General features: G+C 58.2%; 80 protein-coding genes and 1 tRNA gene (2 of these 81 running past the window's edge). 57 read left to right on the top strand and 24 right to left on the bottom strand.

Going from position 1 to position 115,343, the window contains the following annotated elements:
- Positions 1-1,733 carry the 5' portion of a TonB-dependent siderophore receptor gene (locus AU182_RS14805; protein WP_066966879.1) on the bottom strand. It extends 1,048 nt beyond the left edge of the window, so the window shows 1,733 of its 2,781 coding nt (coding positions 1-1,733); it begins with the start codon at positions 1,731-1,733; its stop codon lies off the left edge, out of view.
- A 131-nt stretch (positions 1,734-1,864) separates the two neighbouring features.
- On the opposite strand from AU182_RS14805, the gene AU182_RS14800 reads away from it, so the two are divergent.
- Entirely contained in the window at positions 1,865-2,149 is a 285-nt protein-coding gene (locus AU182_RS14800; RefSeq protein ID WP_066966876.1) for a hypothetical protein, read from the top strand.
- On the opposite strand, the gene AU182_RS14795 is transcribed toward AU182_RS14800, so the two are convergent.
- The 3 genes from AU182_RS14795 to AU182_RS14785 form a co-directional block, all read right to left on the bottom strand.
- Positions 2,139-5,030, bottom strand: coding sequence for a TonB-dependent receptor (locus AU182_RS14795; RefSeq protein ID WP_227718286.1), 2,892 nt, complete (start codon positions 5,028-5,030; stop codon positions 2,139-2,141). The genes AU182_RS14800 and AU182_RS14795 overlap by 11 nt on opposite strands.
- A 137-nt stretch (positions 5,031-5,167) precedes the next feature.
- Positions 5,168-6,241, bottom strand: a complete 1,074-nt coding sequence (locus AU182_RS14790; RefSeq protein ID WP_066966873.1) for a FecR family protein — start codon at positions 6,239-6,241, stop codon at positions 5,168-5,170.
- Between the two features lie 426 nt (positions 6,242-6,667).
- Positions 6,668-7,195 carry an RNA polymerase sigma factor gene (locus tag AU182_RS14785; RefSeq protein WP_066966871.1) on the bottom strand — a complete coding sequence of 176 codons (528 nt, stop codon included), beginning with the start codon at positions 7,193-7,195 and terminating at the stop codon, positions 6,668-6,670.
- 301 nt (positions 7,196-7,496) lie between these two features.
- Between AU182_RS14785 and dnaX the strand changes: the two genes are divergently transcribed.
- From dnaX to AU182_RS14735, 10 genes are all read left to right on the top strand, one after another.
- Positions 7,497-9,665, top strand: coding sequence for a DNA polymerase III subunit gamma/tau (dnaX, locus tag AU182_RS14780; RefSeq protein WP_066966868.1), 2,169 nt, complete (start codon positions 7,497-7,499; stop codon positions 9,663-9,665).
- A 93-nt stretch (positions 9,666-9,758) separates the two neighbouring features.
- Entirely contained in the window at positions 9,759-10,106 is a 348-nt protein-coding gene (locus AU182_RS14775) for a YbaB/EbfC family nucleoid-associated protein (RefSeq protein WP_066966865.1), read from the top strand.
- A 113-nt stretch (positions 10,107-10,219) separates the two neighbouring features.
- Positions 10,220-10,822: a recombination mediator RecR gene (recR, locus tag AU182_RS14770; protein WP_066966862.1), complete on the top strand. Its 603-nt coding sequence runs from the start codon at positions 10,220-10,222 to the stop codon at positions 10,820-10,822.
- Positions 10,822-11,979: a ribonuclease D gene (gene rnd / locus AU182_RS14765; protein WP_066966859.1), complete on the top strand. Its 1,158-nt coding sequence runs from the start codon at positions 10,822-10,824 to the stop codon at positions 11,977-11,979. Before recR ends, rnd begins: the two co-directional genes overlap by 1 nt.
- A gap of 45 nt (positions 11,980-12,024) precedes the next feature.
- The gene (locus AU182_RS14760; protein WP_066966856.1) at positions 12,025-12,315 is read left to right on the top strand and encodes a YcgL domain-containing protein; all 291 of its coding nucleotides are present in this window, start codon (positions 12,025-12,027) and stop codon (positions 12,313-12,315) included.
- Between the two features lie 10 nt (positions 12,316-12,325).
- A complete protein-coding gene (locus AU182_RS14755) occupies positions 12,326-12,778 on the top strand; it encodes a YcgN family cysteine cluster protein (RefSeq protein WP_066966854.1) in 453 nt (150 codons plus the stop codon).
- Between the two features lie 61 nt (positions 12,779-12,839).
- Positions 12,840-13,202 (top strand): hypothetical protein, encoded by a 363-nt coding sequence (locus AU182_RS14750; protein ID WP_066966850.1) that lies wholly within the window; start codon positions 12,840-12,842, stop codon positions 13,200-13,202.
- 279 nt (positions 13,203-13,481) lie between these two features.
- Entirely contained in the window at positions 13,482-14,162 is a 681-nt protein-coding gene (locus AU182_RS14745) for a YEATS-associated helix-containing protein (protein WP_066968220.1), read from the top strand.
- A gap of 183 nt (positions 14,163-14,345) precedes the next feature.
- Positions 14,346-15,191, top strand: a complete 846-nt coding sequence (locus AU182_RS14740) for a MoxR family ATPase (RefSeq protein WP_066966847.1) — start codon at positions 14,346-14,348, stop codon at positions 15,189-15,191.
- Positions 15,192-15,373: 182 nt separating this feature from the next.
- On the top strand, positions 15,374-16,555 hold the full coding sequence (locus AU182_RS14735) for a VWA domain-containing protein (RefSeq protein WP_066968217.1): 1,182 nt from the start codon (positions 15,374-15,376) through the stop codon (positions 16,553-16,555).
- A gap of 378 nt (positions 16,556-16,933) precedes the next feature.
- Here the strand turns inward: AU182_RS14735 and AU182_RS14730 are convergent, their stop codons facing one another.
- Positions 16,934-18,415: a peptide MFS transporter gene (locus tag AU182_RS14730; protein ID WP_066966844.1), complete on the bottom strand. Its 1,482-nt coding sequence runs from the start codon at positions 18,413-18,415 to the stop codon at positions 16,934-16,936.
- A 245-nt stretch (positions 18,416-18,660) separates the two neighbouring features.
- Here AU182_RS14730 and hrpA point away from each other — a divergent pair, with 245 nt between their 5' ends.
- From hrpA to AU182_RS14695, 7 genes are all read left to right on the top strand, one after another.
- Positions 18,661-22,560 carry an ATP-dependent RNA helicase HrpA gene (gene hrpA / locus AU182_RS14725; RefSeq protein WP_066966841.1) on the top strand — a complete coding sequence of 1,300 codons (3,900 nt, stop codon included), beginning with the start codon at positions 18,661-18,663 and terminating at the stop codon, positions 22,558-22,560.
- A 337-nt stretch (positions 22,561-22,897) separates the two neighbouring features.
- Entirely contained in the window at positions 22,898-23,221 is a 324-nt protein-coding gene (locus AU182_RS14720) for a hypothetical protein (RefSeq protein ID WP_066966838.1), read from the top strand.
- Positions 23,222-23,401: 180 nt separating this feature from the next.
- Positions 23,402-24,274 carry a DUF692 domain-containing protein gene (locus tag AU182_RS14715; RefSeq protein ID WP_066968214.1) on the top strand — a complete coding sequence of 291 codons (873 nt, stop codon included), beginning with the start codon at positions 23,402-23,404 and terminating at the stop codon, positions 24,272-24,274.
- A complete protein-coding gene (locus tag AU182_RS14710) occupies positions 24,264-25,094 on the top strand; it encodes a DUF2063 domain-containing protein (protein WP_066966835.1) in 831 nt (276 codons plus the stop codon). Before AU182_RS14715 ends, AU182_RS14710 begins: the two co-directional genes overlap by 11 nt.
- Positions 25,095-25,222: 128 nt before the next feature.
- Positions 25,223-26,176 carry a VacJ family lipoprotein gene (locus tag AU182_RS14705; protein ID WP_153039242.1) on the top strand — a complete coding sequence of 318 codons (954 nt, stop codon included), beginning with the start codon at positions 25,223-25,225 and terminating at the stop codon, positions 26,174-26,176.
- Between the two features lie 66 nt (positions 26,177-26,242).
- Complete coding sequence (locus AU182_RS14700) at positions 26,243-27,469, top strand: PP2C family protein-serine/threonine phosphatase (protein WP_066966832.1); 1,227 nt, start codon at positions 26,243-26,245, stop codon at positions 27,467-27,469.
- Positions 27,470-27,804: 335 nt separating this feature from the next.
- The gene (locus AU182_RS14695; RefSeq protein ID WP_227718285.1) at positions 27,805-28,428 is read left to right on the top strand and encodes an STAS domain-containing protein; all 624 of its coding nucleotides are present in this window, start codon (positions 27,805-27,807) and stop codon (positions 28,426-28,428) included.
- Between the two features lie 36 nt (positions 28,429-28,464).
- On the opposite strand, the gene AU182_RS14690 is transcribed toward AU182_RS14695, so the two are convergent.
- The 5 genes from AU182_RS14690 to AU182_RS14670 all read right to left on the bottom strand — a co-directional run bounded on the left by AU182_RS14690 (position 28,465) and on the right by AU182_RS14670 (position 32,985).
- Positions 28,465-28,926 (bottom strand): TerB family tellurite resistance protein, encoded by a 462-nt coding sequence (locus AU182_RS14690; protein WP_066966826.1) that lies wholly within the window; start codon positions 28,924-28,926, stop codon positions 28,465-28,467.
- 23 nt (positions 28,927-28,949) lie between these two features.
- The gene (gene tal / locus AU182_RS14685) at positions 28,950-29,894 is read right to left on the bottom strand and encodes a transaldolase (protein WP_066966823.1); all 945 of its coding nucleotides are present in this window, start codon (positions 29,892-29,894) and stop codon (positions 28,950-28,952) included.
- 57 nt (positions 29,895-29,951) lie between these two features.
- Positions 29,952-30,980, bottom strand: a complete 1,029-nt coding sequence (gene dusA, locus AU182_RS14680) for a tRNA dihydrouridine(20/20a) synthase DusA (protein WP_082859461.1) — start codon at positions 30,978-30,980, stop codon at positions 29,952-29,954.
- A gap of 120 nt (positions 30,981-31,100) precedes the next feature.
- Entirely contained in the window at positions 31,101-32,309 is a 1,209-nt protein-coding gene (locus AU182_RS14675; RefSeq protein WP_066966817.1) for a glycerol-3-phosphate dehydrogenase/oxidase, read from the bottom strand.
- Entirely contained in the window at positions 32,293-32,985 is a 693-nt protein-coding gene (locus AU182_RS14670) for a glycerophosphodiester phosphodiesterase family protein (RefSeq protein WP_066966814.1), read from the bottom strand. Before AU182_RS14670 ends, AU182_RS14675 begins: the two co-directional genes overlap by 17 nt.
- A gap of 224 nt (positions 32,986-33,209) precedes the next feature.
- Here AU182_RS14670 and AU182_RS14665 point away from each other — a divergent pair, with 224 nt between their 5' ends.
- Together AU182_RS14665 and AU182_RS14660 are read left to right on the top strand one after the other, a co-directional pair.
- Positions 33,210-33,659 carry a hypothetical protein gene (locus AU182_RS14665; RefSeq protein ID WP_066966811.1) on the top strand — a complete coding sequence of 150 codons (450 nt, stop codon included), beginning with the start codon at positions 33,210-33,212 and terminating at the stop codon, positions 33,657-33,659.
- Positions 33,660-33,756: 97 nt separating this feature from the next.
- On the top strand, positions 33,757-34,437 hold the full coding sequence (locus AU182_RS14660) for a molecular chaperone (protein ID WP_066966806.1): 681 nt from the start codon (positions 33,757-33,759) through the stop codon (positions 34,435-34,437).
- 19 nt (positions 34,438-34,456) lie between these two features.
- On the opposite strand, the gene AU182_RS14655 is transcribed toward AU182_RS14660, so the two are convergent.
- From AU182_RS14655 to AU182_RS14645, 3 genes are read right to left on the bottom strand one after another with little or no spacing between them, the layout of a single operon-like run.
- A complete protein-coding gene (locus tag AU182_RS14655) occupies positions 34,457-35,446 on the bottom strand; it encodes a hypothetical protein (RefSeq protein ID WP_153039241.1) in 990 nt (329 codons plus the stop codon).
- Positions 35,433-37,964, bottom strand: coding sequence for a TcfC E-set like domain-containing protein (locus AU182_RS14650; protein WP_082859460.1), 2,532 nt, complete (start codon positions 37,962-37,964; stop codon positions 35,433-35,435). Before AU182_RS14650 ends, AU182_RS14655 begins: the two co-directional genes overlap by 14 nt.
- Positions 37,965-38,022: 58 nt before the next feature.
- Complete coding sequence (locus tag AU182_RS14645; RefSeq protein ID WP_066966801.1) at positions 38,023-38,559, bottom strand: hypothetical protein; 537 nt, start codon at positions 38,557-38,559, stop codon at positions 38,023-38,025.
- Positions 38,560-38,877: 318 nt separating this feature from the next.
- Between AU182_RS14645 and gltX the strand changes: the two genes are divergently transcribed.
- The 23 genes from gltX to AU182_RS14530 all read left to right on the top strand — a co-directional run bounded on the left by gltX (position 38,878) and on the right by AU182_RS14530 (position 72,513).
- Entirely contained in the window at positions 38,878-40,353 is a 1,476-nt protein-coding gene (gene gltX / locus AU182_RS14640) for a glutamate--tRNA ligase (RefSeq protein ID WP_066966799.1), read from the top strand.
- 243 nt (positions 40,354-40,596) lie between these two features.
- Positions 40,597-41,508, top strand: a complete 912-nt coding sequence (gene galU / locus AU182_RS14635) for a UTP--glucose-1-phosphate uridylyltransferase GalU (protein ID WP_066966796.1) — start codon at positions 40,597-40,599, stop codon at positions 41,506-41,508.
- A gap of 184 nt (positions 41,509-41,692) precedes the next feature.
- Positions 41,693-41,768, top strand: a tRNA-Ala gene (locus AU182_RS14630).
- A gap of 496 nt (positions 41,769-42,264) precedes the next feature.
- The gene (locus AU182_RS14625) at positions 42,265-43,056 is read left to right on the top strand and encodes an ABC transporter permease (RefSeq protein WP_066966792.1); all 792 of its coding nucleotides are present in this window, start codon (positions 42,265-42,267) and stop codon (positions 43,054-43,056) included.
- Positions 43,053-43,742 carry an ABC transporter ATP-binding protein gene (locus AU182_RS14620; protein WP_066966789.1) on the top strand — a complete coding sequence of 230 codons (690 nt, stop codon included), beginning with the start codon at positions 43,053-43,055 and terminating at the stop codon, positions 43,740-43,742. The genes AU182_RS14625 and AU182_RS14620 overlap by 4 nt, the downstream gene beginning before the upstream one ends.
- A 12-nt stretch (positions 43,743-43,754) precedes the next feature.
- On the top strand, positions 43,755-44,957 hold the full coding sequence (locus AU182_RS14615; protein ID WP_066966786.1) for a hypothetical protein: 1,203 nt from the start codon (positions 43,755-43,757) through the stop codon (positions 44,955-44,957).
- 39 nt (positions 44,958-44,996) lie between these two features.
- The gene (locus tag AU182_RS14610; protein ID WP_193754356.1) at positions 44,997-46,628 is read left to right on the top strand and encodes an SLBB domain-containing protein; all 1,632 of its coding nucleotides are present in this window, start codon (positions 44,997-44,999) and stop codon (positions 46,626-46,628) included.
- Positions 46,629-46,779: 151 nt separating this feature from the next.
- Positions 46,780-47,694, top strand: coding sequence for a glucose-1-phosphate thymidylyltransferase RfbA (gene rfbA, locus AU182_RS14605; protein WP_066966781.1), 915 nt, complete (start codon positions 46,780-46,782; stop codon positions 47,692-47,694).
- Positions 47,695-47,741: 47 nt separating this feature from the next.
- Positions 47,742-48,290 carry a dTDP-4-dehydrorhamnose 3,5-epimerase gene (gene rfbC / locus AU182_RS14600; RefSeq protein ID WP_066966778.1) on the top strand — a complete coding sequence of 183 codons (549 nt, stop codon included), beginning with the start codon at positions 47,742-47,744 and terminating at the stop codon, positions 48,288-48,290.
- Between the two features lie 90 nt (positions 48,291-48,380).
- Complete coding sequence (gene rfbD, locus AU182_RS14595) at positions 48,381-49,250, top strand: dTDP-4-dehydrorhamnose reductase (RefSeq protein ID WP_066966776.1); 870 nt, start codon at positions 48,381-48,383, stop codon at positions 49,248-49,250.
- Between the two features lie 107 nt (positions 49,251-49,357).
- Entirely contained in the window at positions 49,358-50,437 is a 1,080-nt protein-coding gene (gene rfbB, locus AU182_RS14590; RefSeq protein ID WP_066966773.1) for a dTDP-glucose 4,6-dehydratase, read from the top strand.
- A 53-nt stretch (positions 50,438-50,490) separates the two neighbouring features.
- Positions 50,491-54,240 carry a glycoside hydrolase family 99-like domain-containing protein gene (locus tag AU182_RS14585; RefSeq protein WP_193754355.1) on the top strand — a complete coding sequence of 1,250 codons (3,750 nt, stop codon included), beginning with the start codon at positions 50,491-50,493 and terminating at the stop codon, positions 54,238-54,240.
- 16 nt (positions 54,241-54,256) lie between these two features.
- Positions 54,257-55,450: a hypothetical protein gene (locus tag AU182_RS14580; protein WP_066966767.1), complete on the top strand. Its 1,194-nt coding sequence runs from the start codon at positions 54,257-54,259 to the stop codon at positions 55,448-55,450.
- Positions 55,447-56,604, top strand: coding sequence for a glycosyltransferase family 2 protein (locus AU182_RS14575; protein ID WP_066966765.1), 1,158 nt, complete (start codon positions 55,447-55,449; stop codon positions 56,602-56,604). Before AU182_RS14580 ends, AU182_RS14575 begins: the two co-directional genes overlap by 4 nt.
- 96 nt (positions 56,605-56,700) lie before the next feature.
- Positions 56,701-57,885 carry a nucleotide sugar dehydrogenase gene (locus AU182_RS14570; RefSeq protein WP_227718321.1) on the top strand — a complete coding sequence of 395 codons (1,185 nt, stop codon included), beginning with the start codon at positions 56,701-56,703 and terminating at the stop codon, positions 57,883-57,885.
- 98 nt (positions 57,886-57,983) lie between these two features.
- Positions 57,984-58,937, top strand: coding sequence for a sulfotransferase family 2 domain-containing protein (locus AU182_RS14565; protein WP_193754354.1), 954 nt, complete (start codon positions 57,984-57,986; stop codon positions 58,935-58,937).
- A 36-nt stretch (positions 58,938-58,973) separates the two neighbouring features.
- Positions 58,974-61,235 carry a glycosyltransferase family 2 protein gene (locus AU182_RS14560; protein WP_227718284.1) on the top strand — a complete coding sequence of 754 codons (2,262 nt, stop codon included), beginning with the start codon at positions 58,974-58,976 and terminating at the stop codon, positions 61,233-61,235.
- A gap of 63 nt (positions 61,236-61,298) precedes the next feature.
- Entirely contained in the window at positions 61,299-63,026 is a 1,728-nt protein-coding gene (locus tag AU182_RS14555) for an SLC13 family permease (RefSeq protein WP_066966752.1), read from the top strand.
- Positions 63,027-63,062: 36 nt separating this feature from the next.
- Entirely contained in the window at positions 63,063-64,025 is a 963-nt protein-coding gene (locus AU182_RS14550; RefSeq protein WP_227718283.1) for a glycosyltransferase family 1 protein, read from the top strand.
- The gene (locus tag AU182_RS14545; protein WP_227718282.1) at positions 64,016-66,082 is read left to right on the top strand and encodes a capsular polysaccharide biosynthesis protein; all 2,067 of its coding nucleotides are present in this window, start codon (positions 64,016-64,018) and stop codon (positions 66,080-66,082) included. Before AU182_RS14550 ends, AU182_RS14545 begins: the two co-directional genes overlap by 10 nt.
- A 424-nt stretch (positions 66,083-66,506) precedes the next feature.
- Positions 66,507-67,757: a capsule biosynthesis protein gene (locus AU182_RS14540; RefSeq protein WP_082859458.1), complete on the top strand. Its 1,251-nt coding sequence runs from the start codon at positions 66,507-66,509 to the stop codon at positions 67,755-67,757.
- 340 nt (positions 67,758-68,097) lie between these two features.
- Positions 68,098-69,891 (top strand): DEAD/DEAH box helicase, encoded by a 1,794-nt coding sequence (locus AU182_RS14535; RefSeq protein WP_066966744.1) that lies wholly within the window; start codon positions 68,098-68,100, stop codon positions 69,889-69,891.
- 294 nt (positions 69,892-70,185) lie between these two features.
- A complete protein-coding gene (locus tag AU182_RS14530) occupies positions 70,186-72,513 on the top strand; it encodes a hypothetical protein (RefSeq protein ID WP_066966742.1) in 2,328 nt (775 codons plus the stop codon).
- Positions 72,514-72,622: 109 nt separating this feature from the next.
- Here the strand turns inward: AU182_RS14530 and AU182_RS14525 are convergent, their stop codons facing one another.
- Together AU182_RS14525 and AU182_RS14520 are read right to left on the bottom strand one after the other, a co-directional pair.
- Positions 72,623-73,171 (bottom strand): cytochrome b, encoded by a 549-nt coding sequence (locus AU182_RS14525; protein WP_066966739.1) that lies wholly within the window; start codon positions 73,169-73,171, stop codon positions 72,623-72,625.
- Between the two features lie 35 nt (positions 73,172-73,206).
- Positions 73,207-74,139 (bottom strand): LysR family transcriptional regulator, encoded by a 933-nt coding sequence (locus AU182_RS14520; RefSeq protein ID WP_066966736.1) that lies wholly within the window; start codon positions 74,137-74,139, stop codon positions 73,207-73,209.
- A 132-nt stretch (positions 74,140-74,271) separates the two neighbouring features.
- Between AU182_RS14520 and metE the strand changes: the two genes are divergently transcribed.
- Positions 74,272-76,521 (top strand): 5-methyltetrahydropteroyltriglutamate--homocysteine S-methyltransferase, encoded by a 2,250-nt coding sequence (gene metE, locus AU182_RS14515; protein ID WP_066966733.1) that lies wholly within the window; start codon positions 74,272-74,274, stop codon positions 76,519-76,521.
- Positions 76,522-76,587: 66 nt separating this feature from the next.
- Here metE and nagA read toward each other — a convergent pair whose 3' ends face one another.
- The 5 genes from nagA to agaR form a co-directional block, all read right to left on the bottom strand.
- The gene (gene nagA / locus AU182_RS14510; RefSeq protein ID WP_227718281.1) at positions 76,588-77,811 is read right to left on the bottom strand and encodes an N-acetylglucosamine-6-phosphate deacetylase; all 1,224 of its coding nucleotides are present in this window, start codon (positions 77,809-77,811) and stop codon (positions 76,588-76,590) included.
- Between the two features lie 29 nt (positions 77,812-77,840).
- Positions 77,841-78,758, bottom strand: a complete 918-nt coding sequence (locus AU182_RS14505; protein ID WP_066966730.1) for an ROK family protein — start codon at positions 78,756-78,758, stop codon at positions 77,841-77,843.
- Positions 78,759-78,763: 5 nt separating this feature from the next.
- Positions 78,764-79,894: an SIS domain-containing protein gene (locus AU182_RS14500; protein WP_066966727.1), complete on the bottom strand. Its 1,131-nt coding sequence runs from the start codon at positions 79,892-79,894 to the stop codon at positions 78,764-78,766.
- A 16-nt stretch (positions 79,895-79,910) separates the two neighbouring features.
- Complete coding sequence (locus AU182_RS14495) at positions 79,911-81,185, bottom strand: D-tagatose-bisphosphate aldolase, class II, non-catalytic subunit (RefSeq protein ID WP_066966722.1); 1,275 nt, start codon at positions 81,183-81,185, stop codon at positions 79,911-79,913.
- 62 nt (positions 81,186-81,247) lie between these two features.
- A complete protein-coding gene (gene agaR, locus AU182_RS14490; protein ID WP_066966720.1) occupies positions 81,248-82,018 on the bottom strand; it encodes a transcriptional repressor AgaR in 771 nt (256 codons plus the stop codon).
- A 261-nt stretch (positions 82,019-82,279) separates the two neighbouring features.
- Between agaR and AU182_RS14485 the strand changes: the two genes are divergently transcribed.
- The 3 genes from AU182_RS14485 to AU182_RS14475 all read left to right on the top strand — a co-directional run bounded on the left by AU182_RS14485 (position 82,280) and on the right by AU182_RS14475 (position 88,045).
- Positions 82,280-83,653: a Gfo/Idh/MocA family protein gene (locus AU182_RS14485; RefSeq protein ID WP_066966717.1), complete on the top strand. Its 1,374-nt coding sequence runs from the start codon at positions 82,280-82,282 to the stop codon at positions 83,651-83,653.
- 174 nt (positions 83,654-83,827) lie between these two features.
- The gene (locus AU182_RS14480; RefSeq protein WP_066966714.1) at positions 83,828-86,659 is read left to right on the top strand and encodes a TonB-dependent receptor; all 2,832 of its coding nucleotides are present in this window, start codon (positions 83,828-83,830) and stop codon (positions 86,657-86,659) included.
- 123 nt (positions 86,660-86,782) lie between these two features.
- Entirely contained in the window at positions 86,783-88,045 is a 1,263-nt protein-coding gene (locus AU182_RS14475) for a sugar MFS transporter (RefSeq protein ID WP_066968203.1), read from the top strand.
- A 136-nt stretch (positions 88,046-88,181) separates the two neighbouring features.
- Here the strand turns inward: AU182_RS14475 and pepQ are convergent, their stop codons facing one another.
- Positions 88,182-89,495 carry a Xaa-Pro dipeptidase gene (gene pepQ / locus AU182_RS14470; RefSeq protein ID WP_066966711.1) on the bottom strand — a complete coding sequence of 438 codons (1,314 nt, stop codon included), beginning with the start codon at positions 89,493-89,495 and terminating at the stop codon, positions 88,182-88,184.
- Between the two features lie 101 nt (positions 89,496-89,596).
- Between pepQ and purU the strand changes: the two genes are divergently transcribed.
- Together purU and AU182_RS14460 are read left to right on the top strand one after the other, a co-directional pair.
- On the top strand, positions 89,597-90,433 hold the full coding sequence (purU, locus tag AU182_RS14465) for a formyltetrahydrofolate deformylase (protein ID WP_066966708.1): 837 nt from the start codon (positions 89,597-89,599) through the stop codon (positions 90,431-90,433).
- A gap of 20 nt (positions 90,434-90,453) precedes the next feature.
- A complete protein-coding gene (locus AU182_RS14460) occupies positions 90,454-90,858 on the top strand; it encodes a hypothetical protein (protein ID WP_066966705.1) in 405 nt (134 codons plus the stop codon).
- A gap of 122 nt (positions 90,859-90,980) precedes the next feature.
- On the opposite strand, the gene AU182_RS14455 is transcribed toward AU182_RS14460, so the two are convergent.
- The gene (locus tag AU182_RS14455) at positions 90,981-93,407 is read right to left on the bottom strand and encodes a serine/threonine-protein kinase (RefSeq protein ID WP_066966702.1); all 2,427 of its coding nucleotides are present in this window, start codon (positions 93,405-93,407) and stop codon (positions 90,981-90,983) included.
- Positions 93,408-93,530: 123 nt separating this feature from the next.
- On the opposite strand from AU182_RS14455, the gene AU182_RS14450 reads away from it, so the two are divergent.
- Positions 93,531-94,091, top strand: a complete 561-nt coding sequence (locus AU182_RS14450; RefSeq protein WP_066966699.1) for an ECF-type sigma factor — start codon at positions 93,531-93,533, stop codon at positions 94,089-94,091.
- A 229-nt stretch (positions 94,092-94,320) separates the two neighbouring features.
- On the top strand, positions 94,321-100,050 hold the full coding sequence (locus AU182_RS14445; RefSeq protein ID WP_153039238.1) for an Ig-like domain-containing protein: 5,730 nt from the start codon (positions 94,321-94,323) through the stop codon (positions 100,048-100,050).
- 93 nt (positions 100,051-100,143) lie between these two features.
- Here AU182_RS14445 and gcvP read toward each other — a convergent pair whose 3' ends face one another.
- On the bottom strand, positions 100,144-103,035 hold the full coding sequence (gene gcvP, locus AU182_RS14440; protein ID WP_066966693.1) for an aminomethyl-transferring glycine dehydrogenase: 2,892 nt from the start codon (positions 103,033-103,035) through the stop codon (positions 100,144-100,146).
- 461 nt (positions 103,036-103,496) lie between these two features.
- Here gcvP and AU182_RS14435 point away from each other — a divergent pair, with 461 nt between their 5' ends.
- The 3 genes from AU182_RS14435 (at position 103,497) to AU182_RS16330 (ending at position 110,134) form a co-directional block, all read left to right on the top strand.
- A complete protein-coding gene (locus AU182_RS14435; protein WP_066966691.1) occupies positions 103,497-105,296 on the top strand; it encodes a diguanylate cyclase domain-containing protein in 1,800 nt (599 codons plus the stop codon).
- Positions 105,297-105,535: 239 nt separating this feature from the next.
- A complete protein-coding gene (locus AU182_RS14430) occupies positions 105,536-105,754 on the top strand; it encodes a putative signal transducing protein (protein WP_066966688.1) in 219 nt (72 codons plus the stop codon).
- A 294-nt stretch (positions 105,755-106,048) separates the two neighbouring features.
- Positions 106,049-110,134 carry a cadherin-like domain-containing protein gene (locus AU182_RS16330; RefSeq protein WP_082859457.1) on the top strand — a complete coding sequence of 1,362 codons (4,086 nt, stop codon included), beginning with the start codon at positions 106,049-106,051 and terminating at the stop codon, positions 110,132-110,134.
- A 16-nt stretch (positions 110,135-110,150) separates the two neighbouring features.
- Here AU182_RS16330 and argS read toward each other — a convergent pair whose 3' ends face one another.
- On the bottom strand, positions 110,151-111,887 hold the full coding sequence (gene argS / locus AU182_RS14420; protein WP_066966686.1) for an arginine--tRNA ligase: 1,737 nt from the start codon (positions 111,885-111,887) through the stop codon (positions 110,151-110,153).
- Positions 111,888-112,054: 167 nt separating this feature from the next.
- Here argS and sbcB point away from each other — a divergent pair, with 167 nt between their 5' ends.
- The 3 genes from sbcB to AU182_RS14405 form a co-directional block, all read left to right on the top strand.
- Complete coding sequence (sbcB, locus tag AU182_RS14415) at positions 112,055-113,494, top strand: exodeoxyribonuclease I (protein WP_066966683.1); 1,440 nt, start codon at positions 112,055-112,057, stop codon at positions 113,492-113,494.
- A 221-nt stretch (positions 113,495-113,715) separates the two neighbouring features.
- Positions 113,716-114,732 (top strand): aspartate carbamoyltransferase, encoded by a 1,017-nt coding sequence (locus AU182_RS14410; RefSeq protein ID WP_066966679.1) that lies wholly within the window; start codon positions 113,716-113,718, stop codon positions 114,730-114,732.
- Positions 114,733-114,847: 115 nt separating this feature from the next.
- Positions 114,848-115,343, top strand: partial view of a marine proteobacterial sortase target protein gene (locus tag AU182_RS14405; protein ID WP_082859456.1) — the start only. The gene runs 1,880 nt beyond the window's last position; the window shows 496 of its 2,376 coding nt (coding positions 1-496); the start codon lies at positions 114,848-114,850; its stop codon lies beyond the right edge, outside the window.

Raw genomic sequence — 115,343 nt, 5'->3', positions numbered from 1 at the left:
AGCACCACCCCGAAAGTAGTGTCGTCACCGATGGTGCTGTAGTCCGAATAGCGGAAGGAGGCTTCGAAGGCGAGTACTTCTGCCCATGGGCGTCCATCCAGAATGGGAATGCGGACCTCGCCGTAGAATTCGTCAACGCTGTAGTTGCCGCCCCAGGCATCGCCGCTGACGAAGTAGATTTGCCCAATTTGCGCGGCTCCGTCCGGGACAATTTCTGCGCGCTCCGATCTGTGTTCGTAGCCAACCGCCCAGGCGGGCGCCTCGCTTGCCAGGCTCCAGTCGCCGAAATCACCCACCAGGTTGGCTTGTACGCTGCGCAGGCTGGAGCGCTCTACCGGGGAGTTGGTCACCAGTGCATAGTTTTGCATGGCGGGGGTCAGCGACCCTTCCACGAAGGGGTTCCATGCGGGGACGTTACCGGAATCGGCAAGCGCTGCCGCACATTCCGGGTCTGCCGCACAGGCCGCGGGGTCGAGCAGATTCTGGAAGCGCACGGTATTGCCGCGGCCGCGGTCGATCTGAGAGTCGACCCAGCGCGCGTAGTTGTACGAGAGGTCCCAGGTCCACTCGTTACAGAATTCGCCCTCGAGGCCGATCACACCGCGCCAGGTGTTCAGGTCCTGGGAGAACGCGCGGCCACCGGTTTCTTCCAGGCGACGGCCAATGTTGACGGGTTCGCCAATGGGGTTGTAGGGGTTAGTAACGGGAACCTCGGGGCCCCAGAATGTGCCCTCGGCGGCGAGCAGCTGGTCCGAGCGACGGTTGACGAATGACAGTTCGCTGAATGCGTTGATGGTGGTTACGTCTTTCCAGTCGTACAGCTCGTAGGTACCGTAGCCGTACATCGAAGCGACTTCTTGCGGTGTAATCAGGTAGCTGACTGCGGCGAAGTTGTAGGCGTCGGTGGCCGCATTGAAGTCGCGCACGACTCCCGTTACCGGATCAACAATAAGCTGGTCGGAGTTTGCGGTCGGGGAGAAGCGGGCCGGAGTTGTGGTGGCGCTGCCGCCACAGACGACGTTGCCGCCAATCTCACGCAGGGGGCACTCGGAGAACCGGCGATCGGACTGGAAGATATCCTCCCGCTTGGTGTACTGCGCGTTGATCATCACGTGGCCGCGATCATTGGACGCGCCCAGAGTCATGGCAGCCAGATACTCATCACCGTCACCGTGGGTGGAAGCCCCGTAATCGAAGGTCAGCTCAGCGCCTTCGAATCCTTTTTTGGTGATGATGTTAATGACCCCGGCGATGGCGTCGGAGCCGTAAATGGTCGAGGCGCCGTCGCGCAGGATTTCTACCCGCTCAATGATGGAGGTGGGGATGGTGTTCAAGTCGACCACCCCGGTGGCACCAGCTGAAGAGCTAAGGCGACGGCCATTCATCAAGATCAGTGTGCGGGAGGAGCCCAGGCCGCGAAGCGATACGGTTGAGAGACCGGCACTGCCGTTGTTCACCGATGAGCCGAGCTGGCCGCCGGTCATTGATGGAATGTTTTGCAGGAAGTCTTCCAGCGTTGTCTGGCCCGATTGCTCCAGTGCTGCAGCATCGAACACGCTAATTGGGGTGGCGCTATTCGCATCGGTCGCACGTTGAATGCGAGAACCGGTTACAACAATTTCCTCAACCTGCGCCTGTGCATCCTGAGCAATAGAAACGGTAGAAAAGCTGGATGTTACGGCGGCAGCTGCGATCGCGCCCTTGATTGCCCGAGAAAGACGGGTTTTGTCCATGGTATACCTCTCCTGATACCGGTGATGTTCGCCGAATATGGCCGTGCCCTCCCTGACAACTACGCACTTCTATCAACAGAGGCTTGCTATCAACCCTAGAACAATTTTTCTTTCTTCAAGGTTATTCGTGAATGAAATTGCGCCTTTGGTTCGTTTTCGCCAATTGTGGCGTCAAAAAAAGAAAAAATGACGAACCGGATGTGCAGTGGTTTTACGGCCGCGCGCAGTTAGTGGCTGCGCGGGTTTTGACGAAATTGCAGGATTCTTTGCGAAAAAAAGAAATTCGCGAAGCTGTGCAAACACACGGTTGTCCGCAGGCCAGCCGATGGCTGCCCGCGAACCGTGCGATTCACAATCAGAATAGAGGGGAAATCACCAATGGTGGTATCGGTGGCAGCGGCTGCTTCACATTGTGAAGCTGAAGGTGGCGTACCAGTAGCGCCCGGTCAGGTCGTAGGTGCGCGCATCAAAGTTGTCGTTGAACGCAGAGGCGGCAAACGGTGGTGCTTCGTCCAGTAGGTTGTCGATACCTACCGCAAAGCGGTAGCCGCTGGGCATGCCGTAGGCTACCTGCAAGTCGTGCGTCGACCAGCTGCCGATTTGACGGGTCACATACTGGTCGTTGACGGTGAAGCTTTCCTTCAGGCCGCTGACATAATGCACGGTATACCCGGCCTCCCAGCGCCCCCGCTGCCAGTAAACCCCGGTGTTGGCTTTCCATTCCGGCAGTGAGCCGGCCCCGCCGCTGGCAGAGTCGGCAAAGGTGCCGGAGAGATCTTCCGTGGGGCTGCCGGGTGCCAGCTGGTTGAGGTAGCTGGCCATGTGGCTGCCATTCATGGACCAGCGGAGAAGACCCAGTTCGCGGGACTGGTGTTGGTAACGCAGGCTGGCGTCAATGCCGCGTACTTCCCGGGCGCCAATATTGAGGCGAGTGGCAACGATCCGCGTGATATCGCCGCGGGCATCCCGTATTACCCGGTCCCCGAACAATCCATTGGTTGCATTTTCGTTGATCAGGTACTGCGGGCTGGTATCGATGACGTCGTTCTGGCGTATCTCGAACAGGTCCAGGCTGGCATGAAAGCCGGTGTAGTCGCCCGGTGTCCACACGATGCCAAGGGATCGGTTGTCCGAAGTTTCGGGCTGCAGGTCGGGGTTGCCGCCAAATTCGGTGAGGTACTGAATGCGCGCCTGGTCCGCACGGCCACTGCAGCCCGGCAGCGAAGAGGCATTGCTGTTGGTGCACGGATCGAAAAGGAATTCCTGACTCTGGTATCCCGTCTGGTTCATGTCCACCAGCGTAGGCGCCTTGAAGCCGGTGGCGTAACTGGCACGCACGAGCAGGGAGGGGGTGGGGCGCCAGCGCAGCGCCACCTTCGGATTGGCGGTATTGCCGAAGTCACTGTAATCGGAATAGCGAATGGCACCATCCAGCCACAGGGCGTTCGCCTTAAGAGGTAGGGAAATTTCGCCGAATGCCTCGCCGATCAGGCGCATGCCCTGGGCAGAGCCGGAGGCAATACCGCCAATCAGTGACAGTCCGTTGATGTCGGTCGAGGTGAAGTCGATGGCTTCCCGGCGGACTTCCACGCCCGCGGCGGCCAGTATATCGCCGGCTTGGTTCCGCCCGAGCGGGCCGTCGGCAATATAGGTCAGGGACGCCATGCGGCTGGCGCCGTTCACCCGGTTTTCCCCACGTATGAAGTCCAGCTGTTCGCCATCAATACTGCCCGGGGTGCCGAGCAGATTGATCGGAACACAGCTGGATTCCGCGTTGCAGGTGTCGCTGCCTTTCAATCCTGCGGACAGGCGGATCGGGTCAATGAGGTTGGTCAGGCGCTCCCTGGCCTCGGTGTAGTGGGCGGCTGCGGTGAGCTCCCACTGCCAGTCGCCGGCATCGCCCTTCAGGCCGCTATTGAGTCGCCAGGTGTCGGTGCTGTTGTGCTGAACCCGTGGGCCCAGTTCCAGCACGCGTTTGCGCACGTCGGTGATTTCTTCGCCAAATGGGTTGTACACCTGGTCAGCGGCAATGCTCAGGTCGCCGTTGTCAAAGCGGGTAAATACCGGCGTGGCCGCCATGGTGGATTCGGCGCGGGTGCGCACGGCCATAAGCTCCGCATAGGTCGCCACCGTGTCGCTGAGCCTTTGGCTGCCGGCAACATATAGGGACTGCTTTTCCGAGGGCACCAGTGCGGAGGTCTGCTCGCGGAAGTTGTACAGGTCCTCCGGGGTCCACGGGGTGTAACCGTCGCCGCGGTTGCTGACAACGCCATCAGACAGGGCGATAAACCCCTGGGGGGAGGCGGAGGAGCGAAGATCGGTGCCGCCGCGGGAGCGGTTGTCGGCGGAGGCGGAGAGATCGCGGTCGCGGCTGAAAATTTCCCCCTGCCGGTAGTGGGCCAGGCTAAACATCAGGTGGCGTTCTTCGTCACCGGCACCCCAGGTCACGCTGTACGACTGGGTTTGCTGGTCGCCGCGCTCTGCCTGGCCGTAGTAGCTGTTCAGCGAGAGGCCATCGAACTCGCGGCGCAGGATGATATTCACCACGCCGGCAATCGCGTCTGAGCCGTACACCGCAGAGGCGCCATCTTTCAGTACTTCGATTCGGTCAACGGCAGACAGCGGGATGGTATTCAGGTCGGCGGCTTCGCCACCGAAGCCATTGTTGACGATGCGGCGGCCGTTGATCAGCACCAGAGTGTTACTTGCCGGCAGCCCGCGCAAGGTCACGGTGGCGGTGCCGTTGCCACCGTTGGTGACCGAGGTGCTGGTGGAGTTGCCAGACACTGCTGGCAAAAATTTCAGTAGCTCGGCGACCGTCTGGGCGCCGGTGATCTCCAGCTCTGGTTGGGCGAGTACGTCAATCGGGGCGTAACTGTCCAGCTTCAGGTGGCGGAGGTGACTACCGGTAAGGTTGCGCCCGGTGACCGTGATCTCTTCCGCCGGAAGGAGCCTTGATTTGTCGCTCTCTTCCGTCTCCTCGCTCCGGGCGATTACGGCGATGGCATTGGTGCCCGTGTGGGTGAACGTGAGGGAGGTTTTTTTCAGCAGTTGGTGAAGCGCGGGGGCAATGCTGCCATCCGGCGTGTCTAGCTGCTGCTGAGGGATATAAATAGAAGAAGCACGGCGATCCTGGACAACGAGAGAGACCCGACACTGGCGCCCAAGGGTGATCAGCGCCCGGGAAAGAGGGCCCGAGGCAAGCTTTACCCCGGTTTTGGGGCAGGACGCAACGGCACTTTCAGAGAGTGCCAGTAGGCCCGTCAGTGACAGTACAGCCCAGTGCCTGAAGTTCAACTCTGCTCATCCCACCTGCAAAACCGACGCGATCGGCGATCGGGCACTGCAGCTTATTGCTGTTTAGTAGTGTGGTTGGGGTGACCGATGCGCTTTTGGCTAAAAAAAGAACGGTCACCCGAGGCAGGTTTTATATCTCAGTTAGGCTTGGCTGACAAGAGAGTCAGGTTGGGATTGCTCTGGTCCTGCTCGAGACCCAGTGCTGCGGCGATCGCAGCCAGGGTGCTTTCCGGGTCGGTCAGCTCGAAGGTGCCGGACAGCGTCTGGTCGCTCACCGCAGGGGAAGCGGCGGCAGGAACCTTGAGATAGCGGTTGAGTTCTTCCAGGGCTTCGCCGAGCGGTGTCTCATCAAAGACCAGTTGTCCGAGCGTCCAGTCCAGCGCCTCTTCCGGCGAAGTGCGGCCGACGTCAGACAGGCCGCTTTTGGACACGCTCACCTTCTGGTTGCGGGTCAGCTTGACCGACTCTGGCTGCAGGCCGCTGGCGGTGCGGGCCTCGCTGACGGCTACGGTGCCGCCAGTTACCGAGATGCGGGTATTTTGCGGATTGCGTTCTACATTGAACTGGGTGCCAAGAACGCGGATGTTGGCGCTGCCGGCTTCCACAGTGAATGGGCGCGAGGTCTGGCGAGCCACGTCAAAGAAGGCTTCACCACGCAGCAACTGTGTGCGGCGGGATTCCCGGCTAAAGCTGACAACCAGCTCAGAGTTGGTGTTGAGCTTCACTTCGGAGCCGTCGGGCAGGGCAATGGTGCGGGTCTCGCCAACGGCGGTGGTATACATCTGCTGCGGTGCAGGGGCCTGCTGAAGCCACTGGTTGCCGATCCACAGGGCAATGCCGAGGCAGGCAGCCACGGCACTTCCGCCCATCAGCCACTGGGGCAAGTTCCAGCCGCTAACTTCAGTGGTACTGGAGTGGGTGGCGGGGCGGGCTTTGGGGGTTGCAGAAGTGCGGCTGGCCCGATAGTCCGGGCTCGGAACGCTCTCCGGGTAGAGCTCATCCAGGGGCATGTGCGAAAGTGCGCCCAGGTCACCCCAGAGTTCGGCCATCTCGTCAAACGCCTGGCGGTTAGCAGCGGACTGAGCCATCCATTCGGCAAAAGCGCGGCGGTCAGCTGGGCTGATCGCGTCGGATCGCAGGCGAGCAACCCAGGCGCATGCCTGGTCCAGCCTGTCTTCCGTTGGTACGTCTTGTACTTCCTGAGGGTTCACCGCACTAATACCTTGTTTTCCGATAACCTGTTTAACTGCCTGTCAGAGATGACTATGAAGTATTAGCGCTTTGCGGCACCATCAATATGGCACCTATTGCTACCCCATTGCACCAATATGGTGCTTAGGCTCGCTACTAATATCAACAGCTCTGTCTTCCGTGTGCAATCTTTGCGACAAATCAACGCAAAATTTAGCACATATTTACTGCAGGGTCCGCATTTTGTTGCAAGGATGCCGCTGCTCATAGATAAGACGAACGATGGTCCGGGCCCCTCAAACAATTTTAAAAATTTTTGCTGCAAGGCAGTGCGCCAGACATTTTTAATGCGCCAATCTTGTTCAGGCTTAGAGGGTAATGATCCCAATCAGCGCTCGTCTACCGAAATGAGACGAGGTGGCTCAGTGTTGAGATGCGGGGAAGGGCTATAAGTTTCCGACTTTCTTGCGGCACATTTTCAGCGCCTGCAGGATGTACTTCTCCACGCTGCTCACGGAGATGTTCATTTCCTGGGCAATTTCGGCATAGGAGAGACCGCGGCTGCGGTGCAGCAGGAAGGCTTGGCGGCATTTCAGGGGGAGGCTGTCCATGGCATCGTGAATCGCCTGCAGCTGCTGCCGGGCGGCCAGAACCCGCTCCGGTGACTGGTGGAACGCATGGTCGTCGTCGGTGGCAGTGGCGCCTTCTGCGGGAAGCTGCTGGCTGACGTACTCCAGGTGCAGCTTGCCCCGGCGCAGTTGGTCTACCGCCAGATTGTTGGCGATCTGGAACAGGTAGGCACGCGGGTTTTCGAGGTCTTTCTCGTCGCTGAGTTTCTGCAGGCGCAGATAAGCGTGCTGGGCAATGTCTTCAGCATCTTCGGTGCTGCGCACGATACGGGTAATGAACCGCACCAGTGCCTGGCCGTGGTCGGCAAACAGCTTCTCCAGAAGTGTCTTCCGGGCTCTATTCATCAGTTGGCGAAATCCCCGTACAGCGCTCGTATTGCTTGTTGTTGTGAGTGCCTTGCCGTCGTTGGCTTTACCGGCATTGGTCTCGAGCACGGGCAAGTTATAACACAGGCGCACAGCAATCGACGAGTGGTCGTTTTGGCACGATGAGTTGATCAGGCAGGTGTGGAGGGGCCTTTGGCTGCGCCCGGTGCTGGCGGGTCTCTATTCCTGCGCGGGGATGCCGGTATAATGGCCGGCTTCTCGCGGTGTCGGCCGCGACACACATCGATCCAACCACAGCACCTGTAGGTGCGGAGAGCGAATGAGTTATCAAGTACTGGCGCGCAAATGGCGGCCGCGACTGTTCCGGGAGATGGTGGGGCAGGAGCACGTGCTACAGGCCCTGATCAACGCCCTGGATAACAATCGCCTGCATCATGCCTACCTGTTCGCCGGTACCCGGGGGGTGGGCAAGACCACCATTGCACGGATTCTGGCCAAGTGCCTGAATTGTGAAACCGGCGTCAGCTCCGAGCCCTGTGGTCAGTGCTCCGTTTGTACCGAAATTGCCGACGGCCGGTTCGTTGACCTGATTGAAGTGGACGCGGCATCCCGCACCAAGGTCGAGGATACCCGGGAACTACTGGAAAATGTCCAGTACGCACCGACGCGCGGGCGCTACAAGGTGTACCTGATCGATGAGGTGCACATGCTCTCCAACAGTTCGTTCAATGCGCTGTTGAAGACGCTGGAAGAACCGCCACCCCACGTGAAGTTCCTGCTCGCCACCACGGATCCGCAAAAATTGCCGGTGACGGTGTTGTCCCGGTGCCTGCAGTTCAACCTCAAGAATATGAGCCCGGAGCGCGTGGTGGCGCATCTGCGCTTCGTGCTGGAAAAAGAGCTGGTGCCCTTTGAAGAGGCTGCGCTCTGGCATTTGGGCCGCGCTGCCGACGGCAGTATGCGGGATGCCATGAGCCTGACCGACCAGGCCATTGCCTTCGGTGGCGGCAAGATTAGCGAGGGCGAAGTGCGTGCCATGCTCGGCACGCTGGACAGCACCCTGGTGTGGAAACTGGTGCAGGCGCTGGCGGAAGAAAATCCCTCCGCCCTGTTCGCCGCCGTCGATGAGCTGTCCCAGCAGGCGCCGGACTACAGCGCGGCACTGGCAGAGCTGGCGGCCATTCTGCACCGCATCGCCATCGCTCAGGTGCTGCCGGAAGCCATCGACAATGCGCTCGGGGATGCTGAACTGTTGCAGCATCACGCCGCTTCCATGGCCGCGGAAAATGTTCAGCTGTTCTACCAGATGGCCTTGCTCGCGCGCCGCGACCTGCCGCTGGCACCGGATCCCCGCGGCGGCTTCGAAATGGCCTTACTGCGGATGCTCGCCTTTAAACCCCAGGGAGTTGCCAATATCCCCACGGCGAGCCTGTCCGGGGCAAACCCGTCTGCCGCGGCACCCGCGCCGGCGGCACTCGCGCAGAATACACCAGTGCAGGAGCCCGCATCTGCGCAAGGCTCTGCCAGCGAGGCGCCGGGCTCGACGGTATCCGCTCCCGAGGTGCCGCCAGCGCGCGTGCCCTCAGAAAACGCGGCAGTGTCGTCACCGCAACCGCAACCGCAACCGCCTGCGGCGATGGCATCGGAGGTGCCTCCAGTGGCCCCCGAGCCCGGCCCTGAATCGGCGGCCCCTGAACGCGCTGCTGGCCAAGCTCATGGCCAAGCCCCTGCGCCGGTCGATGACGCGCCGCCCTGGTCTGAAGATCCCACGCCGCCGACTTCGGTTGCGCAACGCCCGCCCGAAGATCCGGAACAGGCGCTACCGGCAAAAAAGCCCGTCGCTGAGCCGGTGCCGCCGCAGGCTGTGGTGGAGGCGCCGGCACCTGCGGTTGCGCCCCAAGTGCCGGCGTCGCCCCCTGCTCAGCCAAAAGATGAGCGCGCAGCCCTGCGCGAGCAGTTGCGTCAGCAGGTGGCGGCAGTGGAATCGACGCCGGGCCAGGCGCTGGTGGATCAGGCTCTGGCCCAGCCGCAAGCCCCAGAGGCAGGCAGCCTGCAGCCCGCGCAGGAGGTGCAGCAGCCAGTGCCCAGCGCACGCCTGGATGCCCTGTCGCCCGGGAGCTGGCCAGCCATGTATCCCCAGATTGGGGTGACCGGTATCCTCCACTCCATTGCGTCGCACCTGGAGTTACTGGGGCGGCAGGACAATATACTTTCTTTTACCCTGGATCAGTCGTTCAGCAGCCTGTACGACGAGGGCCACCAGCGCCGGCTGGCGGACGTGCTTGGCGACTTCTTCGGTCAGCCGGTCACGGTGCAGATCCAGGTGGGCGAGGTGCATGGCGGCACGCCGGCGCGCTTGATTGCCGCCACCAAAGAAGCACAGCTGCTCTCCGCCCGGGATGCGCTGAATAAGGACCCCGTGGTGCAGGATTTGCAGTCTGAACTTGGTGCCCAGCTGGTGCCGGAATCGGTCGAGTATCTCGGGTAACTTTGTCTGTTTTATCGTGGGTGTGACGCCGAAAAATGTTCGGCGCACACGCCCACAAGTTATGTATGAATTGATTAGGTGGTGGAAGCCATGATGAAAGGTTTTGGCGATTTGATGCAGCAGGCCCAGAAAATGCAGGCCGACATGCAAGAGCGCATGGAAAAAATGCAGAAAGAGCTAACGGATCTGCGCGTCACCGGCGAGTCCGGTGCGGGCATGATCAAGGTGACCATGAATGGTCGTCACGATGTGGTGGATGTGAATATCGACCAGAGCCTGCTCGGCGAAGACAAGGAAATGCTGGAAGATTTGCTGGCCGCCGCGGTTAACGACACCGTGCGACGCGTGGAAGAAGTCAGCCAGAAACTGCAGAAAGAACAGATGGGCGGTCTCGCCGCCGGCATGAACCTGCCGGAAGGGTTCAAGTTTCCCTTTGGTTGATGCCCGGAAGTGTCGATTGCTGCTGGCGCAGTGTATCGACACTGGCCCACCCAAGTGATTTTCGGGTCCGGTAAGGACCCTTTTTCTTTTTTTGAAATGGTCGAACGCACACTATGTTCAGCCCCCTGATTGAAGACCTGATTCGCGCCCTGCGCTGCCTTCCCGGCGTTGGCCCCAAATCCGCCCAGCGGATGGCCATGTATCTGCTGGAAAAAGACCGGGAGGCCGCCGGCCTGCTCGCCAGCTCATTGCAGCAGGCGGTGGAAAAAGTCGGCCGCTGTAGCCGGTGCCGCACACTGACCGAACAGGACGTCTGCTCCCTGTGCAACAACACTCGCCGGGATCACGCGCTGCTGTGTGTGGTGGAAACGCCGGCGGATGTGCTGGCCATCGAGCAGGCGGGCAACTACCACGGGCTGTATTTTGTGCTGCACGGCCATTTGTCGCCGATCGATGGCGTCGGCCCTGCCGATATCGGCCTGGATCTGCTCGGCGAGCGTCTGGGTGAAAAAGTCGGCGGCGGTATTGGCGAGCTGATTATCGCCACCAACCCCACCGTGGAGGGCGAGGCAACCGCGCAGTTCATTGCGGAACGCGCGCGCGCCAAAGGCGTTTCTGTCAGTCGTATCGCACACGGGGTACCCATCGGGGGAGAGCTTGAATACATCGATGGCGGAACCCTGGCCCACGCTTTCAACAGTCGCACGGTGTTGTAATGACGGACCCGAAGACCAGTACCTCCATCGCCGAGAAAAAACTGGTGGATACCACACCAGTGTGGATCGACAGCAGTGAACAGCTACGGGCGCTGTGCGAGCGCTTGCGCACACAGGCGGCCGTAGCACTGGACACAGAGTTCATGCGCAGCCGCACGTTTTACCCGCTCCCCGCGCTGGTGCAGCTGGGCGATGGCAAGCGCTGCTATCTGGTGGACAACCTGGCGATTGAAGACCTGGAGCCGCTGCGGGCATTGCTGCTGGATACCCGCGTGACAAAAATCATGCACAGCTGCAGCGAAGATCTGGAAACACTGGATCGCTTGCTGGGGGTGGTGCCGGAGCCGATCTTCGACACCCAGATTGGTGCCGCCATCACCGGTATGGGCGCAGGGCTTGGCTATGCCGCTACGGTGAATCAACTGTTGCAGATCGACCTGCCCAAAAGCGAAACCCGGTCCGACTGGCTGCAGCGCCCGTTGAGTGAATCTCAGAAGAATTACGCTGCGCTCGATGTCGCCTGGTTGCCGCTGGTGTACGCCATGCTACTGAAAACCCTGCGGGAGCAGGAGCGTCTGGCATGGTTGCAGGAGGACTGCTCCGCGGTTATCGACGCGGCAAAAACACCGGAGCCCCCGGAGCTCTATTACCGCAAAGTGAAGGGTGCCTGGCGTCTGCAGCCGGCCCAGCTGGCCGTATTGCAAGACCTTTGCGCCTGGCGTGAGCGGGAAGCGCGCGCGCGCAATATGCCGCGCAACCATTTGCTCAAAGAAAATGTGTGCATGAGCCTCGCCCAGGCCATGCCCAAGTACCTGGCGACCCTTTCCCAGCCCGGGCTGGAGGGCAAAACCCTGCGCAAGTATGGCGACACTCTGTTGCAGATCATCGCCCAGGCCGGTGCGCGCAGTGACCTGCCCCCAAGGCTGCAGCAACCGCTCAACCGGGAGCAGGGCGAGGTGCTGAAACTGCTGCGCAAAAAGGTGGTCGCACTTGCAGAGGCGGCGGGGCTGCCGCCGGAGATTCTGGTGCGTAAAAAAGAACTCGAGCAGCTGGTACAGGCGGATACTCCGGTACTCGAAGGGCGGCTGACAGGCTGGCGTCGCGCCGTGGTTGGTGAGCCGCTGCTGGAAGAATTAAAGGCCCTGAAGTGTGGTTGAGTCCACCAACTGCACCGTTGAAACATTGAATCGAGAACGTAATTGATGAAGGTCGTGTGTGATATTTACCGCAGCCCGCGGGAACAAGAAATGTACCTGTATGTTGAAAAACAGCAGGGGCTTGGTGGCGTGCCGGAAAAACTGCAAGAACTGTTCGGCAAGCCCGTGCACGTGAGCACCCTGTTGCTGACCGCGGAGCGCAAGCTCGCACGCGCGGATGTGGAAAAGGTCATGCACGCCGTCAAGGATCAGGGCTACTATCTGCAGATGCCGCCGGTAGTGGATGATGAGATGCGGGCGATTGCCGCCCAGAACAGTAAGCTCCCGCGGGGCTGAGCGGGTCACTGTGGTAAGCCAACGCCCCTTCTGGCAGCGCAAAAAACTTGCGGAAATGACGCCGGCCGAGTGGGAGTCGCTGTGTGATGGATGCGGACGTTGTTGCCTGCATCGCCTGGAGGAGGAAGAATCCGGTGAGGTCTTTACCACCTGCGTTGCGTGCAAATTGCTGGATACTCACAGCTGCCGCTGTAGCGACTACCCAAACCGCAAACAGCGGGTACCGGATTGCATTCAGCTGACACCGGACGATGCCGCCAGCTTTACCTGGTTACCCGCCACTTGCGCTTACCGTATTCTTGCGCAGGTCGGATCGCTGCCGGCATGGCATCCGCTGGTGTCCGGCGATCCGGAGAGTGTGCACCGGGCGGGTATTTCCGTACAGGATAAAGTGGTCAGCGAAACCGAAGTGCCTGCGGAAGACTACGAAGAGTACATCGTCACCTGGGTGGGGGACGATTAAGCGGTGCGGCATCGCCGCCAAATCATCAACAGATAACAGCAAACGAAAAGCGAATTAAAAGATGGCGGAAGAATTCAAATTTGCCTGGTCGATTTATGCCGGTGGCACGGTCATTCTGCTGGCCGCAGGCTGGTGGTTTATGCGCAACTGGAGCTGGTCCTGGGTGCGCAACCTGATTTTGCTGGAAGCGGCTACGGTATTGCTGGTGCCCGCGCGGGGCGCTGCCGATGGCCCGCTGATGCCGGTGCTGCCCCTGTTTGTATACCAGACCGTGTTTGAGGAAGAGGGCGCCGCACCGGAAGTGGCTGCCAGCCTGGTATTTGCCGCCGCTGGTGCGCTGGCGGTAATGCTGATTGTGGGCATTGTGACCCTGATACTGCGCCGCCGAAAGGACCGGCCGATGACCGAGAGTGACCAGTACTAATCATCCATTTCTTCGAATCAGCGCCAGTGACCGACGCGCGCGGTAACTGGCGCCATTTCATTTCCCCTGCCGCGCTCCGCGGCTCCCGATCACCCGGCTAACTGCTATATCTATTAAGGCCCGCCGCAATCTCCGCCGCGATGCTCCGCAGGCAGAGCGTTCAACCGGTGAGAAATCGTATGGCGCTTGCGCCAGGGTGCACCCGACAACGGCCAGGACGCCGAAGAAAAACGCACAAAATTCAGCAGTGCCTGCAGTGCATGGAATAAAGGGACAGGGATGCTTGATCACCTGCTAATACTGACCGCGGTCATGCTGGTCTCCGGTATCCTCGGTGGCCTGGTGAACTACTACCAGATGCTGTTTACCGAGGAAGACCCCGCGGGCCTGGCCCGTTGCCTCATCATGGGCCTGTGCGGTGCCTTGATGGTGCCCATTTTCCTCAAGTTCACCCAAAGTGACCTGCTCATTGAGATACAGGGTGATCCCTCCCGCCTGCTGATCTTTACCGGTTATTGCCTGCTCGCGGCAATTGCCTCGCGCATGTTCGTCTTCAATGCCGCCCGGCGCCAACTGCGTGATGCGAGCATCGCCCGCGCTCGGGTAGAGAACCTGGAGCAGGAAATCCGCGCGATGCAGCTGGAGATGATGCCGCTGCTGGAGCACGAGATCGAGGGGGACCCGGATCAGGGCCCCACACTGGACTTCAATCAGATTCGCAAGCTCGACGACAACGCCCTGCATGTACTCAGCCTGCTCAATAATGGCGACTGCGTATTCCGTTCCCTGGCCGGCATGGTGCAGGAGGGTAATATGGAAACCAACTCGGTGGCGCGCGCCCTTAACAGTTTGCTGGTGCTGGAAATGGTCGGCAAAATTCACAGTCACCTGGGCATCCGCTGGTACATCACCGACAAGGGCCGCCAGGTGGTGCGCCGCCGTCGCGCAGAAATGGCCTGATTACCCGGTACCCTCTGGTATTCGAGCTGGTATCCGCACCTTTCTGACTGACTCATCAAGTCTGGTCGCGCTCTCCTCGGGGGCGGCCGCTGCCGTCATTTAATCTGGCCGATTCCGCCTTGGGCACCTTCCCGTACATCCTTTACCATGGTCACTTTACGTGTATAGCAATTCGGAGCGGCCATGAAATTCACCGGAACCGACAGTTACGTCGCCACGGACGATCTGCAAATGGCGGTGGACGCGGCAGTGACCTTGCAGCGCCCGCTGTTGATCAAGGGGGAGCCGGGTACCGGCAAGACCCTGCTGGCAGAAGAAGTGGCCAGCAGCCTCGGCCTGAAACTGATCCAGTGGCATATCAAATCCACCACCAAGGCCCAACAAGGCTTGTATGAGTACGATGCCGTTTCGCGTCTGCGGGATTCCCAGCTGGGGGTGGACCGGGTGCACGACATCGGCAACTACATCAAAAAGGGCAAGCTGTGGGAGGCCTTTGAGGCCGACGAGCGGGTGGTGCTGCTGATTGACGAGATCGACAAGGCCGACATCGAATTCCCCAACGATCTGCTGGTGGAAATCGACCGTATGCAGTTTTATGTATACGAAACCGGCGAGACCATCACCGCCAAGCAGCGCCCGATTGTGATCATCACCTCTAACAATGAGAAGGAGCTGCCGGATGCGTTCTTGCGCCGCTGTTTCTTCCATTACATCAGCTTCCCCGACCGTGCGACCATGCAGAAGATCGTGGATGTGCATTACCCGGCCATCAAGCAGCAACTGGTGTCGGAGGCAATGGATATTTTCTTCCAGATCCGCGAGGTGCCGGGGTTGAAGAAAAAGCCTTCCACGTCCGAGCTGATCGACTGGCTGAAGCTGTTGATGGCCGATGATATTTCCGAGGACGTTCTGAAAAATCGCGATGCCACGTCTGCGATTCCTCCGCTGTATGGCGCGCTGCTGAAGAACGAGCAGGACGTGCATATGCTGGAGCGTCTCGCTTTCATGGCGCGTCGTGAAGGGCGCTAAAGTTACAATTTCGTGGCGGTGATGCTGGCGGGTGGAGGTTTGCGAAACACGGGCTAGGCGCCCCCCCCCCTCAACCCATCCCTGGGGGCTCTGCACCGCCATCTATGGCGGTGAAGGTTTCGCAAACCTCCCCCCGCCAGCACCACCTTCGCCCGAACTCCTTACTTCGTCGTGCGTTTACTATGCTCATTGGATTTTTCCTGAACCTCCGCCGCCACCAGCTTCCGGTATCTATTACCGAGCTGCTATCGTTGCTGGAAGCGCTGCAGCAGCGGCTGGTCTACGCCAACCTGGACGACTTCTATTTCCTCGCCCGCACCTGCCTGGTGAAGGACGAAAAGCACTTCGACAAGTTCGACCGCGCCTTCGCCGCCTACTTCAAAGAGCTGGAAACCCTCGACGATATTCTTGAGCAGATGATTCCTGAGGATTGGCTGCGCGCGGAATTCATGAAGCAGCTGAGCGACGAAGAAAAGGCCAAAATAGAGTCCATGGGTGGGCTGGAAAAAATGCTCGAGGAGTTCAAAAAACGCCTCGAAGAACAGAAGAAAAAGCACAGCGGTGGCAACAAATGGATCGGCACCGGCGGCACCAGCCCGTTCGGCAACAGTGGCTATCATCCCGGCGGTATCCGTGTTGGCGGCCAGAGCCGCAACAAGTCAGCCTCCAAGGTGTGGGAGAAGCGCCAGTACCGCAATCTGGATGACAGCATCAGCCTCGGCACCCGCAATATTCAGGTGGCCCTGCGCAAACTGCGCAAGTTCGCGCGCACCGGTGCGGCGGAAGAGCTGGACCTGAACGACACCATCCGCTCCACCGCCCGCAATGCCGGCTTACTGGATATCAAAATGGTGCCGGAGCGACACAACGCGGTGAAGGTACTGATCTTCTTCGACGTCGGTGGCTCCATGGACCCGTACGTGCAACAGTGCGAAGAACTGTTCTCCGCGTGCCGCAGCGAATTCAAGCACCTGGAGTATTTCTACTTCCACAACTTCATTTACGAGCATGTGTGGAAAGACAACCACCGCCGCTACTCCGAGGCCACCCCACTGGTCGAAGTGCTGCGCACCTACGGCAAGGATTACAAGGTGATTTTCGTCGGCGACGCGTCCATGGCACCCTATGAAATTACCAGCCGCTTTGGCAGCGTGGAGCACATGAACGAAGAGCCCGGCGCGGCCTGGATGCAGCGGGTGACCAACACCTACGAAAAGCTCGTCTGGCTCAACCCCGCCTCAGAGGAGTACTGGCAGTACACCGCCAGTATCAGCATGACTCAGCGTCTGGTGGGCGGACATATGTACCCGATGACCATCGAGGGGTTGGATAGGGCGATTGCCTATCTGGTGAAGGGGCGATGAGGCTTCTTTCCGACTCTGTAGGCCGCTAATTCTTACGGTGGCGGCGAAGTGCCAGGTGCGGGCTTTCAGGACCACTGTAAACCCATCCCTGGGCGTTGCGGCGCAAACATCCTGTTTGCGACGCTCCTGAAAACCCGCACCTGGCACTTCTCCTTCGCATATAGGGTAACACTACGAATTTCTAATTTGAGGAACTCTATTCTAGGCATTTCTGGTTAGGGATAAGGTCAGGCACCGGGTGGAGGTTTTCAGGAGCGTCGGCGACAGGGACGTCGCCGACGCAGCGTACAGGGATGTATTCACAGCGGTCCTGAAAACCTCCACCCGGTGCCTGACCGCCACGGATATTGTTTTTTGCTGGTGAGCGGAGGCTGGTGGCTACTCCCCAAACTTCCGCTTGGGCGCCACATCGTGGTCGGCGGTGATGCCGATTTCTTCTTGGGTGGTGTCTTTCACCACGGTGTGTTCCTCTTCCGCGCCGTGCATCCAGTCCACCAGCTTCTCGCGGATAAAGAACAGGATAACCCCGGCAGTAATCGCCGCAATCGCCACACCGCCAAAGGTCGCGATCGGGCCGGATTCACCCACAAGCTTACCGATCTCCGCCGCGCCCTTATTGGCAATGCCGATAAACGCAAACCACAGCCCCATCATCAGCGACAGATAGCGTAGCGGAGCCAGCTTCGTCACCATCGACAGCCCGATCGGCGACAGGCACAGCTCACCAATGGTGTGGAAAATATACGCCACCACCAGCCACCACGGGCTCGCTTTAGCGGTCTCCGAATCCCCGATCTGCATCGCCGCACCCACCATGGATACGAAACCGAGACCGAGGAAAATCAAGCCCATGCTGAATTTCCCCGGCGAGGTCGGCTCCCGCGAACCCAGGCCCACCCAGATACTCGCCATCACCGGCGCCAGAATGATGATGAACAGCGGGTTCACCATCTGCAGCCAACTGGCCGGAATCTCGAAGCCGAAAATATGCAGGTCGGTGTTGTACTTGGCGAACAGGTTCATCGAGCCCGCCGCCTGTTCAAAGCCCGCCCAGAAAATAACGGTGAACAGCCCCAGGATCAGGATCACCTTGACGCGATCGCGCTCTTCCAGCGTCAACGGACGCTTCTTGTCATCGCCACCCAGATTCGGCTTCAGCCCAAGTTTTGCCGAAGGCTGATTGCCGATTTCACCCAGCATCTTGTCGCCCTGGGTCATTTGCAGAATCAGCCCCAGTAGCATGCCAAGGCCGGCCACCACAAACGCCAGCTGGTAATCCACCTTCTCGCCAATCCAGCCGATCACCAGGTAGCCGAGAATCGAGCCCAGGTTGATGCCCATATAGAAAATGGTAAAGGCGGTATCCCGGCGTTTGTCGCCCTCGTCGTACAGGTCGCCCACCATGGTGGAAATGTTCGGTTTGAAAAAACCGTTGCCGATGATCATCAGCGCAAGGCCGAGCCACAGCCCGTAAATCTCGGTGCCGTCCGGCAGCCACTTGTGCGGGAAGCCCAGGGCGAACTGCCCCAGCATCATCAGCACCCCGCCAAACATAATGCAGCGCCGCTGGCCCCACTTGTTGTCGGCCATCCAGCCGCCGAGGATCGGTGTCAGGTACACCAGCATGGCGTAGGTGCCGAGGTAGCTCAGTGCCTTGGACTGCAGCTCGGTATCCGACAGCGCATCCCAGCCGAAGGCCGCCGCGGCCGCGGCGGAGGTGAGGTAAAACACGAAGATGCCGCGCATACCGTAGTAGCTGAGGCGCTCCCACATCTCGGTTCCGAACAGCAGGAACAGCCCTTTCGGGTGCCCCATCATCTCGCCGGCGCTGGCCGGGGGCTTTGGCTTGAGATCTTGCATGGGGGCTCCTGAACATGTTCGCGCAGCGGTTGCCGGCTTGCTCTGGCAAGTGCGGCTCATCCGTGGGCGATTGCTGGAAATTTGTTGCACGTGGGGCCCGCTGAAGGGGCTTAAACTGCGCCAATGACCTGAGTATAGGCAAAGCCTTCCGCGCAGAGGGACGAGCGCAAGTTTAGGCACAGACCCAGGCAGTCCCCAGCAGGTATAATCGCCGGTTTGCCGTTTTCCTCTGAATAAGCAGTCATATGAGCCGAGAGTCCAGCCAGCCGAATTTGCAGCAGTATCAGCAGCGGTTGCCCCAGTGTATGGGGCGCGACCGCTTTGAGCTGCAGCGCACCCTCAGGAATATTCAGCGGCGGCTGAAAGAGGGCAAGCCCGCGGACCGGATGCTGGCGCAGCTGGAATCCTGGGTAGCCGCATCGCTGGCGCTGGCCGAGGCGCGCCGGCAAAAGCTGCCCAGGGTGGAGTGGCCCGAAGGGCTGCCGGTAGTGACGCGGCGGGAAGAAATCGCGGAATTGATCGCCGCCAACCAGGTCGTGGTGGTGGCCGGTGAAACAGGCTCGGGCAAAACCACCCAGTTGCCCAAAATCTGCCTGGGGCTGGGCCGCGGTATTTACGGTCAGATCGGCCACACCCAGCCGCGGCGGATTGCCGCGCGCACCGTGGCCAATCGCATTGCCGAGGAGCTCGGGCAACCCCTGGGGGACTCCGTCGGTTATCAGGTGCGGTTTACCGACCAGAGTACCGAGCACACCCACATCAAATTGATGACCGACGGCATTCTGCTGGCCGAAATCCAGCGCGACCCACTGCTCAACCAGTATGACACCCTGATTATCGACGAGGCCCACGAGCGCAGCCTCAATATCGACTTCCTGCTGGGCTACCTGAAAACCCTGCTGCCGCGGCGCCCGGATCTCAAGATCATCATCACATCTGCCACCATCGACCTGGAAAAATTCTCCCGGCATTTTGACAACGCGCCGATCATCGAGGTGTCTGGGCGAACCTACCCGGTGGACATTCACTACCGCCCGCCCGCAGACAGTGATGCAGACCTGAATGAACAGATCATCGGCGCGGTGGAAGAGCTGCTGCACGAGGAAAAATCCTCGTCCCGCCGCGGCGGCGACATTCTGGTGTTCATGAGTGGTGAGCGGGAAATTCGCGAGTGTGCCAAGGCATTGCGGGACGCCCAGCTGCCGCACCTGGAAGTGCTGCCGCTGTATGCGCGTCTCAGCCTGGCCGAGCAGAGCCGGGTGTTTGCGCCGCACAAGGGACGCAGGATTGTGCTCGCCACCAACGTGGCGGAAACCTCGATTACCGTGCCCGGTATTCGCTATGTGATTGACCCCGGTACCGCACGTATCAGCCGCTACAGTTATCGCAGCAAAATCCAGCGCCTGCCAGTGGAGGCCATTTCCCAGGCCAGTGCCAACCAGCGTGCCGGCCGCTGCGGCCGCGTCAGTGCCGGCGTGTGTGTTCGCCTGTATGAAGAGAGCGACTTTATCCAGCGCCCGGAATTTACCGATGCGGAAATCCTACGGACCAATCTGGCCGCGGTGATTTTGCAGATGCTGCAGCTGCGCATTGGTGATATTCGCGAATTTCCGTTCGTCGATCCGCCCGACCAGCGCCTGATCAACGACGGCTACAACCTGCTGCAGGAATTGAAAGCGGTTGATGGCAAGGGGCATGTCACCAAACTGGGACGCGCACTGTCGCGGTTGCCACTGGATCCGCGCCTCGGTCGTATGCTGATGGAATCCGGTCCCGCAGGTAGCCTGCGGGAACTGCTGATTATTGTCAGCGCACTGGCGGTGCAGGATCCCCGCGAACGACCGGCAGAGAAGCGTCAGGCCGCGGACGAAAAGCACCGGCAGTGGCAGCACGAGCAGTCGGATTTCCTGACCCTGGTCAACCTGTGGGACGGCTATGAAGCCCAGCGACAGGAGTTGAGCCAGAACCAGCTGCGCAAGTGGTGCCAGAAAAACTTCCTGTCCTGGCTGCGACTGCGCGAGTGGCGAGACATCCACCACCAGCTGCGTCTCGCGATCCGCGACCTGGACCTGAAACTGAATAAGGAGCCGGCACCCTACGCTAGTGTGCACAAGGCGGTTCTCCCCGGGCTGCTGGACAATATCGGCGCGCGCGACGAAAACAAGGAATTCCTTGGCTGCCGCAATCGCCGGTTTCACATCTTTCCCGGTTCCGGCCAGTTCAAGAAACCGCCGCGCTGGGTGGTCGCCGCGCAACTGCTGGAAACCAGCCGCCTGTTCGCGCATACGGTGGCCAAGATCGAACCCGACTGGGTGCTGGGCTGTGCCGAGCACCTGGTCAAACGCAATTACTTCGAGCCTCACTACAACCCGCGCTCGGGTGCGGTAATGGCGTTTGAAAAGGTCACCCTGTATGGCCTGGTGCTGGTGGATAAACAGCGTATCCATTTCAGCAAGCTGGACCCGGTTGTCGCGCGCGAGGTATTTATCCGCGAGGCACTGGTTGAGCAGCGTTATCGCGGTAAAGGCAAGTTCTTCAAGCACTACAAGGCGCTGCTGGAAGAGCTGGAAGATCTGGAGGCCAAATCCCGCCGCCGCGACATCGTGGTGGACGACGAAGTGGTGTTCCGCTTTTTCGACGAGCGTATTCCTGCGGATGTGGTCAATCTGGCGGGCTTTGAAAAATGGCGCAAGCAGGCGGAACAAAAAGATCCGCAGCTGCTGTTCTTGCCCCGCGACCTGATGATGCAGCAGGATGCGGAACATGTCGGCGAGGCCCAGTTCCCCAACTCCCTGATCAGCGGTGGCATTGAATATCCTCTGAGCTACCACTTTGAGCCCGGCAGTGTTGACGACGGTGTCAGTATCCAGGTGCCGGTGGGTGCCCTGCACCAGGTGCCGGCGGCGCGGCTGCAGTGGGTGGTGCCGGGGATCCTGCGGGACAAGTGCATCGCCCTGGTGAAAAACCTGCCGAAGCACTACCGCAAGTACTTTGTGCCGGTGCCCGCGGCGGTGGACAAGGCGCTGCCGCGCATGCAGCCGGAGAATGCCCCGCTGTGGCAGGCGCTGGCCCACGAACTCAAGCGCCAGACCGCGCAGACGCTGCCGGAAGAAGCCTGGCAGCAGGCGGAGCTGGCGGTGGAGGATTTTTACCGGTTCAACATTCAGGTGCTCGACGAAAAAGGGCAGTTACTGGATCAGGGGCGCGACCTGGATGTTCTACAGGCCCGCTACCGAGACCGGGTGCAGCAGGAGCTGGCGAGCGCCGGCGATGGATTCGAGCGCGCAGGCATTATCGAGTGGGACTTCGGTGCACTGCCGGAAACGCACCAGCTCGATCAGGGCGGCCTCAAGGTGCGCGCTTACCCTGTGCTGATCGCACACAAAGACAGTGTCGACCTGAAGCTGCTGGATAACCCCGAGGAAGCGCGGCGCTTGACCCGCGCAGGTGTGTGTCGTCTGGCCATCCTGCATCTGCCCGAGCCGGTGAAGTATCTGCGCAAGGAATTGCTGAAAGGTAAAGAGCTGGGCCTGAGCGCCGCAGACCTTGGGCGCCGCGAGGAAGTGGCCGACGATATCCTGATGGCGGCGGTGCGCGAATGTTTCTGGCAAGACGAGTCCTGGCCCCGCAGCCAGGAAGACTTTATGACGTCGCTGGCGCAGCGGGAAAAGCTGGTTGCGGTTGCGCAGGAAATAGCCAGTTTGCTGGTGAAGACCCTGTCGCAGCTGGTGCCTCTGCGCAAACAGATCAAACAGCAGAAGAATCTCGCCGTGGCCATGGCCGTAGGCGACATCAACCGTCAGCTGGGGGGGCTTTTCTACCGCGGGGTGCTGTTTCACACGCCTCTTGAGATGCTGCGGCAGTACGGTCGTTTTCTCAAAGGCATTGAATTGCGTCTGGAAAAAGCGGCCCTGGACCCCAACCGGGATCGCCGTCTGACGGCAGAGTTCCAGCAGGCCGAAGAACCCTATCTGGCGCTGGCGAGCAAGCAGGATCCGCAGTGGATGGCGGGGGATCCCCGCCTGGTGGAATACCGCTGGATGCTGGAAGAGTTCCGGATTTCTCTATTCGCGCAGACCTTGAAAACCCAGATACCGGTGTCGATCAAACGGCTGCGCAAGTTCTGGAGCGAGCTGGATTATTGAGGCCACCGGGCTGGCCGCTCCCTGGCCTGATGACAGCGCTGCCGTGCATCTGTTTTTATTTTCCCGGCGTATGTAAGAATGTGCCTGCGCCTACGACCAATAAACAGTCCCCATAAAGGCGCCCTTGCGGACCTGGCGCACGTTCTGTTGAAGTCGCTGAAAGTCGCTTGAACTTACGAGCTGAACCACTGGTCTGACTTTGAGGGCAATTTAGCCTCGGGGCACTATAATCCGGGAGCGGTGATTTTCACGTCCGTGGGGTACCGACACCATCGCGGCCTGAAATGAGCAGCCTCTTAGTACGCATACATTTGGAACTTCCAACAGGAGAACAATCATGAACAAGAAAAACCTGCCGATGGCGGCCGCTGTGAGTGCTGCTTTTATCGCGTCTGCAGCCATGAGCACCGCTGCCTCTGCGAATCCGTTTACTGCGACAGAACTGACGGCTGGCTATAACCTCAAAATGCTGGATGACCACAAGCAGAAAGAAGGCAAGTGTGGCGAAGGCAAGTGCGGCGAAGACAAAAAGAAAGAAGGTAAGTGCGGCGAAGGCAAGTGCGGCGAAGGTAAAAAGAAAGAAGGCAAGTGCGGCGAAGGTAAATGCGGCGAAGGTAAAAAGAAAGAAGGTAAATGTGGCGAGGGTAAGTGCGGCGGCTGATCGCAGCTTATTTCCAGGAACCTTTCTTCGGAGCGTTTCTTCGGAATCTTTCTCAAGAGCCTTCAATAGGTACCTTCAACAGCCCGGCCTAGTGCCGGGTTGTTTGTAAACGTAAAAGTGCTAATTCAAGTGCAGTGTGCCCTGAAAAAGGGCCTGCACTGCGAACGCGGGGTGTATCCAATGCGCCAATCACATCATTACCCCGTTCAGGGCGCCGGCCTCGGTCTCAGGCGTTCCATGATGGGGGAAACCGTTTCCCCGGAGCAGGTGGATTTTCTCGAAGTCGCGCCGGAAAACTGGATCGGCGTGGGCGGAAGATACGGCCGCTGGTTTCGTGAGTTTACCGAGCGTTTTCCCTTTGTCATTCACGGCCTGTCCCTGTCGATCGGTGCGCCGGACCCGCTGGATGAAGCGCTGGTGCGGGCCATCAAACAGTTCATGCGCGACCACAACATTCGTTGCTACAGCGAACACCTGAGTTACTGCTCTGAGCAGGGCCACCTGTACGACCTGTTACCCATCCCCTTTACCGAGGAAGCCGTGCACTATGTTGCCGGTCGAATTCGGCGGGTGCAGGATATCTTGGAACAGCGCATCGCCATGGAGAATGTGTCCTATTACGCGGCGCCCGGGCAGGAAATGTCGGAGCTGGAGTTTTTGAATGCGGTGCTGCAGGAGGCCGATTGTGACTTGCTGCTGGACGTGAACAACATTTATGTAAACGCCATTAATCATGCCTACGATGCAGAAGCGTTTCTCGCAGGGTTGCCCGCAGAGCGTATCCGTTATGCCCATGTTGCCGGGCATTTCGATGAGGCCGAGGATCTCAAGGTGGACACCCATGGCGCGCCGGTAATCGACCCGGTATGGCAATTGCTGCAGCGTACCTATGAAATCTACGGGCCCATCCCCACACTGCTGGAAAGGGACTTCAATATCCCCCCGTTACCGGAATTGTGTGAGGAGTTGCAGCGTATTCGCGCCTGCCAGGCGGCTGTGCGCAGCGGGCAGGATGCGTCGGCCCGGCCGGTGGAGGCTGTGTATGGCCGTTGATCAGCGCGAGAAAAAAACAGCGGGCTTCCGGAAGATTCAGGGGGACTTCGCCGCGCACTTGCGTGCACCCGATAAAGTGGAAGCGCCGGCAGGCATTGAAGACCGCCGCATGGGTATCTACCGGGATCTGATCTACAACAACATCGAGTCGTTTATCGCCGGTGGGTTTCCGGTATTGCGCAGCATTCTCGACGACGATCACTGGCATGCCATGGTGCGCGACTTCGTGCGTACACATCACGCCCACAGCCCGTACTTTTTACAGATCAGCGAAGAGTTTCTGCAGTATTTGCAGGCGGAGCGCGCAGCCAGTGAAGACAGCAGCGGGGACCCGGCTTTTCTGCGGGAGCTGGCCCATTACGAGTGGGTAGAGCTGGCGCTCGATGTGAGTGAGGGGGTATTTCCTGCGGGGCTCGAGCTTGACTACACCGACGCCCAACTGTTGGATTGGGCGCCAATCGCCTCGCCACTGGCCTGGAATCTGAGTTATGAATTCCCGGTGCATCATATAGGCCCCGCATTCCAGCCGGCCGAGCCACCGCAAACCCCTACATTTCTTGTGGTGTATCGCAATCGCGCCGATGATGTCGGCTTCCTGGAGGCCAATGCGGTGACATCACATTTGTTGTCGCTGATTCAGTCGCATAATGCCACGGGCGACGAGGCGGCAGAGCCAGAGTTGCGCACCGGCCGCGCACTGCTGGAGGCGCTCGCTGCGGATATCCAGCATCCGCAGCCGGCGCAGGTAGTGGATTTCGGCAAAGAACTCCTGCGCAAGCTCCACGCCCTGGATATTCTTGCGGGCTTCCGGCCTGTATAAAAGCTGCCAGTGAACATGGCGAAAACTGCCAGCTGCTATGCTGCCTAAGCGGCCAGTGGTAATATCGCGAAAACGGAAAAACAGATCCTGGTTTGAACAATCGAAAATATTTTGCGAGGAGCAGGGAATTGCTTGAGCGCACACCTTTAACTGCCTTGACGCTGGCCGCCTTGCTGTCAGCGCCTCTGGCAACGGCGCAGGATGCGTCAGACCCCTTTGCTGAAATTCCTGACGAAGCTCCAGCCGCCGTTCCTTCGCCACAGCCTGCTTCCGAGCCGGCCGGTGACGCTGATCCCGGCGAGGTTGATGATTTTGGCGCCGGTAGCGAGGGCGACGTCGCGACGGATGCGGATGCCGGCGGCGCGGATGACTTTGGTTCCGAGCTTGAAAGTGAATATGGCTTTGATCCGGCAGACGAATTCTCCAGTGCGGAGGAGCCGGAAGATCGCGATCCCTGGGAGGGGTTTAATCGCGCCATGTTCCGCTTCAATGACACCGCGGATCGGTGGTTCCTGAAGCCTGCCGCGGTCAGTTATCGTCAGATAACGCCGGTTTTCATGCAGACGGGCATCTCCAACTTTTTCGCCAACATGCACGAAGTCAACAATGTCCTGAACAACATCCTGCAATGGAAGTGGGGGCAGGCGAGCAATGACACCGGACGATTCCTGATAAACAGCACTGTCGGTGTTGTAGGGTTGTTTGATGTGGCCCAGCACATGGGGCTGGAGCGCAGTGATGGCGAGGACTTTGGCCAGACCCTGGCCGTTTGGGGGATGGAGTCCGGCCCTTATCTGGTGGTGCCGTTTATGGGCCCTTCCACGGTGCGTGATGCGCCCGCGATTGTGGTCGACTGGTATACCAACCCGCTGACCTATCTGGAAGACAACGCCGTCGAAAATACCCTCAAGGGCATCGATCTGATTCAACTTCGCGCGAGCCTTCTGCAAACCGAATCGCTCCTTCAGGGCGACCGTTATGTGCTAATGCGTGATGCCTATTTGCAGCGGCGCGAGTTCCTGATCAACGATGGTGAGCAGGAAGATGATTTTGGCGGCGACCTGGATGAATACGACTTCTGATACCCGTCGTGTCAGGTCGGCGCCGGTTGATACCGTGCGTCGGCCTGTAGCTATGCGCAGGGCGCCATGTTGAGCGCACCTGCGGAGTCAGCAGTCCAGGTCGGTGAGCGCGCGCGTCACGCGCTGTTGCTGATCGATTCAGATTCCCCTTCTTGTGGCCTGGTGCAGGGCGCGCTTGCGCGGCTCGGTTATCAGGTCGCCGTGCTGGACAGCGGCGTACAAGCTATCGGCCAGTTCACGCCCGACACCTATCAACTGGTGATTACCGACCTGCACCTGCCGGATATGGGCGGGCTGGAAGTGCTGCGCAAGGTAAAGCACCTGTCGCCCGATACCCCGGTGGTGGTGCTGGCATCCGACAGTGAGGTGGACGATGTGGTACAGGCACTGCGCCTGGGGGCCAGCGACTACTTGCTGAAGCCGATTGCCGATGAGAGCGTGATCGACCACGCGCTGACCCGGATTGTGGAGGCCCGGGAACTGGCCGCGCAAAACCGCCAGTACCGGGAGCAGCTGGAGTCGCGCAACCGCGAACTCAAGGAGCACATCGAGCTGCTGCAGCGGGATCACCAGGCCGGACGACAGCTCCAGCAGCACCTGCTGCCGCGTACTCCCTATGAATACCCGGCCGGAATCCAGGCCGCCTACCGCTTGCAGCCCTCCCTGTACCTGAGCGGCGATTTTATCGACTACGGACTGTTTGGTGAGCGCTTTGTGGCGTTTTACCTGGTAGACGTGTCCGGGCACGGGGTGTCTTCGGCGCTGGTGACCGCGCTCATCAAGCACAGCATCATGCACCTGTTGAGAGAGCGGCCGTTGTTCAGCCAGCTGAACACCCTCGACAGTGACCTCACCGAAATCCTGGAAATGATCAATAGCGAGCTGCTGGCCACCCGGCTCGACAAGCATGCCAGTATGTTTGTGGGCGTGGTGGATAGCCGCGCCCGGCAACTGCACTACGCGGTGGCGGGGCAGGTGCCCATGCCGGCACTGGTGACCAGTGATGGGGCTCGTTGGCTGGCTGGAAAAGGGCGCCCGCTGGGTCTGTTTGAGCACGGTGGCTGGGAAGTGCGCCATTGCAGCCTGCCCGCAAGCTGGCGCCTGGTGGCCTGCTCGGATGGGGTGCTGGAGCTGTTGACGGGCGATCTGCTGCAGAGGGAAGATGACTTGTTGCAGCTCATTGATCGCAGCCGGGGTGACCTGGACAGCCTGTGCGCGGCGCTCAAGGTGGATACCGCCGAATCTTTTCCCGACGACATTACCATCCTCACCCTGCGCCAAGACGAGCGCTAGTGGTCCATTTCTTGCTGGGTTTGTTACTACCCCCGGCCAGCGATGTTGCTCCCGATACCGAATACATGACGCTTTGCCGGCGTATGCCAGTTTTACGCTAGGCATGCACCGGACATTGGTGAGGCATTCATGAGACATTCATGAGTCATTCATAAAAAGTATCGGAAACTGGCCCCGCGAACAGGGTTTTGTGGGGCGTATGGAGAGCCCGGAAATATAAACTACCGGACTTTCTGGTCACACCTGTTAACCCGTTCACACTGGTCTTGTCAGTACCGGTGGGCAGGAGTAAGCTCCGCCCCACTTCTGGCTCTATCGTGCGAATCCTCGCAAAGGTGCAGATTGAGCTAGGCTTGCACAAGGAACTGTGCCGCGGTCACAAGCCGCAAATCATCCATCTCGCCCCTGGCTCGGGACAAGAGCAGGGAGCGCGTGAGGTTACTATGCAGTCCGGGCAGATCATGGTTGGCGACCACCAGGGCATCTACGTGGTGAAGCTGGTTGGCGATGTACGCCTCAATTTGTGTACGTCTTTCGATAGTTTTATCGACAAGATGTTTTCCCACAGCGAATTCCGCGGTGTGGTGTTTGATATGCACGAAACCCAGGGGGTCGATAGCACCACACTGGGGCTCATGGCGAAAATTGCATTCCGCAGTGCCGAGCGCAAGGGCGGCCGGCCGCTGGTGCTGTGCGAAGACCGCGGGCTACTGCACCTGCTGGACTCGATGGGATTTGACGCGCTGATGGATATCTCGTCCGATGCCGATAACGACGCCTATCAGGCGGAGCCAGCCCCCCTCAAGTGCAATACACCGGACGAGCAAAGCGCGCGGGAAATGGTGCTGGAAGCGCACCGTGTATTGATGAGCATGAACGAGCAGAACGAAGCCACGTTCCGCGACCTGGTGCATGCGCTGGAGAGTGAGCAGACCGCGAAGGCGGCCGCAAACCACTAGCCGCGCGCACTCTGTAAGCTGCGAGCAGGCGCCTGCTCAGGATTCAATATCCCGGTCGCGAGCCTCGGCGCGGGCGCGGGTAAACAGGCCATGGGGCAGGTAGATCAGCTCCGCTACACGCCGGATCAGGTGCTCCTCAAAGGCGTCTATCTCCCCATCTGCAAACGCCACTTCCCACATCTGCTTGATCAGCAAATATTTGTCCCGCTCACTGAAGTTGTCATTCACCGTCTGCGTGAACTCGTAGAGTGAGGTGGCCTCATTGCGATCTGCCAAGGCCTGTTCCACCATGCTGTGGGCGGTTTCCTCTTCGAGCTGGTAATGTTCCCGCAACAGGCGCACCAGTGCCGCGTGCTCGCGCTCATCCACCTTCTGGTCTGCGGTAGCGATTTCCGCCATCAGTGCAGCGCTGATCATGCGCACGTCTTTTTCGGTGCGCACCTCCACACTCTCTCCGCGGCCGATCTGGTCGAACAGTTTGCGAATCTGCTGCAACATGGCGTTTCCTTGTTCTGTTGGCGTTAGCGCGCGTTTTGTAACAGTTCCTCGAGCTTCAACTGATCCGCAACAAAATTGCGGATACCCTCCGCCAGCTTCTCCGTGGCCATGGCGTCCGCATTCAGCTGGTAGCGGAATTCCGCCTCCCGCATCGGGGCGGCAGGGCGCGCCTGGCTGGGGATGTCGCTATTGAGTCCATCGGCGAGGGTGCCGTTGTCATCCTGTAGCTCCTGCAGCAGTTGCGGGCTGATGGTGAGCTTGTCACAGCCTGCCAGGGCCTCGATCTCGCCGGTATTGCGGAAGCTGGCGCCCATCACGATGGTGGGGTACTCGCGGGACTTGTAGTACTCATAGATGCTGGTCACGGAGAGCACGCCGGGGTCGTCTTTCGCAGTGTAGTCATCCCGCCCGGTGCTGGCCTTGTACCAGTCGAGGATACGGCCCACAAACGGGGAGATCAGGGTGACGCCGGCTTCGGCGCAGGCCACCGCCTGGCATTGGTTGAACAGCAGGGTCAGGTTGCAGTGGATGCCCTCGCGCTCCAGCACCGAGGCCGCGCTGATGCCCTCCCAGGTCGAGGCAAGTTTGATCAGAACCCGCTCGCGATCGACACCCGCCTGCTCGTACATGGCTACCAGTTGGCGTGCGTATTCAATACTGGCGGTGGTGTCGAACGACAGGCGCGCGTCCACTTCGGTAGATACCACTCCAGGAACAATTTGCAAAATCTCATAACCGATGGCCACCGCCAGTTTCATCGCGGCGAGGGCGATCACATCGCCGCCTTTCTGTTCCGCCCAGGCGATGGAGTCCTTCAGGTGTTGCTGGTACTGGGGAAGCTGAGCGGCCTTGTACAGCAGTGATGGGTTGGTGGTGGCATCTTCCGGCTGATAGCGGCGAATGGCTTCGATGTCCCCGGTATCGGCGACCACCAGGCTGCGCTGTTTGAGTTGCTCCAGTTTGTTCATGTTCCCCACTTCCTTATTGCGAATGTTTACTTGTTTTATGTGTGCCCAGAGCGCGGGTCAGGCGGCTTGCGTGACCAGCGTCAAAGCGTGTTCCAGTACTTCCGGTCCGGCGCCCGCGGTATGTGCGTGCTCACTCAGGTGTCGGCGGAAGCGTCGTGCCCCCGGCACGCCCTGGAACAGCCCCATCATGTGTCGGGTAATATGATTCAGGCGCTGACCGCGCGACAGTTCCCGCTCGATGTACGGCAGCATGTTGCGTACCACCTCGGCGGGTGTTGGCCCGGGTTCACCGTCAAACAGTGCGGCATCCACCCCGGCGAGCAGGCCCGGCGTCTGGTACGCCGCGCGCCCGAGCATAACACCATCCAGTTGTTGCAGATGCGCGCGGCACTCATCCAGCGTGTTGATGCCGCCATTGAGGACAATTTCCAGCTCGGGGAAATCCTGCTTCAGCTGGTACACCATTTCGTATTTCAGTGGCGGCACTTCGCGGTTTTCCTTGGGGCTCAAGCCGTTCAGCCAGGCCTTGCGCGCATGCACAATAAACGTAGTGATGCCGGCCCGTGCCTGCGCTTCCACAAAGCGCGTGAGCCCCGGGTAGTCCTCCATATCGTCAATACCGATACGGTGCTTCACGGTGACGGGTATCGATACCGCACTCTGCATCGCCCCCAGGCACTCGGCCACCAGATCCGGCTCGGCCATCAGGCAGGCACCGAAGCGTCCTTTCTTCACCCGGTCACTGGGGCAGCCACAGTTCAGGTTCACTTCGCTGTAACCCCAGCGCTCGGCAATTTCCGCACAGCGCGCCAGGTCCTGTGGATCACTGCCGCCCAATTGCAGCGCCACCGGCTGCTCTTCCACATTGAAATCCAGGTGACTCTGCTGGTCGCCAAACAGGATGGCGCCGGTGGTGACCATTTCGGTGTAGAGCAGGGCGTGCTTGCTGAACTGCCGCCAGAAATAACGGCAGTGACGGTCGCTCCAGTCCATCAGTGGTGCGGTGCAGAAACGGTGTGAAACAGCCGTTGCCGTTCCCGCGGTGATGGGCGTGGGGGAAGTTGGGGATGGGGACGATTCGGACATAAACAGCGATCAGAGGATAAAACTGCGCGCAGTATAACAAGATACGGCGCGTTTCCCCGGATCGATCCTCATTGGGCGCCGGACATTACCCGACTGGTCGCGGCAGGTACGGACGGGGGATCACAGGTTGCGCTCTTTGGCGTCCTCGCGGGTACCGGTGCTGTGGGAGGCGGGTGCGGGCGCCAAGTCCTCTTTACTGGCAAGCAGCGGGCGCAGCTTCTTTACCACACTGCGCGCGGTAGCGCGGTAACTGGTGAGCTTGCCGCCGGCCACGGCGACGATCCGCGGGCACTTGGGGTTGTCGGTGCAGATCATGGTTTCGCGGCTGCGGGAGAAGGGGTTGTCGCTGGCATGCGGCAGCACCCGCAGCCCCGCCCAGCTGTCGCTCAGGTCGCTCAATTGCAGTGGCCGTGTCTCCGGGAAGTACTGCTTTAGCGTGCGCAGCAGGTAGGCTTTCTCCTCCAGCGTGGGGGCCACCTCGGCGGGATCACCGTGGTAGGGGCGCTCGGTGGTGCCAATCAGGGTTTCGCCCTGCCACGGCATCACGAACACCGCCCTGCCGTCTTCCGCTTCCACATAAAAGATTTTATTGGCGAGCTTCAATGGCACCTGAATATGTGTACCGGCAACCAGTTCCAGTGGTGGCAGTTTCGCGCTGGGCGCGCACTTGCTGTTGGTTTCCTCAATCCACGGCCCGCTGCAGTTCACCAGGGCGCGGCAGTGCAGGGTGTTGAGCTGGCCATTGTGGAAGTAATCGACCCGCACGAACTTGTCGGTCACCTCCGCTCCCACCAGGCTTGCCGGGCAGAGCAGCTCGGCGCCACCACGCACCGCGGTCTGGATGACTTCTCGCGTCAGCGCCGCATCGTCGGTTTGCGCGTCGTAGTAGCGGTATACTGCCAGCAAATCATCGCTGTTGAGCCCGCACAGCGCATCGTAATCCTGCGTGCTTATCGAGCGGAAACGGGCGTAGGAGGAAAACAGCCCGGACAGCAGGGCGTAAAAACTGAGCCCCAGGCGTATTTTCCAGCTCGGGCGACGGCTGTGCCGGTACACCGGGATCAGGAAGGGCACCATGTGTACCAGGTCCGGCTTGTTGGCCAGTAGCCAACGGCGCTCCTTCAGGCACTCGTAAACCAGCGAGAACTGCCCACTCTCCAGATAGCGCAGCCCACCGTGAATCAGCTTGGAGGAACGGGAAGAAGTGCCGTAAGCCACGGATTCCTGTTCCAGAATGGCCACCCGGTGCCCGGCAGCTGTCAGCGCTTCCGCGACACCGGCTCCCTGAATCCCGGCACCGACCACCAGCACATCATATTCCATAGACATTGCTGGCCTCCCGGGAGCGCATCAACAGCGGCAGGTTGCCCGTCAGTATGTGGTGTGCACCACGATGGTGCCAATGAACCGCCCCCTGCGCGGTATTGATCTCCTGAACCACCCACTGCCAGGGACCCGGTGGCAGTTCCTGACAATCTACCGTTGCGTGGTCGATAAACAGGAAATCTGGCGCCAGCGTAACGACATCGGCAGAAAGGCAGCGCGCGACACTCGGCACGCGCAGCGCCACCTGATAGAAACCCAGATTGCGGGCAAGCCGCAGGCTGCGCAAGTCGGACGCGAGTATCACAAACGCATCGGTACAACCCGAAATTTCATCGCGCAGTGCGCGGATCGCCGCCTCCGCGCCCATGTGCGCGAGGGTCTCCGGATTCAATTCCACAAACCACTCCAGGTGCCGGTGGCGGCCGGCCCAGTCCACCAGCTGCTGGAAGCTGCTGAGAGGCAGCGCCTTGAGGTCGCGGTCTTTCAGGCGGTGGAGCGGCGTTGAAATACCCGCCTGAACAAAGTCCATCCCCTCACCGGCACAGCACCACGCCGTGCGGTCCTTGCTGAACTGCACCTCGGTCGCAATGGCGCAGGCGCCGAGACCATGTGCGGCCTCAAAGGCGGCAAGGGTATTTTCCGGGTGGTGAATTTTGTCGCCCAAATGCGCAATCAGCATTGATGTGAGTTCCCGCCGGGTGTGGCTTTATTGTGTGAATAAAGGAGGTGGGAGATACCGCGAAATCTCTATATGAAAAATAGTTGCTGCGAGGGGGGTTGCAAGAAAGGACTGGCGCGCGCTTTGACATCAATTGTACCCCCGGAGGAATACGCCGGGGTTCGTCGCCGGGGCGGCACCTACACTGAATGTATTCGGTATTGCCGTGTTAGAGGTATTTTTAGTTGGCACAGGCTCACGATGACCCCGCTGTATTGGGTCGCGCAACCCCGGTATTCCTGGTCGGGCTGACCGCCGTACACGTGCTGGTGGCACTGGCTACAGCCGTACCTGTGCTTGCGGAAGATCGAGCCGGGGTGGGGAATACAGCCACCGGGACCCTTCAAATACGCCTGGTGCTGCCACCGCGTGTCACCGTGGAAGCCGTTGAGCCCTCCGCGATACAAACCCAAGCGGATGATCCCGCAAGTGACCAGCTCATGGTGTGCCTGCACCATTTGCCCACCGGTAGTGTCCGCGTGCTCTGGGAAGAATCCCGGCGCGAGAGTGACGCCTTTCAGGCCTCGGCCATGCAAGGTAGCCGCAAAATGTCCCGCCGCCCTGGTTGCTATTACATGCCCGACTCTTACCTTACATCCAATGAGCACCAGCGGGTGCTGATCGCTGCCGACTAGGCCGATTACTGAGCGCCACGAACACCTTGATTTAGCGGTTGTTTATCCCTTTCATCCGCTTAAAATGGCGTGAAATGACGTTATTGATGGCTGCTTCATGAAAAAAATACTGGCCGTACTATTCGCCTGCGTGATCAGCCCGGCCTGGGGCGCCATGTCACTGGATAAAATGATTGTGTACCTCAAGTCGGTGCCCAACGCGCGCGATGATATTGTCGTGCGCAATCCCGATGACGCCCCCCTGTATTTGCAGACGGAAATATTTCGCGTCGAAAATCCCGGTGCAGAAAATCAGACCCTGGTGCCGGTGACTGATCCAAAAGATTTCAAATTACTGGTGAGCCCTTCCAAGGCGGTGATTGCACCGGGCGAAGAACGGCGCTTTCGCCTGATGTCGATCGAGTCCAATGTCGATTCGGAAAAAGTGTATCGGGTGACCTTCCGGCCGGTTGTGGGGGAAATACAAACCGAGGCTACCGGGCTGAAGTTGCTGGTGGCGTTTCAGGCAGTGGTATTTGTGCAGCCGGTGAACGGACAGTTCGATCTGGCATTGAGTGGTAGCGGCAGTCGCCGGCAGCTTAAAAATACCGGCAACGTCAATGTGGAAATCAGCAGTGCAGCCTATTGTTCTTCGCCCTCTCAGTGTGAAAATATCGGGCCGTTAGGGCGAGTGTACCCCGGTGGGGAAAAAACCGTGGAGCTTCCCGGGGAGCGCGGACATATCGAAGTACGCGCGTTTGATGGCAAGGAAGCCAGGCTGATCACGTTACCGCTTTGACGGCGCTATTCCGGAGGTTCTACTCGGGAACCACGGTGATACGCAGAGTATCCTGGTAGTTAGTGTCTTGGGCCGAGGTCCAGTCCGCGGCGCTCAGGGAAACCAGGATGCGCGCATTGTTATTGGTGCACTGGAGGTCGGATGTGCGGGTGAAAGCCCCTTGTACAGATCCGTCACTCGCCGCGGCGACACCGGTCGCCGAAGTCAAATCGTTACTGAAGGCTACGGAATAGGGCAATCCGTCGCCGGAAGTAGTCCCGTTCAACTGAAACGGGAATGCCCCGCTTCCGCCCGTCGAGCCATTGTCACTGGAAAAGCGCACGACAAACCGGCTGAAACCATACCCCCCGATACACAGCGGCTCTTCCTCTTCGATCGGCGCACTCCGGTCCAGCGGCGGTGTCAGTTCGATATCATCAATATTCCTCACCACAATCTGTGCCGGGATTACCACGGAGAGAGTAAAAGTGAGCCCGCTTTTGGTGTCACATCTCGAGCCGCAGGCTTTTGACTGAATTGCATCCAGGGAGAATGCGGCCGAATAGGTGCCTGCGGTCAATGGGGTACCGGAGGCAGGGGTGACCGTTACATTGAATGCGACCGGTGCCAGGTTAACGGTTCCTGTGAACACGTCGCTTGGATTGGCCGGTGTGAATGGCGCGGTTGCGTTAGTGCCGTCGGTAAAGGTCAGTGAAATCGGTAACCGAGTACCACCGGGACCGGTGAGGTAGTAGTTGGTGCCATCTTCGTCCCCGGTCAGCGTGAGTTCGTAGTCCGGCGCGTTCGACTTATGGCAGTCTTTATTACTGCCCTGTAGCTTGCAGCTTGCCAGCTCAAATCCCGCATTGAATGTCGTTTGTGTTGCAGAATACGTATGGGAGTAGGTTCTGCCATCCAGGTTACATAGACGCAGTGCGGCATCCGGGTCGCAGTAGTCCTGCGCGAAAACTGGCGAGGATGCGAGGCCCAGCAGGCAAAGCAGCAGGTACAACCATTTAATGGGATGCAAGTGCGCCACCCTCCTGTTGGTTGTCGCAAACCGCATTATCTAGATCCAGAGTGCCCAGATTGACCCAGTGCGTGTCAGACGCCAATGCATCGACCGGTACCTTACACTGATTCAGAATCACATGATCGAACGTTCTTTTTCCGGGCAGCGCGTAGTATTCGAGCTGGAACAGTCCGTTTGCGTCCGATTTTACCCGCTGATTGCCGATGCGGAAGGTGGCGCCGGCAACCGGCACGCCGCTGCGGGTGAGCTGGCCCATCACCAGTATCAGGGTTTTCATTTCGATCTGGGTGTTGACCATATTACCCGGGTAGATCGTCACCGTTTCTAATGTGTTCTGGTAATCGTAAAAACCGCTGCCTAGCGGCTTGACGTTGATCTGGTAGCTCTCAAACGCCGGCACGCTGATCAACGAGCGCTGCCCGCCTTTCGCGTAGCCGCGGCGGTTTCCATCTACCAATACCTCGAAGTCCTCGTCAGGCGCACCGACAATATCTACCAGAACCGCGCTGTCGTGACCGGTTTCGCCTCCCCAGGAAAAGTGTTCCCCATCGGTGGCCAGGGTGGTGCTGAATCCCCCGGTGTAGCTCAGGGTATCACTGTCGGCGGCGAGGTAATTGATACTGGATGTGAGATTCCCGCGATGTCCGGCAATGCGCGTCAGACTGCGGAGTGCCTGGTTACCGGCACCCGCCTCAAGATTCATACTCTGCTGCACTTCAGCGGCCCACAAGTCGCGGTCATTCCATACGCTGTTGAAACCGGCATAGTGGTTATCGCCAATTGGATCACTGGACTCGGAGCGCAGGTAACCCGCGTTCCCCCAGCGTCCGCGATTGTAGCGCAGCTGAAAATTCAGCGACCAAAGCTGCTCCTGGTCACCTTCGCTGTAGCCGAAGCGCAGGTCGCCATTCCAGAAGCGGTTTCGCAACCAGGGGTACTGAAATTCCAATGTGTGCAGGCGCGAGGTCGCGAGACTGTTACCGGGCAACTGTACCAGTGGGCTATTCAACTCCTGAACATTATCGCGCTCACTGTAGCGGGCGGTGAAGCGGCCTTTGCCCACCGGCACAAACAGGTTGGCGATGCGATAGTTATAGGCCGAAGCGAGGAAGTCGGTTTCTGAACTCGCAGGTGCTTTGTCGACTTCGGCCTGCTGAAACGTCAGCGACGCCCACTCGCTGCGAAATGAAACACCGATTCGCGAGCCGGTGCGCCCGGAATCCGTGATCACGAACTCCGGCGTTACATCCACGTAGTCGCTCAGCCAGCGCACGCCGAGTTCCAGCATCTGGGATTGCTGTCCGGCGGTAATCCCTCCGGTTAGGCCCCAGTTTTCCTGAACCCTGCGACCAGCGCCCAGCTGTATAAAATAATCCTCGCCAGGCTCGGGGATACTGCGCTCACTGGAAATGTCCACGGGTGCGCCGAGCATCAGGTTCCAGTTCCACAGGCCGATCGGGGGAAGTCGTGAGTCCTTGGTGAAATACTGCTGGAATTCCGCCAATGGCTGCCCGGATTCGGTAAAGGTTTTTACCACAACATCGTAGGCTCCCTGGGGAAAGCTGATACTGCGCACCAGCTGGTTACCCGCCTCGAGCATTTCGCTATGGATCAGGCGGCCATCGCGAAACACTTCCACGCGCCCGCGCGTGGGCATGTGAACCTCAATGGGGGTGCCTGAATTGATATGGGTATCGATACGGGTGTTATCGGATCGATAAAATTCCAGGCCGTAAATACTGCCCAGCCCGAGAAAGCGCGAGCTGTTACCACTGGGCTGGAACAGGCCCGCGGAAACCGCGCGCCCGCGAAAATCCCGGGTCCAGTACAGATCGGAAACCTCGAGCCGGGACGCGCCTTGTGGGCTGTCTGGGCTTTCACTGAAAAACAGGTTTCCGCGAACCGAGGACTCTCCGAAGCTGACGATCGACTCCGAGTTCAGCGTGTAACTCTGGTTGCTCTGTACCTGATCGTCTCCGTCACTCTGCGAGCCGGACCAGCTGCCGGAAAACTGCTGGCTTACCGCGAACCGGTTAGTGGCTGCCGGAAGGAAAGGGTCGGCAAGGATTTCACTGGTGTAAAGAAAATCCGGGCCGATAAACAGGTCGACGCGAAACTTGCTGGAATCGTAAATCACCTCCACTACCTCGGCATCGAGCACGCCACATCCAGAGCGCACGCTGTTTTTGCAGGCTCTTGCGGAGTTTGCCGGAAGTGTCTCCTGTAACCGATCAACAATACGCTCAGGCTGTTTAAGCGCGGGCAGAAACTGAAGAATTTCATCGGGTGTTTCAAACTGGAAGGTGTTTGGCGTAACCGTCGCGCGTTGGTTTGCGCTGAGAAGTCGTCCACCGTAATAGACATCCACCACCACAGTGGCTGGTTCGGTAATGTCCTCAAAGCCTGCCGGTGCCGCGGTTTCCATAGAGAATGCAGCAGCGGCCGCCGCATGCACGGAATTGCTGCCCACGATAAACAGGCTGCAGAAGAAGCTTAGGGGGAGGGCGCGCTTCATAAGAGGTGTTAAATAATGGGCCGCGCCAGATAAGCGCGGCCCGGATCGCGCGAGGCGATTACAGTGCGGTGACGGTAACCGTCAGCACGTCGGAGTAGTTGGTGGCAGTTGCAGTGTCAGGAATGTCTGCCGGATCAACCTCTACCAGGATCTGGGCGTTGTCAGTAGTGCCGCCTGTACCATCGCAACCCAGGGTGCCGAGGGTCTCACCGTTCACGTCAAAGCCGGTACTGTGCGCGGCCGTTGTGCCATCGCTGGCATCGGAGTCGTGATCGTACAGGACGCTGTAGGGAATATTGACGGAGCCGTCGGTCAGCAAGAAGCCGTTGTTGCCGCCGGTAAAGGTGATGTTGTAGTTATAGCTTGCCAGACCGCCCACGCACAGGTTGCTTACACCGGTGTACATCAGAGTGGTAGCGTTCTGAGCGAGATCGATATCATCGAGGCCGCCGATGGAGATCAGCTTGTCGATCAGCAGGTTTACGGTCAGATTACCCTCAGAGGTCACACCGTTCTCGCCGTCGGTGGCGGCAAAAGCAGAGGTTGCTGCCAGGGCTGCAGCGGCGGCCAGAGAGCGAAGCGCAAATTTTTTCATTGGTATTTCCCTAAATCCCGAAGTGTTGTCGTTATGGGGCCGTACATTTTATGTGCCAGCCCTGGCGTCGGCTACCGTGAATTGGCGGTAATTCCTCCAATTTCGTCGACATAGCAGCAATGATACCTATTATGTGACGCTAGTCACGGATTTTTATTTGCAAATCGACATGCCTGCAAAATTAAGTCTGTTTAGTCTGGTAGGACAGGTTCGGGTGGGCGCGTTTTGGTCTGTGCGGCCACTCTTGCCGGCGATATAATGCCGCGCCTTTATCGTCTATCTTCCTTTTCCAGTCACCAGTCCAACATCAGGATTCCAATGACCGTAAGAACCCGTATCGCGCCATCTCCCACCGGTGATCCCCACGTAGGTACCGCCTATATTGCCCTGTTCAACCAGTGCTTCGCCCAAGCCCAGGGCGGCCAGTTTGTACTGCGTATCGAAGATACCGACCAGGCGCGCAGCACCCCGGAATCCGAGCAGGCGATCCTCGACAGCCTGCGCTGGCTGGGGCTCGACTGGCAGGAAGGCCCGGATGTGGGCGGCCCGCACGGCCCCTACCGCCAGAGCGAGCGCGGCGACATCTACAAGCAGTACTGTGACGAGCTGGTCGCCAAAGGCCACGCCTTTCATTGCTACCGCACTGCGGAAGAATTAGATCAATTGCGCGCGCAGCTGCAGGAGTCCGGCAAGGTAACCCTCAAGCCGAGTGATCTCGCGCTGCCCGCGGAAGAAGTCGAGAAGCGCAAGGCGGCGGGTGAGCCCTACGTGGTGCGCATGAACGTGCCGGAGTCCGGCACCTGTGTGGTGGAAGACCTGCTGCGCGGCACCATCGAGATTGACTGGGCCCAGGTGGATGCGCAGGTGCTGCTCAAGTCCGACGGCATGCCCACCTATCATCTGGCCAACGTGGTGGATGACCACCTGATGGAGATCACCCACGTACTGCGCGGTGAGGAGTGGATCAACTCTGCGCCCAAGCACAAGCTGCTGTACGAATACTTCGGCTGGGAAATGCCGGTGCTCTGCCACCTGCCGCTGCTGCGCAACCCGGACAAGACCAAACTGTCCAAGCGCAAGAACCCCACCTCTATCCTTTATTACCAGCGCGCCGGCTTTATGCCGGAAGCCCTGCTGAACTACCTCGGTCGCATGGGCTGGTCCATGCCGGACGAGAGCGAGAAGTTCACCCTGGCTGAAATGCTCGCCCATTTCGACATCCAGCGGGTATCCCTCGGCGGCCCGGTATTCGATGTGGAGAAACTGAGCTGGCTGAATGGTCTGTGGATCCGCGAGCTGGAAGACGAGCAGCTGGCCGACCGTCTACAGCAGTGGCTGCTGAACCGCGAAAACCTGCTCAAAGTGCTGCCCCAGGCCAAGGGTCGCATGGAAACCTTCGGTGACTTCCTGCCGTTGGTCAGCTTCCTTGCTTCTGGCAAGCTGCCGCTCAGTGAAGAGAGCTTTGCTGGCAACAAGCTGGCGCTGGACGACCAGAAGAAGCTACTGCAATTCACCCTGTGGAGGCTGGAAGCGCTGCGCAGCTGGAGCAAAGACACCATCTTTGCCACCGTCAAAGAGCTGTCTAACCAGATGGACATCAAGCTGAAGGACTTCAATGCGCCCTTGTTTGTGGCCATCAGCGGCACCACCGCCAGCTTCTCGGTGATGGACGCCATGGAACTGCTCGGCCCCGACCTCAGCCGCGCCCGTCTGCGCCAGGCCGTCGAGGTACTGGGCGGTGCTGGCAAGAAGGTGCTGAAGCGCTGGGAAAAAGAGTTCGCGAGCCTCGGCTAAGCCGGCCTGAACAGGGGTTTGCGTGTCATCGATGCCACTCGGGTATCCGAAGTGGCATTTTTTTTGCCTGTCTAAACGTCATACTCGCCGGGTGGCAGATTGTTGAATTAAGAGACAGTTTGTATCAATCGCCACATATTATGTGACAGGTGTCACACAATGTGGGTAGAATCCGGCAAGCTTCAGGAATCGAAGGGTTAGGGAGTTAACCCGGAAGTAATTTAAAGAAAAAAGGAAAAACTTATGACCGCAGTAAAAAAAGCAGTCATCCCTGTTGCGGGTTTGGGGACCCGTATGTTGCCCGCCACCAAGGCCATCCCGAAAGAGATGCTGCCGATTGTGGACAAGCCGCTTATCCAGTACGTGGTAAATGAAGCGGTCAAAGCCGGGATCAAGGAAATTGTCCTGGTCACCCACGCCAGTAAAAACGCCATTACCAACCACTTCGATACCTCGTTTGAGCTGGAAGCCCAGCTGGAAAATCGCCTCAAGCGCCAGCTGCTGGACGAAGTGCGCGCGATCATCCCGCGTGATGTCACCGTGATTTCCGTGCGCCAGGCAGAGGCGAAAGGCCTCGGCCATGCCATTGCCTGTGCCCGCCCGGTGGTTGGCGACAACCCCTTCGCAGTGCTGTTGCCCGACGTGCTGGTGGATGAATACGCCGCCGACCTCACCAACACCAACCTCGCCGCGATGGTGCGCAACTTCGAGCAGACCGGTGCCAGCCAGATCATGGTGGAGTCCGTCGACTGGGAAGATGTGAGCAAATACGGCGTGGTGGATTGCCTGGGTGCAGATCTCAAGGTGGGTGGTGTTGCCAAGATCGACGGCATGGTAGAAAAGCCCAGCGTCGATGCCGCCCCCTCCAACATGGCCGTGGTTGGCCGCTATGTGCTGCCCGCCGAAATCTGGTCCCTGCTGGATCAAACCCAGCCCGGAGCAGGTGGTGAAATCCAGCTGACCGACGCCATTGACGAGCTGCTGAAAGTCCAGCAGGTCGATGCCTACCGCATTGTTGGCCACAGCCACGATTGCGGCAACAAGCTGGGTTACATGAAGGCCCAGTTCGAGTACGGCCTGCACCACCCGGATATTGGTGCCGGACTGCAAGAGTTCCTGACCAAACAGAAGCCACGGGTCGAAGCCGTCGCCTGAGGCCCTGCTGCTGATGAATACAGGGCCAGCGGCTGACCCTGTATTCACCAGAAACCGCGGGCGCCTATCTCCTAGCGGTTTCTAACTAATTGATTAAAAAGTCGTTTTTTCTGGTTGACACCCGAAGGGCCGCTGTTAAAATGCGCCTCGCTTTCGGGGGAAACCCAAGCAAGAAAGCAACTTTGGGGCTATAGCTCAGCTGGGAGAGCGCAACACTGGCAGTGTTGAGGTCAGCGGTTCGATCCCGCTTAGCTCCACCAAATCAAAAAAGGCCGCATCCGAAAGGATGCGGCCTTTTTTGATTTGGCAGTGCTGCCCGTGAGCGAGGCAAGGCCCCGGTTCACAAGGACCCGTAGGCGACGCAGAGCGCCGAGAGGCGACCCCGAAGGGGTGAGCAGGCAAAGCCTGCGAATCATCCCGCGCAAATGAACAAGAATTCCGCTGCGGGGGCGAATGGGGCCACTGCACGAGCATCCGATAGGATGCGGCATTTTTTAATTTGGCAGAACTGCCCGTGAGCGAGGCAAAGCCCCGGTTCACCTCATCGCTTTCGTGTAATGGTGTGTAATTAAATTACAGGTGTTTTTAGACGTCCGTTCTTGTACACTTCTGCGCCTAAAAGTTGGAACTCCGTCACACTTTTTGTGGTTGAGTAGTCGAGAAGGATCTCTTGACAGTATTTTTCCCGAACTTTCGGGGTCGCCGTGGGGACAGTTTGGCGACAAACCGGCACAAACAAGAATCCGAACGCTCAACATGCATCCAGCACACAACCGCAGCCCGTGGCAAATCCAGCGCGATGTTATTCACGCGCTGCTGATCCGCGAGATGAAGACCCGCTTTGGCAAGTGGCGTCTAGGCTATGCGTGGGTGTTGCTGGAGCCAGCCATGCACATCATGCTGCTGGCGGCCATTTTCAGTTTCATGGGACGGGAGTTCTACCCGGGCATTCCCACCATGCTATTTATGCTGGCCGGAATCGCGCCCTTTATATTCTTCAGTAATTGCTTCAGCAAGGGCGTCGCGGCTGTAGAATCCAACCGAGGCCTGTTCAATTACCGTCAGTTGCGCCCGTTTGATGCGGTACTTACGCGGGTGCTACTGGAATTCGCCATTTACCTGGTCAGCCTTTTTGCGCTGCTGGTTATTCTCGCCTGGTTCGGCGTTACCGCGCGCTTCAACGATTTCCTGCTGCTCGTTGGTATCAACCTGCTGTTTTTCTGCTTCTGCCTGGGGATCAGTCTCACTATGTGTGTGGTGGGTACAAAATTTCCCGAGGCCGCCAAGTTTGCCCCGATGATCGTGCGCCCGCTGTACTTTATCTCCGGAGTGTTTTTCTCCCTGGAGCAGGTGCCGCAGGAGTATCACGGCTACCTCTCCTGGAACCCGTTGCTGCACATGATCGAGCTGACTCGTGAAGGGCTGTTCGCCAGCTACCACGGCATGTTTGCCGATCTGCCGTACCTGGCGACCAGTTCACTGGTCATGCTCGCATTTGGTCTTCTGGTCTACCGCAGCCAGTGGCGAGACATGGTGCGCAGCCAATGATCGAGTTGCGCAATCTCACCAAGTCATTCCGCACACCGGCCGGCCGCAAGGTCTTGTTCCGCGATGTGAATGCGGTTTTTCCGGAAGGCAAGAACATCGGCATACTTGGGCGCAATGGCGCTGGCAAGTCCACGTTGCTGCGGATTATGGGCGGCATCGACTACCCGGATTCAGGGCGCGTGATTACCGACCAGCGCATTTCCTGGCCCATGGGGCTGTCTGGCGGCTTTCAGGGCAGTATGACCGGGCGCGAAAACGCGACGTTTGTCTGCGGCATTCATGGCATCTGGGGCAGTGCCAAAAGGCAAGTGCTCGAGCGGGTGCAGGAATTTGCGGAGATCGGTGACTACTTCGACGCGCCGGTAAAAAGTTATTCCTCCGGCATGCGCTCGCGGCTTGCCTTTGGCCTGAGCATTGCAGTGGATTTCGACTATTACCTGGTGGATGAGGTGATGTCGGTGGGGGATGCGCACTTCAAGCACAAGTGCGAGCAGGTTATCGCGGAAAAGCGCAAAACCGCCAACTTCATTATTGTGGCTCACAGTATGCCTATCTTGAAGAAAAACTGTGACGTGGGGATTTATCTTGGCCCTTCCGGACTGCAGATTTTCGACACCGTACAAGAGGCGATTTCCGTTTACCAACAGGGAATACCCAAGCCCGCAAACGCCGCAACGGGCGCATAAATAGAAAGAGTTATGGAAACAGCAGAAAGAACACCGGCAGTGAGTGAGCAGAAAGCTGCAGACGCAGCACGCAAAATCACCCGCAAGCTGTCCGCAGCAAGTATTGGCGCGGTGCCTGCGCGCGCAGCGCGTTGGCGCGGGCTGCTCCTGTGCGTTGTGTTACCACTGGTGCTGGTCAGCGGATACTACCTGTTCTGGGTGTCCGACCGATACGTGAGTGCCGCTCAGTTAATCGTTAAAGACAACAGCAGTGGTCAGGGTATGTCTTCCACTCTGGGCTTTCTGGTGCCGGGTATGGGGGGCGACTCTCAAGATGCCTTCCTGGTGGTGAACTACATCCAGTCCCTGGATATGGCGCAATATCTGGATCAGGAACTGGGGCTGGCTGATTACTACAAAAGCGATAGCTATGACGTATTTTCCCGTCTCGCGGTCGATGCCTCCCAGGAAGATTATCTCGAGTACTACCGCAGCCATATCGGCATCGGTCACGATGAGGCTACCGGCATCATCACTATCGAGATGCAGGCGTTCGAGCCCGCATTCGCCCAGCAGTTGGTCGAAACGGTCATTCGCAAGTCCGAAGACTTCGTGAATGCCATCAGCAACCAGCTGGCCGACAAGCAGGTGTCGTTTGTCCGCAGGGAATTGGAGCTGGCACAGGGCAAGCTGCGTACCAGCAAACAGAAAATCCTGGATTTCCAGAACAGAAACCAGGTGGTAAGCCCGGAAGAAATGACCAAGGGCATCAGTGCCATTATCCAGGGGCTGGAGGCCAAATTAGCCGAATCGCGGGCCAAACTCACTGCTGCCAAAACGTACCTGCACACCGACTCCTCCCAGGTGGTCTCCCTGCAGGCAGAAATCGACTCTCTGCAGCAGCAGATCGAGGCCGAGAAAGTGCGGTTGGTTGGCGTCTCCGATGAAAATGGGGAGCAGCGCCTCAACAGCCTGAACGCGCACTTCCAAAATCTGCAGCTGGATTTGCAGTTCGCCATGGACGCGTACCAGGCCTCGCTCACGGCGCTGGAAACCGCGCGTATGGAGGCTTCAGGCAAGCTCAAGCACTTGATGGTGATCAGTCAGCCATCGGTTGCCGAAGACGCGGAGTATCCACATAAGCTGTATAACCTGGCAAGCCTGGCGGTGATCCTGCTGCTGTTGTATGGCATTGGCAAAATGCTGGTGGCGAGTATTCGCGATCACCGCGTGTAAACGGCGAAAAATTCTTCTTTTTAATGTTCGATGAGCTTTATGACCAATAAACGGATGACAAGTTGGGTAGTCGCGGTGCTAGCCGTGGTGAGCCTGTGTGCCAATGTGTACGCACTGGATACCCAGCAACTGAATAAAAACCAGCAGCAAATTTCCGCAGGTAATCACCTGCCGGCCTTCGGCGAATCGCTGTTTAAAGGGGCGTTCAAAGATCAGCCGTTTCGTGGTTTTAATGGTGGCTACCGGGTTACCGTGGGGGACCAGATTGCCCTGCAGCTATGGGGTGCCTACAGCTTCAGTGCGGTGCTCACGGTAGATGCGCAGGGCAACATTTTTATCCCGGAAGTGGGGCCGGTACGGGTGGCTGGGGTTGCCAACGGCGAACTGAATGCGTTTGTGCTCCGGCATGTAAAGCGTGTGTTCAAGAATAACGTGCAGGCCTACGCGAACCTGGAGGCGAGCCAGCCGGTGAAGGTCTTTGTCACAGGCTTCGTGGAAAGCCCTGGCTTGTACCCCGGGTTCTCTTCCGACTCCGTACTCTACTATCTCGATAGCGCCGGTGGTATCAGCCGGCAAAGCGGTAGTTACATCGATATCAAGGTGTTGCGCCAGGGCAAGGAGCTGCAACGCATCAACCTGTATAGCTTCTTGGTTGAGGGTCAGATGCCGGCACTGCAACTGCGTAATGGAGATTCCATTGTGGTTGGCCCGCGCCAGGGGTACATCAGTATTGAGGGTGCGGTACAGGAGTCCGGTCAGATCGAATTCATCGGCCCAACCACCAGCCTCAGCGAAGTGTTAATGGTCGCCAAACCCAACCCGCAGGCCAATTTTGCGCGGGTTACCCAGGTTATCGGCAGTCAGCAGCAGGCGAGTTACCTGCCGCTGGAAGAGGCCATCAGTACCCCGTTGCACCCGGGCGCCCATGTGGAGCTGGTGAGCGATAGTGAGGTAACCAGCATTTCCGTTCGCGTTAGCGGTGAAGTGAATGGGCCGGCGGCCTATGTATTGCCTTACGGCGCAACCCTGCAGGACCTGCTCGACAAACTCCGCTACCGCGATAACGCCGATCCCTTCTCACTGCAGTTGTACCGCAAAAGCGTGGCAAAAAAGCAGAAGGTGGCCCTGGAGCGTTCACTGGATGCGCTGGAAATGGAGGCGCTCACGCGCCAGCCGACAACCACCGCAGACCAGGCATCCATTAAGGACACTGCGTCCATGATCCAGAACTTTATCGCCAAGGCGCGCAACGCCCAGCCGCGTGGCCAGGTGGTACTGGCCAACAATGCCAAGGCGGGTGAAATGTTGCTGGAAGATGGCGATTCGCTCATCGTTCCCTTGCGCGCTTCAACAGTGTCCGTTGTGGGAGAGGTAGTATTCCCCACATCGCTGGTGTTCAACGAGCGCCATACGCTGGAAGATTACATTGAGCTGGCCGGCGGATTCTCCAATAACGCCAATACCGATGAGCTGGTGGTTCTGCATATGGATGGCACCATCAGTCGTATTAAAAAGCGCAAGTTCAATAATCGCCTGAATGGAGTACTCCGCCCGGGCGATGAAATCATGATAATGCCGGAAATCCAGGCGAGTGAGCTGCAGGTTACAAAAGACGTAACGGAAATTCTGTATCGTATCGCCGTGGGCACGGCTGCAGTGCTGTCGTTCTAGCAAATCAATTTAGCCGGGGCGACTCACTATTGAGGGTCGCTTCGGTTTTGAAAAACAACCAGTTCGAAATGTGCAATCAGGGAAGGTATTTGGCCTCAAGATTGCAGTGAAATGAGCGCCAAATTTAGTTGAATTTTATCCGGGGGAAAAAATGAAAGCGGGAACTTCATCACGAAAAGGAATAATTCTGGCTGGCGGGTCAGGCACGCGGCTGTATCCGCTGACCAAAGGGGTCAGCAAGCAGCTGATGGCGGTGTACGACAAGCCGATGATCTACTACCCGCTGACCACCCTGATGATGGCGGGGATTCGGGATATCCTCATCATCACCACCCCCGAAGAACAGTGTCTGTTCCAGAAGTTGCTGGAAGATGGCAGCCAGTGGGGCATCAACATTACCTATGCGGTGCAGCCTTCTCCCGACGGCCTTGCACAGGCGTTCCTGATTGGCCGTGAACATGTTGGCAGCAACCCCAGTGCGCTGGTACTGGGCGACAACATCTATTATGCAGAGCACTTCAGTGAAGTACTGAAGAACGCAAACCAGCGCACCGAGGGCGCCACCGTATTCGGCTACCACGTTGCCGATCCCCGTGCCTACGGTGTGGCGGAGTTCGACAAATCCGGCAAGGTGATCAGTCTCGAAGAAAAGCCCGCGCAGCCGAAATCCAATTACGCAGTAACCGGCCTCTACTTTTACGACAACCAGGTCTGCGACCTTGCGCGTGAGATCAAGCCCAGCCCTCGCGGGGAGCTGGAGATCACCGACCTCAATCGCATGTACTTGGAGCAGGGCAACCTCAATGTACAGCTGATGGGCCGCGGTGCCGCATGGCTGGACACGGGCACCCACGACAACCTGCTGGAAGCTGCGCAGTTTGTGCAAACCATCGAACGCCGCCAGGGCCTTAAAATTGCCTGCCCAGAAGAAGTTGCCTTCCGCAAAGGTTTTATTGACGCAGAAACGCTGGAGAAACAGGCGCAGCCACTGATCAAGAGCGGCTACGGTGAATACCTGATACAAATCCTCGCCGAATCCAAAACCGATCACGCCTTCTCTCGCTAATCGTTAGAAAAACCCATGTAGGAGCCTGACCACAGGCGAATAGTTTTATGAAAGTAATAGAAACCAGCATCCCCGATGTAAAAATCATCGAGCCAAAAGTCTTCGGCGACGAGCGCGGCTTCTTCCTGGAAACCTTTCGCCAGGACTTCTTCAACCGCGAATGCGCCGAGCGCACCTTCGTGCAGGACAACCACAGTAAGTCCAGCCAGGGCATTCTCCGTGGCCTGCACTACCAGACCGAAAACACCCAGGGCAAGCTGGTCCGCGTGACCGCCGGTGAAGTGTTCGATGTGGCTGTAGACCTGCGCAAGAGCTCTCCTACCTTCGGTCAGTGGGTGGGCGTACTGCTGAACGAAGACAACAAGCGCCAGCTCTGGGTCCCGGAAGGTTTCGCCCACGGGTTTTACGTCACCAGCGAATCCGCCGAGTTCGTCTACAAATGCACCGACTATTACGCACCGGAGCACGAACACTCCCTGCGTTGGGACGACCCGGAAATCGGTATCGAGTGGCCCCTGGTCAACGGCGAACGGCCCAAGCTTTCTGCTAAAGACGCCGAAGGCAAACTCCTGAAAGAAGCTGTCGTTTTTAGCTAAAGCACCCGTTGCCATTTCTTATTTTGGATAGAACACAGCAGTAGGGTGGATAAGCGCAGCGCATCCACCATCATCAACAAACAGTAGAAAATGAAAATTCTAATCACCGGTAAAAATGGCCAGCTAGGCCAGCAACTCCAAAAGCAGGCGCCCGCCGGCGCAACGGTTATTGCTCACGGCCGCGACACCTTGAATATTGCCGATAAGGAGCAGGTATTTGCTGTTCTGAGCGAGGCAAGGCCGGATGTCGTCATCAACGCCGCTGCCTACACCGCCGTAGACAAAGCGCAGTCTGAAGTAGAGCAGGCCCACGCCATCAATGCTCGAGGGCCGGAAAATCTGGCGCTTGCCTGCCGCGAACTCGGCGCTCGCCTGATCCACGTCTCTACCGACTTCGTGTTTGACGGCAAGCAGTCACACCCTTACCAGCCGACCGATATCCGCAAACCCGTCAGCGTTTATGGCGAAAGCAAAGCGCGTGGTGAAGAGGCGGTTGAAGCCATTCTCCCCGAGGCGATCATCGTGCGTACCGCCTGGGTGTACGACAGCGAGGGCGGTAACTTCGCCACAACCATGTTGCGTCTGATGCGCGAGCGCGACCAGCTCGGGATCGTCGCTGACCAGATAGGTACGCCCACCTGGGCGGGAACCTTGGCCAAAGCACTGTATGCGCTGGCTAGCTCACCGGAAGCAAGTGGTATCTATCACTGCACCGATGCCGGCGCCGCCAGTTGGTACGACTTCGCGGTAGCCATTTTTGAGGAAGGCAAGGCCTCCGGCCTACTGCCAGAAGACCGCCAGGTAAAGATTGGCCCTATCGCCACCAGTGATTACCCAACCCCGGCGACACGCCCATCCTACAGCGTGCTGGACAAAACCCGCCTGACCAAAGAGGTTGGTGTGGAGCTGAGCCACTGGCGCCAGGTGCTGAGATCTGTCTTAGGTGCACACAACCTGTAGCAGCCTGTCTGCGGGAGAACCGGGGCGCACCAGTGCCCCGCGAAAAAACAAATCTAGAACTGATTATTCCGGCACACCCGGAACCAAGACCAACGGAACTGCAAAACATGAGCAACCTGCTAGTAACCGGCGGTGCCGGCTTCATCGGCGCCAACTTTGTCCACTACTGGATGAAAACCTACCCGCAAGACAAAGTAGTCGTACTGGACGCGCTCACCTACGCGGGTAACAAAGCAAACCTCGATCCAGTGGCAGAAAACCCGAATTTTGCCTTCAGCCACGGCAATATCTGCGATACCGCGCTGGTAGAGACGCTGCTCAAAGAGCACCAAATCGATACTCTGGTGCACTTCGCGGCAGAGAGCCATGTAGACCGTTCGATCACTGGCCCGGATGCCTTTATCGAAACCAATATCATCGGTACCCACAGCCTGCTCAAGGCGGCCAAGAGAGTTTGGCTGGACGAAGGACTGAACAAAGAAAATCACCGATTTCACCACGTTTCCACTGACGAGGTGTACGGCACGTTGGGACCAAACGACCCTGCCTTCAGCGAGACAACACCCTACGCGCCGAATAGCCCGTACTCTGCGAGCAAGGCCGCCTCGGATCATCTAGTGCGTGCTTACCATCACACCTATGGTTTGAAGGTTACCACCAGTAATTGCTCCAATAACTACGGGCCCTACCACTTTCCGGAGAAGCTCATTCCGCTGGTCATTACCAATATCCTGCAGGATAAGCCGCTGCCGATTTACGGCGATGGTCAGCAAATCCGGGACTGGCTGTATGTGGAGGACCATGCGCGCGGTATCGATCTAGTAATTAAGAAGGGTCGCTTGGGTGAGTGCTACAACATCGGCGGTATTAATGAGTGGGCGAACTTCGATATCGTCAAGCTGATCTGCGAACTAATGAATGCGAAATTTTCAGAAACCCCCGAGTTGGCGGAAAGCTTCCCCGATGCCCAAAAAGCCCAACAGGGAATCGCTCAGGAACTGATCACGCACGTAACTGATCGCGCCGGACATGATCGACGCTACGCGATCGATCCAGCCAAGTCTAACGACGAGCTTGGTTATGAGCCAGTCGAAAGCTTCGCATCTGGTATTCGAAAAACAGTGCAGTGGTACTTGAATAATCGCAGCTGGTGGCAATCTGTTCTTTCTGGTGATTATCAGATTTAGTTTAGTGGAACACCGTTGAACCAAATTTTTAATAGTTTTAAATGTACGAAAAAATGAAAGATTTACTAAAGCTTGGGCGTAAAAGAAAAGCTTCGTCTGACTCCGAGAATATCTGGTTAATTCACGAGTCGGGTTTATTCAACGAAGAGTGGTACAAAGAATGTAATCCGGATGTGGTAGAAAGTGGAGAAAATCCACTGATCCATTTTTACTATCACGGCTTTCGGGAGGGCCGAAACCCCTCGTACCTGTTCGATGCAAACTGGTACCTCGAAACATACCGTGATGTAAAAGATGCCGGGATACACCCGCTGGTACACTATATACAGCACGGTGAGGTGGAGGGACGCAACCCCTCACCGTGTGTGGACATCGAATATGTTCGTCGGCAGGTCAGCCAGCCAATCGATGGTCTAGTTCTTAGCTATTTTTACGCGCATGTCGCCAAAGATAAGCTCAGTCCATTGCCTGAATTCAGCATGGATTATTACCTGAGCGCGAATCCGGATATCGAAGAGTCCGGCATGGATCCGTACTTTCACTTCCTATTTCAAGGCGTCAATGAGGGACGGAACCCGTCGATACTGTTTGACCTCGCAAAGTACAAAGCAGAAAACAATCTGACGGATAATCCGTTTTGGCATTACCTGACCGTTGGCAAGGCCAGGGGTTTGCCGATTCGGCCTGTTGGTAGCGCACAACCGAGCAGTGCCAGCACTGGCGGACTTGACCTGTTGGCTGAAATAACACGCTACCGGGGGCCGGGCGAGGGCTACGAGGATTTCCAGTACAAAGGGAAATCCATGAAGGCTGCCAAAGTCAAAGCGCTGGCGTATTACTTACCCCAGTTCCACCCGTTCAAGGAGAACAGTGAGTGGTGGGGCGAGGGCTTTACCGAGTGGACCAACGTAACCCGCGGCCTGCCCCGGTTCAAAGGGCACTACCAGCCCCACTTGCCTCGCGACCTGGGTTATTACGACCTGCGCCTGAAGGACACTCTCAAGGCGCAGGCGGAAATGGCCCAGGCTGCCGGTTTGCATGGTTTCTGCTTCTACCATTACTGGTTCAACGGCAAACGCCTGATGGATAGCCCCGTCAACATGCTGATGGACAGCCCCGAAATTGAGTTGCCATTCTGTATCCTGTGGGCCAATGAAAACTGGACCAGAACCTGGGACGGGCTGGAAAACAATGTCCTGATCGCGCAGGACTACCACGATGAAGATGATATTGCGTTTATACGGGATATCGGCCGCCACTTTGCCGATCCTCGCTATATTCGCGTTGATGGTCACCCACTGTTCTTTATCTACCGCCCCGGTATCATTCCCGATGCGGTCAACAGAATCAAAAAATGGCGCAAACTGAGTGAGGAGTTGCTCGGGGAAGCGCCGCTGTTCTACATGGCCCAAGCGTTTGGCGACAACGACCCCGAAGTGTTCGGTATGGACGGTGCAGTTGAGTTCCCGCCGCATAAGCTCGCGCAGGGTCTGGACTCCAAGGCCCAGGAGCTCGGTCTTGTAGACCCCGGATTTACGGGGCACTACCCGCTATATGATGAACTGGTACAGCGCAGCCTGGAGGTCGAGAAGCCCGATTTTGACCTCATTCGTGCAGTTACTCCGAGCTGGGACAACGAAGCCAGAAAGCCCGGCCGCGGCATGGGCTTCATCGATTCTACACCCGCCAAGTACGAGCGCTGGCTGGCCAGCATGGTGAAGTATGCAGAGGCGAACCCTATTGGCGGAGATGAGTCGTTCGTTGTCATCAATGCCTGGAATGAATGGGCCGAAGGTGCACACCTGGAGCCCGATGTTTACTGGGGCAGCGCCTATCTGAATGCAACTTATAGGGCGGTACATGGCCTGACCCGCCAGGAGGGCAAAACAAAGCTCGTTCTGGTTGGGCACGATGCCTACAAACACGGTGCACAACTGCTGACGCTGAACATCTTCAAGACCCTGGTTCAGGATTTTGGCATTGATGTAGAGCTGGTTCTACTTGATGGCGGCCCCCTCGTCAAGGATTACCAGAAGATCGGCAAAACCCATGTGGCTCATGGCGATATCGCCATATTCCGGGACATCGTCAAGGAAATCACCGGCCGCAGTACCGTTGCCCATGCCATCTGTAATACTACGGTATCCGGGCAGTGTACGGAAGTTTTGGCCGATAGCGGCCTGAAAGTCATTTCCCTGGTGCATGAGTTGGAAACCCTGATCAAGGAATATGCGCTGGAAGACAGGGCCAAGGCAATTGCGGAAAATGCGGCATCCGTGGTGTTTGCATCGTCCTTCGTCAAAGACTCCTTTGAGCGGGTAGTCGGCTCAATCGGCGAGAAGGCTGTTATCAAGCCACAGGGGATCTATCAAAAGCTCGAGCCAAACAGCAACAGCCACAAATCCCTGCGCAAGAAGTTGAACCTGCCGGGTAGGGCCAAGATTGTAGTTAATGCCGGGTTTGCCGACCTGCGCAAAGGATTCGACCTGTTTGTTAGCACCGCGCGGGTTGCATTGGCAAAAAGCTCCGATTATCACTTTGTCTGGCTGGGCAATGTAGAGCCTGGCCTCAAAAACTGGATACTCCGAGATATAGCCGGTAGCGAGCTGGAATCGCACCTGCATATCGTGCCGTTCACCAGCGAGATTTCCCTGTACCTGCAGGGCGCGGATGCCTTTGCCATGACCTCGCGGGAAGACCCATTCCCATCGGTCGTGCTGGAGTCCCTGGCACTTGGCACCCCGGTAGTGGGCTTCCAGAATGGCGGCGGTTTTGCAGAACTACTGCGCAACGACTCCAATGGTGCCCTGGTGCCCATGGGTGACGTAAATGCATTGTTTGATGCGATTGACCGCGAAATTGCCAACGATAGCGAGGCACATCGAGCAGCGCGTAGTGCCTGGGCAATCGGCACCTTCGAATGGAGAGACTATGTATTCAGCCTCGTTGAGTTGCTGATGCCGGAATTGCGCCGTGTTTCTGTTGTGGTACCCAACTACAATTATGAGGATCATATCGGCCCCCGGCTGGAGACTATCTTCGCCCAGAATTATCCCGTCTACGAGGTTATCGTCCTGGACGACAAGTCCAGCGACAATAGCGTGTCGGTAATCCAGGAAACGGCAGATTTACATCAGCGGGAAATCCAGCTGATCGTCAACGAAAAAAACTCCGGCTCCGTGTTCCGCCAGTGGGACAAGGGAGCAAGGCTGGCCAAAGGGGAGCTGTTGTGGATTGCCGAGGCCGACGACCTCGCGGCTCCCGATTTCGTGAGCGAGCTGGTTTCGGACGATGCGTTTGACCTTGCTTATTGCGACTCCAGGCAGGTGGACCAGGATGGCAATCTACTGGCCGAAAGCTACAACTACTACTTCGAGGAATTTGGTGAAACGACCTTCGCCAAAAGCTTCCGCATGCCCGGTAAGGAATTTCTGGCAGAGTTCCTTGCGGTCAAGAACATCATCATGAATGTCAGTGGTGTGATCTTCCGCACATCCAGTTTGTGTGACGCTCTAGATAGAACCGGTGACCGTCTTTATGAATACTCCGTGGCGGGGGACTGGTTCCTTTACACCGATCTGCTGGCAAGTGAAAACGCTTTGATCAAATACTGTTCGAAAAGTCTGAATACCCACCGCAGGCATCAGGGCAGTGTGACCCACTCACTTAAAGCAGATAAGCATCTATCGGAAATTTCTTCGGTGCAGGGCCTTGTAAATCGAACAGTAAGTTTAACAGGCGAAAGTGTTCATTTAGCTAAACTACATTTTGATCAGGCAAAAAGGCACTTGGGTGTCGAATAAAATAATTTGAGGTTCTATGAAGCTTTACTTGCATATAGGTACAGAGAAGACTGGCACAACGTCTATTCAGGACTTTCTGGTTGCTAATGAATCAAAATTGTTTGATCTCGGATATGGCATTAGTAAGGTTTCCGGTATCGGAAACAATAGAAAGTTGGCCGCCTTTTCAATGCGAGATGAGCGCTCAGATGATTTCTTCGAGGCAAGTAACCTAACAACTGTTGATGCGCGCGTTCAGTTTAAAAAGCATTTTCGTGAAGAGTTTGAAAGCGAGCTTCAGAATTTGGCTGAAAATGTTCACTCGGTAATTATATCTAGTGAGCACTTCCATTCTCGTTGCGTGAATGAAGATGAATTGCAGAAATTAAAGGCTTTATTGGTTAAGTATTTTGATGAAATCAATGTAATTTGCTACTTCAGGCCGCAAGTGGAGCTCGCTACTTCGCTTTATTCTACAGCTTTAAGGGTTGGGTTCACGCATACCGCGGTTGAATTTATCTCGAACGAGCTTCGGTTGGATAACTACTACTATAACTATCTCGACATCTATCAGAACTGGGTCGGCGTTTTTGGTAAATCTAATATGAATGTTCGCCTCTATGGCAAGCAAAATTTCCGTGGCGGTGACTTAATGGAAGATTTCTGCTATTCCATCGGCCTAGATTACTCCACCTGTGGATTTAGTAGTGTTCCATCTTCCAATAAATCCATAAACCACATTGGTCAGCTAATGCTGCGTCGACTGAATGACTCACTTTCTAGAAATGAGTCAGCGGATAATGAAATTAGAAGGCAGTTTGTCAGCTGGTTGGAATCCAAGTATGACGGCAAAGGCTTCCGGTGCCCTTATGAAACCGAAGTTAAATTGCAGCAGAAATTTGATGAGGTGAATAGGGCAGTGCTGCATAAGGCTGGATATGGCGCATCCAAACTATTTTCTATTCAGCCCTCCCGAGGAGACTTGGACGATTCAAGTGTTGCACAGGATTTAATCGATGTGACTCTGGAGCTGTGGAAGGAAAAAAGCTGTCTGACAGATCACGAAATCAACGTGATTAGAGATTCGGCGGTAGAGCTTGAAGGTAAGAATGTAAGTGCGGCGATTGAGCTTATGAAGCTGGCGCAGAAATTTCGCCCTGAAGGGACGTACATAAAAAATAAGTTGGCGACCTATGAGGAGAAGGTAGGTCGGAGAAATCAGTGGATATGAAAATAAAAGTAATTGCGGTTGCCAGTAACGAGGCTGCCTATCTTCCTGAATGGATACATCATCATCTTTACTTTGGGTTTGATGAAATTGAAATTTATGTGAATAGGACTTCTGATAATACTGAAGCAGTATTGCAGGCTGTATCTGAACGATATCCAAATGTCAGTTTTAAGATAGTGGATTTTCTCGATCTGGCGGACGTCGAAAATATTCAGCGAGTGGCATACTCTCTGGCATTGAACTCTTTAACGGGTGAAGAAACTCATTATATATTTCTAGATATCGACGAATTCTGGGTGAGCTCCGATTTTCAGGAGTCTGTGAAGGATTTTATGAGGGGCTGCCCTGATGCCGATCTTGTTTCATTTCAGTGGGCAAACAAGATTAATGATTTTTCGGAATTTTCGCTTCCGTTCCAGGTGAGTAATGATGTTGTTGTCAGCGACCATGTTAAAACAGTGGTTAGCTCTAGCGTGCAAGTCCAGAAAGTATTTGCTCACAATGTGGCTGCTGACTCCGTTCGTAATATTCTCGCAAATGGCGAAATTTTTAATCGTTCCCCGATATATAAGGTAGGTCAGGATCAATTCAGGAGGGAGTTGAGCCGCGCCTTTATTCTTCATCGTCCATACAGAAGTGAAATAGAATACATTTCTCTACTTGGGAAGGGGCGTCCAAGGTATCCAAACAAACTTAAAGACAATCGACCTGGCTTTAATAAGTATAAAAAGGAAAATTCTTCCGTTTTTTCAGTGGATTTGTCATTGCTGGAAGAATATAGCAAAAGCTTTCAATCGTTTTTGAATGAGCTAGATCTAAATGAGGGGTTGTCGGTTTCGCGTCAGTTTGTCATTCAGCGTGCAGAAAAAGTTATGGCTCTGATTGCTGAGCAATCGCCGGATTCATATGAGGCGTTTGAGCGATGCTTTTCCGGTGTTTCTAGGCAGCCGGTGAAGAATGAGCTGAGTGTGCTAAAGGAAAAATATGTTAATTATCTTAGAGATGAGGCGCTACGAATAGAGGGGGGGAATCTTAGTTTGGCATTTGAATTGATGACTAAGGCTTGCCACTATCGTCCTGATGGCGGCTTTATTAAAGCGAAGATTAAGGAGTATGCTTCAGCGTTAGGGGTGGACACAAATTCTGTAGTATAGCTTTTTTGGGGTGCAGATTAGAATTTATCAGTGCTGTTTAGATTCTAGGTTGTTTGTAATGCTGAGTGTTAAGTTTGTGATGTAGAGATGGATGTGGTGCAAGAGAAACCTAGTTTAAAAATAGCTGTGGCTGGAACTGGTTATGTTGGTCTGTCTAATGCAGTCCTTCTGGCTCAGCATAATGAAGTGGTCGCGGTCGATATCGTAGCCAGTAAGGTGGATCTGTTGAATGACAGGATCTCACCAATTGAAGATAGCGAGATAGAGCAATTTCTGCGCGAGAAAACGCTGAACTTGCGCGCGACGCTCGACAAAGACGCCGCTTACCGCGACGCCGAATTTGTGATCATCGCCACACCTACCGACTACGATCCCCAGACCAATTATTTTAACACCGGGTCGGTGGAGTCCGTTATTCGCGATGTTATTGCAGTTAATCCCGACGCTGTGATGGTGATTAAATCGACGGTGCCGGTCGGTTTTACCCGCAGAGTGAGTGCGCAGTACGGAAGCAACAATATTCTCTTTTCCCCGGAATTTCTGCGCGAAGGCCTCGCGCTTTACGACAATCTGCATCCCTCGCGTATTGTGGTGGGCGAGCGATCTGAACGCGCAAGAAGCTTTGCCGACCTGCTTGTGCAGGGAGCGGTAAAAACGGACATCCAGGTTCTGTTTACGGATTCCACGGAAGCAGAGGCCATCAAGCTGTTTGCCAATACTTATCTGGCCATGCGGGTTGCCTACTTCAACGAGCTGGATACTTACGCGGAAACCCACGACCTCGATGCGCGCCAGATCATTGAAGGGGTAGGGTTGGATCCGCGTATTGGTATGCACTACAACAATCCTTCCTTCGGTTATGGAGGCTACTGCCTGCCGAAGGATACCAAGCAGTTGTTGGCCAATTATGAGGATGTCCCCAACAACCTGATCTCAGCCATCGTTGACGCCAATACAACGCGCAAGGATTTTGTCGCGGACTCCATTATCAAGCGTAACCCCAAAGTGGTTGGTATTTATCGCCTGATCATGAAGGCGGGCTCAGATAATTTCCGCTCGTCATCGATTCAGGGGGTAATGAAGCGGATCAAGGCCAAGGGGATAGAGGTTGTTGTTTACGAGCCGGTACTGGATGGGCAGGATTTTTTTCATTCCCGCGTGATCAAGGATTTCGAGGAATTTAAGCGTATTTCGGATGTGGTTGTAGCAAACCGCATGGTTGATGAGCTCGCCGATATTGTCGGCAAGGTATATACCAGAGACCTGTTCGGAAACGATTAATCCTGGCAGCCCGGTGTTTGGTGATGTGAAATTTTTCAGCAGATCTGCACGTGTGCTGGAAGAGATTTTTTCTGTATTTATAAGGATTGGATGTTGTTGTGAATCCTTTTGTGTTTGTTCATATTCCAAAGACTGCTGGCACCAGCTTCCGGATTGGCGCGGATGCGTATTTCGGCCGAGACTACGTTTGCCGGGACTATGGTGCAAAATCCCCGGAAACCAGCGAAATCGTCCATCGATGGGTCAATGGCGCCCAGGACAAATGGGCGTTCAAGAAGGCGTTTGACGAGCGCGGCTACCGGTTCCTAACGGGGCATTTCCATGCCGCCGCCTACGCGCCGCTTTTTGGCACCAGCTACATGATTACGTTTTTGCGGCAGCCTTTGCAACGCCTTGTGTCCGAGTATCGGCATATGGTCAGGAATTACGGATATAGCAAGTCGTTTGCAGAGTTTTACCGCACGCCGCACAACATCAATCGCCAGCAGCGCATGCTGGATCAATTGCCCTGGATGGCGCTCGGCTTTATCGGTTTGACCGAAAGGTATGACGAGTCTCTGCACCTTTTGAATCAGAAGTACAGCCTGGATATTTCAAACCTCAGGGAAAACCTGGGGCGCGCGGGCTTGGACGACCGCTACGAAATTCCCGTCGAACAGGAGCAGGAGCTGCGGCAGCTGAACGCCGGAGACCTGGCATTGTACGACGTTGTTTGCGAGCAGTTTGACTGGCGGCTCAAGCTCGCTGAACAGCAGAAGGGTTTTGTTGCGGGTACATTGATGCACACGGACAGGGGCCGCCTGTTCGGCTGGGCGCTGGCGGAAGCGAGCGATGAACCGGTAGAAATACAGGCCCGAGTCAACGGCAAAGCCCTCGGAGAGGCAGTCGCCCAGCAGGACCGCCCTTGGCTTCGGGCTATGGGCCTCGGGCGCGCTGGCTATGTAGGCTTTTCGTTAGATATTTCCAGATTGAAGGCCGGTGACAGGGTAGAGTGTGTGGTTGCTGGCACCGGCCAGCCATTGGTACAGTCGCCGTGGACCGTACGGGCGTAATCCCTCAAACAAGAATGATCATAAATGAAGGGTGTTGTGGTTAACCTTTTAAAGTCCCTGTTTCGTCAGGATCTCGTTTCTCACCTAGAGCCTGTTGCAGCGGTAGAGCCGGCTGGTAGTGAGGTTGAGGGCTGCAGCTGGCGTTCACTGGCAGACAAGCCGCTGTTTGCGGTGCGCGCGCGTGTGTTTCGGCCCGGTTGGTACATGCTGGAGCTCCAGCTGACCAGCACCATCAGTGGTGTGGATGCGGAGCTGTTGTTGGATGCTGGCAACGGTTTTGTGCATGCAGAGACAATAACCCTGCCGTTGCGCAATGGGCGCGTGGCCAAACGCATCGTATATTTTCCGGCTCGGGTGCATGCGCTCGGCCTCTCCCTGTTGGCGGTATCCGATACATTTTCTGTAGATCACTTCCGTCTGGTGCGTCTTGCACCCTGTTTTGCGCAAGACCGGCTGGCCCGGCGCCTTTCCAATATGCACCCGATGTATCGGGGGCAGAGCAAAGCGCAGGTGATTTCGCGCATCAGAGGCATGGCCGAAGAACTTGGTCAGAATTGGCGCCACATCGTATTGGAGCGCTACGCGGAGACGTTTGTCCGCCGAAAGCACGACCGTGATTATCAACGCTGGATTGATCACGTGGAGCCGGGATTGCAGTCTTCTGCCTGTGGTTCCATAGATGTTTCCGCAGATGCCGGACCTCTGATTTCCATTCTGTTGCCCACATTCAATGCAGACATTGTGCAGCTGCAGGCCTGTATCGACTCTGTCTTGAATCAGTGTTATCCGCACTGGCAGCTCTGTATCGCCGATGACGCATCAACAGATCTTGCCGTACACGATTGCCTGCTGTCTTACCAGGCTAGAGATTCGCGTATTCAGGTGACGCTGCGTGAAACGAATGGCCATATTGCCCTGGCGACCTCCAGTGCCCTGGAACTTGCTCAGGGAGATTTTGTTACTTTTCTGGATCAAGACGACACCCTGGCAACCCATGCGCTGGCCCGTGTTATCCGTGCGATTGGCGAGAATCCAGAGGCGCTACTGATTTACAGCGATGAAGACAAGATGGATGAGGATGGTCAACGCTTTGACCCCCACTTCAAGCCAGATTGGAATCCGGATCTGTTGCTCTCGCAAAATTATATTTGCCACCTTGCGGTCTATCGCGCGGAATTGATAAAGCAGGCTGGGGCCTTCAGGGCTGGCGCTGAGGGCAGTCAGGATCACGACCTGTTATTGCGTTGCTTGCCGCAATTAAATGCGCGCAATGTGGTGCATATTCCGGATATTTTGTATCACTGGCGGGCGGCGGAAGGGTCGACAGCACTGGCGGGTTCGAACAAAGCGTATGCCATTCAGTCCGGAATGCGGGCCGTTGCGGATTACCTTGAGCGTGAAGGGCTGCCGGCACAGGTAGGACCTGGTATTGCGCCTAATACCTATAAATTGCGCTGGTCGGTTCCTAAGCCCGCGCCGCTGGTTAGCCTGCTGGTCCCAACCAGAGATGGCTATGAGATTTTGAAGCCTTGTGTAGATGCCATTCTTGCGCGTACCGAGTACCCGAATTTTGAACTGCTGATTCTGGATAATGGCAGTAAGTGCCCGGCAACATTAAGTTACTTGGAAGAAGTGGGCGCTGATCCGCGGGTATCGGTGCACCGTTGGGAACACCCGTTCAATTACTCCGCCATTAATAATTTCGGTGCCGGCGAAGCCAGGGGGGAAATCCTTGGGCTGATTAACAACGACATCGAGCCGATAAACTCAGACTGGCTGTGCGAAATGGTGGGCCAGGTATGCCGTCCCGAAATTGGTTGTGTGGGTGCCAAACTCTACTACCCCAATGACACCATCCAGCACGGTGGTGTGATTCTGGGCATAGGCGGCGTGGCAGGACATGCGCATAAGTACTACCTGCGGCATGAGTACGGTTATTTTTCCCGCCTGTATCTGACACAGAACTTGTCTGCGGTCACCGGTGCCTGCCTTGTGTTACGCAAATCAGTGTTTGAACAGGTCGGCGGGCTCAACGAGGCCGATCTGGCGATTGCCTATAACGATGTGGATCTCTGTCTGAAGGTCCGGGAGGCAGGTTATCGTAACCTGTGGACGCCATATGCAGAGCTATATCATCACGAGTCGGTTTCCCGCGGTGCTGACGATACCATCGCAAAGCGCCGTCGCGCACAGCGTGAAGCCGATTACATGCGAAAACGCTGGGGCGATCAGCTGGATACAGATCCAGCGTATAATCCCAACCTTACCCTCATACACGAAGACTTTTCTTTGGCGTGATGGGAAGCGCGTGCAAAAGGAAAATTAATAGAGCAGCTAGCGCTGTATATCTGTGGCACTTATATGACACTCAGCCAGTCAGCGGTAGCTGTTATTTTTGTAGCGTTAATCGCGCTTCTTGTATTCACCCGCTTTAGACCATCTCTCGTTTTTGCCTCTGGTGCGGCTGTCTGCTTTTTGACCGGCCTGGTGCCGGCTGAAGCGGTACTACAAAAAGCGGTCAATCCCGGGCTGGTCACACTGGTTGCGCTGATCCTGGCATCGATTGGCCTGGAAAAAGCCAGCTGGCTGCGTCTGGTGTCCGACCGGCTGATCAATGGTTCTTTACCGGGTAGCTTGGTTCGTCTTACCGGCGCGACGGCGCTGAGCTCTGCTTTTCTGAACAATACGGCGGTGGTGGCCGCACTGGCGTCCAGCGTTAAAAAACAGCGCCGCTATCCGGCGGGCAAGCTGCTAATTCCGCTTTCCTACGCGGCCATTCTCGGTGGCACGCTTACTTTAATTGGTACTTCCACCAATCTGATTGTGAACAGCTTTGTACTGGACCGGGGGGAGCCGGGGCTGGATTTCTTTGTATTTTTGCCGGTCGGTCTCGCCGTATTGGGCGTTGGTTTGGTGGTGCTGATTCTGTGTAATCGCTTGTTACCGGACGGGCGCGGTGTGCAGGAGGCGGTAACAGAATACCTGTTAGAGGCGGAGGTGGAGCAGGATTCGCCCCTCGATGGTAAAACCGTCGAGCAGAACGGGTTACGGCAGCTGGAGACCCTGTATCTCGTTGAGATTATTCGAGGGAAGCGTGCCATCAGCCCGGTGGCTCCCACGGAAATTGTGAAGTCTGGCGATAAGTTGATTTTCAGTGGCGATGTGCGTGACATTGCCCGGCTGCAGGTTATACCGGGTTTGCACCAGTTTGCGTTGGAAGACGAGCGGCTGGAGCTGGATATGATCGAGGTGGTACTGGCGCCTAGCTCGAGCATCCTTGGGGAGACTCTGAAAAGCTGCCAGTTCCGCACCCGCTTTGATGCGGCCGTGGTGGCTATGCGTCGCGATGGTGACCGGCTGTCAGGCAAACTGGGGGAAAAACGGTTGCAGGCGGGAGATGCACTGTTGCTGGCAGTGGGGCCGGACTTCAAGCATCACCGCAATATCGACAAGAATTTTTATGTGGTCAGCGGCAATGCGGTGCAGCGGCAGCTCTCCCGTCGCGACAGCTGGTTGCTGGGGCTTGGGTTTATCGGCATGGTGGCTGGTGCCGCTATGGGGTATTTCTCGCTGCTGAAGGGGCTGGTGCTGTTATTGGGCGGGATGATCGCTCTGGGTATTGTCAGTACCACCGAGCTGCAGCGCCGCTTCCCGTTCCAGATCTGGCTGATTATCGCCAGCGCGCTGGTATTGGCCGAGGCCTTTTCCAGCAGCGGCCTGGCAACGGCGCTGGCGGAGGGGTTGCGCGAGCTGGTGCAAGGGGGTGGCCCTTACCTGGCACTGATCGGCGTGTTCTTTTTGACCCTGGCACTGACCGAGCTGATGACCAATAACGCCGCCGCGGCACTGGCCTTTCCCCTGGCCTGGAGCCTGGCGGAGAGCTTTGGCGTAAGCTGGATGCCGTTTGTGATGGCGGTGGCCTATGGAGCCAGTGCCAGCTTCCTGACCCCGTTTGGCTACCAGACCAACCTGATGGTGCAGAACCTGGGCGGCTACCACCTGCGGGATTTTGTGCGTGCCGGGCTTCCCCTGACCATTGCCTATTCCGCCACGGTGTTAATTATGTTGCCACTGGTGTTTCCGTTTTAAGCGGGTTTGGAGCAAAAGTATTTTGGGTATCGCCAAGTGAAGCAGCGCGAGAATATTAAACACATTGTGGTTGAAGAGGGGGCAAACCCGTCTTCGGACTACTTCGTACTTCCGTTTTTGATTGAAGCGGGTGCTGATGTTGTGCGGTTTACCTTTGCCCAATTACCATCCGCCGACCTGCTCGACGGCGCTACCGTAACATTTGTGCGTTATGTACCCCGCAATTGGCGGTTGCTGATCGAGCGGCATTGCGGCGTCATCCGGCAGCTGAATTTCTTTATGGACGACGACCTGTTCAGCTGGCCAGCCTTTGCGCGTATGCCGCTGCGCTACCAGTGGAAGTTGCTGCGCTTGAGCTGGCGGCATCGGTCCTGGTTGCGCTCTGTGGATGCGCAGCTGCTGGTGTCGACCCCATACCTGCAGGCGCGTTATGCCCAGTGGCAGCCGCAGCTTTTGGCACCGCAGGTGCCGGCGGCGCTGGTGCCCTTGCTGGAGCGCGAAGATGTGCAAAGCGCTGAGTCTGCGCCGATCACCCTGTTCTACCACGGCTCTGCCTCTCACGGCGCGGATCTGCAATGGCTGCGCCCGGTGATTGAGCGGGTGCTGGAGGCGAACGAGCGCATCGTATTCGAGGTGATCGGTGACCGCCGCGTAAACCGCCTGTTTAAAGGTTTGCCACGGGTGCATGTGCTGCACCCGATGAAGTGGGGCACGTACCAGTCGCTGCTGCAGCGCCCGGGGCGGGCGATCGGCCTGGCGCCGCTATTGGACAGTCCGTTCAACCGTGCCCGTGCCCACACCAAGTTTCTCGATGTCACCCTGGCTGGTGCGGTGGGTATTTACGCGGCGGGGCCGGTGTACGGAGCGGTTGTTCGGCACCGTGAAAACGGCTTACTTCTGCCAATGGAGCAGAGTGTGTGGGTCGAGAGTATTTTGCAGCTGGCGGCAGACGCACCCTTGCGCGCGCAGATGCTGAGCGAGGCCCGCGCGTGTCTTTGATTGGCTATTGTTCTCGCGGCCTGAAGCGGATTCCCCACCTCGATGCCTTGCTGGAAGCGCCCAGTTACTGGTTTGCGCTGCACCCAGCCCAGCGCACCACGCACATTGCCGGTTGGGGCCGCAAGCCCACCGCTGCCCGCGCGCGCAAAATCGCCGCCGAGCGTGGCTTGCCGTTCGTCAGTCTGGAAGATGGTTTCCTGCGGTCACTTGGGCTTGGGGTGCAGGGTGCCCCTTTGCACAGTCTGATCGTGGATTACACCGGGATTTACTACGATGCCAGTGCCTCGAGCGATCTCGAAAACCTGATTCGGGGCGCAGACTTTTCCGAGTCCGAGCTCGCCCGTGCCTGTGCCGGTATGGCGCTCCTGCGACAGCACCGGTTGTCGAAATACAACGCGGCGCCGGACAGGCCTGTCGTCTGGCCAGATGATCGGCCTCGGGTGCTGGTGGTCGATCAGACGTTCGGCGATGCGGCGATCACTTGCGGCGCGGCGGACGCGTCGAGCTTCACGCGCATGCTGGAAGCGGCCGTGGCCGACAATCCCGACGCGGAAGTGGTGGTGAAGGTACACCCGGACGTGATTGTCGGAAAAAAGCGCGGCTACTTGCTGGACGCGGCGCGGGCGCACAACTGTCGCCTGTGGTCGGAAGATATTGCGCCCTGGGCGCTGCTCGACGCAGTCGACAAGGTGTACGTGGTTACCAGCCAGTTTGGGTTTGATGCACTGTTGGCGGGCAAGCCGGTGCACTGTTTTGGTGTGCCGTTTTATGCCGGCTGGGGCCTGACCCAAGATGTGCAGGCGTGCGCGCGGCGCGGGCAAAACCGATCACTGGAGCAAGTGTTCGCCGCGGCGTATTTGCGCTACTGCCGCTACATCAATCCCTACACCGGTCAACGGTGTGAACTGGAAGATACTATTCGCCTGATTGCGGAGCAGAAGCAGCGCCATCAGAAGCTGGCGGGCCCCTGGCTGGGGCTGGGTTTTTCTGCCTGGAAGCGGGGGTTTGTGCCCGATTTTCTGGCGCGGCCTGCACAGATGCAGTTTGCCAGTGCGCCCGAGTCCATTGCGGGTGCAGCGAAGGGAACACAGGTGGTGGCCTGGGCCAGCAGCCTGCGGGCGCCGGTGGTATCCGCGTGTAAAAACGCGCGGTTGCCGCTGTGGCGGCTGGAAGATGGCTTCTTGCGCTCGGTGGGGTTGGGCTCGGACCTGGTGCGCCCGCTCTCGCTGGTGTTGGATAGCCAGGGCATCTATTACGATGCCTCGCGTCCGTCTGAGCTGGAATCGATTCTCAAGAATGCGGATCTGTCTCCCGCGTTGTGTGCCCGCGCGGCGGCGCTCCGCGAATTGCTGGTTGCCCGCCAGTTGAGTAAATACAACGTGGGTGAGCAGGCGCCTGCGGTGACCCTGCCCGAAGGGTGTACCACGATTCTGGTACCCGGACAGGTGGAGAGCGATGCATCCATCGCCCATGGGTCGCCCTGGCTCAAGAGTAACCGGCAGTTACTGGAACAGGTGCGCCGGGCAAATCCGGATGCGCATATCATATATAAGCCGCATCCGGATGTGCTCGCCGGTGGCCGCGTGGGGGAGTTGGCTGGCGATGCCGGTGATCTCTACGATCAGCTGGTTACCGACATTCCCATGCCGGCGTTGCTTGCACAGGTGGATGAGCTGCACACCCTGTGTTCCCTGAGCGGGTTCGAAGCACTGCTGCGTAACATCAAGGTGGTCACTTACGGCCTGCCGTTTTACGCAGGCTGGGGGCTGAGTGAAGATCGGCTGCTCAGCGGTGGCGATGAGGGTGCGCCGGAGGCTCTTGCGGAGCTGGCGACCGTGCGCCGTTGCCGACGCGCGCGCGGCCGCAAACGCAGCCTGGATGAGCTGGTGGCGGCGACGCTGATTGTGTACCCAACCTATGTGGATCCCCGCAGTGGGCAGATTGTGGATGTGGAGACTGCGGTGCAGATTCTGGCGTCGCAGCGGGAAGGGACCGCACAACCTGCCTGGCCACGAGCGCTCTACCGCATGGTGCGCAACCGGTTTTTCAAAAAATAGACATACTCACCTGTCATACTCCGCCTCTGATCTGCGCTCTCGTCGATATCCCTTTTCGATGTCTCTTTTCGATAGCCCCGCTCAACAATTTGGCGCGTGAATTGCACTGCTTTATTGCTGAGCCTTGGCGTAGCGGTGCAAGCGGGGCCGGTGTGCGGACCCGACACGCGGCAGGGAAACGATTGGCGGCAAAACCTCCCTCTAGTTCCTTGGTATGGTCTCCAGAACGAGACATACGTCAAATAAACGGGTATAGTTTTGCGCCAAGAGTGCGTCGTTTTGGAATTTTCTGACGTGTTTTGCTTGGTTTTTGGCCGAATTTGGCCGGATGGTTGTGCTATTTGTGCGGGGGTTGCCCGCACCTGTGTCGTTTTTAGTGCCCCGGGGGGCGGCGATATTTCGCCGTGGGGCTAAGTGGGGATGAGTGTCAGGGGTTGTATTCTTGCAGGGGCCGCATGGTCCTTTCTTTGCGCGTTGCGCCCGGTATTTTTCCGCGCAAGGTCTCGCAACACATAAAATCAATTTCAACGGTGGCGACCGCCTGTTTGGCTGGGCCGATCACCAGGTGGACTATTGCGGAGGCCAGGCGGCCTGGCCGGAGTATTTTGCCGGCTATGTGCGCCAGCACGATATCCGCGCCGTGGTTGTCTATGGTGACTGCCGTTACTACCACCGCCAGGCCCGCACCATTTGCGATGAGCTGGGCGTTTCCTTCTGGGCCTTTGAAGAAGGCTATTTAAGGCCGGATTTCGTTACCCTGGAGCAGGGGGGCGTGAACGGCTTTTCTGAAATCGACTGGCGCCCCACGGCGGTGGAAAGCTACCGCCCGCACAACCGCAGCAACACGGTGCATATCGGCCAGACCTTCTGGCAACGGGCCTGGTTTGCCATCGCTTACTACATTACCTCCAGAATCTTTCGCCAGCAGTTCTGCGGGTACCGCCATCACCGGTCGCGTAACTGGGTGCAGGAGGGTGCCTGCTGGTTAACAAGCTTCTACCGCAAGGGCCTGTATAAGCTCACTCAGCGCCGATACCTGAGTGCACTGGTCAAGCGCCACAGCAGGGAGTTCTACCTGTATGCGCTGCAGACCCAGGACGATTTCCAGATCCGCGAGCACTCCGATTACGACAGCATCGAAGACTCCATTACCGAAGTCATTCGCTCGTTCGCACAGGGTGCGGCGGAGCACGAATTGCTGGTCATCAAGCATCACCCCATGGACCGCGGTTTCTGTCATTACGGCAAGTGGATCAACCGGCTTGCGCGGCAGCACGGGGTGAGTGGCAGAGTGGTGTATTGCCACGATCTGCACCTGCCGACCCTGCTCAAGCACGCGAAGGGGCTGATCACCATCAACAGCACCGTGGGAATTTCCGCGCTGCTGCACAAGGTGCCAACCATCACCCTCGGCCGGGCGCTCTACGATCAGCCGGGGCTCACCCACCAGGGCACGCTCAGCGAGTTCTGGCAGGCGACGCAGCCGGTGGATGTGGAATTTTTCCGCCAGTTCCGCACCTATCTTTATGAGCGCAGCCAGCTGGATGGCAGCTTTTTCCGAAACATGGACCATGCCATCGAACAGGCATGGTTGCGTATGGCGCCTGCACTGGCATCCGGTATCGAGCGCCCGCTTACACCGGTGGCCGAAGAGGAAGAATACCTGGCCGCGTGAGCCTCGCTCCGCTCGGGGAGCCTGCTTCCAGGCTCCCCGGCAAACCTAACCGATCAAAAAATAAACTGGCAGTTCTCCGCCAAACTGGTAGACTGCGCAGCCTCTTGTCCTGGCCCGTACCTGGCGTTAAGCCCGAGTAAGGTGCCAACAGGGACAATTGTCAAAATGGGTAACAGACCTCCTCGCCACAGGCCCCTGTCTCTGAGTTGAATAAGCTTGAAATAGCCGGTGCTATTAATGGGCTTCTTCGCCTTGCCCAGCAATCCTCAGTCGTGCGCTATGGTTATCCCATTGGGATTCGCGCCGACTCGGCTCCTATGTACATTCAAGTGAACTCTATATGACCGACCATTCTGCACCTGCTGGTTTTGACCAGCTGGGCCTGCCGACACAAATTCTCGAAGCTGTTTCCAAACTGGGTTACGAAACCCCATCCCCTATTCAGGCACAGACTATTCCGTCACTGCTGCAGGGCCGCGACGTGCTGGGCCAGGCCCAGACCGGCACCGGTAAAACTGCCGCCTTTGCACTGCCGCTGCTGGCGAGCCTTGACCTGAAAAGCAAGCGCCCCCAGGCACTGGTACTGGCGCCCACCCGCGAACTTGCCATCCAGGTAGCCGAGGCGTGCCAGTCCTACGCGTCCAACCTGAAAGGTTTCCATGTTGCGCCTATTTACGGTGGCGCCGACTACCGCGGCCAGATCCAGCAACTGAAGCGCGGTGTGCAGCTGGTTGTGGGCACCCCCGGCCGCGTCATGGACCACATGCGCAAGGGCACTCTGGACCTGTCCGGCCTGAAAATGCTGGTGCTGGATGAAGCCGACGAAATGTTGCGCATGGGCTTTATCGACGACGTGAAGTGGGTGCTGGAGCAAATCCCTGATCAGCGTCAGATCGCACTGTTCTCGGCCACCATGCCCAGAGAAGTCGCGACCATTGCTCGTGAGCATCTGCGCAACCCGGTGGAAGTAAAGATCAAGGTCAAGACCGAGACCGCTGAGACCATCCGCCAGCGCTATTGGCCGGTGGGTGGCCTGCACAAGATGGATGCGCTGACCCGGATTCTCGAAGCCGAGCCGGTGGATGGCACCATCATTTTTGTGCGGACCAAGAACGCCACTGTAGAGATTGCCGACAAGCTCGCTGCGCGCGGTTTTGCCAGCTCTGCCCTGAACGGCGATATGGCGCAGAACCTGCGCGAGCAGGTGATCGACAAGCTGAAGAAAGGCAAGCTCGATATCGTGGTCGCCACCGACGTGGCAGCGCGTGGTCTGGATGTGAAGCGCATCAGCCACGTGATCAACTACGACATTCCTTACGACACCGAAGCCTATATCCACCGCATCGGCCGTACCGGCCGTGCCGGTCGCGAGGGTGATGCCATCCTGTTTGTGGCACCGCGCGAGCGCCGCATGCTGCGCGTGATCGAGAAGGCTACCAAGAAGCCCATCGAACGTCTGGAACTGCCCACCGCCAAGGCGGTAAACGCCTCGCGTATGGAAAAATTCCGCCAGCGTATTACCGATACACTGGAAGGCGGCTCGGACCTGGCACCTTTTCGTGACCTGGTGGAACAGTACCTGTCAGCAAACGACGTGGATCCGCTGAATGTGGCCGCGGCACTCGCCGCCATGTCGCAGGGCGATCAGCCGCTGTTGCTGGACGAGCGCGAGCCCAAGCAGCGCGATTTCAACGACCGCAATGAGCGCAGCGATCGCCGCGACCGTGATTTTGGAGACAGGGATGACCGCAAACGCAGCAAGCGTGAGCGCAAGCCCTTCGACAAGGAAAAGCACGTTGGTCCGCCCGATGAAGGCAAAGAGCGCTTCCGCATCGAAGTCGGCCGTGATCACGGCGTACGCCCGGGCAGTGTAGTAGGTGCTATCGCCAACGAAGTAGACCTCGACAGCAGCTACATCGGCCGCATCGAAATCTACCCGGACTACACCACCGTGGATCTGCCAGAAGGCATGCCCAAGGAAATCTTCAACCACCTGAAAAAGGTGCGCGTAAACGGCCGGCCGATGAACATCGCCAAGTTTACCGAGCAAGCGGGCAGCAGCGCGGGCGACAAGCCCCCGCTCGCGGCCAAGAAACGCAAGCCGGCCGGCAAACCGAAAAAGCCGCGGGATTGATGCGCAGTAGATTGTGAAAACAAAAAGGCACCGTCAGGTGCCTTTTTTTATGCCTGAAGACTTTTCAATCTGCAGAGTCTAGACGGCCGATCAGGCGCCGTGACAGTCGGTGATGAGGTCTGCAGAGAGTAATGCTGCGTGGTTCGCATTTTCCGCACATGGGTGGCAATCGTTATGAGGTTTTCCGGTGGCGGGACGTCTCACGGTGGCGCGTAGTTGATTTGGGGGGAACGCCAAATTGAAGCAGCCTGTTTGGCATTTGGATGCGCGCCTAACGGAAATAGGAATTTAGTGATGAATATTAAGAATAAGTGTATCGCCAGGCTGGCGATTGGTGGCCTTAGCCTGGTGCTTGCGGCCTGTGGCGGTGGCAGCAGCGGTGGCGGCGGGGGAGACGAGATCCCGGATGTGGTCAATCAGGCCCCTAGCGTTAGCCTGTCGCCCATATCGATTGAGGAAGGGGCGTCTGCAACGCTGCAAGCGTCAGCCGCGGATGCGGATGGCAGTATTGTTTCCTATCTCTGGGAACAGAAGTCTGGTGTGACACTCGAACTCTCGGGTACCGACACCGATACGGTTACGATTCAGGCGCCAGCCGTGGTCGCAGATGCGGAAGCAACTTTGGCGATAACCGTGACCGATAATGATGGTGCAACCGCGAGCGCCGAGGTAACGGTGACGGTGCGAGCACAGATGGCGAGCGTCGTCATTGAAGGGGTGGTCACCGACAATCCGGTGGCCAATGCGCAGGTAGTCATTGAGGTGGCCGGGCAATCATTTACAACGTCCGCCGATGCTAATGGCGAGTATGCGATTTCCGTTGCTGTGGACGATAGCTTCAGCAAAGAAATAGTGCGCGCTGAAGCCACCAGTCAGGACGCGAAGCTGAAGCTTGTTTCCCTGATGGGCGATGTCGATACCCTGCTCAGTGCAGCGGGTGAAGACGGGGTATTGACCCGTGACGAGCACCAGCCGGTTGTGATTTCAAACTTGACCACAGCACTGGCAGCCCAGGTCGAGCAGGGTGAGCCCGGGAGTGTAACCACACAGGAACAGCTTGTTGCGCGCACGAAAATGCTCAACGGCAGTGAGGTTTTCCAGTTGGGTGTACTGATTAAGTTGGTACTGGACTACTCCGATTCCCCCGGAGTAGAAATGCCGCAAAATATCCCGGATACCTATGCCTTGGCTGCGGATCTCGAGTCCGCCGCGAAACTGGCCGCCGACATTGAGCTGGCCAATGTCTCTGTTTACCAGGAGGCTGCAGCGGCAATTGTTGCGGACCAGAATCTGGTGGTTCCGGTCCTTGCCGATGTGTCAGCGATTCAAGACACCTTTTACTTTACCTCACCGATCTTGAATGCCATGCCTTTCGACGGGCAAGGCAGTGCCGTGATCGGTAATCGACTGAGTGTCGCATCTGGCGGCGCAGGTGAGTTGTCTAGCGGCTTTGGTGTCAGCCCGCTTACCTGGGTGGCGACTGTCCAGGGGCTTGAAATCAGCGGTGCGGAATTTGTCGCAAGAACTGACGTGGATTTCGATGCCAACCTGGGCGCCTCCGTCGAGAAACAACTGGTCGTGCAGCCAAAGCGGATCAACTGGCTTGCGACCAGCGCGGAGGTGGATTGGCTGCTGATCACGGCAGAGACATTTTCTCGCTACCCGAACGGGGAATATCCGGCGACCGCGCCCGTTAGTGTCACTGATGCATTGATTGCGGTGCGTGAAGCGGGCACTGCAGACCTGGAGCAGACCCTGCAAATGGGGGTCGCCCTGAGTATTCCGCTGCCGGCGCTGGAAGGTGAAATCACTGATCCGTCGCCGGAAAATCCGGATGGTTACCTGGATATTTCCTCAGTGCAGTTGATTTTCGCTGGCAACGTCGAAACCGGCGGTAGTGTTACCGTAACTCGGGATTCCGTCAGCGGCACCGGGGTGGCTGCGTCCACGCAAGTGAGTTCCGCCTGGACAGTAGATGCCGCTGGGCATTTGCAGATTGCCGATGTGCTAGGGCATTCGCTGGAACTGGTCTTGCTGGAGGGTGATAACCCTCAATCGCCCATGGTATTTGTGGAAGCAAATGACGGTGGTGAAAAGTCGTCTACCACCGGCGACGCCTTCCTGAAAGAAGCGCCTGCCTGGTCGGATGCCAGTGCAGTGGGTATCTACAAGTACCCACTCAATTTCTTTACGCCGTCACAGGCATTCTGGTTCGAAGTGAACGCCGACGGCACCGCGCTGACCGTATCGGTATTTGACGACAATGGGGATGGCGAGATTGCCCAGAATGAAGCGGCTCTAATGCCCGGGTTCTGGCAGATCAATGCAGCGGGTAATCTGGTTATTCGCCGTTATCGGACTTCAGATGCGGGTTATTACTGTGAAGCCGCCACCTGGGATCCGGCGCCGGGTGATGACTGTGTCCTTTACCATGAGCGTGAGTGGGTGGTGCATCAGGATGCTGAGGGTGTGGCGGTGCGGCACTACCATCGGTTTATCATGGACCCGTTCCTGAACACGTCGCAGCCAACTCCGGCGGAGCACACGTTCTTTTTCGGAACCGTGTCCAATGTGTATCTGGAGCGGGTTCAGGAGAGACCGTTCGTTATTCCTACCATGTAAGCACTGCGTTACCGGAAGCCACTGCGCGTACCGGGGCAAGCATAAAAAAACCGCGCTATTGCGCGGTTTTTTTATGGTGTCGCAGAGATGGTCCCTGCCTGCAGCCGATCTATTGGGTTTTGCCAAACGGCAGCATCTGCCGCAGTGTATTGTCTTTACTGATCAGGTGATGCCACAGGGCACCGCCGATATGCAGTACCAGCAGAATGAGCAATGCGTTCCACAAAAATTCCTTGTGGATAAATGCGATCTGTTTAGCGAGTTCGATATTCTTGCTGAAGAAGGCGGGCAGGTCGAACAGCCAGAACAGGGTGGTGTCGCGGCCGGCAAACTGGCGCATGAGCAGGCCACTGAGGGGCATGCCAATCATGATGATGTACATCAGGCTCTGAATCAGCAGGGATACGGGCTTCTGCATGCTGCTGCCGTACAGTGTCGGGCGGCCGTGGGTGGCGCGCCAGTAGAGGCGGAATAGGCCCAGGAACAGCACGGTAAAGCCCACGGAAAAGTGCCCTACCATCCACCAGCCCCGCATCGGGTCACCTCTCTCGTAGAGTTCATGCAGTTCTACGGAGGCCCAGGCAAACAGAATAAAGAATGCGATTAGCCAGTGCAGTGTCTTGAGTGCTTTGCTCCAGCTATTGGGTGTGGAGGCCATACTTATCCCCTTGTGTGATGACTGTTATATGTTATTCAGACAGTTGTTGTGGTCGCAGTGCGCACGCCATTCAAGTTGGCGAAGCAGGTGTCCCGTGCCGTGCTGAGGAAATCCTGCAAAAATGCCTGATCCCGCATCTCGTCGCGCACCGCAGCGTAGAGTGTACTCCACAGACCGGATTTTCCTAACCGCAATTGGCTGACCAGCCCCTTTTGTAAATATTCGTAAAGCGCCCAGTTGGGTAGCGCGCATACCCCGCGTCCACTGACCACCAGTTGCACCATCATCACCGTGAGCTCGGCGGTGCGCACCGATGCGGGTTCGATGCCCGCGGGGTCGAGAAAGTGCTGAAAAATATCCAGCCGCTCCCGCTCCACCGGATAGGTAATCTGCACTTCGTTTTCCAGGTCTTGCGGGGTGACCCATTTGCTCGCCGCCAGCGGATGCTTGCGACTCACCGCCAGGCACATCTCAAAGCTGAACAGGGGAGCGTAATGGATGCCCTTGAGGGACGGATCCGGGTTGCTGGTTACCACCAGGTCCAGATCGCCACGGACCAGCGCGGGCAGGGGCGCGAAATGAAAGCCGCTGGACAGGTCCAGCTCCACTTCCGGCCAGTCATCGCGGTAGGCGTCGAGGGTGGGCATTAGCCACTGATAGCAGCTGTGGCATTCGATGGCGATGTTCAGTCGTCCGGCCTGCCCGGAGGCCAGCCGTGCAAGATCCCGCTGGGCCACGGCTACTCGGGGCAGTACGTCGTCGGCCAGTTGTAGCAGCCGCAGGCCGGCGCTGGTAAAGCGCAGCGGGCGGGATTTACGGATAAACAGCGCCTGTTGGTGGCGGTCTTCCATTTCCCGGAACAGGTGGGAGAGGGCGGACTGGGTCAGGTGCAGACGCTCGGCGGCGCGCACCATGCTGCCGGTTTCCCGCAGGGTGGTCAGGGCGCGCAAGTGGCGTAGTTCAATCATCTTGAGTCAATTTCATGTTACGGGCAAAAAATATGAAATTGATTGAACATGGTGTGGCCTGCAGAATCAACCCCCTAATTTTGGTGCCCCCGGCGGTTGGCTCGGGGCGGTTTGTTATTTGGGGGAAGGGACATGGCACAGACACATATTCTTGGGTATCCGCGTATCGGCGCGCAGCGCGAACTGAAGCGGGCGCAGGAGGCCTACTGGAAGGGAGAGATCGACCAGAAGGCCCTGCGGGCAGTGGGCGCACAGGTGCGCAGCCAGAACTGGCAGGCTCAGCAGCAAGCCGGCCTCGCGTACACCACCGTCGGCGACTTTGCCTGGTACGACCAGGTGCTCAATCACTCGTTGATGTTTGGTGTGGTGCCCGAACGCTTTGCCGTCGACGCGGCGGACAACAAGCTGGATCAGTATTTTCGCCTGGCGCGCGGCCGTGCGCCCTCCGGTGCACCGGTGGCCGCCAGTGCCATGACCAAATGGTTTGATACCAACTACCACTATCTGGTGCCGGAGTTTTCTGCTGATCAGGAATTTGCCCTCGACAGCGAATGGCTGCTGGAAGAGGTGCGGGAAGCCCAGAGCCTGGGGCACAACGTCAAGCCGGTGGTGATCGGCCCGCTCACTTACCTGTGGCTGGGGCGGGGTGTGGAAAACCCGCTGGATCTGCTGCCGAAACTACTGCCGCAATATCTCGCGCTGCTGGCACAGCTGGCCGATGCGGCGGCGCAGTGGGTACAGATTGACGAGCCCATTCTGGGGCTGGACTTGCCCACCCAGTGGCGCGATGCGTTTGCACCCACCTACGCGGCACTGGCGAACGCCAGTGGCAGCAAACTGCTGCTCGCCAGTTACTTTTCTCCGTTGCGGGAAAATCTCGACCTCGCGTTTGCCCTGCCGGTAGACGGTGCGCACATCGATGTGGTGCGCGCGCCCGAAGAGCTGGCCAGTGCGGTGGGCGCCCTCGGTCGCCAGCAGGTACTTTCAGTGGGGGTGATCAACGGACGCAATGTGTGGCGGACGGATCTCGCACACTGGCAACGGGCGCTGGCGCCGCTGGCAGAGCGATTGGGAGAGCGCCTGTGGCTATCTGCCAGTTGCTCCCTGCTGCACAGCCCGGTCGACCTGGCCACGGAAACCGGCCTTGCCGAAGCCGACAAGCAGCGCTTGGCCTACGCGCGCCAGAAACTCGATGAACTGAACGCGCTGCAGCAGGCCCTGCTGCCGGGTGCGGAGCAGCTTGCGGACACCGCCAAAACCGAGAGCCGCAGTGAGGCGGAGGTGCGCGCAGAGCTCGCCAGCACCTGGCGCGCGCAGCCGTTTTCCGAGCGGGTGGGGGTGCAGCGCGCGCGCTGGAAACTGCCGCTGTTGCCCACCACCACCATTGGCTCGTTTCCGCAGACCGATGTGCTGCGCCAGGTGCGCAAGCAGTTCCGCAACGGCGAGATTTCGACACAGGATTATCACGACCACCTGCGCGCGGAAATTGCCGAGGCCATTCGCCGTCAGGAAATTCTGGGGCTCGATGTACTGGTGCACGGGGAAGCCGAGCGCAACGACATGGTGGAGTATTTTGGCGAACAGCTGGATGGGTTCATTCACACCGGCAATGGCTGGGTGCAGAGCTACGGTTCGCGCTGTGTGAAGCCACCGATTATTGCCGGGGACATTTCCCGCCCGCAGCCGATGACCGTGCAGTGGAGTGAATACGCCCAGAGCCTGAGTAAAAAGCCGGTAAAAGGCATGCTCACCGGGCCGGTCACGATTCTCAACTGGTCTTTCCCGCGCGAGGACATTCCTCGCGCCGTGAGCTGCCTGCAGATCGCCCGGGCGTTGCGCGAAGAGGTGCGCGACCTGGAGGCGGCGGGCATCGGTATTATCCAGATCGATGAGCCGGCACTGCGCGAGGGCGTACCGCTGCGGGCCTCCGGCCACGACGATTATTTTGCCTGGGCGGTGGGCTGTTTCCGCTATACCTGCAGTGAGGTGAAGGCGGAGACCCAGATCCATACCCACATGTGCTACTCCAATTTCAACAGCATCATGGATTCGATTGTGGCACTGGATGCGGATGTCATCACCATCGAATCCGCTCGTTCCGATCTGCGCCTGTTGCAGGCGTTTGCCGGTGAGCAGGGCGGCTATCCGAATGAGATCGGGCCGGGTATTTACGATATCCACTCGCCCAATGTACCGGAGCGCGCGGAGCTGGTGGCGCGCTTGCAGCAATTGCTGGAAGTGATTCCCGCGGAAAAACTGTGGGTAAACCCGGACTGTGGATTGAAAACCCGCAACTGGGCGGAGGTAGGCTCCGCGCTGCTGAATATGGTGGAGGCGACCCGGGCGGTGCGCGCCGGATTAACGCTGGCGGAGTCCGCGTGAGAGGATGAGCGCAGTTCCCTGATGGATTGGCCGGCCGCTTTGGCCGGCCTTTTTTTATTTGGCGGTTTAGAACAGCTCTGCCAGGAATGGCGCAAGCGTATCGCAACAGAATACCGGCTTGCCCGCGACAAACGTCGCTTCTACTTCACCATTGGCATTCAGCAGTGCGAGATCGGCATTCTTGCCGAGAGCGATGGAGCCGGTATGGTCGTCAATGCCGAGGAATTTTGCCGGTGAGAGGCTCGCCATATGCAGTGCCTCGCGCCATTCGATGCCTGCGAGCTTGTGCAGGTTGGCGGCGGCGCGTTCCAGTGTCAGGGTGCTGCCGGCCAGCGAGCCGCTGTCGGTGCGTGCCACGCCCGCTTCCAGATTGATGTCCATTTTGCCCAGTTGATAATGGCCGTCAGCAAGGCCGCCGGCGTTGATGCAGTCGCTGATCAGGGTGACGCGCGTCGGGTCTTTTAATTTGCAGATCATCTGCAGAATGGCCGGGTGTAGGTGTACCCCGTCGGCGATCACTTCCACGTTGGCATCGTGCACCAGCACCGCACCGGTGCAGCCGGGTTCGCGGTGGTGGATGCCGCGCATGCCGTTGAACACGTGCACGCCGCCGCAGGCACCGGCGTCCAGCGCTGCGCAGGTCTGCGCGTAGGTGGCGTTGGTGTGCCCCAGCATGACCTTGACGCCGCGCTGTTGCAGATACGGAATGATGTCCATGGCACCGTCCACTTCCGGTGCCAGCGCCACGACTTTCAGTTGTTGGTGGGAGGCCTCGAGCAGGGCATCCATGCGTTCGCGGGTGGGGGTGAGAAAGTAGTGATCGTTGTGTGCGCCCTTGTGCTCGCTGGCAAAAAACAATCCCTCACTGTAACCGCCGAGCACCTGTGCGCCCGGTTGTGGCGCCAGTGCCGCGCGCCCCAGGTTGTCCATGGCGGCGAGGGTTTCTTCCCAGCCGCTGGTGACCGTGGTGGCGAGGAAACCGGTGACACCGTGCTGTGCCAGGGAGCGCGAGATGGTTTGAATCGCCTCCGGTGTCGCGTCCATCACATCGCAGCCTTCGCGGCCGTGAATGTGCAGGTCGATCAGGCCCGGTACCAGGGTGATTTCCGGCAGTTCAATGACCGGCACACCGCTGGTGGGCGCTGCGGTAATTTCACTGATGCAGCCGCCCTCGATGCCGAGGTAGTGGCCGCTGAGCGCCGCCGTTTCGGTAAAGATGGTCTGCGGCTTTAAGTACACCGGGTGAGTGTTTTTGGCATCGTTCATGGCGTCGTTCATGGCATTGTTCATGCGAAAGGCCTTGGATGGTGTAGGGCGGGCTAGTGCGGGCTTTCCGCAAACTGCCGGGCGAGCAGTGCCGCGCCGCGGGCGCCGCTGGCATCGCCGAATGTGGGCGGCACAATGGGCGGGGCCGTGAAGCCGGCGAACAGGTGGCTTTCGATGGCCCGGGGCAAATCCCGGTACAGTTCTTCGATACGCGACAGGCCGCCGCCCAGCACAATAACGTCCGGGTCGTGGGCCATCATCAGGTTGGCAAAGGCAGCGCCGAGCAGGTCCAGGTGAATTTCCCGGGTGGCCAGCGCATGGGTATCGCCAGCGCGCCACCGTTCAACCAGCTCGGGTACCGTCACCGTTTGGCCACAGTACTGCCGGTGCAGGTTGGCGAGGCCGGGGCCGGCAATATACGGCTCCAGGCAGCCCACCAGGCCGCAGCCGCAATTGAGCAGCGGTAGCTGGTACTTCTGGCGCAGTGCGGCAGGCAGTGGGTGGTGTCCGTACTCACCGGCAATGCCCTGGCGGCTGCGGTAGAGTTCGCCGTTGATGACCAGGCCCCCGGCCGCGCCGGTGCCGAGTACGGCGCCGTACACTCTGGCGTAACCGTCGCCGGCACCACCGTGAGCTTCCGACAGGGCAAACAGTCGGCAATCGTTTGCGATGGCAATCGGCCGCTGCAGGCGCGCCTGTAAAACCTGTGCGACATTTTTTCCCGTGGCGCAGGGTACGTTGGCTGATAGCGTGCGTCCCTCGTGGTCGATCAGGCCGGGCATGCCGATGCCCACCAGCCCGCGCCCACCGTGGCGCTGATCCGCCTCTTCGATCAGCGTTACCAGTGTGTCGATAAACCCGTTGAAGTCCTCCACCGGGGTGGCGACCCGCGCGCTGTCGAGCTTGCGCAGCTGGTCATCGAAACATGTGATTTCGATTTTGGTGCCGCCAATGTCCAGTCCGTAAATCAACTGTATTACTCGCTTGCGCTGTCTGATTCCAGGGGATAAATGGTCACGCCCTGTACCACGCGATTCACTTCACCGGTGGGGCAGGGATTGTCCGGGGTAATCCCCAGCGCCAGGGATTTGTAAAACGACAGCGCCTGCGCAACCACGATGTAGTACAGCGCGAGCCAGGCTTCTGCCAGTGCGCTGGTGTCTGCGAAATCGGCGGGGCACAGGATCCACGGTGTGGTGCCATCTTTTTTGAGCTCCGCCAGCAGATCGTCGTCGTAGCGGCGGCAGTAGGCGTCGTTGCTTTGCAGCAGTACCACCAATGTCTTGTCGTCGAGCATGGACTTGGGGCCGTGACGGAAGCCCAGTGGGCTTTCCGCATGGCAGTCCACCTTGCCGGCGGTGAGTTCCAGCATTTTCAGCGCGGCCTCGGTGGCGATGCCTTTCAGTCCGCCGGCGCCGAGAAAGACCACCCGGTTGAAGTCCCGTTGGGCAATGCGCTGAATATCCGGGAGCTGGTTCTCCAGCAGGTTGCGGGTCACCGCGGCCAGCGCCGGTAGCTGGGCGGCTTGCGGCGCAAACACTTCCAGGGTGGCGAGCAGCATGGACGTAAAGCTGCTGGTCATAGCGAAACTCTGGTCCAGGGTTTCTTCCGGCATCAGCAGGGAATAGCTGTTGTCGCTACCGTTGGCGCGCTTGGCCAGCTCCCCGTCCGGGTTGCAGGTAATCACCAGGTGGTAGCACTGTTCTACACACTGGTTGGCCAGGTCATAGGCGCCGACACTCTCCGGACTGTTGCCGGAGCGGGCGTAGGAAACCAGCAGGGTGGGCACCTGCCGCAGCAGGTATTCGTGCGGGTTGCTCACCAGGTCGGTGGTGCTGATGGCTTCCACGCGGCGTTCCATGGCGCGGGTGAGATAAGGTGCGACCGTCTCGCCGGCGTAGGCGGACGTGCCCGCGCCGGTGAGGATGATGCGCAGTGTGCTTTGTTGCAGCAGTGGCTGCAGCCATGCGTGCAACTGCGTGCGCTGCGCCTCCACGAGGGCGGCGGTGCGCTGCCAGGAATCCGGCTGCTGGGCGATTTCGCGCGCAGTGTACTCGGCCTTGTTCTGGCGGAGTGTGTCGGCGTCGATATTCAGGGTGTTATACATCTTTATTGGTCCTGTACTACTGCTTCCAGCAGGCGTTGGCATAGGCGGCGGTGACCTGGCGAATACGCGCTTTGATCAGTGCGCGCGGTGCGTTTTCGAGCTGGCCCTCGCGGACCAGGTGGTATTCCTGGGGGAAAAACTGGCTCAGCAGGGGCAGCGGTATCGGTGCGCCCGAGAGGTTGTCCAGCAGGGTGTTCACCGCAGCAGTGACCGCGTCGTCCGGCCAGTAGTAGCGGATGCGGTCACTGTAACTATAGCGTCGGTAAAGCGGCTGCTGCTCTGGTGCCACCTCGTAGAAACTCTGCCAGTAACCCGGTTGCGCCTGCATGCGCGCTTCGCAGACCGCGCGCAGGTTGGACTTCTTCCCAATGCCCGGCAGCTCATCTTCGATATAGCTGAGGGCGAACAGGGCTTCGCGCAGGGCAAAGGTCAGCTGCGGGCCCACTTTCAGGATGGCGAAGTGGTCGCGCACCAGTTGCTGGTAGGCGGCGTCGGTCTGGTAATCGGTGGAATGCGCTTCAAAGGCGATCCCGCCGGTTTTTTGGGCCAGGGCTTTCAGTTCGGTGGCCTTGTGTGGCTGGTAGTCGATGATGGCGGTGTGATCGAACTCCACGCCGGGCTGCACTACCAGGCCCACAACCCGTGACCAGGCGGCATCGAGGCCGCGCTCGGCAAAGGCGCGCTGGTGCAGTTCAATGGTGTTGCGGGCGTGCTCTGGCCGGGTCACTTCCAGCTCGGTAATGGCTTCCTTGGCGCCACCGGGCGGCGGCACTTCAGTGCCAATCACGTACACCACCTGCCCGGACTTGCCGCAGCGTGCGGCGGCGTCCTCTGCGGTGCGGCACAGGTCAGCGGCACGCGCAGCAATCACCGCGTCTGCCAGCGGCAGCACATCGTCTGCACAGGGCATGCTGCAGTCCAGGTGGATCTTGCTGAAGCCGGCGGTGACGTAGGCGTCGATCAGGTCGCGCGCCTTGGTCATGGCCTCCGCGGCAGGCTCTTTCTGCCAGCACACCGGCCCCAGATGGTCTCCGCCGAGAATAATGCGGCTCGCATCCAGCCCGGTGCGCTCGGCCAGGGTTGCCACGTAGTCGAAAAAGTCTGCCGGTTGCATCCCGGTATAGCCGCCGAACTGGTTGACCTGGTTGGCGGTGGCCTCGATGAGCAGGGGCGAGTCGTCCGCCAGTGCCTGCTCCATGGCTGCCTCAAGCACCAGGCCGTGGGCGGAGCAGATGGCGTAAATCCCGCGCGCTTCCCCTCCCAGGTTGGCTCTTATCAATTCTTGCAGCATGGTAAATCCTTGTTGTCTGAGTATTTGACGCGCCCGCAGGGTGACCCCTGCCGGGCCGCGATTCAGTCGACGATCACGACCCTGACCCCGGCATCGGTCAACGCCTCATGGAATGCCTCGGGAATCCCCTGGTCGGTGATGAGAATGTCGATGTCGGAAAAGTCGCAGATCTTGTGCACCCCGGAGCGCTTGAACTTGGAGGAGTCGGTCACCGCAATCACCTGCCGGGCGACCTTGCACATCAGGCGGTTCAGGTTGGCTTCGTATTCGAAGTGGGTGGTGATGCCCCCCTGGAAGTCGATGCCGTCCACACCCAGGAATACCTTGTCGAAGTGGTAGCACTGCAGGGCGTCTTCCGCGGCGCGGCCATAAAAGGACAGCGACTTCTTGCGCAGGGAGCCACCGGTCATCAGCACTTCCACGCCCTCTGCATCCACCAGTTTCTGCGCCACGTTGAGGCCGTTGGTCATCACCACAAGGCGGCGGAAGTGTTGCAGCTCGCTGGCGATCTCCGCAGTGGTGGTGCCGGAATCCAGGATGATGGTGTCCTGCTCGCGGACTTCGCGGGCGGCGGTGGCGGCGATACGGCGCTTGATATCCAGGTGCTCCGTGACCTTTTCGCGCACGGAAAGCTCCGGGCTCACCCGGTTGCTGGCCACGGCGCCACCGCGGGTGCGCACCAGCAGCCCCTTCTGGTGCAGATAATTGAGGTCGCCGCGGATGGTTACGGTGGAAACGCCATATTTCTCGGCGAGCTCCGGCACCTGCACACGGCCGGCATCAATCGTCGCCTGGACGATGTCGTGTCTACGCTCAATGGTATTGGCTGTCATGTGACGTCCTTGATGAAATCAGATGTGCATTCTACGAAACTTTCATAAGCTTTCAAATCAAATTTATTTTTCAGGGCCTTTCGTTTCTTATTTGTGCTTATAAATCAATAATTTATTAGTTTATATCGGCGCGAATTACAGTTTTTTCGATGTGGAAACGAAAGTTTTTGAAGCGTTTTTTTGTTGATGCGTCAGTTTCGCTTGGTTATTGTCAGCCCCACACAGAGATCACCGTTTAGCAGGTTTTGAGGTACACAATAAATGAGCCAAATCGATCGTCGAAAGTTTCTGAAAGCCGGCCTGACTGCGGCCGCTGCCGCCACTGCCGCGGGCTGTGCCACCAATGCCGCCACCGGTAACAACCTGCTGGCACCCAAGGGCCAGAAGTCGGTCATGGGGCTGGTTGTACCGCCGATGGACACGGTACGCGTGGGCTTTATTGGCGTCGGTGAGCGCGGCGTGGGTGCGGTAAAGCACTTCTGCAACATCGATGGCGTCGAAATCAAGGCGATCTGTGACACCGACCCGCTGGTGCTGGAGCGCGCGGTCAACCTGGTCACCAGCAAGGGCCTGCCCAAGCCCGCCGCCTACGGCAAGAACGAGCACTCTTACCGCGACCTGCTGGACCACAACGATATCGATATCGTGATCATCTCCACCCCCTGGCGCTGGCACGCGCCCATGTCGGTGGAAACCATGCTCAGCGGCAAGCACGCCATGGTGGAAGTACCGGCGGCAGTGACCGTGGAAGAGTGCTGGCAGCTGGTCGATACCGCGGAGAAGACCCAGAAGAACTGCATGATGCTCGAGAACGTGTGCTACGGCCGCGACGAGCTGATGGCATTGAACATGGTGCGCATGGGCCTGTTTGGCGACCTGCTGCACGGCGAGGCCTCCTACATTCACGAGCTGCGCTGGCAGATGAAGGAAGTGCACCGCAAGACCGGCTCCTGGCGCACCCAGTGGCACGCCATGCGCGATGCCAACCTGTACCCCACTCACGGCCTGGGCCCGGTTGCCCAGTACATGAACATCAACCGCGGCGACCGCTTCGACTATCTCACCTCCATGAGCAGCCCGGCCCTCGGCCGCGCCGCTTACGCCGAGCGCGAGTTCCCGGCGGATCACCTGCGCAACCAGGTGGAATACATCGCCGGTGACATTAACACCAGCCTGATCAAGACCGTGAAGGGCCGCACCATCATGGTCCAGCACGACACCACGACACCGCGTCCGTACACCCGTCACAACCACATTCAGGGCACCAACGGCGTCTTCGCCGGCTTCCCCAACCGCATCGCCCTGGAGAAAGGTGGTCGCAAGAGCTACCACGAGTGGGACTACGACATGGATTACTGGTACGACAAGTACGACCACCCGCTGTGGCGCCGCATGGGCGAAGTAGCCGAGCGTAACGGCGGTCACGGCGGTATGGACTTCCTGATGTTCTGGCGCATGGTCTACTGCCTGCGCAACGGCCAGCCACTGGATCAGGACGTGTACGATGCAGCGGCCTGGTCTGCGGTCACCCCGCTGTCGGAAGCTTCGGTGAAAGACCGCGGCAACAGTAAGGACTTCCCGGACTTTACCCGCGGCGTGTGGAAAACCGCTGCACCGCTGGGCATTGTAAGTTGATGTACGGGCGGGCCTGCTGCCCGCCCTGACCATCTCGCCAGGGAAGGCTTTTTCTCTCCATTTTGAAACGATTATTTGCCTGCAATAAGGCGAAGGGGCCGCTGTACGCCTGCCGTTTGTGTGCTGTGCCCAACCTCCACCACGACTTATAAAAACGACATTGGGTAAACGATTATGCTCGACAACAAAAGAACGACGCTCAGCCTGGTAATCGGGGCACTGGTCATGGCATCTCAGGCCGTGGCGCAGGACGTGGACACTCAGGAAGCGGAAGATATTTTTGAAGGCCCGGCCACCGAAACCGTGGAAGAAGTTCAGGTAACGGGTATCCGCAGTAGTATCAAGAACTCCCTGGATATCAAGCGCGATGCCGTGAATGTTGTCGATTCCATCGTTGCGGAAGATATCGGCAAGTTCCCGGACCAGAATATTGCCGAAGCCCTGCAGCGCATGAGCGGTATCACCATCACCCGCAACGGGGGCGAGGGGCAGAAGGTGACGGTGCGCGGCCTGGGCGGCGACTACAACGTGACCACCATCAACGGTCGCCGCATGGCGTCCGAGCACAGCAGCCGCGATTTCAACTACGACCTGATTGCAGCAGAGTTGTTGAAAGGGGTGGAAGTCTACAAGTCGCCGGTGGCGGAGACCCAGGAGGGCGGCATCGGTTCGGTGATCAATATCCGCACCCGCCGTCCGATGGATTTCCCCGGCCTGGTCATGCAGGGGTCGCTCAAGGGGATTTACGAAGATCGCACCCAGGACATGAATCCGCAGGCGTCGTTCCTGGTGAGCAATACGTTTTTTGATGGCACCTTCGGTGCCCTGCTGACCGGGGTGTATTCCGAGCGCACCCTGCGCACCGATGGCTACTACGGCAGCGGCTTCTACAACGAAGGCGCCGAAGACTGGATGACCGTGCGCGAAGACGTGGACGGCGACGGGGAATTCGATCCGGAAGTCGACAACGAGTACGGCACCACGCTGCCCGGTTACGTGCAGTACCGCAACTGGCAGGATACCCGTGAGCGCACCGGTGTCAGCCTCGCGTTGCAGTGGCGTCCGCGCGACGACATCGAAGTGAACTTCGATTCTATCTACTCCGCCTACGATACCAATGGCGAGGAGTACCAGATTTCCTTCGTGACTTACGACGAGTGGTGGACACCGGGTGTGCCCAGTGTCGGCGACCTCGGCTTCGACGAAAACGGTCTGGTCAATGCGGTGACGCTGACCGATGGCGCCATGGTGGAGCTGCTGAATACCTCGGTACCGCGCAACACCGAAACCTATCAGGTGGGCACCAATGTGGCCTGGGATATTCGCGACGATTTCCGTGTATCCCTGGATGTGTCGCACTCGGAGTCGGAAATTCGCAACACCGGCGACAACCGCTATGTGGTTGCACGCGGATTTGTGGATGAGGTACGCATCGATGGCTCCGGCAACAACCTGCTGCCGGACATCACCATGGATCCCGCGCTGTCGCACACCTCCCCGTTTGGAGCGCACTACAGCTATAACTCGGGCAATACCATCAGCGATGCGGTGTCCGAGATTCGCCTGGACGCGGACTGGGCGCCCATGGGCGACCTGATCAGCTCGGTAAAATTCGGTGTGAATTACGGGGACCAGAGCAAATCCCGGCTGACCTTCGCTTCTGAAAATGCGTCCATGTTCAGTAACGGCGGCGATTATTTTGAGCACTATCCGGATTTTGATCCGGACCTGTCGACGGTAGAAATTATCAATGGCCTGAAGTTCTTCCGTTTGCCCGCCGACGTATTGCGCCAGCCGCGCTTTGACGATTTCCTCGACGGCGAGCCGGGCAAGCATCCGCTGCCGTGGGCGAGCTTCGACTACGACAAGCTGATGGCCTTCTACGAAAGCATCAGCCCGGAAGCGGCGGCCATGGTGCGCGCCACCTATCAGCCCACCCAGTCGTTTGATCTGGGGGAATCCACCCTGGCCGCGTACCTGCAGGCAGATCTGGAAACCGAAGTACTGGACCGCCCGCTCACTGCCAATTTCGGTGTGCGTGTAGTCGAAACCACCGTGAACAGTGCCGGTTACTCACTGGACCCGGATGCGGTGCGCTTCGAGCAGGATGACGATCCCGACAACGTCACCGGTATCAAGGTGGTGGGCAAAATGGCGGACTACCAGTACCGCATCGAGTACCAGGATTCTTACCTGGATGCGCTGCCCAGCATGAACCTGAAGTGGGAATTGAACGACGAGCTGGTGTATCGCCTCAGCGCCGGCCGCGTGATTACCCGCCCCAGCATCGACTCGCTGAAGGCCTACAGCTATATCGACCTGAACGAGTTTGAGCTGCACACCGCCAACCCGGGGCTGGAGCCCATGCGCGCCAACCAGCTGGATACGGCGCTGGAGTGGTACTTCTCCGATTACGGCGCGCTGACCGCCACTGTGTACTTCAAGGATATCGAGTCCTTTACCGAATACGGTCGCAACGGCGTGCGCGAAATTGACGGCTACGAGTTTGAGGTGTACAGCGCACTCAACGGTGACGAGGGCGCCATGGTGCGCGGCCTTGAGCTGACCTACCAGCAGTCCCTGAGCGATCTGCTGCCCGCCCCGTTCGATGGTCTGGGCGTGCAGATGAACTATACCTATGTGGATAGTGAGTACGACAATGCCGAGCGCCGCCAAGAAGGCCTGCCCTTTGTCGGCATGCCCAAGAACTCGTACAACGCGGTGGTGTACTACGAGCAGGATCGTGCACAGGCGCGGCTGGCGTACAACTGGCGTGGCAAGGTCCTGACCAACCCGGCCGCCTGGGGTGGCCCCAGCTGGGATGCGGAGTACGGGCAGCTGGATTTCAGCGCGGATTACGATCTGACCGACAACTTCAATCTCAGCCTGAGTGTGAACAACATTACCAACGAGCGTAACTGGGGTTATGTGATGCGCCCGGACCAGGTCAGCCACCTGACCCGCTATGGCCGCCTGTTTAACCTGGGGCTCAGCGCGAACTTTTAAACTTCCTCCTTATAACCCGGCTCCGTGCGGAGCCGGGATTTTTTTGCATTACCTGGGGGCAACGTGAGTACCGTAACCGTGCAGCAAAATGTTCCGACCGCCCGTAAAAGCAGCCTGTTACCGATGGCGATCATCGGCATGCTGTTTTTCATTTTCGGGTTTGTGACCTGGCTGAACGGGTCGCTGATTCCATTCCTGAAGATTCTTTGCAATCTGAATGAATTTGAGGCTCTGTTCGTCACTTTTGTGTTTTATATCGCCTATACGGTGATGGCCCTGCCCATGTCGTACATCCTGCGCCGCACCGGTTACCGCAACGGTATGGCACTGGGGCTCGGCATTATGGGGGTGGCGGCACTGGTGTTTATTCCGGCGGCGCAGACCGGCAGTTATGCCATTTTCCTGCTGGGGCTGTTTGGGCTGGGTGCCGGCCTGACCATTCTGCAGACCGCGTCCAACCCGTACGTGGTCAAGATTGGCCCGGTGGAAAGTGCGGCCACCCGTATCGCCATTATGGGCATCATCAACAAAAGCGCCGGGGTGCTGGCGCCGCTGGTGTTTACCGCGCTGGTGCTGTCGGGGTTGTCCGACTTCAATACCCAGGCGGTGTCCCAGCTGAGTGGTGAAGCGCGCGCGGAAATGATGGACGCCGTCGCCAATCGCCTGATCACGCCGTATCTGTATATGTCCGGCCTGCTGTTTCTGCTGGTGGGGCTGATCAAGTTTTCCGGGTTGCCGGAAATCGAAGAAAACACCGGCGGCGAAGACGATGGCCGCTCCGGTGTGTGGCAGTTCCCGCAGGTGGTGCTGGGGGCACTGGCCCTGTTTGCCTACGTGGGTGTTGAGGTGATTGCCGGCGACACCATCGGTCTGTATGGCGAGGAGACCGGTGTTGCACACTTTTCCTCGCTCACCTCATACACCATGGTGTTTATGGTGGTGGGCTACCTGCTGGGCGTGTTCTGTATTCCCCGCTGGATCAGCCAGCAGCAGGCGCTGACCGGCTCGGCGATTGCCGGTGCCCTGTGTGTACTGGGGGTGCTATTCAGCTCGGCCGAGAGTACCGCGCTGGCGTCCACACTCTGGGGCTGGACGGGTATTCCGGTGATTCCTGACTCGGTGTTCTTTGTGGCGCTGATGGGGCTGGCACACGCGCTGGTGTGGCCAACGGTCTGGCCGCTGGCGCTGGACGGCCTGGGGCGCTTTACCGCGCAGGGCTCTGCGCTACTGATCATGGGTATTGCCGGGGGCGCCATTATTCCGCTGATTTTCGGCAAACTCTCGGAGGTGTCTGGCACCTTCCAGACCGGCTACTGGGTGGCGCTACCCTGTTACCTGTTCATTCTGTTTTACGCGCTGAAAGGGCACAAAATGCGCACCTGGTAATGCGCATCTGCTAGTGCGCACCCGGCGAGGATGCGCCGAATCCTATTCGTTTGTCACGACGACTATGTATCCCGCGGGTTATCCTGCGGGATACCAGCCCTCTTTACAGAGGGCTTTTTTTTGCCTGTGGAAAACGTTACTGATCCGCTTCGCAATCCCGCGTCATGTTTTCCACGCGGTCGGCATGCACAATCAGGTTGTCCTCGATACGCACGCCGCCGAACGGACGCAGCTTTTCCACCTTGTCCCAGTTCACTTCATCCGCCAGTTGCGACTCTTTCAGGTCCGCCAGCAGGCTCTCGATAAAGTACAGCCCCGGCTCGATGGTAAACACTTGGTTTTCCTCGATGGTACGGGTGGTGCGCAGGAACGGGAATTCCTTCGGCGGCGGGGTGGTGCCGCCTTCCGGCGCGGTCTGGTGACCACCCACGTCGTGCACCTGCAGGCCGAGGAAATGGCCCAGGCCGTGGGGCATGAAGGTGCCGGTGAGTCCGGATTCCACCGCGCTCTCCGGGGCGGTCTTGATCACACCGAACTGCTGCAGCAGCTCGCCGACCTTGTGGTGGCAGCTGCGGTGCAGGTCCACATAAGAGGCGCCCGGGGTGAGGCCCGCCACCAGTTCCTGCTCTTTCTCGTGCATTGCCGCCACCAGCTCCGCGAACTCGCCATCGCGATACGCATACGAGCGGGTGATGTCGGCGCAGTAGCCGTTACAGTCGGCACCGGCGTCGATCAGGAAGCTGCGACGCTCGCTCTCCGGCAACCGCTCGGTGGAAAGATGGGTGTAGTGCAGGATGGCACCGTGCTCGTTGAGGCCCACAATGTTGCCGTAGGGCATGGTATTTTCGCCCTGGCCCGCCGCCTGCAGGTAGGCCAGGTTGATGTCAAATTCGCTGGCACCTGCACGGAAGGCGTCTTCCGCGGCCTTGTGCGCGCGCACCGCGATGCGGTTGGCTTCCCGCAGGCAGGCGAACTCATACGGTGTCTTGTAGGCGCGCGCCCAGTGCAGGCGGTCGATCAGGTGTTGCGGGTTGCGCTCGCCGATGTCCCAGCCTTCGAGTTTGCCGGTTTCGCCGATAAACGCGGCATCTTCCCCGTTCAAAAACGCCTTGGCCTCTTCCGGCTTGGCCAGCAGCTCGATATCGTAATCGTCGCTCCAGAAGGTCTGGGGGGCGGGCGGCACGTAGTGCCAGAAGTCCACCGGGCGGTAGAACAGCAGCTTGGGCTTTTGGCCCCGGCGATAGACGACCCAGCTGTGGGGGTTGTCGGTAACCGGTACCAGGGCCTTGAACTGGGGGTTGACGCGAAACGGGTAGTAATTGTCGTCGAGGAACTGCACCGAAGGCGCACCGCTGAACACATTCAGGGTCTCGAACCCGCACTGCTCGAGGATCTCGTCGTAGCGCTTGCGCAGCGTGGCCAGGTGTTCACTGAAAAGTTGCTTGTCCATAAAACCCCTAGGAATTTGATCAATTATTGCCCTGCGTGGCAGGTGCACGAATGCACATAGTGTATAGTCAGCACTCTGAATAATTAGTCTGATTTTTGCCGATGGAAAAGAAGATACTGCTAACGGACTGCCCGGACGCCAAAGGCCTGATCGCCAAGATCACCAACATCTGTTACAAGCACCAGCTCAATATCACCAAGAACGACGAGTTCGTGGATCGCGCCCAGGGGCGCTTCTTCATGCGCACCGCGCTGGAGGGCAACTTTAACGATGCCACGCTGTTGGAAGACCTGGATCTGGCGCTGCCCGCCGGCGCCGAGCGCAAGCTGGTGGCCAGCGGGCGCAAGCGCCTGGTGCTGATGGTCACCAAAGAGTCCCATTGCCTCGGCGATATCCTGATGAAGTGTTATTCCGGGGCGCTGGATGTGGAGATTGCGGCGGTCATCGGCAACCACAATGTGTTGCAGCCACTGGTGGAAAAGTTTGATATCCCATTCCACTGGGTGCCGGCAGATGGCCTGGAGCGGGCGCAGCACGAAGAGCAGGTGATGCAGCTGGTCGACAGCTATGCCCCGGACTACCTGATTCTCGCCAAGTATATGCGGGTGCTCACCCCGCAGTTTGTTGCCCATTACAGCAAGCGCATCATCAATATCCACCACTCCTTCCTGCCGGCGTTCATCGGTGCCAAGCCCTACCAGCAGGCGTTTGAGCGCGGGGTGAAAATTATCGGGGCCACCGCGCACTTCGTGACCGACGACCTGGATGAGGGGCCGATCATCGAGCAGGATGTGATTCACGTGGACCACGGCTACTCGGCGGAGTCCATGGCCAGCGCCGGGCGGGATGTGGAAAAGCAGGTTTTAAGCCGCGCACTGCAACTTGTGCTGGAAGAGCGTGTCTTTATTCATGGCAACCGCACCGTGGTATTCAAATAACTTTTCAAAAAGGGAACGTGATGCTCAGCCGTCTGTACTTCTATTCCTTGATTGCGCCCGTGGTTTTTCTCGCAGGGTGTGCCAGTGCGCCCAGTGCCCCGAACCCCGGGCTGAAGGAGTCTTTCCATACTGAAATTTTCGCCAACGGCTCCAAGCGTTTTACCTATTCCCTGGAAATGGCGGCGCCGATGATTCGTGGGCCTTACACCGAAACGCCGAATATGCGCAGTGGCATGGTGCGGCAGCAGGAGATGGCAAGGGCGTCCCGGGGAAGCCGGAGTCAGGAGCGCGATTTCGAGCATGCCCTGGAACTCAAGCTTCAGGAAACCGGCTTCTGTCGCGATGGGTATTTTGTGATTGACCGCGTGGTGTCTCAGCTCGGCGGCGAAGTGCGCGGCGAATGCCGGGATGCGGCGCAGCGCTGAAAATTTTTCAGTGTCGCCAGTAACAAAAAAGCCGGGGCAGTGCTCCGGCTTTTTTGTGTTTTAAAATGATCTGCTTGTTACACATCCGTTTTCCACATCAAACGCATCAATCCATATAATACTCAACCGGCGGGCTGGGCGCCCGCAGCGTGCAAGGCGCTATCGAGAATACCTTTCGCAATCAGTGTGGTCGGGTGATCGGGGCCGAGCTGATTCACCAGTTTAGTATGACTGGATTCCAGTAGCGCGAGTGCCTCTTGGTAGCGTTGCTGTTCAGCGTACAGACGTCCGAGCTTGTACTGTGTCTGCAGGGTTTCGATGTGCACAGGTCCGAGGGCGGCCTTCCGTTTCTGCAGAGTCTCGAGAAACAGGTTTTCCGATTCGTCGTAGCGCACTAGGCCACGGTACACATCGGCGAGGTTATGCATGGTTCTCAGGGTTTCGGGATGATCGGGTCCCACGACTTCGCGAGCCAGACGAATGTGACGCTCGAGTACGGGTACAGCGGCGTCAAATTGTCCGCTGACCTCAAGCACCGAGCCGAGGTTGGACAGGCACTTTAGTGAGATGGTGTGCTTTTCGCCGAGCGCGCTGTTGGCAATTCTGTAGCATTCCCGATACCGCGCCTCGGAGATGTCAAAATTCCCTAGCCAATGATTGATAACGCCCAGGTTACTTAAGGCTAGGAGCGTCTTGGGGTGCTTGGCTCCATAAAAAACCTGAGTCTCTATATAGAGTTTGTTGAACTGTTCATGCGCAGCCGGTAACTGCCCCGCCATGTGCAGTGCGCTGGCGTAGAGGCTCAGTGCGTCTAGCTTGAGCACGGGGTCGGGCGGGTTCAGCCGACGCGCAATCTCCATTGCTTCCCGCGCTATTTTCAGTCGCTCTTCTGAGTTGAACTGCAGATGCAGTACATCGCTGACGGCGAGAAGAGTCCGCAATTGTTCACGCGGTGAAGTGATTACGCCATCGCGATAGGCGCGCAAGGCAAATTGCATGTGCTCATCGGCTTCTGACGGCAGACCCAACTGGGCGTATGAAGTACCAATGACACGATGCAGGGTGGCGGTAACGGTTCGCTGATCCGCACCGGTTGTCTCCCGGCTTTTCAATTGTTGGGCGGCCTGGTCGAGCATTTCCCGCACGGTGACCTCGCGCCCTTGGGCCTTATCGGGATTTAGCCCGGAAAACATCTGCGAAAGAAAATCTGAAATGGTTCCTGCACGCACCAGCTGCTGACGCGCAAGGTCTCGCTGTGCACGGAGTTCTTCTGCCTGCAGCCACAGGAGCGCGCCGAAGCTGAAGATCGCAGCCACGAGAAGCGTCAGGGACGCACTGGCTGCACGGTTGCGTGCAATAAACCGGGATATCACGTAACCCCAGGACGATGGTCTGGCGTTGACCGGGCGCTTTTCCAGATAATTGCGGATATCTTCAGCGAAACGGGAAGCGGAGGCATAGCGGCGACCGGGCTCCCGTCGCAGCGCCATCAGCGTGATGTTGTCCAGATCTCCGCGCAATTGGCGGCGCCACCCCGGACGATTTTGGATGTCCGCAAGCTTCCCGTTTGCCCGATTGTCATCGTTACAGTGAGTGGGTAGCTGCGCGAGTGCGCGGCTGGGTGAAACCGGGTCCTGCTGAAGTATGGCCTGTACCACGGTGTGCGCGGCGGTGGTGCTCTGTTCGAACGGGCGGCAATTGGTCAGCAGTTCGAACAGGACGACGCCGAGTGCATACACATCACTGGCGGTGCTCACCGCTTCACCCCGCAGTTGTTCCGGGCTGGAATAGTGGGGTGTGAGCAAGCGCTCGGCGATATCCGTTTCCGGTTGTTGCAGCGGGATACTGGAATTCTCCAGTATCTTGGCGATACCGAAGTCCACCAAGCGCGGTTGGCCGTCGGTGCTGACGAGGATATTGGAGGGTTTGATGTCCCGATGGACCACCAGGTGCTGGTGGGCATAGTCCACCGCTTCACATACTTTGCGAAACAATACGAGCCGCTGCTCCAGGCTCGCATTGTGGCGGTGGCAGTAACTGGTGATGGACTCCCCTTCGATGTACTCCATGACCAGGTACGGAATGCCTTCGGGAGTACTGCCACCATCGAGGAGACGCGCGATACCCGGGTGCTCCAGGGCCGCGAGAATCTGTCGCTCGCTGTGAAACCTGGCATTGACGTCGTCGGAGTTGAGCAGCTGGTTCCGGATAAGTTTGATGGCCACGCGCTTATCGAAGGTCTGGTCTGCGCGCTCGGCCAGGTACACATCACCCATCCCACCGTGGCCGATGGGGCGTATTATCCGGTAGGCACCGAGGGTGACACCGGCTTGCAGAACGGGACCATCGAGGAAGTGTCGCGCTGCATTCTCGACAATATGCGCGGCCTGCTCGCCGCCCGTACACTGTTGCAGCAAGGATTCCACCGACTGCCGCAGGGCCTCATCGCCAGCGCAGGCGCGCTCCAGAAATTGGTCTCGCGCATTGGGCGGGTGCTCTAATGCCTCATTGAAAAGCCTTTCGATCTTACCCCATGTGTTGAATTCCATGCCGCCACCGTGTTGCTGTCCACCGACATTGCGTTGTGCAATCCATCGGATAGTACCATGTGTGGTATAAACAGCGGGCCTCACCGGGCGGGAGCCTGAGGCGCTGATGCGTGGAAAACAAAAGTGCAAAAAGAATTCACCCGACTACTCAAAGAATGGCAGAACGGCAAAGGCTCCGGTGCGGATAAGCTGGGGGAACTGGTTTACCGCGAACTGCACCGTTTGGCCCGCCAGTCCATGCGCCATGAGCGCAATGATCATACTCTGCAGCCAACCGCGTTGGTGAACGAAGCGTTCATACGGTTACAACTGGCGGATGTTGATTTCTCCGACCGTTGTCATTTTTATGCGCTGGCCGGTCGTATGATGCGTCGTGTGCTGGTGGATCACGCCCGTTGCGCACAGCGTGAAAAGCGTGGCGGCGGCGTTGTGCATGTCTCGCTGGACACTACCGTCACGGAACCGGCCATGGAGGATGCGCTCCTGCTTGAGCTGGATGATGCACTTTCACGGTTGGCGCAGCGCGATACGCGCAAGGCAGAAATCCTGGAACTACAGTATTTTGCGGGTCTCACCGCCAAGGAAATTGCCAGTGTGATTGGTATTTCCAGCCGTACCGTTGAGCGGGATGCACGATTTGCCCGCGCCTGGATTGGTCGTGAACTGGAGCTTGCACATTCCTGACTTTTCTGGCTTAAGTAATTTTCCACCCCCTGTTTCTATTCGCAATTCATTCCCTTCCCACATTTTTCGAAAATTTTAAAAAAAGATGTCGGTTTCATCTCCCCGATGGCGCTTTAGGACTTGAGAGGGGGGGTGTTTTTGGCGCCCACTTTCTAAACGCTACCACTGCGCCGGGCAGGGCAATGTGGTTGGCGCAGTTTCTGGCCGGCAAAAATATCGGGATGAAAGAATGAAAATACTACGGACTGGTCAGCGCGGATTCTCCGTGCTTGGGGCACTTGTGTTCTGTTTACTGGTGTTGCTTTCGGGGTGCGGGGGTGGCTCTGGGTCTTCTGCGGCGCCGACCCCGGAACCGGCGCCGGCTCCGGCACCCGTGCCGCCAGTAACATTGTCGGCGGGCGGGGTCAAAGGTCCGTTGCTCAATGCGCAGGTGAAAGCGTATGGGTTTGACGGAACACGGGTGGGCCTGCGCAGCCTCACGCCGATCGCTGAGGGGCTCTCCTCGGCAGAGTCCATCACTGTGGTTCTGGAGATTGCCGATGACCCTGAAATCCTGATCACACCGTTGATTATTGAAGTCACGGCGGACGCTCAGACCCTGGATCTTACCTCGGGTGGCACTCCAGTTCTTACAAGGCTGCGGACTGCGGTTACTGAGGCGTCTCTGTCGGAACTTGAAAAGGGCGGTGCCATTTATGCGACACCGCTGTCCACGGTTGCGGTCGATCTGGCAATTGCATTAAGCGGTGAAAACCCCAGTGCTGACGTATTTGCCGAAAACCTGGAGCTGGCCGCCCAAATGGTGCGCTCAACCCTGGCTGTGGGTATTGCGGAAAAAACCGACCTCTACCTGTCTCCCCCGGTCCTCACCGTCGATGCCGTTACGCTCGAAGACCAGTACCGGGTGGCGGAGGTGCGCACTGTCTCGGAAACCATCGCGGCAGTCGTGCTGGAGCTGCAAAAAAACATTCGTTCCACCAAGCCGGATTCAACGGTGTCTACCGATCAGCTGCTAACCGCACTGGCAGAAGACTTGACCGATGGCGCCTTCGACGGAAAAGGGGTTGATGGGGCGGTGCCGGCGCTTAGCTCCGTGAGCGACTTCGCTGCGGTCATGGCGCTGGATCCTTCGTTGTTGATGGTCGCCGGAACAGAGACCCCCATTGGCGATGTAGAGCAGGTACTTATGGCCGAAGCGGAGGCAACCTGTAATTGTGATGGAGAGACAGTTTCCACCTTTATCCGCGACGGTAGCGTGGACTTCAAACCGGTTCCTGCGGCACCGGTGGTTGCCCCTGGCCTTATTGAAGACGCTTTTCCCCGGGTGGTGAGCGCGGTTTCGACCGGCAATGACCGGATTCTTTTGACCTTTAACCGCGCAATGGATCCGGAGACCGTGGAAACGCCCGCTCACTATTCCATTGTGCAGACCAACGTCAATTCGGAAGTCGGCACCGTGCAGGTTAAAGCAGCAGTGATGCCCGACGAGTTTTCCGTTGAACTCACAACCTCCCCACAAAATGAGGTGACTTACACGGTCACAGTCACCAATGCCCGTGATACCTATGGCCGGCAGATCGAGATCGTCAGTAGCTCTGGTGGACAAACGGTATTGTTCAATGCCGCCGAATTTGCCGGCACGCCGCCTGCGGTTTACTACGCCTGTAACAGCGAATCCTACAGTGATCTGGTAGGGGTCGCCTGTGTGGTTGACCCCGATTGCTGGGACCCTACGTACGATAGTGAAGTGGACTCCACGCCCGGTGGCCAATGTACGGTTGCCAGTTCCGATTTTGTCGACACCGACGGCGACGGCATTACCGATGAGAAGGAGCTGCGCGGCTACACCGTGGTGATCGAATACGCCAATGGCACCCTGGAAACCCGCCAGGTGACCAGCGACCCGCACAGTGCGGATACCGACGGCGACGGCATCGATGACCGCGATGAGCTGCGCTACGGCGGCAATCCACGGGATGGCGATACCGATAGCGATGGCCTCGGAGACAACCTCGAACTCAACGTGCTTTACACCAGCCCGTTCAGTGCCGATAGCGACGGCGATGGCCTGGAAGACGGCCTGGAGTACGACAGCCTGCAGACTTCCCCGCTGCACGCGGATACCGACGGCGACCAGCTGACAGATGATGTCGAAGTCCTGCAGCGCTACCGCAACCCACGCGTCGCAGATCTTCCCAGGATCACGCTAGTGCCGGGCAATTACTCGATTACCCTGAATGAGGCATACACCTACACGGACGCCACTGGCCAGGAGAGCGTGGTTGAGTCCAGCTCTACCGCGCAGGTACTTACGTCCAGTGGTCGAGAGGTGCTGACGATTGACGAAACTGTGGATGAGGTAATGCGCAACTGGGGCGGGCAGATCGGCATCAGGCTCGGAAAATCGGATCAGTATACAGATGGTCAGTTCTTTGTGCAGGGCGAAGCCCTGGCTTATACCGACTGGAACCTAAATGAGATTACCACTACCGGCGAAAACATTACTTCATCGCGGGAGACGCAACAGGTACTCGAGGACTCTTACAGTAAAGGGGTATTGCTGAGCCAGAGTTCGGAAGTCTCGCGGGAAGTCACCAGCGCAAATATTAATGTGGAAATCGCATTGCACAACCGGGGGGATATCGCGTTTACCGTAAGCGATATCGAGGTAACCCTGTTACGTGTACGCCGCGGCAGTCGTGAACTGGAGCCGCTGGCGACGTTACTGCCCAAATCCGGCACTTCGTCTTTCTCCCTGGGCCCCTTCAATCCGGTGATCGGACCTCTGGTGTTTAGCGATAACAAGCTGCCGCCGTCGGTGGCCGAGGAGCTGCTGCGCAACCCTTCCGGGATTGTTTTCCGTATCGGCAACTATCAGATCAGCGATGAGTTTGGCCGTCAGTTCAGCTACATCAATCAGGAAGTGCAGGATGTGACGGCGGGTCTGGTGATTGACTATGGCTTCGAGGGCATTGAGCGCTATCAGCTGGCGGCGACGGCGCTGCAGGACTTCGGTACCGGTGAGGCCCTGGGCGGGTATGACGCCAAAGGACGCCCGACCGGCCTGCCACTCACCTACCTGCTGGAAAACCAGCTGGGCTGGGAGCGCAACCCCACTACGGAAGACGCCATTGTGGCGGGTATCGAGGGCGTCGCACAGACCGCTGCCCTGGGTGATGACGTGCAGCGCGTTGCCGTGGGTACCCGCGGCCTGGGTATTGGTGAGGTCATTATCGAGGCCGGCCCCAATGGGAAGCTGGATTCTGTAAGCGACCCGGATTCATTCAATCACCCTGCGATTACCCGTGGTTTTGATACCAGCGCCACCTGCGGTACCGATTCCCCGGTCATTTTCCAGGGGGATCGTATTTGCAGCATCGCCAGCCAGTGTACCTGTACCGAGGAGAACGGTTGTCCGGTAGAAGTGCTCGCGGATGCCGAGCCGGGTAACGAGGGGTTTGCCAATGCGCAGTGTGATGGCCCGCAGATCATCACCCGTGTGGGCGGCTACCAGAGTCAGCCCGGTTCCTACCGTTGGGTGGCACTGACCAATGCAGACCTCAGCACCAGCGCGGATATCGACAGCGTGGTGATGAAACCGGGTCAAAGTTTCAAGCTGGCCTTTGTGCAGGACCTCGATAAAGACGGACTGTTCGCCCGCGATGAGTTTATTGCCGGTTCCACCGATAGCCCGGTGAATCAGGAAGACAATGTCGCCTTTGGTGACACCTACCGGCAGCCAATCGCCGGCGAGACAACGGCCTGTGGCTTTGATGTGTTGCCCGCCTTTTGCGGGGAAGAGGCCAATCAAAGTGTACGTATTCCACTGGCGGATTCCCGGGATACTGACCGGGACGGTATGGAAGATGCGGTGGAGCTGAGCGTCGGCTGGGAGGTGGAAGTCAATGGGCAGCCGCGCCGGCGAGTGTATTCCTCGCCGATTTTACGCGACTCCGATGGCGACGGTCTGACGGACTGGCAGGAGCGGGATATTCGATTCAGCTGTGCTCGGCAGTTCTACACGGCTGGCGAAAATCGGCAGGTCGAAGGGGAGTATTTTGGCCCGCTGCGCCTGGGAGAATTTGCCTTCAGTGAATACACCATTGCCGGTTACCCACAGAACTATCAGAACCAGCAGCTGGTATATGCGGATGTTTTCGCGAGCTCGGAATCACCCACAGAGTCACTGCTTGGCGATGATTTACTGAGCCAGATGCTGAATTACAGCGATGCCACCTCGGATTTGTACATCCAAAAAGTGGCACCTTACTGCGTGCCCGATGTTCTGGATCCGAGTACGGCAGATCCTTCGGATTACCTGAGCCGTGCCGCGCGCCTCGATCCGGAAAATACCGATACCGATGGCGACGGTGTGGGCGATGGCAAGGAGCTGATGGGGTACGAGGTGGGCTATGCGTACGTGGCCTCGGAAGATTTCAGCCGCATTGTTGCCGGTCAGGACCCGGTGACTTTTTCCGCTCAGAAAGACGACATCCTGCTGCGAGAATTCTCGGTTACCATCGAAGCTGGGGATGTGATTTATCTGCCCGGCCCCAACGGAAAATTCGATGCGGATTACCAGAACCTTTATCGCCGGGATATTGATACCGAGTTTCGAGGCCTGCGAGAGGATCTCTCGTTGCTGGTCACGCGCCAGCCTGTGCGCATCCGCAGCAACCCGCTTTCCGCAGACAGCGACGGTGACCTGTTGTTCGATGGCGCAGAGCTGGCACTCGGCACCAACCCGGTCGTGGCGGGTGATGTGGGCGACCTGAAAGACAGCGACAGTGACGGCGTCTTCGATATTGATGAAAGCCGTGGCCTGACGATTTCGGTAAACGGTACGTCACTGATCGTGCGCTCCAACCCGGCGCGTTCCGATACCGACGGGGATGGATTGCCGGACTTTGTAGAGTTTCAGGTCGGCACAAACCCTTCCAGCGGCGATACCGATAGTGACGGTCTCAGCGATTACGACGAATTCAGCGAGGCGCAGTTTGCCCAATACGCGGCCTTTGCCGATCGCTTTAGCAATTTCGAACTGGACGGCTCCGGGTCGCAGCAACTCAACACCTTGCCGACGCAACGCGACAGCGATAGCGATGGCCTGACCGACGGTGAGGAGCTGGCCGGGTTCGACCTGGTTACTCGTCAGGCGGGACTGGCGGTGGTAGTGCCGGTGAAAACCAATCCCTTGAGTGCCGATACGGATGCGGATGGACTGTCGGATCTGGTCGAGCTGACTACGGCCATCTACGGCGGCAACCCGCCGATGATGACCAATCCTGTGGACGCGGATAGCGATAATGACGGTATCGGCGATGGCGCTGAGAGTGACAATGGCACCGACCCGCTTGAACCGGATCGCCGAGTCACGGTGCGTTTCTACGAGATGAGTCTGTTTGATAGCTCGGAGGCGGAAGCAGAATGGGACTGGCTGTTGCGAATCCAGGAACCGGGCGCCCTGGCGCCGGGTGAGGTGGTGAACACCGATGAAGAATATAGCCAGTCGCCATTGGCATGTACTAACTGTCGCTACACCGGCTACCCGCAAGCGTACAATCCGCCCGTAATAAGCCCGTTATCCGGTGAGTACGGAGACTATGGATGGATCGAAGATCCCAACGGGAGCACGGATGCCAACGGTAACCTGCGTTACATCACCGGTTTCATCCAGGCAGACCAGGTAGGCTATATGTTGCCGCAGTTGGGGAATTCGGCGTCAAAGGAATTTATTGTACGCGAGGGACAGAGCTTCTCTCTGAGTGGAGTTGTAATGCAAGCCAACTTCCCAAGTGGCGCCGGTACTGCACCGGTAAACTTCACCTGTGTTTCCGCGTTCAGCGAGACCTACACCTATACCGATGTCGCCGCATTACCGTCGATTCAGGGAACTGCGGACCTCTCCGAGGACTCGTGTATTACTTCGGTGCGCTACGAAATTCATATCGGCCAGTAACCGGATTCAGCAACAGGAATGAAAAAGGCCCGCAGTGCGGGCCTTTTTTGTTTAAGACAACTTATTGGGACAACCTGATTATGGTCTTGCCAATCAATCCATATAGCTCTCAACCGGCGGGCAGGAACAGATCAGGTTCCGATCCCCGTACACGTTGTCGATGCGGTTGGACGCGGGCCACACCTTGTGGTGCTTCAGCCAGGCGGCCGGGCGACCAGCGACTTCGCGGCTGTAGGGGTGCGTCCACTCGTCGGTCATCACGTCGTCCTGGGTATGCGGCGCGTTGTGCAGGGGGTTGTCCTCTGCGGTGTACTTGCCGCTGGCCACATCTTCCGCTTCCTGGCGAATGGTCGCCATGGCTTCGACGAAGCGATCCAGCTCTTCCTGGGCTTCTGATTCGGTGGGCTCGATCATCAGGGTGCCGGCGACCGGGAAGGACATGGTGGGCGCGTGGAAACCGAAGTCCATCAGGCGCTTGGCGATGTCTTCCTCGGTGATGCCGCTCACTTCCTTCAGCGGGCGCAGGTCGATCAGGCACTCGTGGGCGATGAAACCGTTGCTGCCTTTGTACAGCAGCGGGTAGTGCTCACTCAGCTTCTTGGCCACGTAGTTGGCGTTCAGGATCGCCGTTTCGGTGGCCAGCTTCATGCCGCTCTTGCCCATCATGCGGATGTACATCCAGCTGATCGGCAGGATGCTCGCAGAGCCCCAGGGTGCCGCAGAAATGGTGCCGTTGGCCGGGTCGTTGCCGGGTACTTCGGTCACCGGGTGGCCGGCCAGGTACGGCTTCAGGTGTTCGCCCACGGCGATCGGACCCATGCCGGGGCCGCCGCCACCGTGGGGGATACAGAAGGTCTTGTGCAGGTTCAGGTGGGATACGTCACCACCGAACTTGCCCGGCGCGGCCACGCCGATCAGGGCATTCATGTTGGCGCCGTCGATGTACACCTGGCCACCGGCGTTGTGGATCAGCTCGCAGATCTCGCGAATACCTTCCTCGAATACGCCGTGGGTGGACGGGTAGGTGACCATCAGCGCGGCGATGCGGTCGCCGTGCTCTTCCACCTTCGCCTTCAGGTCGGCGATGTCCACGTTGCCCTTGTTGTCACAGGCAACTACTACCACTTTCATGCTCACCATCATCGCGGAGGCGGGGTTGGTGCCGTGGGCGGACGCCGGGATCAGGCAGATATCGCGCTGGCCTTCACCTTTGGCTTCCAGGTATTTCTTGATCGCCACGAGACCCGCGTATTCACCCTGGGAGCCGGCGTTGGGCTGCAGGCTCACGGCGTCGTAACCGGTACAGGCGGCCAGCATCTGTTCCAGCTGGGTGAACATCTCGCGATAGCCTTCGGCCTGGTCGGCGGGGGCGAACGGGTGCAGCTTGCCGAACTCCGGCCAGGTCACCGGGATCATTTCCGCGGTGGCGTTGAGCTTCATGGTGCAGGAGCCCAGCGGGATCATGCTGTGGTTGAGGGCGATGTCCTTGGACTCCAGGGTCTTCAGGTAGCGCAGCATCTCGGTTTCGGAGTGGTGCGTGTTGAATACCGGGTGGGTCAGGAAGTCGCTGGAGCGCTGCAGGCCTGCGGGTACGCCAGCGGGGCCCTTGGCCGCCAGTTCACTGTCGAGCTTGCCCAGGTCCAGGTTGTGTTCGCTGCCCACGAATACCGCCAGCAGCTCGGAGACGTCGGCCAGCTTGGTGGTTTCGCTCAGGCTGATACCGAGGGCGTCGCTGCCCACCTTGCGCAGGTTGATCTCAGCATCGATGGCGCGGTCAAAGATTGCAGACTGCTTGTCGCCCACCGCAACGGTCAGGGTATCGAACCAGGTTTCGTGGGTGAGGTTGAAGCCGGACTGCTGCAGGCCGGCGGCCAGAATGTCGGTCAGGCGCTGGATGCGCGCGGCGATGGTCTTCAGACCGTCCGGGCCGTGGTAGATGGCGTAGAAGGCGCTCATCACCGCCAGCAGTACCTGGGAGGTACAGATGTTGGAGTTGGCCTTCTCGCGGCGGATGTGCTGCTCGCGGGTCTGCATGGCCATACGCAGGGCGCGCTTGCCCTTGCTGTCGACCGAGACACCGATAATGCGGCCGGGCGCGGAGCGCTTGTAGGCTTCGCGGAAAGCGAAGAAACCGGCGTGCGGGCCACCGTAGCCCATGGGGATACCGAAGCGCTGGTTACAGCCCACGACCACGTCGGCACCCATCTCGCCCGGCGCTTTCAGCGCAACCAGGCTCATCAGGTCGGCGGCCACGGTCACCAGCGCGTTGGCTGCATGCACCTTGGCGATCAGGTCGGTGAGGTCGCGTACCACGCCGGTGGAGCCCGGGTACTGGAACAGGGCGCCGAACAGCTCTTCCGGCAGGTCGGTTTCCGGGTTGCCCACCACTACCTCAAAGCCGAAATGTTCGGCGCGGGTCTGCACCACGGCAATGGTCTGCGGATGGCAGTCCTGGTCCACAAAGAAGGTGTTGGACTTGTTGCGCTTTACCTGGCGCTTGCACATGGCCATGGCTTCCGCCGCTGCGGTGCCTTCGTCCAGCATGGAGGCGTTGGCCAGGTCCATGCCGGTGAGGTCCATGATCATCTGCTGGAAGTTCAGCAGGCCCTCAAGACGGCCCTGTGCGATTTCCGGCTGGTAGGGGGTGTAGGCGGTGTACCAGCCCGGATTTTCCAGCACGTTGCGCAGGATCACGTTGGGGGTGATGGTGTCGTGGTAGCCCATACCAATAAAGGTACGGAAGATCTTGTTGCGGCTCGCCAGGGCTTTCAGTTCCGCCAGCGCTTCCTGCTCGTCCACGGCGTCCGCCAGGTCCAGATCGTCGGACTTGCGGATGGCGGCGGGAACGGTTTTTTCAATCAGTTCGTCCAGGGTGGCGACACCGAGGGTGTCGAGCATGGCCTGGGTCTGCGCGGCGTCCGGGCCAATATGGCGGCGGATGAAGGCGTCGTGCTGTTCCAACTGCTTGAGGGAAGGCTGGGTCATGATGGTTGGATTCCTGTAAACACTGAATGTGCTGCCGGCAGGCTGCTGTGGAAACAGCGTACCGGTAAAAAATAGCAAAGTGAGCCGGCGATGGGGCCAATTTAAATCGGGTCGGCGGTGCAGTGAGCGGATGCGGTCACAAGCGGCATCCGGCAATGGCGGCGCGACAGTATCGGTACGCGCAGACGGCATGCCTGCAGGCCCCGGCCGGCGCGCATCTTAGCAATGGTGGTGATTGCGGGCAATTGATGTGCAATACGGTCAAATCTGTGCTGCATTCCGTACATATTTGTGACATATATCCTGTTTTAGTGCACTTGGCGTTATTTTATTCTGCGGGGCAGGGCGTTCAACGGCGAAAATACAGGTGTGCGCCATACTGGTGGCATAACAAGAGGGAGTGATCAGGCCTGTGGGGTGCTGTAGCCCGGCGGCCATTGCCGCTCACTCTCCGGCGACTCATGAGTGACCATAGTCAATCCCAGGGAATTCGGGGCTTCATCGTGTTACAAACGGCCAGACTCAATACGCTGCGCTTCAAGGCCTGCCTGTTCTCATTGCTACTTGTGGTGGCAATGTGCCTGTTCTTTATTCTGCTGGGCAGCGGCAGCCTGCAGTCCCTGCTGGCGAAAAACCGCGAGCACCGCCATCTCAACTTTCAGTTTCAGGTTTCTGGTCTGCTGCAACAGTCGCGACAAGAAATGGCCCGCCTTGCGGAACTGATCGCGCTGAGCCCTCGCGGGCGAATTTCATCCCGAGACGAACTGCGCAAAGCCATGAATCGGCAATGGGAGCTGCTGCAGCACAGCTGGGAGCTGCACTCCCTGAAGGTGTATGACGCAGGCGGCAAGCCTGCGCTGAGCTGGGGATCGCCGCATGGCTCCCTGCGCCCGGGGCAGGTCAGCCTGGTGCTGTTGCGCGGTCAGCCTCTGGAACTGGTGCATTGCGAGCCGACCTGTGTGCAGAGCCTCGCGGTGCCCATGCGCGCACGCGGTGGCGATTATGTGTTGCAGGTGGACCGGCCACTGGCGAAGCAGCTGCGCCGCTTCCGCGAAATGACCGGCTCGGATATCGGTATTCTTTCCGCCGTGCGCGAAGCGCCACCGGCGCAGCCGGACAGCGGGTATCTTGCTGGCTGGCAACGGGAGGTGCTGTCGCTGACATCCCGGGAGCGGCTGCTACCGTTGCTCACCCGGGTCTCGCAGGAGGCCGCCGGGGTCGAGTCGCTGGGGCGAACCCGTGTGTATGAACAGGACAGCCGCCAGTTTGATATCCGCACCATGAGCATGGATGCGGACGAGGTGGGACCGCAGTTTGTGTTTGTGGAAGACGTCTCGGGGCAAGTGCAACACATTAACGACTCGGTGAAATTACTGCTGCTGTTCTCCGTGCTCGGCGCATTGATTTTCAGTGCCGCGGTGGCGGGTACCCTGTGGCGCCCAATCGAACGGCTGCGGCGGCTGGCGGAGGCCTTGCCCTTGCTCACCAACGGGCGCTTCGCTGACGCGCGCCGGTTGATCCGCCCGGTAAAAAAGTCACTGGATAAATACGATGAACTGGATGTGCTCGACAACACCGGTCTGACGGTGTGCGACCAGCTGGAAGACATGAGCGAAATGGTCGGGCGCAAGACTGCGCAGCTTGAGCAGATCGCCATGCACGACAGCCTTACCGGCCTCGACAATCGCTATAGCCTGCTGGAACAGTTGGAATTTTATCTGGAACTGGCCCGGCATCAGCCTCTACCGGTGCCTGAACGGGGCTATCTGTTTTTTATCGACCTGGATGACTTCAAGCAGGTCAATGACACCCTGGGACATCAGGGCGGCGATGAATTGCTGAGCGTGATTGCGCGGCGCTTGCTGAGCGTGATGCGCTGCGGCGATATTGTCGCGCGCCTCGGCGGCGATGAGTTTTGTGTTTTTGTGCGGGACATCAAGGGCCCGGATGCTTATCAGACGCTGGCCGATAAACTGCTGAATACCGTGGCGCAGCCGGTAAAAATTGGCGACAGCCTGGTTGAGGTCACCATGAGTGTCGGGGTGGTCGCTATCGATGACACCGCGGGAACGCTGGAAGACATTCTGCAGAAGGCCGACATGGCGATGTACCACGCCAAGCGTCACGGCAAAAACAAGTATCAACTCTTCACCGCCGACTTGCCGGGCTTGTCGGATCCGGTTACTTCCTCCCCCAGCCACGCCATTCCCGGCAGGGAAAAACCTGCGCAACTGGAGCTGGTTACTTCCAAGTCACGGTAGTCGCCACCAGTGGCGTGCTGCCTGATGCTGTCACACGCGCCAGGTCAGAGAAAGTTTTTTCGCGTTTTGCGGCGGCTTGTGCGTCTCTGGTCTATCTTTAAATTGATCCCGCTCGCGAATTTCGCACCCATGTACCCAGGGCGAAAAAAACGGGCGGCAGGAAAAAAGGCGCTGGAATATCCGCAGCGTCGTGCAGGCCGGGCCACAAGCCCGGTAGAAAAAGGTTAACCAGTCCCCCAATGGCGCGCAAAATATACACCACCAACGATCAACTTCTCGGCAGTTATTTACGCAATTTACTGGAGTCGGCGGGTTACTCCGTTCTCACCCAGAAAACCCGTGTAGAGCTGGCTCAGGGCGGGATGGACTGGAACTCCGAGCTGTGGCTGATTCGCGATTGCGAACTCGCCAAAGCCCAGCAGATTGTGCAGCAGGCTCTTGCGGGAGAGAGCGCCTAGCCAGACCGATCACTTAGCCAGATATCTCGTTCTTCTACATTTTCCCGATTCCCCTCCCGATTTGCTTTTTCGCGCACACTGTCGCCACTAAAACTTAAAAAAATTGGCGCCAAATGATACGTGAATGTTGCAGGGTGCGCGTGTAATTTCTTCAAGATTGGTATCTTAGCTGGATTCTCCAGATTGGCAGCATGATAAGTTCAGATCACCTATGGATGATCTCGAGCCGTAACGACTCATCAATTTTGCAGGGTAAGATGTAACCAGAATAATATTCATTAAGCCGGAAAATAAATGAAAAATAAAACCCCGGATGTATTGCTTCAAGTCGTGGTGATTTTCATTGCATGCGTTTTTTCTTATCAAGTGCAATCGGGAGTTCCCGAGCCAGTGTTTGACTTGTATCGGCTACAGGAAGGTATTCCTTTGGCGGTCGCGGCTGAGGAAGGGTGGTTGGCCAATGATGTGGATGCGGAAGGGGACTCCTTCGGTGTTGTGTCCGTAGATGTTCAGCCGCAGCATGGCACTTTGTCTTGGAGTCATGACGGCGCCTTTACCTATATCCCATTCGATGGCTTTTCAGGAAACGACCGACTGTACTACCGTATCGCTGATGATACGGGCATGTCACGGGCCGGGCTGGTGATATTCCACGTGGCTCCGGCGCAGGCGCGCTCCATTTCTGGTGGTTGGTCCACCCTTGGAAATACGCCTTCTCACAATGGCTACCAGCCGGGGTTTGTCACACAGATACCTCCGCAACCATTGTGGGATATCGACGTTGGAGGAACCCAAAGCTATTTCGAGCAGCCTGTGGTGTCTGATGGGCAGGTATTTCTGGTTGTATCCAATAGCTTGAATTATCGGCCCACCTGGAATTACGGGCTGGAATCCCGATCCGTTGCCGATGGTGCTCTTATTTGGTCCAGAAGCGAGTCGCCAGGCCATCATTTCGGCCCCCTGACGGTTGCAGGGAGTGAACTCTATGTATCGCGCCAAGAGTCTGGCATTCACGCTCCGGTAAGCAGCCCCGGGGCCTCCCTGGATGCCTATGACGGCAAGACCGGTGAAGTGCTCTGGAAGCAGGGATTCAGAACACAGTCTATGAAATTTTATCCGCCTCCTGTGGTTGCTGGAGACCGTATCTGGATTAACAGCGGGCAGTATGATGGTTTTTCGGGATACGAGCGCAGCAACGGAGAGCTGTTGTTTCATGTGCCTAAACCCAGTGTCAGTGGTACTGAGCAATTCTGGCCGTTGTTCCATAATGGGCAGCTATATTCCGGCTACACCGGCTATTTGAAGGAGTATGACTCCAGTTCCGGCGCGGTTCTACGCACGGTGGATATTGGTACAAATAATGGCTGGCGCAACTTGGTCGCTGCGGATGATATCGCCCTGTTTAGAAATGCGTACCATCTGAACGCGGTCGACTTGAAGACCTTCACCCGTCTTTGGGATAGTGATTTCGGCGGTGCAAGTCCCCCGGCGATGGCGGACGGCTTGGCCTACCTGGTGGATGATGACGGTGTTCGCTTGCTCGAAGCTGATAGCGGCGTCGAAGTCGCGAGCTATTTTCCAGGTGCGACGCTGTATGATGTACAGCCTCTGGTCACCACCGATAGTGTTATTGTCACTGGCCCTGGTAAAACCTATATCCTCGATCGTTTTTCACTGCAAGAAAAGTACAGCTTGAATTTTGGCGGAAAGGGTTTTTCACTTGCAGACGGTATACTTTTTGTCGCCGGAGGTGCGGTGCGTGCTTTTCGTGTCGGCCCCGCTGCAGAGAGTACCGATCGCGCGCCGCAACTGGTGCAGGTTCCAGATGATCTGGTTCTGGACCAGGGGGATTCGATCACCATCAATCTGCGCGATTACTTCTCTGACCCGGACAGTGATTCACTCTCATACGTTGTGGCACATTCGGCCAACCATGGGCTAATCCATACCTCTGTCAGTGGAGATGATCTAACGATTACTGCGGCCGAATTCCCCGGAAAATTGCACATTACCCTTCGTGCCCATGCTCACGGTTTGGTGGCAGAAGCGACCTTTCAGGTGAGTGTGGTCAATCGCGATATTGAAATACAGATTTTTGACAGCAGTGGTGCGCTAGTGAGTGAAGGGCTGCCGGTAAGTGGTGTCATTTCTGGCAAGGTGATCGTGCGCAACAAGATGGGACAGCACGCGCAGTTCTATCAGAATTTTAGAGTTTTACCTACCCATCACCATGGACATATGGTGGATTCGCCAGTGTGGGAGCGAAGCTTCACTTTGGACACGTCGACTTTTTACGACGGTGAGAATCTCATTAGCGTCCACGTGCATCCTATGAACCACCCTGGTCAAGCCTATAGTTCAGATTTTGATGTCGGTTTTTTCACTTTGGTTACTGATAATGGGCGTCCCGCGGACAATGGCGATGTGCAGCTGCCCTCCCTGCAGATTGATGGGAGTAAAATGCTCATTGATCGCTATGGCAGCGTACCGGGAAGTATTCTGAGTGATGTCGGAGCAATCACTATCACTGACGATTTCGGTGATTTGGATATCGACCAGCAGCAGCATGCGTCGGCGACGGCTCAAGTAATCCCACATCTGGGGGCGAGTGTTCTCGGCCGCTTTCGCTGGGTATCGCAGACTCCGCCTTGGGGCGATTCCAGAAGGGGAATATTTGAAGATGTCCGTCTGCTGAATTTTCAGAGGGAAGAGGCCTACTCCACGAAGATCGTATTTTTCTTCAACGACGCAGTAGGACGCGCAAATTACGCTTTCTATGGCTTCACTATGCCCGGATTGGCCGCAGAGGAGAGGGGAGCATTTTCATATGATGCGTCCAACGCCGAGATAATCAATTTGTCACAGGGGGACGGAGTCGCGGTTCCTCCAGGAGGAACCTACCCGCTGCAGATTTCGGTAAGGCTGCGCGAGCCTTTTCATAATGTATTCAATACCCTGTCTACTTGGGTGGGAAACCGTTCGGTATCGGATGCCAGGTTGGACCGCTATCGAGAATTTGTGCCGGATGGGCTCACAGACTTCGTGGTTGAGGTGGGGATACCGGAAGCGGAAATTGTCAAACTCGAGCAAACACGGGGAAATGGGGCCGATACTGGGGCTTTTGCCATCTGGAATGACTTTGTCAATTTTGGCAATGGTTCAGAAAGCCTGCCAGTCAGTGAGCATCTGCACTTGAACACAATCCGCTCTGCGGAGCTGGCGACACAGTTGCCGGACATTGATGACGACGGTGTAGTAAACGCTCTGGATAACTGCCCGTTTCACGCTAACGAAACGCAGACGGATACGGATAGCGACGGTCGTGGCGACGCGTGTTTCGGGCATGCGGTGGAGGTGGTTGCGGACAACTTTGGCTTGCGCCTGGTCGGCGGTGCCTCCTCGGGACGGCGTGGGCACAGCGTGTACGTATTTGATCAAGATCAGCCATTTGGGTCCAGTTTCTGCTCTGAGGTATGCACCCCATTTTTTCCCCCGGTCATCCTCTCCGGAGAGGATGAGTTGAACTCTCTGCCCGGTGACCTGGATTTTTCACTTTTGCCACGGTTCGATGATCGTCTCCAGCTCGCGTTGGACGGTCGTCGCTTGTACTTTTACGCCTCTGATCTGGCCCCCGGCCAAGTGTTGGGGGATGGAGTTAATGGCCTATGGCGGTTGGCCCAGTTAGATGGTGAAACCGCCATTCCCTATATCTTCCAGTGGGAAGACAGCAACTATGAAATTGGTGAGCATCAGGGCTTTGTTGACCTGTATCTTCTGCGCGATGGTGATGTAAATGCGGGGCGACGTTCCGTGCGGCTGGAGGTGCGGGGAACTTCCACCGCTGAGGCGGACGATTTTGTTTTCATGCGCACCGAGGCGGAGTTTCGCGAGGGTCAGGACCGGATTCCGGTGCGTTTGGAGATAAAGCACGATCTGGTTGCCGAAGAAGATGAGACTGTGGATATCCTGATGATTGCCACATCCGATGCCGATACTGTGCTTGAACCTGCAGTTGTGCGGGTAGTAATTGTGGATGACGATACTGTTAGCAGTAGCAGTAGCAGTAGCAGTAGCAGTAGCAGTAGCAGTAGCAGTAGCAGTAGCAGTAGCAGTAGCAGTAGCAGTAGCGGTAGCAGTAGTAGCGGGAGTAGTAGTGGTAGCAGTAGTAGCGGGAGTAGTAGTGGTAGCAGTAGTAGCGGGAGTAGTAGTGGTAGTAGCGGGAGTAGTAGTGGTGTAGGAGTTATCGGCAGCGGAAACCTAGGGGGAAGTTCCGGGGGGAGCAGCAGTGGCGGTAGTGTGGGGTTCTGGTTTTTGCTGCTATTGGCTGTAGGAGGGATACTCAGGTCACCCGCGCGTTTTACCTTCGCACCTGTGACCTGAGCTTCTTGGGGCCTACTTACATTTTCTCCAGCGTCTCAATCCCCAGCAGTCCCAGGCCAGTAGACAGGGTGCGGGCCACCAGGTCACACAGCTGCAGGCGGCTCTGCTTTTCTTCCTCGCTGACACCTTCCTTCAGTACCGGACAGGCTTCATAGAAGCCCATATAGGTGCTCGCCAGTTCGTACAGATAAGTACACAGCACGTGCGGGAACGTATCCTTGGCCACCTGATCAAGCACCTCGCCAAACTGGTTCAGTTTGATGGCCAGGGCGCGCTCGGCATCGGTGCCGAGAGTGATGGCACCGCTCAGTGACGATGGCTCAACACCGGCGCGGCGGAAGATACTGCGCACGCGGGTGTAGGCGTACTGCAGGTAGGGGGCGGTGTTGCCCTCAAACGCCAGCATGGCGTCCCAGTTGAACACGTAATCGTTGGTGCGGGTTTTGCTCAGATCCGCGTATTTCACCGCGCCAATACCCACCACGCGGCCGATCTCTGCCTGTTCTTCTGCGCTCAACTCCGAATTCTTTGCCGCTACCAGCGCAGTGGCGCGCTCTACCGCTTCGTCCAGCAGGGCGGCCAGCTTTACGGTGCCGCCGGTACGGGTTTTAAACGGCTTGCCGTCGTCGCCCATCATGGTGCCGAAGGCGCAGTGCTCCAGAGTCTGCGTGTCGGCGATATAGCCCGCCTTGCGCGCCACGGTAAAGGCCTGCTGCAGGTGCAGGGACTGGCGCGCATCCACCACGTACAGGATGCGGTCGGCGTTCAGCACATTGGCGCGGTAGCGGATGGCCGCCAGGTCGGTGGTGGCATAGAGGTAGCCGCCACCTTGTTTCTGGATGATCACCACACTGGGGTTGCCTTCCTTGTCCGCCATTTCCGGCAGGAAGGCGACGATCGCGCCCTGGTCTTCCACGGCGATGCCGCGGTCCAGCAAGTCTTTGACCAGCACCGGCAGGTCGTCGTTGTATTGGCTCTCGGCGTACACGTCCTTGCGCTGCAGGGTGACGCCAAGTTTTTCGTAGATTTCTTCCGCGTGGCTGATGGAGATATCGATAAAGCGCTGCCAGAGTTTCAGGCAGTCGGCGTCACCACCCTGCAGCTTCACCACGTAGGCCCGCGCGCGGTCGGCAAAACCTTCCTCCTCGTCGAAGCGCACCTTGGCTTCGCGGTAAAACACTTCAAGGTCGGCGAGGGCGACTTCGGCATCCTTGTTTTCAATCTGGTCGGCCAGGTGCGCCAGCAGCATGCCGAACTGGGTGCCCCAGTCGCCCATGTGGTTCTGGCGGATGACCTGATGCCCCTGGAACTCCAGCAGGCGGGCCAGGGCATCGCCGATGATGGTGGTGCGCAGGTGGCCCACATGCATCTCTTTGGCCAGGTTGGGGTGGGAGTAGTCCAGCACCGCCGTTTGCGGCTCGCTCACCTTGGCAATATTGAGACGCTCATCGGCGCGGGCTGTGGTCAGGGTCTCTGCCAGCCAGGCGTTGTTCAGGTGGATGTTGATGAAGCCGGGGCCGGCGATCTCGACCTTCTCGATCATCGGATGCTCGCCCAGGTGCTCGACGATTTTGGCGGCCAGCTCGCGGGGGTTGCTGCCCACTTTCTTGGCCGCGGCCATGGCGCCATTGGCCTGGTAGTCGCCAAAGCCGGCTTTCTTGGCCGGGGCGACTGCCGGACTGCATTCGGCGGGAATGCCGGCGGCGGTCATGGCAGCCTGGAAGATGTCGTTGAGCTGGTGGCGAATATTCATAAGTGGGCGCTATCCCGTGGCGATTCTGGAAAATGGGAGTCTGGACAATATAGAAGAACGCGGGATTTTAATGGGCGGCGGTGGCATTGCAACCTGCGCGGCGTCTGTTCACTGGGTTAACATGGCGCGCACAGTGATGAATAGAGCAATAAACCGGGGAGGGAGACATGTCTGGGACCACGCTTTACTGGCACGATTACGAAACCTGGGGTGTCGACCCGGGGGCAGACAAGCCCTCCCAGTTTGCCGGTATCCGCACCGACGAAGACCTCAATATCGTCGGCGAGCCGCTGATGATCTACGCCCGGCCCGCGAGTGATTGCCTGCCACAGCCGATGGCGGCACTGGTCACCGGGCTGGCACCGCAGAAGGCGCTGGCCGAGGGTTTGCCGGAAATTGCCTTCATCCAGCGTATTCTCGACGAACTGGGTGCGCCGGGCACCTGCGGTGTGGGCTACAACAGCCTGCGCTTTGACGATGAGGTGACCCGCCACACCCTGTACCGCAACCTGCTGGACCCCTACGAGCGCGAATGGCGCTCGGGCAATAGCCGCTGGGATATCATCGACATGGTGCGACTCACGTACGCGCTGCGCCCAGAAGGTATCCAGTGGCCGGAGCGGGAAGCTGCCGATGGGCAGCGGGTGCCGTCCTTCCGCCTGGAGGAGCTGACCGCGGCCAACGGCATCAGCCATGAGGGCGCGCACGACGCGCTCTCTGACGTCCGTGCCACCATCGACATGGCGCGCCTGATCCGCAAACAGCAGCCCAAGCTGTACGATTATGTGTACAACCTGCGCCGCAAGCAGGAAGTGGCCAAGCTGCTGAATCCGCGGGACCGCAAGCCGCTGCTGCACATTTCCGGCAAGGTGCCCGCCATACACGGCCACCTTACCTACGTATTGCCCCTGGCCATGCACCCGGTCAATCGCAACGCGGTCATCTGCGCCAACCTGTCTATGGACCCACAGCCGATCCTCGATCTGGACCCGGAGGCCCTGCGCGAGCGCCTGTACACCGCCCGCGACAAGCTCGGCGAGGGCGAGTTGCCGGCAGGATTGAAACTGATTCACATGAACCGCTGCCCGGTGCTGGCACCCGCCAACATGCTGTCGGACCAGCGCGCCGAAGAGCTACTGATCGACAAGTCCGCCTGCGAGGCCAATTGGCAGGCGCTGCAGGGGCTGGATCTGACCGAAAAACTGCACCAGGTTTTCCTCGACGGCGACTTCCCGGCCAAGGATGTAGAGGCGCGCCTCTACGACGGTTTTATGAACGACGCCGACCGCGACCTGTGTCGCCAGCTGCACAATGCCCTCACCAGCCGGGGCCCCGAGGCACTGGCGGGGCCGGTGGCGTTTTCCGATTCGCGCCTGCCGGAACTACTCTTTCGCCTGCGGGCGCGAAACTTCCCGGAAACCCTCAATGAGGAAGAGGCCGAGCGCTGGGAAGAGTGGCGTTACCAGCGGCTGACGGACCCGGGGTTTGGGGCGAGTATCACCATGGAAGCGTATTACGAGGAGATCGCGCGGCTGCGCGCGGAGCACCCGGAGCGCTCGGCGCTGCTGGACCAGCTGGAAGCCTGGGGGGATGGGCTGCTTGGTTGAGCAGGTGTTGGTGGATGCGCTGCGCTTATCCACCCTACGGGTCACCACGTATCGGACAATGGTATTGGAGCCTGCGTAGGGTGGATAAGCGCAGCGCATCCACCAACTTGCGGCTGTTCCCGGCGCACTCCGCCGCGTAGAATACCGCCGCCCAGACGCCGGTGATCCCGGCGCAACTCAGTGGCTAATCAATAGCTATCAGCGCTTATTGTGGAGCAGCAATGGATTTTATCGGTGCCAACATCCTTTCCGTCAGTCAGTTTGAACGGGGCGACATCGACCGCATCTTTGCCGTGGCAGACACCATGGTGCCCTACGCCCGGCGGGAAAAAGTCACCCGCGTACTCGAGGGCGCCATCCTCGGCAATATGTTTCTGGAGCCCAGCACCCGCACGCGGGTAAGCTTTGGCTGCGCGTTCAACCTGCTCGGCGGCACCGTGCGTGAAACTGTCGGCATCTCCGCCAGTGCCCTGGCCAAGGGCGAATCCCTGTACGACACCGCGCGGGTGCTCTCCGGGTACTCCGATGTGATCTGTATGCGCCATCCGCAATCCGGCTCGGTGGCCGAGTTTGCCGCCGCCAGCCGCGTGCCGGTGGTCAACGGCGGTGACGGTGCCAACGAGCATCCCACCCAGGCACTGCTCGACCTGTACACCATTCGCAAGGAGCTGGAAGGCAAGGGCAGCTCCCTGGACAATTTCCGCATCGCCATGATTGGCGATTTGAAATACGGCCGCACCGTGCACTCCTTGTGCAAGCTGCTGTGCCTGTTCAAAAACGTGCAACTGGTATTTGTCTCCCCGCAAGAACTGTCGATGCCGGAAGCGGTGATTGAAAAACTCCGCGAGGCCGGTCATCAGGTATCGGTATCCGACCAGCTGGAGCAGTCAATCAAGCATGTGGATATCGTGTACTCCACGCGCATCCAGGAAGAGCGTTTCGAATCCCAGGAAGAGGCCGACCGCTACCGTGGCCGTTTTCGCCTGAACCGGGATATTTTCACCCGCCACGCCGAACCCAATACGGTCATCATGCACCCGCTGCCGCGGGACTCCCGCGCCGAGGCCAACGAGCTGGACTCGGACCTGAATGAGCATCCGAGCCTGGCGATCTTCCGCCAGACCGACAACGGCCTGCTGGTGCGCATGGCACTGTTTGCCATGCTGCTCGGGGTGGAAGACAAGGTCGACCAGTACGCGCGGCCGATCACCTGGCAGACGCGCCGCAATATGGTGTAACAGCGGCGCTGCCATAATTCGCCTTAATTGACCTTAAAAGGGCCGGAATTCGGCCCGCCCCCCGCCAGTTTGTTTTCTTTTAATGCCTCCAGCACTTACTTTTCTGGAGGCATCCGTGAACCGTCCTTTTTTCCATCCGCCGCGTATTCCGCGCGAACTGCTGATTCTCCCGAGCGACGAGTATTACCGCCGTCGCTATCGCAAAAAACACCCCGGCAGTTGGTTGCTGTTTCTGGTCACGGTAATTGCGGTGCTGGTGGCCGCGGCAGGCGCGCGTGCGCAGGATGTGCCACCGGTTGCTGAGGAACCGTTCGACAGTGTCGGCTTGAGTGAATCGGGCAGTGGCGATCTGTTGTTCAAAAGCGGCGAGTCCGGACGCTATATTCCCGCCATTCACCTGGGTACCGAGGCAGACATTCGCGTGCGCGGCCTGGTTGCCGAAGTCACCCTTGCGCAGCAGTTTCGCAACACCAGCAACCACTGGCAGGAAGCCGTGTATGTGTTGCCGCTGCCGGAGAACGCGGCGGTAAATGGCCTGGAGATCGTGATTGGGGAGCGGCGCATTGTGGGCAAGGTGCGCGAGCGCGAGGAGGCGCGCAAGGTGTACAAAA

Origin of the sequence: Microbulbifer sp. Q7 (genome assembly GCF_001639145.1) — a bacterium.
Lineage (GTDB): Bacteria > Pseudomonadota > Gammaproteobacteria > Pseudomonadales > Cellvibrionaceae > Microbulbifer.
This window is presented reverse-complemented; position numbering and strand designations above follow the sequence as displayed.

What these genes read in the sequence shown, in the direction of transcription:
- AU182_RS14750 (WP_066966850.1), top strand. Translation starts at nt 12,840, where the DNA reads ATGGCGGAAGAATTCAAATTTGCCTGGTCGATTTATGCCGGTGGCACG.
- hrpA (WP_066966841.1), top strand. Translation starts at nt 18,661, where the DNA reads ATGAGCCGAGAGTCCAGCCAGCCGAATTTGCAGCAGTATCAGCAGCGG.
- AU182_RS14525 (WP_066966739.1), bottom strand. Translation starts at nt 73,171, where the DNA reads ATGGCCTCCACACCCAATAGCTGGAGCAAAGCACTCAAGACACTGCAC.
- AU182_RS14690 (WP_066966826.1), bottom strand. Translation starts at nt 28,926, where the DNA reads ATGTTGCAGCAGATTCGCAAACTGTTCGACCAGATCGGCCGCGGAGAG.
- AU182_RS14660 (WP_066966806.1), top strand. Translation starts at nt 33,757, where the DNA reads ATGAAAAAAATACTGGCCGTACTATTCGCCTGCGTGATCAGCCCGGCC.
- AU182_RS14495 (WP_066966722.1), bottom strand. Translation starts at nt 81,185, where the DNA reads ATGCTGCAAGAATTGATAAGAGCCAACCTGGGAGGGGAAGCGCGCGGG.
- sbcB (WP_066966683.1), top strand. Translation starts at nt 112,055, where the DNA reads ATGTCTGGGACCACGCTTTACTGGCACGATTACGAAACCTGGGGTGTC.
- AU182_RS14645 (WP_066966801.1), bottom strand. Translation starts at nt 38,559, where the DNA reads ATGAAAAAATTTGCGCTTCGCTCTCTGGCCGCCGCTGCAGCCCTGGCA.
- AU182_RS14445 (WP_153039238.1), top strand. Translation starts at nt 94,321, where the DNA reads ATGAAAATACTACGGACTGGTCAGCGCGGATTCTCCGTGCTTGGGGCA.
- AU182_RS14670 (WP_066966814.1), bottom strand. Translation starts at nt 32,985, where the DNA reads ATGCTGATTGCGCATTTGGGCGACAAAATTCACCACCCGGAAAATACC.
- AU182_RS14800 (WP_066966876.1), top strand. Translation starts at nt 1,865, where the DNA reads ATGAAATTGCGCCTTTGGTTCGTTTTCGCCAATTGTGGCGTCAAAAAA.
- rfbD (WP_066966776.1), top strand. Translation starts at nt 48,381, where the DNA reads ATGAAAATTCTAATCACCGGTAAAAATGGCCAGCTAGGCCAGCAACTC.
- gcvP (WP_066966693.1), bottom strand. Translation starts at nt 103,035, where the DNA reads ATGACCCAGCCTTCCCTCAAGCAGTTGGAACAGCACGACGCCTTCATC.
- AU182_RS14675 (WP_066966817.1), bottom strand. Translation starts at nt 32,309, where the DNA reads ATGTCTATGGAATATGATGTGCTGGTGGTCGGTGCCGGGATTCAGGGA.
- gltX (WP_066966799.1), top strand. Translation starts at nt 38,878, where the DNA reads ATGACCGTAAGAACCCGTATCGCGCCATCTCCCACCGGTGATCCCCAC.
- nagA (WP_227718281.1), bottom strand. Translation starts at nt 77,811, where the DNA reads ATGAACAATGCCATGAACGACGCCATGAACGATGCCAAAAACACTCAC.
- dusA (WP_082859461.1), bottom strand. Translation starts at nt 30,980, where the DNA reads ATGTCCGAATCGTCCCCATCCCCAACTTCCCCCACGCCCATCACCGCG.
- AU182_RS14475 (WP_066968203.1), top strand. Translation starts at nt 86,783, where the DNA reads ATGGCGATCATCGGCATGCTGTTTTTCATTTTCGGGTTTGTGACCTGG.
- AU182_RS14520 (WP_066966736.1), bottom strand. Translation starts at nt 74,139, where the DNA reads ATGATTGAACTACGCCACTTGCGCGCCCTGACCACCCTGCGGGAAACC.
- AU182_RS14610 (WP_193754356.1), top strand. Translation starts at nt 44,997, where the DNA reads ATGACCAATAAACGGATGACAAGTTGGGTAGTCGCGGTGCTAGCCGTG.
- AU182_RS14410 (WP_066966679.1), top strand. Translation starts at nt 113,716, where the DNA reads ATGGATTTTATCGGTGCCAACATCCTTTCCGTCAGTCAGTTTGAACGG.
- AU182_RS14485 (WP_066966717.1), top strand. Translation starts at nt 82,280, where the DNA reads ATGAGCCAAATCGATCGTCGAAAGTTTCTGAAAGCCGGCCTGACTGCG.
- AU182_RS14745 (WP_066968220.1), top strand. Translation starts at nt 13,482, where the DNA reads ATGCTTGATCACCTGCTAATACTGACCGCGGTCATGCTGGTCTCCGGT.
- AU182_RS14735 (WP_066968217.1), top strand. Translation starts at nt 15,374, where the DNA reads ATGCTCATTGGATTTTTCCTGAACCTCCGCCGCCACCAGCTTCCGGTA.
- AU182_RS14730 (WP_066966844.1), bottom strand. Translation starts at nt 18,415, where the DNA reads ATGCAAGATCTCAAGCCAAAGCCCCCGGCCAGCGCCGGCGAGATGATG.
- agaR (WP_066966720.1), bottom strand. Translation starts at nt 82,018, where the DNA reads ATGACAGCCAATACCATTGAGCGTAGACACGACATCGTCCAGGCGACG.
- AU182_RS16330 (WP_082859457.1), top strand. Translation starts at nt 106,049, where the DNA reads ATGAAAAATAAAACCCCGGATGTATTGCTTCAAGTCGTGGTGATTTTC.
- galU (WP_066966796.1), top strand. Translation starts at nt 40,597, where the DNA reads ATGACCGCAGTAAAAAAAGCAGTCATCCCTGTTGCGGGTTTGGGGACC.
- AU182_RS14580 (WP_066966767.1), top strand. Translation starts at nt 54,257, where the DNA reads ATGAAGCTTTACTTGCATATAGGTACAGAGAAGACTGGCACAACGTCT.
- dnaX (WP_066966868.1), top strand. Translation starts at nt 7,497, where the DNA reads ATGAGTTATCAAGTACTGGCGCGCAAATGGCGGCCGCGACTGTTCCGG.
- tal (WP_066966823.1), bottom strand. Translation starts at nt 29,894, where the DNA reads ATGAACAAACTGGAGCAACTCAAACAGCGCAGCCTGGTGGTCGCCGAT.
- AU182_RS14455 (WP_066966702.1), bottom strand. Translation starts at nt 93,407, where the DNA reads ATGGAATTCAACACATGGGGTAAGATCGAAAGGCTTTTCAATGAGGCA.
- AU182_RS14430 (WP_066966688.1), top strand. Translation starts at nt 105,536, where the DNA reads ATGGCGCGCAAAATATACACCACCAACGATCAACTTCTCGGCAGTTAT.
- AU182_RS14775 (WP_066966865.1), top strand. Translation starts at nt 9,759, where the DNA reads ATGAAAGGTTTTGGCGATTTGATGCAGCAGGCCCAGAAAATGCAGGCC.
- AU182_RS14760 (WP_066966856.1), top strand. Translation starts at nt 12,025, where the DNA reads ATGAAGGTCGTGTGTGATATTTACCGCAGCCCGCGGGAACAAGAAATG.
- AU182_RS14535 (WP_066966744.1), top strand. Translation starts at nt 68,098, where the DNA reads ATGACCGACCATTCTGCACCTGCTGGTTTTGACCAGCTGGGCCTGCCG.
- AU182_RS14500 (WP_066966727.1), bottom strand. Translation starts at nt 79,894, where the DNA reads ATGTATAACACCCTGAATATCGACGCCGACACACTCCGCCAGAACAAG.
- AU182_RS14530 (WP_066966742.1), top strand. Translation starts at nt 70,186, where the DNA reads ATGAATATTAAGAATAAGTGTATCGCCAGGCTGGCGATTGGTGGCCTT.
- AU182_RS14720 (WP_066966838.1), top strand. Translation starts at nt 22,898, where the DNA reads ATGAACAAGAAAAACCTGCCGATGGCGGCCGCTGTGAGTGCTGCTTTT.
- metE (WP_066966733.1), top strand. Translation starts at nt 74,272, where the DNA reads ATGGCACAGACACATATTCTTGGGTATCCGCGTATCGGCGCGCAGCGC.
- AU182_RS14620 (WP_066966789.1), top strand. Translation starts at nt 43,053, where the DNA reads ATGATCGAGTTGCGCAATCTCACCAAGTCATTCCGCACACCGGCCGGC.
- AU182_RS14615 (WP_066966786.1), top strand. Translation starts at nt 43,755, where the DNA reads ATGGAAACAGCAGAAAGAACACCGGCAGTGAGTGAGCAGAAAGCTGCA.
- AU182_RS14585 (WP_193754355.1), top strand. Translation starts at nt 50,491, where the DNA reads ATGAAAGATTTACTAAAGCTTGGGCGTAAAAGAAAAGCTTCGTCTGAC.
- AU182_RS14700 (WP_066966832.1), top strand. Translation starts at nt 26,243, where the DNA reads ATGTTGAGCGCACCTGCGGAGTCAGCAGTCCAGGTCGGTGAGCGCGCG.
- recR (WP_066966862.1), top strand. Translation starts at nt 10,220, where the DNA reads ATGTTCAGCCCCCTGATTGAAGACCTGATTCGCGCCCTGCGCTGCCTT.
- AU182_RS14460 (WP_066966705.1), top strand. Translation starts at nt 90,454, where the DNA reads ATGCTCAGCCGTCTGTACTTCTATTCCTTGATTGCGCCCGTGGTTTTT.
- pepQ (WP_066966711.1), bottom strand. Translation starts at nt 89,495, where the DNA reads ATGGACAAGCAACTTTTCAGTGAACACCTGGCCACGCTGCGCAAGCGC.
- AU182_RS14625 (WP_066966792.1), top strand. Translation starts at nt 42,265, where the DNA reads ATGCATCCAGCACACAACCGCAGCCCGTGGCAAATCCAGCGCGATGTT.
- purU (WP_066966708.1), top strand. Translation starts at nt 89,597, where the DNA reads ATGGAAAAGAAGATACTGCTAACGGACTGCCCGGACGCCAAAGGCCTG.
- rnd (WP_066966859.1), top strand. Translation starts at nt 10,822, where the DNA reads ATGACGGACCCGAAGACCAGTACCTCCATCGCCGAGAAAAAACTGGTG.
- rfbB (WP_066966773.1), top strand. Translation starts at nt 49,358, where the DNA reads ATGAGCAACCTGCTAGTAACCGGCGGTGCCGGCTTCATCGGCGCCAAC.
- rfbA (WP_066966781.1), top strand. Translation starts at nt 46,780, where the DNA reads ATGAAAGCGGGAACTTCATCACGAAAAGGAATAATTCTGGCTGGCGGG.
- AU182_RS14555 (WP_066966752.1), top strand. Translation starts at nt 61,299, where the DNA reads ATGACACTCAGCCAGTCAGCGGTAGCTGTTATTTTTGTAGCGTTAATC.
- argS (WP_066966686.1), bottom strand. Translation starts at nt 111,887, where the DNA reads ATGAATATTCGCCACCAGCTCAACGACATCTTCCAGGCTGCCATGACC.
- AU182_RS14715 (WP_066968214.1), top strand. Translation starts at nt 23,402, where the DNA reads ATGCGCCAATCACATCATTACCCCGTTCAGGGCGCCGGCCTCGGTCTC.
- AU182_RS14785 (WP_066966871.1), bottom strand. Translation starts at nt 7,195, where the DNA reads ATGAATAGAGCCCGGAAGACACTTCTGGAGAAGCTGTTTGCCGACCAC.
- AU182_RS14650 (WP_082859460.1), bottom strand. Translation starts at nt 37,964, where the DNA reads ATGAAGCGCGCCCTCCCCCTAAGCTTCTTCTGCAGCCTGTTTATCGTG.
- AU182_RS14575 (WP_066966765.1), top strand. Translation starts at nt 55,447, where the DNA reads ATGAAAATAAAAGTAATTGCGGTTGCCAGTAACGAGGCTGCCTATCTT.
- AU182_RS14740 (WP_066966847.1), top strand. Translation starts at nt 14,346, where the DNA reads ATGAAATTCACCGGAACCGACAGTTACGTCGCCACGGACGATCTGCAA.
- rfbC (WP_066966778.1), top strand. Translation starts at nt 47,742, where the DNA reads ATGAAAGTAATAGAAACCAGCATCCCCGATGTAAAAATCATCGAGCCA.
- AU182_RS14710 (WP_066966835.1), top strand. Translation starts at nt 24,264, where the DNA reads ATGGCCGTTGATCAGCGCGAGAAAAAAACAGCGGGCTTCCGGAAGATT.
- AU182_RS14480 (WP_066966714.1), top strand. Translation starts at nt 83,828, where the DNA reads ATGCTCGACAACAAAAGAACGACGCTCAGCCTGGTAATCGGGGCACTG.
- AU182_RS14435 (WP_066966691.1), top strand. Translation starts at nt 103,497, where the DNA reads ATGAGTGACCATAGTCAATCCCAGGGAATTCGGGGCTTCATCGTGTTA.